Source organism: Alteromonas sp. MMG017, from assembly GCF_018100795.1.
Taxonomy (GTDB): domain Bacteria; phylum Pseudomonadota; class Gammaproteobacteria; order Enterobacterales; family Alteromonadaceae; genus Alteromonas.
On record NZ_JAGJDY010000002.1, the window covers coordinates 173,015 to 288,357 of the forward strand.

Sequence of the window (115,343 nt, forward strand, 5' to 3'; positions counted from 1 at the left end):
TCATCCGCCGCTTTAGTGAAACTCAAATGCCGGGCAGCCGCTTCAAAGGCTTTTAGGGCGTTTAGAGGGGGAAGACGTCGATGCATGTTAAGAAATAAACCCTGTGTGACCTACTCATACTATAGTAGCAGTGTTTGCATTAGTTTTACTAATGATAACCCATACTTTTACTCGTTTTATTTTTGCACGAATCTTGGCTACTATTTGTGCGAACTTTGAAAAGAGATACGAATATCAACTCTTTACAAAGCCTACTTGTTAAACAATTTAACAAGTGGAAACATATTTTTAAATTATTTTTATTAGGTGTGAAAATGAAAAAATTACTACTAGCTAGTGTATCTGTAATGGCTTTCGCAAGCGCTGCTGCGAATGCTAACGTTCAACCAGAAAAGATTAATCTTCAGTCATTAATTACTACTGCAATGACCAGCGTAAACATGGCAGACGTATTGCCTGAAAACGACGCTCACATTGTTGTTAAAAAGCAGTCAGTTGCATTATTGGCAGAAGAGACGCAAATTGCGCTTCACAACAACTTACTCGCCATGGCGAAAGAAAAAAACAAAGAATCTACTGTATTAGTTGCTGAAAGCGAATAATACACGCCCACACCTGATACGCATGCCGGTGCGACGCACCGGCATTCGCCATCAGACTTGGCCTAGGTATTACTGGTATCTAACGGCTCAAACCCTTTCACCAATTCATCTAACGCTTTCATTTGCGCTAAATATGGCTCAAGTTTCGCCAAAGGCAACGCACATGGACCATCACACTTCGCTTCATCCGGATTCGGGTGTGCTTCAATAAACAACCCTGCAAGACCTAATGCCATACCGCTTCGCGCTAATTGTGCTGCTTGTGCACGACGACCATCGGCTGATGTTGCTCTTCCTCCTGGCATTTGCAACGCGTGAGTCGCATCAAATATTACTGGTGCGTAGGATTTCATTGCATCCATACCCAGCATATCAACCACAAGGTTGTTATAGCCAAAGCTACTGCCTCGTTCACATAAAATGACTTTATCGTTACCCGCTTCGCCTAATTTAGTGATGATATGACGCATTTCATGTGGCGCTAGAAACTGCGGCTTCTTCACGTTAATAACGCTACCGGTTTTAGCCATAGCCACCACTAAATCAGTTTGGCGGGCTAAAAACGCGGGTAATTGAATAACATCTACCACTTCGGCAACAGGTGCGGCTTGATGAGGCTCATGAACATCGGTAATTAACGGCACATTGAAAGTAGATTTAATTTCTTCGAATATGCGCAACCCCTCTTCCATACCTGGACCACGGTAAGACGTTACCGATGAGCGGTTCGCTTTATCAAATGAGGCTTTAAAAACATAAGGAATACCCAATTTTTGGGTCACTTCAACATAATGCTCGGCAATGCGCATGGCAAGATCGCGAGACTCTAATACATTCATTCCGCCAAAAAGCACGAAAGGTAAGTGATTAGCAACTTCTACATCGCCAACACGAATGATCTGTTGAGATTCAGACATAATTAATTCGTTATCCGTTAATTTCTAGAAAAAGGGTTGTTTGGTAACTGCCACCATCGCAGTTGTCATCAGCACTACGAGCGCAGCAATGAAAAACGCCCAACGTCCTACGGTGGTTTTTGCTTTTTTAAGCGCAAATAAACCAAGCACGATATAGGCAATAACACCTGCTAACTTGAATGTGAGCCATGCATTTACAATGGGATATTGAGACAAAATAACGCATAGCCAAATAGCACTGGCTAATAAAAGCGTATCAATAATATGAGGCACAATTTTAACCCATTTTTTTGCTAAAATGGTGGCGTCGAATTGTGACCAGATAAAGCGAAAAATAAACAGTAGAATACTTAGCCCGACTGCGGTTAAGTGCAGATGTTTCGCCATCATATACATACAATAATTCCTATCGTTTTTAAGTTTTGATTATGCAATTATTCGTTATTGTACGTTATTTACAGGCATTCGACTAAGTTAAACATACTCAGGAATATCAGGGTGCTGATGTTGAATGGCCATAAATTTTTCAATGTGAGTCAATAAGTAATCGACTAGTTGAGGGTCGAAATGTCGCCCTCTTTCTTCTTTGATAACCTGTTCGACCTTATCTATTGGCCACGCCGTCTTGTAAGGACGCGTATTGAGTAATGCATCAAACACATCTAGCAAGGTTGCTATGCGACTTTGTAACAAAATAGCTTGCCCTTCAAGGCTTTCAGGATAGCCTTTGCCATCCCATCGCTCGTGGTGTTGGCGCGCTAGCGTTGCGGCAAGCTGAATAGTGGGCCTAGATGAATCTTTTAAAATTTGATAGCCGAATTCAGCATGTTGACGAATAGCAAAGATATCATCTTCGGTTAATGGCTGCGTTTTACGCAAAATGGCAACAGGTACCCGAGAGTTACCAACGTCATGAAGCGGTATTGCATGCTCAAGTAACCGCACATCATTTTCATTCATGCCTATGCCACAGCCCATCACCTCTGCCATGGCACTCATTCGCACAATATGGTTACTGCCCTGCTCGTCATGCTCCATGGCTCTGCCTAAGCGCTCAATAATTTCTCTTTGGGTACTTTCTACGTCAATGGTTTTAAGCACATTATCGAACGCTAGTTGAACACTGTTCGAAAACCGTTTCACCAAGTGCTTGTCATTTTCGCCAATGCGTCGTGGCAAGCCAGATAAATAGAGCAAAGCACCGTTTTGGGTTTTACTGTTGCAATAGGCCACTACGTGGTCTTCTGCGTACACGATTTCGCGGTCGCGCATCGCGCGCTTGCACAGTTCATATTCTTCAGGTGACACGGCATCTTTTAATAGCACTCCTTCTTTATCTGAATATTCACCGTTGCCGGCAAAAACGTATAGCTCATTAAGATCGAGTGTATTGGTAGGATTAGGTGACGCATCAGGTGTGGCAGCTACCGCTGTGGTAATGTAGGCTGCATCTTTCGAACACCCTAAAATAGACGCAAGTTGCTGAATAATGCCTTGCATAAATTTTTCGAGCGAACTAGATGAAAATAAATCTACAGACGCATCTATAATTTTTTCCAAGCCAGCTCGGCTCTCTTCAATCACAATGATATCGCGATAAGACCGCAGTGCGGCAATGATAACGGTGAATAGCTTTTGTGCGGTAAGTTCTGTTTTAGATTTGTAGTCATTGATGTCGTAATTAATAATGACATCTTTTTCAGGCGCTTGGCCTGGCTGACCGGTACGAAGAATAATGCGGGTAAAGTGATTGTCGAGTTCGTTGCGCACATACTCAGCTACCAGCAAGCCCGCATCGTCACTTTCCATCACTACATCGAGTAAAACCACCGCAATATCATCATGTTCTCTAAAGCAACGTTTTGCTTCATCGCCACTGTAAGCACTGATAAATTCGAGGGTTTTACCGTTTAAGAAAAAGTCATTGAGAGCCAATTTTGTGATCGCATGAACTTCGGGTTCATCATCAACAATAAGAATTTTCCATGTGCCCAACTCTTCTACTACATCATCGTCATCTTCTTCGATGAAAAATAAATCGTCACTCATCTATAACTTCCTGGTCCCCAAATGCTTTTAAAATACTAATGCAATACGTATTTTTAGCAAGTCTATATGGAAGTAACAAAATAGAAGTGACAAATTCTTAACGTGTTGTAGGTAGGTAACCGTAAGTGACTCGATCGTTTCCACCATAATCTTTTTCGGTATGAACGTTTACAAAGCCTTGAGCCTTTAACAGGTCGCTAACTGCCTTTGCTTGGTCAAAACCATGCTCGAAAGCCAGTAAACCGCCTTCAAATAAATGCATGGGTGCAAGTGCAACAATATGCTTTATATCATCAAGCCCATCGGCGCCCGAGGTAAGCGCTGATGCTGGTTCAAAACGAACATCCCCCTTTTGAAGAAAAGGGCTGGATGTTTCTATATAGGGTGGATTGGAAACAATAACGTGAAATGTCTCGCCCGCTAAATTATCGAACCAACTGCTTTGTTTAAACTGTGCATTAGTAATGCTATTAAGCGCTGCATTGTGCGTGGAGAGTTGAACCGCTTCATGCAGTAAATCTACACCTGTGACATTTGCATGGGGTAACTCAGAGGCCAGTGCCAGGGCAATCGCCCCCGTGCCTGTGCCTAAATCACAAATGGCTAGCTTGTTATTTTCTAACCCAGGGCCTGCGTGCTTATTATTTAAACGCGTATTGGCAAATTCAGCTGACGCGATACAAGCAAGGGCCTGCTCTACCAATACTTCTGTATCGGGTCGAGGAATAAGGGTATGGGGCGAGGTTGCTAAACGTAAAGTCCAAAAGTCACGGCTACCGGTTAGGTAAGCTACTGGCATACCTTGTGCGCGTTTAGTTACTAACGTTTTAAAGCGGGATAACTCGTCAACGCTTAAGGTTTTATCTGGCCATGTAAATAGGTAAACTTGAGGTTTATCTAATACATGGCTTAACAGCACTTTGGCATCAACCGCTGGCGATTCGCCTTCATGTAATTCAGCTATCGCCCAGGCTAATGCTGCGTCTATACGCATGGTATTATTCGTCTGACAACGAGGCTAATAAGTCAGCTTGATGCTCTTGCATAATAGGGTCAAGAAGCTGCTTCAAATCACCTTCTATCACTTCATCTAAACGGTAAATGGTTAGGTTGATGCGGTGGTCGGTTACGCGGCCTTGCGGGAAATTATAGGTACGAATTCGCTCTGAGCGATCACCACTTCCAACTAGGCTCTTACGGGTAGATGCTTCTTCTGCCGCTCGTTTTTCTTCTTCAATGTTATTCAATCGAGCTTGCAATACCGACATGGCTTTCGCACGGTTTTTATGTTGCGAACGCTCATCCTGACATTCAACCACTAACCCTGACGGTAAGTGAGTAATACGAATAGCAGAGTCGGTTTTGTTAACGTGCTGACCACCGGCACCCGATGCTCTAAAGGTATCGATGCGAAGGTCTGCTGGGTTAATATCAATGGCTTCTGATTCTGGAATTTCAGGTAATACCGCTACTGTACACGCAGAAGTATGTATACGACCTTGAGATTCTGTATCCGGTACACGCTGAACGCGGTGACCACCAGATTCAAATTTCAAAATACCGTAAACGCCGTCACCACTAATATTCGCGACAACTTCTTTATAACCGCCGTGCTCACCTTCGTTAGCGTTTACTAGCTCGACGCGCCAACCTTTGGTTTCAGCATAACGGCTGTACATACGGAATAAATCGCCTGCAAATATTGCTGCTTCATCACCACCGGCTCCGGCACGTACTTCTAGGAAGCAGTTGCTGTCATCGTTAGGATCTTTAGGTAACAATAAAACTTGAAGCTCAGTTTCTAGGCGTTCAATATCTGCTTTCGCAATTTTTAATTCTTCTTGCGCCATTTCACGCATTTCTGCGTCATCTTCTTTGAGCATCTCATTCGCTGAATCAAGATTTTCTTGCGCTTGTTGGTATGCATTAAAGCCTGCAACTACGCTTTCTAGCTGGCTAAACTCTTTTGACAAATTACGAAACTTATCTTGATTGCCGATTACTTGTGGGTCGCCTAATAAGGCCTGCACTTCTTCGAAGCGTTCCACCAAGTTTTCGAGTTTTCTGACAACCGAGTCTTTCATATTTTTATGTTTACCTTATTTTTTGATATCTGACGTAGTGTCAGATAACGATAGTGCTTGCCCCAACCACCGGCTCAGCGCCGGGTCATCATGCATGGCAGCTTCTCTAAGTGCCAGGGTTGTGGGGTGCAGCAATGTATTGGTTAGCTTGTAGGCCATTTCACTAAGCACCGTTTCAGCATCTTTGCCTTCAGTTAACTGTGCCAATGCTTTCTCTACTACGTCGTCACGCTGTTCCATGCCCTTTTGACGATATTGCCTAACTAAATCGATAGATTGTTGAGACTGCTTCCAGCTCATATAATCGCCAGCTTGCTTTTCAATTAGCTTTTCAGCTTCAAGAGCCGCTTGCTCACGATTTTGTAAATTCTTTTGAACGATGTGCTGTAAATCATCTACGGTATATAAATAAGCATCACCCAATTCGTTCACTTGGGCTTCAATATCTCGAGGAACCGCTAAATCAACTAAAAACATTGGCATATTTCTGCGCTGTTTCAACGCTTTCTCTACCATACCCTTGCCTATTAAGGGTAGCTGACTAGCGGTAGAGCTAATAACTATATCGAAATCTTTTAAATGTTCCGGTACTTGAGACAGCGTAAATACGCTGGCATCCAAGGTTTCAGCCAACGCTTCAGCACGTGAAATAGTTCGGTTGGCCACCGCTAAGCAACTTACCCCTTGCTCTTTTAAATGCTGAGCCACTAATTCAATAGTTTCACCCGCACCCACCAACAAAACCGAGCGCTTAGGTAGCTCAGCAAATATATGCTTGGCCAATTGCACTGCGGCATAAGCCACACTAACCGCATTAGCACCAATTTCAGTTTCGCTACGTACACGTTTGGCAACAGAGAAAGTGTGCTGGAACAGCTTATCAAACTCGGTATTAATCATACCTGAGTGTTTGGCATCGCCAAAGGCTTGCTTAACTTGCCCTAATATCTGTGGCTCGCCAAGAATGAGGGAATCTAAGCCACTTGCCACCCGCATAATATGTTTAACCGCGTCATCTGCAGCAAGCACATAACTGTTGTTGGCAATTTCATCAACCTCAACATGGTGGAAGCTTGATAACCACTCTAATAATGCAGTAGCACTTTCATGCTGAGTATTCACATAAAGCTCTGTGCGATTGCACGTTGATACAATCACCGACTCATCAACCCCGTCTACCTTTCTTAATGACGCAAGTGCTTCCACCAGAGAATCTGGTGTAAAAGCCACTTTTTCACGCAATGCGACAGGGGCGGTTTTGTGATTAATACCAAGGGCGAGTAGAGTCATTCAAATCTGTGCTGGCAACGTCGGACGCGCATTGTACGAAAAACCCAAAATGATTGAAAGTGTTGGTAGAACTGTGTTCACATAAAGTATGAACTTTACCTAAGACGATACCCAATGATTCGCTTCGTTTTTATACTTGTACTGGTTAGCCTACTTATCAGCGCCTGTACCACACTACCTGATGGCCCTGAACGCGCCGTAAACCTTAGTGCCCAGCTTAAAAAGGTGGCACAAGTTGATGCCTGGCAATTGCGCGGAAAAATAGCTTTTAGGCAGGAAAAAGAAGGGGCTAGCGCTAACCTTTTGTGGAAAACCGATGATGTCGATTTTCATTTCCGATTAACCAATTTGCTTGGTGTCACCATGGTTGATTTGAACGTAAATGGTGATAAAGCGATTTTAGAGGCGGGTAATGACGTATATGAAGACGCCGACCCCGAACCTTTAATTTACTATACTACTGGCATGGATATTCCCGTTGAACCCTTACTTTCGTGGATTAAAGGGCTTCCTCTTGCCGATGATAAATTTACTCTTACTGACAAGGGGCTACTTAATACGCTTGAAAGTAATTGTAACGCCTGTAAAGGGTGGCAAGTCAGTTATGCTAACTATGGCAATGTGACTACTCCCGAAGGCAATAATGTGTGGCTACCCCATTCAATAAACTTGGTTCAGCCCAATCCGCCATCAACAACGCTAAAAATAAAAATATATGAATGGACGCTGCTTTAGTGAGAAACCCAACATGACAAACCTAGATTGGTGGCCTTCCCCTGCCAAACTTAATCTTTTTCTGCATATTAACGGTCGTTACCCTAATGGCTATCACCAATTGCAAAGCTTATTTCAAATGCTTGATTACGGCGACAAGCTAGCTTTTGCAATCAATGATTCCGGCGTGATTACTATGCTTACTCCTCTTGAAGGGGTAAATGATGAAGATAACCTTATTGTGCGTGCCGCCAAACTACTCGCTGAACATGCGAATATTCATAAAGGCGTTAGTATTAGTTTAGAAAAATGTTTGCCCATGGGCGGCGGGATTGGCGGTGGCTCATCAAATGCTGCCACCACCCTAGTCGCACTGAATCATTTATGGGGCGTAAAGTTATCAGAAGACGAACTTGCTGAGCTAGGGCTCAAATTAGGTGCAGATGTCCCTATATTTGTTCGTGGTCTTACTGCTTTCGCATCAGGCGTAGGAGAAGAAATCACCCCTGCCCCACAAGAAGAAAAGTGGTATCTGGTGGCGAACCCCAATGTGCATATTAGTACCGCCGAAGTATTTACAGCTGAACAATTGACCAGAAATACACCAATTATGCAGTGGGAAGACTATCAATTTGAAAAAACTCGCAATGATTGTCAGCAATTAGTCGTTAATCGCTATCCCGAAGTTGCAAATTTATTACAGTGGTTGGTACACTACGCACCGTCGCGAATGACGGGCACAGGTGCCTGCGTATTTGCCACCTTTTCTGACCAAGTTTCAGCCGTACAAGTTCAGGCTCAACTGCCCGATACTTGGCAAAGTTTTGTCGCAAAAGGTGTGAATCGCTCACCGCTATTACAAAAATTAAAAAAATCAGAGCACGTGTACGCCACATCGGACAAGAAATAAAAAATTGGGGTATAGCCAAGTTGGTAAGGCAGCGGGTTTTGATCCCGCCATTCGTAGGTTCGAGTCCTGCTACCCCAGCCAAACCTCTTTTATCAACGCACTGAGGAACCCACTTGTGCCAGATATGAAGCTCTTTGCAGGTAATGCCGTACCAGAACTTGCCCAGAAAGTCGCCGATCGCCTTTATACCAAACTCGGAAACGCCAAAGTAGGCCGTTTCAGTGATGGTGAAATTAGCGTAGAAATTCATGAAAACGTCCGTGGTTCGGACGTTTTTATTATCCAATCAACCTGTGCCCCCACTAATGACAACCTCATGGAATTGATCGTGATGATCGACGCTTTGCGCCGCGCATCAGCAGGTCGTATTACTGCAGTAATTCCATACTTTGGTTATGCGCGTCAAGACCGTCGCGTTCGTTCAGCCCGGGTGCCAATTACAGCAAAGGTTGTCGCAGACTTTCTTTCTAATGTGGGTGTAGATAGAGTACTTACTATCGACTTGCACGCCGAGCAGATTCAAGGTTTCTTCGACGTACCGGTAGATAATGCGTTCGGAACGCCTATCTTGTTGGCCGATATGGTTCAGCGCGATTTTGCCGATCCGGTTGTAGTATCGCCAGATATTGGTGGTGTTGTGCGTGCTCGTGCTACCGCTAAGCTTCTTAACGATGCTGACCTTGCCATTATCGATAAACGCCGCCCTAAAGCGAACGTTGCTCAGGTAATGAACATCATTGGTGACGTTAATGACCGTGACTGTATTATTGTGGATGACATGATTGATACTGGCGGTACATTAGCCAAAGCGGCTGAAGCCTTGAAAAGCCATGGAGCACGTAATGTTTATGCTTACGCCACCCATGCAATTTTCTCTGGAAACGCAGCACAAAACTTAAAAGAATCGGTTATCGATGAAATTATCATTACCGATTCTATTCCGCTTAGTGCAGACATGCAGAAGATTGGAAAAGTGAAACAACTTACACTATCTGAAATGCTTGCTGAAACGATTCGTCGTATCAGCAACGAAGAGTCTATTTCAGCTATGTTTGAGTACTAGTTACTCGTAATAGTCGAGAGTTCTCGACTTGAATAGTTATCGTGAGCATCTCAAGCGGTAACTATTCACGCTTCACTTTTTGAAAAAGGGCCTACGGGCCCTTTTTTATTGCCCGTATATTTTCGCTTTGCTCCCTACGTCCAAAACGATTAAAAAATGTTTAAACAAACAGCCACGCTTTTACTATTATTAAAGCTCTTAAACTATCAGTCGATAACTGGTTCAGTGTTTAGCGGTTAAATGCAATGTATTCCGCGAAAGCTTTCTTATCAGCAAAATCCAAATAAAAAGTATCAAAAAGGAGCGGTTAGTGGATGCAAGACAAACACGCTCATTAGCAGTATTTTGGTATTGGTTGCGTTGCTTTTGGACTGATCCTGACGCCACACCTGAACTGGCTAATTATTATCGCGCACAACAAATTGATTCCTTATCCAGACAACTTCCCCTTGCAAGCAGTGCTACTGTTTTAATCGTTATTCTATGTTCCACTTTTGCTCACGGTCTTATTAACCACAACGTCTTAATTACATGGTCTATGTCGTTACTTATTATCGCCGCCGGCGATGTAATTGCATGGTACTTATTTGTTAAACGAAAGGTGAAAAATACTGGGTCAAAAGGCGCGCTGTTTGTATTGGCAGTCATGTTAGGGGCCGCCGCCCTATTATATGCGCAAATGACTACCCTATTGCTTGGCGTTTTAGATACCCAAGGCAAGATTATCTTGGTTGCTATTATTGCCGCATTTATTACCACCGGAGCATGGCAATTTGCGTCTTTGCCTGCCGCCGCATTGGTCTGGGTTTTGTTTCTAACTCTGGGGGTATCAGTAAGTATCCATATTACTTACGTTGGTGAGTATCTTTTTATATCTGCGTTGCTGGTAATTTATTGGCTGTACCTAAGCTGTGTGGTCATGGTTACCTCGAAACGCTTTGTTTCCGGCTTAATGGCAGAAACCGCCATTGAGCATCAGCGTCAGGTTGTAGGACTGCTATTAAAGGACTTTGAAGAAAACGCCAGTGATTGGTTATGGGAAATTGATCACCAAGGGTGTTTAAAGCATGTGTCTTTACGTATGCAAGATGTACTGGGCAAACCCGTACAACAACTTTCTGGCAGCCATTTTTTAAGCTTACTCACTGAATGCACACCCGCAGAAAATAATGCAGAATTAACAGAGTTGGCCACCAATTTTCAAAAAAATGAACCCTTCACGCTGGATAATATTCCTATTGAAATTAATGGGAATATAAAGTGGTGGTCGCTGACTGCCCAGCCACTGATTAGCAGTAACGGTGACTTATCGGGGTGGCGTGGTGTAAGCACCAACGTTACCGATGCGCTACTTCGAGAAAACGAAATGATGTTGTTGGCTAATATCGATTCATTAACCGGGCTCGCTAATCGTCACTTATTCAGTAAAACATTACATGAAAGCTTTCTCGATAATACTCAACTAAACAATACCGACATCGTTAACAAAGTTACATTAATAACCTTAGATCTTGATAACTTCAAAATCGTTAACGATACGCTGGGTCATTTAGCGGGGGATGAATTATTAAAAGAAATGGCCAATCGTTTTCAGGAAATAACGCCAAAAGATGTGTTGCTCTCAAGACTGGGAGGTGATGAATTTGCTTGGCTTTTTAAACATGCTCTTACACCTTTGCAAGCGACACAGTTCGGTCAAAAAGTGCATGCGCTCTTGGCTGAACCCTGGCTACACCAAGAACACGCATTTGATTTGGGCGTCAGTATTGGCGTAGCTAATGCGCCTATGGATGGTCGCTCTCCCGTGTCTCTACAAAGAGCCAGTGACATGGCGCTATACGCCGCCAAAGCAAGTGGGAAGAACAAGCTTTGTTTTTACGACCCTAAACTTGATGAATACGCTATGTTGCGATTAGCGTTGCTCAACGATTTTCGTCAAAGCTTTGCCAATAGCGACTTCGTGGTGCTTTACCAACCTCAAATACGGTATAGCGATAATTCACTTATCGGCTTTGAAGCGTTGGTACGCTGGCACCATCCTGAACGAGGTGTTGTTTCCCCTGCCGACTTTATCCATCTGATTGAAGAAAATGGCATGATAGTGCAATTGGGAGAGTGGGTATTAAGACAGGCGTGTCGCGATGCTATGAGTTGGCCTTCGCCATTACAAATAGCGGTGAATGTTTCCCCTGTTCAAATTGAGCGAGCCAATTTGCTGACGACGGTATTAAAGTCACTTAACGCCTCCGGCTTGCCGGCCTCTCGACTAGAACTTGAACTTACTGAATCATCACTAATGTGTGATGGGGATAGCACAATTGCACTGTTAAATAACTTAAGAGAACAAGGCGTGCGTATTGCTCTGGATGATTTTGGTACAGGATACTCTTCACTGTCTTACCTACAACGCTTCCCTTTTGACAAACTTAAAGTAGACCGAAGTTTCGTTATGGCCGCTTCAGAACACACCCAAAGCATCAATAATGTTGATGCAGAGTCTATTTTGTTTGCCATATTGCAACTAGCGAATGCATTAAACTTACAAACGACTGCAGAGGGCGTGGAGACCATAGAGGTGTCGTCCTTGTTGCAAAGTCTAGGCTTTACTAATGCTCAAGGCTTTTTTTATGGGCGCCCAATGACAGCAGAGCACGCTAAAGATTTCATCAACCAATGGCCTGACATTCAAAATAAAGAGAACTAAACCTGCTATAAAGTAGTCTTTCTATGTAGCCATATAGCCGCATTCGGTTTACGGTTGGTATCTAACAAAAATGAATAAAGAGGCATTTATGAAATTCACTCGCACAATATCTACACTGTCAGCCGCTGCATTACTATTAGCCCTTGCTGGCTGTACTGATGAAGACATCAACACAGTAGATACCCCAAAAGAGCCCCTTATGACTGAAAAAGAAGATGTAAAACCACAGCAAGCCTTAGTCGCTAAAACCGCTGAACAGAAACGTCTTAGCGCTTCGGATGAACCTACCGAGGTCACCTTAACCGGTACTATTGTGTACAAAGAAATGGAAGGTGGTTTTTATGCCTTTATCGCTGAGGGTGGCGAGCGATACACCCTACGAAAACTGGATAAGAAATTTCACAGGAATGGTTTAATTGTGAAAATTACGGGAATGCCTATGCCTGATGTAATGACTATCACCCAATACGGCACCGTGTTACAGGTTGAAAATGTAGAAATACTCGACGCCAGCAGAGTGATAGGCAATGCATCTTCTCACTAAACATACTTCGATTAAGTTTTGCTGGGCTTGAAACAGGGAGTGATGATCGATTTCGGCTAACTACGCCGTACAAACCCCACTGTTAATAGTTGGAGAAACAAATGATTAATGCATACGCAGCAAAAGAGCCAGGCGGAAAACTGGAAAAATTTGAATATGATCCTGGCGAATTAGCCTCTCATGATGTTGAGATAGATGTGGAGAGCTGCGGCATTTGTCATAGTGATTTAAGCATGCTGGATAATGAATGGGGCATTAGTGAATACCCCTTCGTACCAGGTCATGAAGTGGTAGGAACAATAAATGCGGTTGGCGAACATGTTACGTCATTGAAAGTAGGTCAGCGTGTTGGTTTAGGCTGGCATGCTGGCTATTGTAATAGCTGTGGCACCTGTGAATCTGGCGACCAAAATTTATGTTCTGATGCCACCATGACGATTGGCGGACGCCACGGCGGGTTTGCTGATAAAGTACGAGCTCAAGCTACGGCGGTAGTGCCTATTCCTGACGGTATAGACCCACAAAGTGCTGGGCCACTATTTTGTGGTGGCATTACGGTATTTAATCCCCTAGTACAATTTGATATTAAACCCACTTCGGTTGTAGGCGTTGTAGGTATTGGCGGCTTAGGACACTTAGCACTCCAGTTCTTAAATGCATGGGGATGTAAGGTTGTTGCTTTTACTTCAAGTGAATCGAAGAAGAAAGAAGCATTAGAGCTTGGTGCCCACGACACCTTAAATAGCCGTGATGAAGACGAACTTAAAGCCGCTGCAGGTAAGTTCGACCTTATTATCTCTACCGTGAACGTAAAGCTTGATTGGAATTTGTACCTATCTACTTTAGCGCCTAAAGGCCGTTTACATTTTGTTGGCGCAACCTTAGAGCCGTTAGACATAGGCGCATTCAACCTTATTGGCGGCCAGCGTTCTGTTTCAGGTTCTCCTGTAGGTAGCCCTGCTACTATCAAAACCATGCTGGATTTTGCTGCGCTGCATGATATTGCACCAGTGACCGAAACCTTTAAGTTCGATGAAGTTAATGAAGCAGTACAACGGCTTCGCGATGGTAAAGCCCACTACCGCGTGGTGTTAACTAAATAAGCTTTAGGCTAGTGCCATGTTAAATTCTTCAAATGTGTGAAGTCTTGCTAATATGTGCATACCCGCCAAGTAAAATTTGTATGTTATAGGCCTCGGTGTTAGAATTCGCCGCCCTCAAAATTTGAGGCGGCGATTGTTGCTTACAATTTGTAGCTGCAACGCCCTATAACAGTAGGTTCTGGTCGCAAGAACTTACATTCTTAATTTTTTATTGGAGACATATAATGTCTAAAGCAATTTTTACTCTGGACGCTACTGTACGTACAGACCTAGGGAAAGGTGCGAGCCGCCGCCTACGTCGTGAAGACAAGCTTCCTGGTATCATCTACGGTGGTGAAGAAGCACCAGTGTCGATTACTCTTGAGCACAACAAAGTAAACAACGCTGCTGATTTTGAAGCGTTCTACTCTCACGTTCTTACTTTGAACGTAGACGGAAAAGCGGTTGAAGTACTTGTTAAAGACATGCAACGTCACGCTTTCAAGCCTCGTATTCTTCACGTTGACTTCCAGCGCGTAATCGCAGGTCAAGAGTTACACACTAACGTACCTCTTCACTTCATCAACGAAGACAAGTCTGCAGCTATCAAAGCTGGCGGTATCGCTGAGCACCACGTAAACGAAATCGAAATTACGTGTCTGCCTAAAGATCTTCCAGAATTCATCGAAGTAGATATTGCTAACGTTGAAATGGATGCAACTCTTCACTTGTCTGACCTTACACTACCTGCTGGTATCACGTCTGTTGAGCTTGGAAAAGACGACGAGACTCACGACCTTGCAGTAGTTACTGTTAAGCCTGCTCCTAAAGCAGCTGATACAGAAGAAGGCGACGAAGAAGCAGCTTCTGAGGAATAATCAGCTTGGCTGATATCCGACTTATCGTGGGCCTGGGAAATCCAGGCCCCGAATATGATAATACCCGACACAATGCCGGTGAATGGTTTCTAAACCAACTTGCCGACACCTTCAATACCCCGCTAAAACCAGAATCCAAATTCTTCGGTAAAACTGCCCGCATTACCATTGCAGGCCAAGATGTGCGTTTGCTCTACCCCACCACTTTTATGAATAAAAGCGGCCAAGCAGTAGCGGCATTAGCCAATTTCTACCGTATTGAACCCGAACAAATTTTAGTGGCTTTTGACGAACTCGACTTACCTCCCGGTGTAGCAAAATACAAGATAGGCGGTAGCTCTAGTCAAAATGGTATTAGAGACATTGTGGCAAAATTGGGTAACAATAAAGACTTCTTACGCTTGCGTATTGGTATTGGACATCCGGGTCACAAAAGCCGTGTTACCGGACATGTATTAGGTAAGCCCCCCGCTGACGAAAAAATGGCCATAGAAAGTGTCATTGACGAAGCTGTGCGTTGTACTGAAATACTCCTTAAAAACGACCTAAAGCAAGCGCAAAATCGGCTACACTCCTTTAAGGCGTGAGCCTAAGCTAGCACTAATTCCAGACAAGGATCCCTACCATGGGTTTTAAATGCGGTATTGTTGGACTACCAAACGTAGGTAAATCAACACTCTTTAATGCACTGACAAAAGCAGGTATTGAAGCGGCAAACTTCCCTTTTTGTACCATAGAGCCCAACACAGGCGTAGTACCTGTACCGGATCTTCGCTTGGACAAACTGGCTGAAATTGTAAACCCTCAACGTGTTATTCCAACAACTATGGAATTCGTTGATATTGCAGGTTTGGTTGAAGGCGCTTCAAAAGGTGAAGGCTTAGGCAACAAATTCCTAGCTAACATCCGTGAAACCGATGCAATTGGTCACGTAGTTCGCTGTTTCGATAACGAAAACATTGTTCACGTTGCAGGTAAAGTTAACCCACAAGACGATATTGATATTATCAATACCGAGCTTGCACTTTCAGACTTAGAAACCACAGAAAAAGCCCTACATCGTGTCGCTAAACGCGCTAAAGGTGGCGATTCTGATGCTAAGTATGAACTTAAAGTATTGGAAAAAATTAAGCCTCATTTAGATGAAGGTTTATTGCTTCGTTCTTTAGAACTGACTAAAGAAGAGCACGCTGCAATCAGCTACATGAACATGCTTACCCTTAAGCCAACCATGTACATTGCAAACGTTGACGAAGACGGTTTCGAAAATAACCCATACTTAGACAAAGTACGTGAAATCGCTAAAGGGGAAAACGCCGTAGTTGTTGCAGTATGTGCGGCTATCGAGTCTGACATTGCTGAACTTGAAGACGACGAGCGTGAAGAATTCATGCAAGACATGGGACTTGAAGAGCCAGGTCTTAACCGTGTTATTCGTGCTGGCTATAACTTGCTTACGCTTCAAACCTACTTTACCGCAGGTGTAAAAGAAGTACGTGCTTGGACCTTCCCTGAAGGCTCTACCGCACCTCAAGCAGCTGGTAAGATTCACACCGACTTCGAGAAAGGCTTTATTCGTGCCGAAATCGTCAGCTACGATCACTTTGTTGAATTCAACGGTGAACAAGGCGCGAAAGACGCCGGTAAGTGGCGCTTAGAAGGTAAAGAATACATTGTTAAAGATGGCGATGTGATTCACTTTAGATTTAACGTGTAATAAGAAATATAGCCTAGGCTAGCGCTTATTTTAACGTACAAAGAACCACCCTTATGGGTGGTTTTTTATTGCCTGTAGAATTAGTTGTTGATTTAACAGGCGATGACTCGGTATTTTAAATACATAAAAAGACACTCATACCAGTGATTATAATAAGATTCTCATTAGGGCTTACCATAAAATGATAAAAAACCTCTTACATTCACTTTCAGCACCTTCGCAGATTTCAGCACTGGCCGTTTCGCTTTGTGTGGCACTTTTAGGTGTAAGCAGCGTTTCATCAAGCGCGTATGCAAAAGAGCATGAAAAAAGCCTTGAGGCCGCTCAGATAAAAGAAAAACTCTTGTTGGATACCGACATCACCAATAAATGGTACAAGGTACCCACTAAACATACCGTTACGCTTGAAACGCACTATGGTGATGTAGTCATTGCGCTGAACCCGGCTTTAGCGCCTCATCATGTAAAACGCTTTCGTAAGTTAATAAAAACTGATTTTTATCAGCAGCAGTACTTCTATCGAGTGGTAGATGGATTTGTAGCACAGGGCGGTAGTAATGAAAGCCATGCGCCCTCGTCAGAAACCAGTAATTTACAGGCTGAGTTTGTTATCCCCCTTTCATCATCTGCGGTTGTTATTGAAGATAACGACATGTTTGCCCCCGCTACAGGTTTTCTAAATGGGTTTCCCATAGGAATAGATAGTGCTCGAAATGAAATGTGGGCACTTCACTGCCCTGGCACTGTCGCTTTTGCCCGTAATAGTGAAAAGGACACTGCCAGTACCGAGTTTTATATTGTGATTGGGCAAGCTCCAAGACATTTAGACAGAAATATGTCTGTTATTGGGCGTGTACTGGAAGGAATGGACGTATTACAGCAATTACCAAGGGGGCCAATAGAAAATAGTGGCGTTATTGAAGTACCTTCAGATAACAGTAAGATAAAAAATAGTTACGTGGGCAACAAAGATACATCGGGTAAACAGTATTATATTCAGCTTCCCTCCCACCCCGAATTCCAAAAACGTATGAAAACTGGGCAAACACTCGATAATTCTTTCTTTCATGATAAAATTTATAGCCCAAGACCCATTGATGTTTGCTATTACCAGACTAAAACTTCATCAACGCCTTGGAATTAAGTTTAAGTTTTTTGGCGATATTTGATTAAATTCGCTGCACTTTGACTAGATTTTAGACCTGAACGCACAGATATTAGCCACTTAGAAAAAGTTCGTAAAAAAGGGGTTGACGGTCGCCAGTCATATCCGCATAATACGCGCCACTTCCTGAGAGGGAAAAGAAAAGCCGGAGGCTATGTAGCTCAGTTGGTTAGAGCACATCACTCATAATGATGGGGTCGCAAGTTCGAATCTCGCCATAGCCACCAATTTTTCTTTTTATCTAACTTCTCTTGAGGTTCTGACTGTGCGGGAGTGGTGGAATTGGTAGACACGCTGGATTTAGGTTCCAGTGCTTCACGGCGTGAGAGTTCAAGTCTCTCCTTCCGCACCACAGTTGGGGTATAGCCAAGTTGGTAAGGCAGCGGGTTTTGATCCCGCCATTCGTAGGTTCGAGTCCTGCTACCCCAGCCATTTTTTCCTAGTAATTGCGCTTTTGCTGCGTGGTTATCACTTGGGGTATAGCCAAGTTGGTAAGGCAGCGGGTTTTGATCCCGCCATTCGTAGGTTCGAGTCCTGCTACCCCAGCCATACATAAGAAACCGGTCCTTCGACCGGTTTTTTGTTTTCTGGCATAAATAAAGTTGTAATCTAACCACTTATTGCTGCTTCACTCTTTTTTCCCACATGCTACTATATTTGCTTACTGTGTCTTTTGAGCTCTTCTGCAAGATGCTTTCTTCTGCGGTGCTTTTGTTTAAGTACTTTCCATTGAAGTGCTTTAGATTAAATGTGCTCGAGATTCAGATATTAGCCTTTTAAGGTATTCGTCTTTACGCGAATAACAGCCTCTTTAGGATTTCTACGAGTCTCACAACAAAAACAAAGGAAAACGCGTGATATACGACTTTGTCTCGGCGGTGAATAACGTCTTATGGGGTAACGGCCAAGTATTAATTATAATGCTATTGGCGTGTGGTATTTGGTTTACCGTTAAATTAGGTGGTGTTCAATTACGTCATTTTGGTCACATGTTTTCCTTATTGAAAGGAAGCAATAAATCCTCAAAAGAAGGTATTAGCTCTTTTCAAGCATTATGTACCAGTTTATCAGCCCGAGTAGGCACAGGTAATTTAGCCGGGGTGGCGGTGGCTATCTCACTTGGTGGCTCTGGCGCTATCTTCTGGATGTGGATGATTGCCATATTAGGTATGGCCACAGGCTTCGCAGAAAGCGTTTTAGGGCAATTATATAAAGTACGTGATGAAAACGGTGAGTTTCGTGGCGGCCCTGCGTATTACATTAAACAAGGCTTAAATAAAACCTGGTTAGCCGTAGCTTTCTCTTTATGTCTTTTCTTCGGCTACGGTTTTGTATTCAGTGCGGTGCAAGCGAATACCATCACTGATGCACTTAACAACGCTTATCAATTCCCCAGCGAATATACGGGCATAGCCATTATTGCCTTAGCCTCTTTAATAGTAATAGGTGGCTTACGCGGTATTGCCAGGTTTGCTGAATTTGTTGTGCCGTTTATGGGTATTGGTTATGTATTAGTGGCATTGGGAATTACCTTTATCAACATTTCAGAACTTCCTGCCATGTTGATGGACATCATTAAGTCTGCATTTGGACTACAAGAAGCAGGCGCGGGCGCATTAGGTGCAGCCATTAAAAATGGTATACAACGAGGGTTATACTCAAACGAAGCCGGAAGTGGCTCTGTGCCCCATGCTGCGGCCGGTGCGGTGCCAAACCCCAACCACCCAGTGTCACAAGGCTATATTCAAATGCTGGGCGTGTTTTTAGATACTATGGTGCTGTGTACCTCTACCGCATTTATCATTCTGCTTGCAGGCGGGTCTAGCTCTGACCAAATGGAAGGGATTAGGTTAACCCAAGATGCAATGAGCAGCCATTTAGGCGAAGGGGGAACCGACTTTGTCGCCGCCGCCATCAGCTTGTTTGCATTTACATCGGTTGTAGCCAATTATGCCTATGGCGAAAGTAACTTACACATGTTCAAGCTTGATAACCGTGCTGGGCGAGCCGCCTACACGATAGGTTACTTGGGTATGATTTACTGGGGTGCGCAAGCAGCTATGCCACAAGTATGGGCCATGGCCGATATGGCATTAGGGTTAATGACGGTTATCAATATCACCGCCATTGTATGGATGACGCCAACCATCGTGTCTATCAGCAAAGATTACTTTGCGAAACGCGACCGCGGCGAAAAAGTAGAATACAAAACCGGAGACTGTGAAATTCAGGGTAAATCTGAAGACGGTATTTGGTAAGCGGAACTTTTTGGATCGTAATCTAATCTTTGAAAAATATATCGCAGTGGCTACTAACTCAAAACAGTAGCCACTGCTTTTTTATGTCATAAGCCCAATTTATTTTGGCCTGAACAGTTCAAACATATTGCTGCTATCTACGGTGAAATAATCCCCTGCTCCGCCACCGCGCATAACCGGTTCTGCTTTCAAGGTTTTATACACACCCGCTTCAATCATGTTTTTTTGAATATGCACGCCAACAACCTCTCCCATTACAAACCAACTTTCACACAAGCCACCTTCCGCATTTTTTAGCTGTACGATATCGGTAAGCTTGCACTCCATGCTAACTGGGCTTGATTTCACTCGCGGCACATCGACAATGTGAGATGCGACGGTATCCAAACCAGCAAACGTGAACTCATCTTCATGGGCTGCTAATGGTGCACTGGTTTGATTCATAGCCTCTACCAACGGCTTGCCGACGAGGTTCCAACAGAACTCACCAGTGTCTTTGATATTTTTAAGTGAATCTTTATCACCCACACTAGAAAAGCCGATGATAGGTGGCGTGTAATTAAGCGCGTTGAAAAAACTATAAGGCGCTAGGTTTAGCTTACCGTCTTTACTTTTAGACGAAATCCAACCAATGGGCCTAGGCGCAATAATGGCGTTGAAAGGATCGTGGGCTAGACCATGCCCTAATTTAGGTTCGTAGAAGTGAATATCAGACAAGAATGTTCCTTAGCAATCATGGTGGTTAATTAACTAACTCTTTTACCATTGTGAGTATAGCGGCTAAGGTGTTCAAATTGCAGTAGTGAGTTTAGGCTGGCTGTGAGTTTAGGCCGCTTATGGGTTTGGCAGCTTATAAGTTTATGGATAACTAATTTACATAACTTGACAGGTATGGTGACTTTATAATTACGATGTATTACGTGTTGGTTTGTCATTCAGATGAATCGCCAAAGCACTAAATCATTAAACAATCACATACAAAAAACGGCGTTAAGCCACGCTTATACGCCGTTTTGTATTCTTATGAATTAATGCAACGAACTATTTTTTCTTCGCTTTTTTAAGTTCTTTCTTAAGTTTTTTAAGCTTACCTTCTTGCTTAGAAATTTTAGCTTTAGTTAGTTTGATTTCTTGTTTAACTTTCTTAGCTTTAGCCATTGGAAATATCCTTTTATTGCTATTGGTTATTGAGTGAGGAATGCTAGGCAATATACGCTCACTCGAAGTAATCACTGCTTTAAAAGCAAGTGCATTATTCGTTTCGCAAACTACTAATCCGAAGACTTGGCTTTTTGCGCTTCAGTGAATTCTTTAATAAACCGCCTGATCTCTCTTGCCGCTGTAGTATCAAGCTCTTCACAGAGATGAATAAAGTCGGCACGCTCTTGATCGTTAATGCGAATAATCAGCTGACTATTCTTTTTTTTATTCTTTTTCTTATCCAACGTAAGTCCTCATCAAGAGCGATATTGTCTTAAAATGTCAGCCCGTATATGTCAGCCCGTATATGTCAGCCCGTAAATGCCAGAAGATATTAGTTCATGCGATTTATGGCTATACAGCATATAGCATTTGTATATACATTTTCAATATTTATTACTGCTGTATGACACTCTTGTTTAACTGATATAGCAAAATACGAGAAAACTAGACGTAAAAAAAACGGCCTATGATACACAAAGGCCGTTTCTTGTATGCGTATGTTCTACATGAACTTGCGTAAAACCATCGCGATTTTATTACTGGTAGAAAGTTAGTTCTCTCTACCTTTTCTCTACCTTATTTAGGTTCCCAAGCAAACGATTTAAATGCATCGTCTACAGGGGTTTCAGCTAAGTGGTTTGTGTAGTTACTCATCACTTTTTGCGCCAAAATTAGAATGATTTCTAATAGTTGCTTGTGTGCATAACCCGCATCGTAAAACGCTTTAAGCTGTGCATCATCGATATGACCGCGACCACGCGTTACTGCTAGTACGGTATCTTTCAATGTGTTTAGCTTGGCATCAGAAAGGGTTTCGTCATTACGTAACTCTTCAATTAGCTCATCACTTACTTTCATGCTTTTAGCAATACCGGTATGCGCTGGTACGCAGTAATGACACGCATGCTCTACGTTAACCGCTTGCCATACTACAGTAAGCTCTTCTGCATTGAATGACGTATCTTGTGCCAAACCGTGAAGTACTTGATAACCTTCAAGCAACGTTGGCGCTTCCGCCATTACTGCATGCAAGTTAGGGATCATACCGAAAGCTTTTTGAGAATTCTCAAGAAGTGGTTTAGCTGCTTCTGGTGCGCTATCTGCTGTGTGTAATGTAAAATCGCTCATGTCACTCTCCTATTGATGTGAACTGAAAACCAGTAACAAAAATTGATAATAAATACTGATTACGTTTTGATGTAATACAATATAGGTTTACTTGAACACTTGTTCAAGTCATAATTGAACAAGTGTTCAAAACATTCGAATATAAGGTATACCAGAATGAAATATGTAGAGTCTGAAGTGATTGAGAAGGCCACCACGCTTTTTTGGCAAAAAGGCTTTCAGGCTGCTGGTATGCGCGATATTCAACAAGCCTTAGATATGCGACCGGGTAGCATTTATGCGCGCTTTAAAAGTAAAGAAGGTTTGTTCCAACTGGTAGTGGAAAAGTATGTAGACAACACTCAGCAGAAACTCAGCACGGTTATTAATGCTGATACTCCTCTTGATGCCTTACGTGCTTTTTTTGTTAGCGAGCTTATTAACCCTGAAGAAATGCGCTTTCAACGCCAATGCTTATTGATTAAGTCTATTACCGAATTAGAGATGTTGGGTGAAAACGGAAAACAGTCTGTGCTTGATGGCATGAGTACCTTGAAAGCTTGCTTCAAATCGATTGTAGAAAAGGCCGTTCAAACTAATTCACTACCTTCAAGTACACCCGTTGATAAAGCCGCGGATTGGTTACAAAACCAATTTGTAGGGCTTCGCACTTTTGCCTTAATGCAAAGTGACAATCTCGCCATTGAATCTATGATTGATAAAGTACTCATCGACCTTAAAACATCTTGGCCTGAGTAATTGGTGCAGAAGGTAAGCTTGCATTAGAAACCTCACACAACATAGGTGCTGTGGCAGAGCGCCCATGGGTGGGTTTGCGCTCGTCTCTGAATGTTAGCTATTCGCTCGGTATATCTGGGGCATTGTGAGAGCTTGCATTAGAAACCTTCCACAGCATAGATGCTGTGGCAGAGCACCCATGGATGGGTTTGCGCTCGTCTCTGAATGTTAGTTTTTAGCTCGGTGTATCTGGGGAATTGAGAGAGCTTGCATTAGAAATGCATCCTTAGCACGGATGCTAAAGCAGAATACTTTTGGGTGGGCTTACTACGTACTTCTGAATGTTAGCTATTCGCTCGGTATATCTGGGGGCATTGTGAGAGCTTACATTAGAAACCTTCCACAGCATGGATGCTGTGGCAGAGCGCCCATGGATGGGTTTACCGCGCGTTTCTAATGCAAGCTCTCACAAGGGCCACGTAAAGACTAGCTAAACATCATGCGAAGAAGTTGTGCTACCAGTAATATGCCCATTAGCGGCCAAATCCACTTCGCCCATTTGGCGGTGTCTTCGTCACTAATGCGCATTTTAGAGCGCTCGATAAGCGGTATCACTATAAAAAGTGCGCCGAACAGTACGGCAAGTATTATTAAAACTTCCATTCTCGCATCCCTATCGCATATTTAAGTACTTCCCGTTTGGCTGGCTCAAACTGCTGAGCTACAGAAAGTAATTGGTTTCTTAACCATTTAATGGGGCCAATATCGTTACTAAACAAGCCATAGAAACCATCCATAGCAGACATCATTAACCCGTTATCACGCCGGCGCGGTTTTTCGTAGTTTGTTATTAAACGCTTTTTAAACTCTAGCGACGTTAAATCGATACCTTCGGCAGTCACCGTCAATAAGGTTTCAACATCTCTAAACCCTAAATTAACGCCCTGCCCTGCTAATGGATTGATGGTATGCGCCGCATCGCCCACCAAAATAACGCCGTCGATAACGTAACGGCTAGCATGCGCTCGGGTTAACGGGAATGTGGCTTTGTCTATTACCGTGAAGTCGTTACCGTTTTTTAAAAGCTCACTAGGAAATGCATCTACAATGGCTTGCTTTAATTGTGCGTCATTTAGCGTTGATAACCGTTTTAGTTCATCGGGTGAGTCGTACCAAACTAACGAGGCGTAATTGTCGAACATTGGCAAAAAAGCTTTAGGGCCATCAGGTGTAAATTCTTGCCATGTAATGGCATCTACCGGATTTGTCATTTCGATGGTAATGCCCATGGCTTGTTGACTATATTGCCAACCAGATACGCCAATATTCGCAGCCTGTCTAACTTGCGAAGCCGCACCATCGGCACCTATTAACCACTTTGCGTGAAGAGTTTCGCCGTTATCAAGACTAAGAGTGGCGGCATGGTTTCTTGAAGCATCAGAATCAACCGAGCTATTAACCGAGTCACTAACCGAGCCACTAACCGAGCTATTGCAAAGCTTGATATTGGTAACTTTACAGCCAGTAAACCAGGTAACGTTATCAAACGCCTTTAGCGCTTGATGACAACCTAATTGCAATAATCGGTTTTCAACAAAAAAACCTAACTGGGGCACATCGATACTTTGCGCGGTAAAGTCTGTTCGATGGGCGGGGTCATCCCATACACTCAAGCCGATATAGGGTTTAACGCGCATTGCTTGAATATATTCCCACGCGCCTAACGAAGTTAGTAAGGAGACAGACGCATCACTAATGGCTGAGACTCTCAAGTCTGGCTTACTGGTTTCGTCAAAGCCTTTGGGCAAGTGGGGTTCAATTATAGCGACGCGGTATTGCTGCTTCGCTAAACCTAATGCAAGCGCAGCCCCCACCATGCCACCACCATTTATACAAAAATCATACATACTTTAAGTCTCTTTTGCTGACCCACTAACTTACTCGCTTTACACTAATGAATAATACGAATGTGAGCCCAAATCCGTTCGCCTTTTCATTTATTAATATCTTCTGCTTCATGCTTTATATCCGCCACACCGCCCTTGCAAGATGGCAGTGCATTAAATTCCGGCGAATGTGGGTGAATACACTGGGCATTCGACGTTATAACAGGTAAAATACGCGGCTATTTTGAACATCTTCCCAAAACTGCAGTGGCAGGCTTTGCCAGAAATTACACCTAACCTAGTTAGCGTGTGGCATTTTCAACCGCCAGTCAATTGCTTACGGGAACTCTATCAGGTTATCGACTAGTTGTTATGACTAAAAAGCTGTATATCAAAACCTGGGGCTGCCAAATGAACGAGTATGACTCGGAGAAAATGGCAGACTTACTCGACTCTACTCATGGCTATTCTGCAGCAGAAACTGCGGAAGAGGCTGATGTCATCTTGCTTAACACCTGCTCTATTCGTGAGAAGGCGCAGGAAAAAGTGTTCCACCAGCTTGGTCGTTGGAAGAACCTTAAGCAAGATAAACCCGAGCTTATTATTGGCGTGGGCGGATGCGTAGCTTCTCAAGAAGGTAGCGTTATTCGCCAGCGTGCCCCTTATGTTGATTTAGTTTTCGGCCCGCAAACATTGCACCGTTTGCCCGAAATGATTAACCAACTTAAAGGCGGCGAAAAGTCGGTTATCGACGTGAGCTTCCCTGAAATTGAAAAATTCGACCGTTTACCTGAGCCTCGTGCTGAAGGCCCAACGGCGTTTGTTTCTATTATGGAAGGCTGTTCTAAGTACTGCACATTCTGCGTAGTACCCTATACCCGTGGTGAAGAAGTAAGCCGTCCGGTAGATGACGTACTACTAGAAATTGCCCAGCTTGCCGGTCAAGGTGTACGTGAAGTTAACTTGTTAGGCCAAAACGTAAACGCGTTTCGCGGTGAAAACCACGATGGCACCGTATGTCGCTTTGCCGAGTTATTGGAACTTGTTGCAGCTATCGACGGTATCGACAGAATTCGTTATACCACGTCGCATCCGGTTGAATTTACCGATGATATTATTGACGTGTACGCCACTATCCCTGAGCTTGTTGATCACCTTCACTTGCCTGTACAAAGTGGTTCAGATCGCATTCTTAACTTGATGAAGCGTGGTCACACGGCCATTGAGTATAAGTCTAAAATTCGTAAGCTTCGTAAAGTTCGCCCTAACATTAGTATGTCGAGCGATTTCATTATTGGTTTCCCAGGTGAAACCGATGCTGACTTTGAAGCCACAATGGACCTTATTCAGGCCATCGATTACGACCTAAGCTTTAGCTTTATTTACAGTGCTCGCCCTGGTACGCCAGCGGCCGACGCAGTAGACGATGTAACCGAAGACGCGAAGAAACAGCGCCTGTACTTGTTGCAACAACGTATAAACCAACAAGCGTTGCGTATAGCCCGTAACATGGTAGGTACCGAACAGCGTATTTTGGTTGAAGGGCCTTCAAAGAAAAATCCTATGGAGCTTTCTGGCCGTACTGAAAATAACCGCGTAGTAAACTTCGAAGGTACGCCGGATATGATTGGTGAATTCGTAGACGTGAAAGTGACAGACGTATTTTCTAATTCATTACGTGGCGACGTTATTCGCCGTGAAGATGAAATGGGCTTGCGTGTTGCCGTTTCGCCCCAATCTATTATGGCTAAGCACGAGGCTGATTTGCCTGACGCAATAGGCGTAGGTCAATTCAACCCAGCATAAATAGTAAAAGTGAGGAATACAGTAGTTTGAGTACATTGGTAAGTAATGAATTTGATTTGGAACCGGCAGACACAAAACGTTTGTCTAACTTATGTGGGCCGTTTAACGACAACATTAAGCAAATAGAGCGCAGGTTGGGAGTAGAAATTACTTACCGAAATAATGCGTTCAAGGTGTTAGGTGAGCCACGCCAAATTCAGAGCGCCACTGAATTACTTAAACAGCTGTATGTAGAAACTCAGCCAGTAAAAGGCCGCTTGCCTGAACTTGAACCTGAGCAAGTGCACTTGGCTATTCAACAGGCCGCGGCTTTAGAGCAAGATACAGGGTCAGGCGCTGGCGATTTCGGTAAAGAAGTCCACATTCGCACAAAACGCGGCGTTATTAAGCCTCGTAATCCGAATCAAGCTCAGTATGTGGCGAATGTTTTAAACTACGACATCACCTTTGGTGTAGGCCCTGCTGGTACTGGTAAAACGTATTTAGCCGTTGCTGCAGCCGTTGATGCGTTAGAACGCCAAGAAATACGTAGAATACTACTTACTCGCCCTGCGGTAGAAGCGGGTGAGAAGTTAGGCTTTTTGCCAGGCGACCTTTCACAGAAAGTAGACCCTTACTTACGCCCGCTTTACGATGCCTTGTTTGAAATGTTAGGTTTCGAAAAAGTTGAAAAGCTAATGGAACGTAACGTCATAGAAGTGGCGCCATTAGCCTACATGCGTGGCCGTACGTTAAACGATGCCTTTATTATTTTGGATGAAAGTCAAAATACCACGGTTGAACAAATGAAAATGTTCTTAACCCGTATTGGCTTTAATTCAAAAGCGGTTATTACCGGAGATATCACACAGGTAGATTTACCTCGTGGTGCCCGTTCTGGTTTACGCCACGCCATCGAAGTATTGGATAATGTTGACGATATTTCGTTTAACTTCTTCAACGCTGAAGATGTGGTAAGACATCCTGTAGTTGCTCGAATCGTGCGTGCTTATGAGCATTATGACGCCGAGCAAGAGCGTGTTCGCAAAGAGAAGAAAGAGGAAGCCCTTCGTCTTCAACGTGAACAAGCTGATGCTAATGCCTTATCTGGTAGTTCATCTAATAGCACATCTGCACAACAGAATAGCGATAGCCAGTGATAGCCATTGTAGATTACCAGCAAGCCTATGAAGCTGATGAGGAAATGGCTAAGGCCATTCCCTCTGTTGAGCAAATTGAAACCTGGGCTAATGCGGTACTTGTGGCCGAAAACACGGGCGAGCAAGAAGTTACCGTACGTTTCACCGATGATGAAGAGTCACAAACACTAAACCATGAATACAGAGGTAAAGATAAGCCGACCAATGTGCTGTCTTTTCCTTTTGAAGTTCCACCCGGCATTGAAATGAACTTGCTTGGCGATTTAGTTATTTGTGTGCCTGTGATCATGCGTGAAGCAGAAGAGCAAGACAAAACACCCACCAACCACTTTGCCCATATGGTCATTCACGGAATATTACATCTTCTGGGATACGATCACATAGACGATGCAGATGCTGACATTATGGAAGCAAAAGAAATTCGTATATTGGCATCTTTAAATATTGGTAATCCTTATCAATAAAACCCAATAGCGCCAACAAGTTACACTTGGGTAGTTGCGTAATTTACGTGCAAATAAACAATAAAGCATTGACGCCCCTCCCCAAGACATTTAACGTTGACGTTGTATCAATAAATTAGCGGACATTATGAGCGACGATAATCCTCACTCTACCAACGGCTCCCAAGGAAAAAGTTGGTTAGACAAACTTAAACTTTCTATCTCTGGCGAGCCGAGAAGCAAACAAGAACTGGTTGAAGTTATTACTGAAGCCGAGCAGAACGAAATCATCGATCCCCAAACCCGGGAGATGATTGAAGGTGTAATAGGTGTCAACGAAATGCGAGTTAGGGATATTATGATCCCACGCGCGCAAATGACGACCATAGACGTTGAAAAAAACGTTGATGAATTCCTACCTGTTGTGTTGGAATCAGCCCACTCCCGCTTCCCCGTTATTAGTGAAGATAAAGATCATATTGAAGGCATATTGCTTGCTAAAGACTTACTGAGCTATGCGTTTAACCCAGAAAAAAGTCTTAATTTACGCGATATCTTACGCCCTGCCGTGATTGTGCCGGAAAGTAAGCGTGTAGATGTACTGCTGAAAGAATTTCGCCAACAACGCTATCACATGGCCATTGTTGTGGATGAATACGGCGGTGTATCTGGGCTTGTTACCATCGAAGATATACTAGAGATTATTGTTGGTGAAATTGAAGACGAATACGATACCGAAGAAGACGGTACCGATGATATTCGCCCACTGAACAAATCGACCTATTCAGTTAAAGCGTTAACGCCTGTTGACGAATTTAACGCCTTCTTTGAAACCAAATTCAGCGAAGAAGAAGCCGATACCATTGGCGGTATTGTGCTTAAAGCGTTTGGGCACATGCCTGAAACGAACGATGAAGTTACCATTGGTGATATTCACTTTAAGGTAACCAACTCTGATAAACGCCGTCTTATACACCTTAAAGTGTCGGTGGCCTCTCTGGAGTAACTCCGTTGAAACGGTTCATTCCTTATTTACTGCTTTTACTAAGCGGCGCTAGCTTAACGCTGGCGTTTGCCCCCTTTGGTATCTGGCCACTTGTTATCCCCGCGTTTGCATTGGGTATCCGGCAAGTGATGAAACTTACGCATCGCCCTTTTTTAGCTGGCTGGTTGTTCGGACTAGGCTGGTTTGGAGCAGGCATTAGTTGGGTACATGTAAGCATTGCCGATTTTGGTGGCTTACCGCTAATTGCATCCATAGGCCTCATGGTTTTATTATGTAGCTACCTTGCGTTGTTTCCGGCGCTTGCATTCAAGCTTACTGCTCGCTATTTCCCTCATCGTCTTTGGCCATTGGCTTTACCTTTTTTCTGGGTATTCGCAGAATGGTTACGCAGTTGGTTATTAAGCGGTTTTCCGTGGCTTTCTTTAGGCTATAGCCAAATCGATAGTGCTCTAGTGGGTTGGGCACCCATCATTGGTGAAACCGGCATGACAGCCTTGCTGGTTATCGGTGCGAGCTTGTTTGCCGTGGCGCGTACTAAACGGCATTTCACCGTTGCGGTAGTGGTTAGCTTTGTGTTGTATATTAGTGGGTTTATTGCCAATCAGCATACATGGGTTGTGCCTAAGCAGCAGTATAACGTTGCGATGGCACAGGGTAATATTGCGCAGTCTTTGCGATGGGTACCTGAACAAGACCGCCCTACCATGGACCGTTATTTAAACCTTACGGAACCGCTGTGGGATAACGACCTGATTATATGGCCTGAAGCAGCGGTACCAAAATTAGAGCCACTTGCGTTAGATTATTTAACCCAAGTCAATGCTCGCGCCTTTGCCGAGAACACAGCGCTTATCACAGGTATTGTTAATTTTAATTGGGAAACCGACGAGGCGTGGAATAATTTAATAGTACTGGGTAAAAGAACACCCGATGCTACAACGCCAGATTATCAGTATTTCCATAACAACCGGTTTGCTAAACACCATTTATTACCCATTGGTGAAATCGTGCCTTTTGAAGATTGGTTACGCCCCTTAGCGCCTTTGTTCGATTTACCGATGTCTTCCTTTGCAAGAGGTGATTTTCAGCAAGCCAATCTTGTAGCCAACGGTATCCATTTGGCGCCGGCAATATGTTTTGAAATTGCCTTCCCAAGGCAAGTAGCGGCGAATATTTACAACAGCACCGACATGATAATTACGGTAAGTAACGATGCGTGGTTTGGTCATTCTCATGGCCCAGCTCAGCATTTAGACATTGCCCGTATGCGGGCCGCCGAATTTGGGCGCCCTGTGGTGCGTGCTACCAATAATGGCATCACCGCTTTTATTGACCACAAAGGTAATATAACTGCACGGTTACCTCAATTTGAAGCAGCCAGTTTAACGGCTCCTGTGTTGGCAACCTCTGGTTTTACGCCTTATTACCTGATTCAAGATTTAGGCGTGTGGATGCTTGTTTTGGTATTTGTCTTTATTGCTTTGTGGTTAAGAAAGCGTTCGAAGGCTTAGTATGCAAACCATGCGCTAGTCGCCTTTTTTAGATTTAGACGACAAACTTTGATTTATTCGGCAAGTTGAGTGGACGAACTAAAATTCAAGCATAAAAAAACGGCGCTTCATGCGCCGTTTTTGTACGTGTAACTATCAAATTATATTGTCAAAAACTAATACAACCTTAAGCGAATAAACAGCCTTGAGCTAATAAACAGCCTTGAGCTAATTTAAGAGCTAGCTTAAACACACCCTAACTAATTCGCGGCCTGAATAGCAGTTAACGCAATAGTAAATACAATATCATCTACTAATGCCCCACGGCTTAAGTCGTTGACTGGCTTGCGCATGCCTTGCAGCATTGGCCCAATACACACCAAATCAAAACTACGTTGTACCGCTTTGTAAGTGGTGTTCCCCGTATTCAAATCCGGGAATACAAACACATTGGCTTTGCCCGCAACTGGGCTATTTGGTGCCTTACTGCGCCCTACACTTTCAATGGCTGCTGCATCATATTGAAGCGGCCCATCAATCAGTAAATCTGGGCGAAGTTTTTGCGCTATTTCCGTTGCTTCACGTACTTTTTCAACATCACTGCCTGCACCTGATGTACCGGTAGAATAACTGATCATGGCCACTCTTGGTTCAATACCAAACATCTGCGCCGAGGTTGCAGACTGAATAGCAATATCCGCCAGCTGCTGGGCGTTAGGATCTGGGTTTATCGCGCAATCGCCATAAACCAAGACTTGGTCTGGCAGCAACATGAAAAATACCGATGATACTAACGACGCATTTTCTGCTGTTTTTATTAACTGCAGTGCCGGACGAATGGTATTCGCGGTAGTGTGAACAGCGCCAGAAACCAAACCATCAACATCACCTTGCTGTAACATCATAGTACCTAAGGTCACGTTGTCTTGTAGCAGCTCACGGGCAACCACATCGGTAACACCTTTGTGACCACGAAGCTTCACTAACCCAGCCACATAGCCTTCTTGAATGGCCGCAGGTGAAACAATCTCAACACCGTCGCCCAATACTACACCTTGTTGCTGTGCCACTCGTTGTATTTCGTTTTCATCACCAATCAATACAGGGCGCGCTAGCCCCCGTTTGGCACATATAGCGGCGGCAGCCACGGTACGGGGTTCATTACCTTCAGGCAGTACCACGCGTTTATTAACTTGGCGCGCACGATTGGTAAGGTAATAGCGAAATGCAGAGGGAGAAAGTTTCTTTTGACGAGATACTTTTTCGGTAAGCGAAGATACCCATTTGGCATCTAAACTTTCAGCCGCATGTACCATCACTTTTTCGATACGCTGACTATCATCCACCGGCACTTCTTGATTGAACGCGTGCAGGTTCTGTGCGGTTTGCCATGTATTAGTATTAACTAGCATGACAGGCAAGCCGGTCTCCAGTGATTGGCTACATAACTGCTTTATATTTTCATCTGGTTGATAACCACCAGTTAGTAACAGTGCGCCTAACTTGGTGCCATTTAACGCCGCTAAGCAGCAAGAAACAAATACATCACCTCTATCACCAGACATCACTTGCAGTGCACCTGGCTTTAGGGTGTGTGTCATATTATGAATTTCACGAGCAGCAAAGGTAACGCTACTTAATCGACGTGAAGCAATATTGCCTTCGTTAATTAACGTTGCATTTAAATGTTTGGCAATATCGATAGCACGAGGAGACATGAGCTCGGCATTCCAGTCAATATTTCCTAACAGGGTTAAGCCTTTTGCAAATATAGGCAGCTCACGCAACGCTTTGCTGCGTGTTTCATCGTGCTCTGGCGCTTCTAGCACACTTAAATCGGTACGTAGTTGGCCATGTTCGTCGTAAGGCGCGTTTACTTTGTTAAATATGCAACCTACTACCTTTTTACTTTTATGGCCGCCGTAAGCGTCTACCACTATTTCAAGGCGATGGTTAATATCAACAGGATCATCGTTTCCTGGCACGCAAACAAACACAATATCGGCATCTAAAGCGCGACTAATTTCAAGGTTCAATCGCTCTGCGTAGGGGTGATGGCGAGTTGTTACCAAGCCTTCGATAACGGCTACGGCATCGGGTTCTTGATGCGCCTCAAAGCGCTCTATAATCTCTTCAAGTAATTCATCAGTATTGTCGCTACTGATCATTCTCTCTACTACGTTCAGGTCAAACGGCGCAATAGGCTTAACGCTACAGTGGTGGCTAATAATAGCTGTAGAGCGCTCTTCACCGGTATCGCCTCTACGAGGCTGTGCTACAGGTTTAAAAAAATTCAGTTTAATGGCTTGTTCTTCTAATGCACGAACTAGCCCAATGCTGACAGTAGTTAACCCTACGCTAGTGCCAACGGGGATCAGCATAATACGGCGTGACATAGTTGCTCCTAAAGCAAAGACAATTTACGCAAAAGTTTATCCAAAAAAGCTAGACAAATTTCGCAGCTTCGGCGGCGATAACCCACTCTTCGTTAGTGGGTACGATTAAAACAGGTTTGGTGGATGAAGAAGACGCTATATTTCCTTTTGCACCAAAACGCATAGCCTGATTACTTTGCTCATCTACCGTAAAACCAAGGTGAGAAAAATAACCCATAGTAGTGGCGCGAATGTACGATGAATTTTCACCAATACCACCGGTAAACACTACAGCATCTAATGACGGCACCGCTATCATGTAACTAGATATATACTTGGCTAAGCGATAACAGAACATTTCAAGGGCTAATAATGCACCTTCATGCCCCGCTTCTGCCGCTTCTTCTAAGGTACGGCAATCGTTACTTAGTTCCGAAATACCTGCAAGGCCAGATTCTTTATTAATTAGTGCGTTGATTTCAGCAGCAGACTTGCCTAGCTTTTCTTGTAAAGTTCCAGGAAGGCTAGGGTCGATATCGCCGCAGCGCGTTCCCATCATTAACCCTTCAAGCGGTGTAAACCCCATGCTGGTATCTACCGCTACCCCTTTTTCAATAGCGGTAACACTGCAACCATTTCCTAAGTGAGCACTAATAATACTGGTTTGACCAACCGGCTTATTTAGCAATTGCGCAGTGCTATCTAGAATAAACTTGTGGCTAGTACCATGGAAGCCATATTTGCGCACGCCATGCTGCTCGTACAAGGCTTTAGGCAGTGCATACATGTAGGCACGTTTAGGCATTTGCTGGAAAAAAGAAGTATCGAATACCACAACATGAGGTAAATCTGGGTACGCAGCTTGGGCAGTGGTGATGCCTTTCAGATTAGCTAAGTTGTGCAGCGGCGCCATACTCGCATATTCTTCTACCGAGGCTAATACGCTATCGTCAACTAACGCTGCTTCTTTAAAGCGCTCACCACCGTGAACGACTCGATGACCCAAAGCAATTGGATTAACACCTGTACTGGCAATTATGTTTTGAATTGCTGCCAACGCTTCTGCATGAGAGGCATTAGCGGGTAAGGTTTGCTTTTCTTTTTGACCGTTTAATTTAAACGATATGCTTGCGTCATCATTCCCTAAGCTTTCTGCAATACCACTTAGGCCAGCTTCACCTGTGTCGGCATCGATAATAGCGAATTTAACTGACGAACTACCGCAATTTAAAACAATAACTTCTTTTTTCATTCGATTTCTTGAGTTTGATTAAGTAACAAAAAGAACGCTAAGTGTAGCATTTATGTACATAAATGCTTACTTAATACTCTTTAAAGTAGATGGCTATATTACTATCCCATAAAACCCAAATACAATTAATTATCATTTAGTTCAGTAATTAGTAAAGGCCGGCTTCGTTTGGGTGCATACGAAAGCTTGCTGTTGATTGAATGGTTCTTTTTATTGAAAGGAACAAACTGAAGAAAGGAAAACTAAGTGGATAGTAAAAGCTTACGCAGGGCGCTTGATTTATTTAAACTCGGTCGCACTTGCCTATTTCTGGTAACTAATAAATACATAGTGTTGATACCGGTAAAAACTAAGGCGCTTTTGCATTTCAAAATAAATTTTAAAATTTTTTGAAAAAAAGCCCTTGAAAAGAATTTGAGCCACCCTATATCTATTATGTCGACGCTGAAAGATCAGGTTGACAACACCGCCGCCGAATAGTCGGGGCGAATTATTTTTAACATATTGCTAAATTAATAGGATATGACTATGCGTACTATCGATCTATCTCCACTTTACCGTTCATTTATTGGTTCTGACCACTTAGCTTCACTTGTTGACGCTGCTTCTCGTGCTGAAAAACAAAGTACTTATCCCCCTTACAACATTGAATTGCTTGGCGATGATAAATATCGCGTCACAATGGCGATAGCGGGTTTCAGTAAAGATGACGTGTCCATTGAAGTTCAAGAAAACACTCTAGTGATAACAGGTACACGTAAGCCGGAGGAAAAAGAATCCGCCGAACGTAAGTTTCTTCACAAAGGAATATCCGAGCGTAATTTCGAAAGAAAATTTCAGCTTGGCGACCATGTGAAGGTGTTAGCTGCTGATATGGAAAATGGGTTATTGCACATCGATATGGAGCGGGTCATACCCGAAGCTAAAAAACCTCGTCAAATTGAGATTGGTTCTCGATTAATAGAGAGTTAAACAAAGCTTTTAAAAATCGTTTCCCTGGTTTTGGACGGCGCTGAAAAGCGCCGTTTTTTCGTTTACACCTAATGTGTAAGAAACTAGGTTATCGGTAAGATTTATTCGGTAAGATTAATTGTGTAGTTCGCTTTACCGCCTTCAGCAGACTCGAAGGTTCCTGAAATATTGCAATTAGAAAGCTCACCCGTTGCACTGCCTTCAATTGATGAAAAGTTGCTGCTGGCAATGCCATTCACAAATTTTCCATCATGTTTAAATGAAATTGTGCCGCGACGACCGTCTATAACCCCTACAAAACTCTCGAATCCAACGAATAGCGCCAACATTGATGTCTGATATGACATGAGAAATTCAACGTCGCTTTGCCCCGCCATGCTGCCTTCATAAGCTTGGGTAATGCTAGCATGGGTTTGCTTAACACCTTCTCGTTTTTCACTTAGTATATTTTCATCCCACCCCGTAATGGAAAATTGCCCATTGCAGTTCATTGTTCGCTCCAAAGAAAAAGTGTGGTCACACAATACAAGTGAGTTCGATACCGTTCAACATAAAATTGTTACACGCTGTTACAACCAATAATCAGAGTGTTACAACCAATAATCAGAGTGTTACAACCAATAATCATAGTGTTAACTAAATAAACCCTTTTAATCGAGCAAGTCCGAACGCATTGCAGGTAGATGCATCTTTAATCGTACCTTCAGCTATCATTGATTCTAATTCTTTTAAATGTACAGGTATGATTTTTAAATCCTCTTCCTCTACGTCTAACTTTTGCTCGCCCTGCGTTAACCCTTTCGCGACGAATATATGATAACCCTGATTGCAAAAGCCATAGGCAAGGTATTGAAAACCTACATAATGCATTTCGCTGGCAGTAAACCCTGTTTCTTCTTTTAATTCGCCGGCTGCTAACACTTTAGGATCGGCGTCGGGGTTGTCTTCCCACGCACCTTGTGGAAATTCTAGCAATCGCTGTTCTACTGTGTACCGGTATTGTTCAACCAAATAAACAATATCACCATCGATGGGAAGAATAATCGCAAAATCTGGCTTTTCAACTACACCGTAAATACCTTCGTTTCCACTTGCACGACGAATTTTATCTTCACGCACTTTAAGCCATTTATTTTCATAAACCACTTTTGACGAAAGCGTTTGAATATCCTTATCTGACATAATAGCGCCCTTTAGTAAGCCCCAAAAATCCAGTGTACAAGCGCCTATAGCAAGGAGCAACTCCGCCCACCAACGAATCAACTATATGTTGGACAGTCACTTAACTGTCTATCGCACGAGCGTTAGGGAAATTAAATTTGTTGGACAGTCACACAAATGCACGTGAATTATTACTAACTAAATGAGTTTTATGAAGTAATTAGCGTAAGGTCAGAGGGGGGGATATCGGTTGTAGTAACAAATAAAAAGTTGGACACACACTCATGTTTATTAAAAATCATGTGTGTGTCCAACATCTATTTTCTATAAGTGCATTCGATATTTACAGAAAACAAACCGATGAACAAAACTAAGTATTAGCTTTTATTTTCATCTTCTTCATCGGCATTATTACGCAAGAAGCCGGCGGCTTCTTCATCCTGTTCTAATGTTATCTTATTTTGCGTGGTTTCATTGTGAGACCGAGTTTGCTGGTTTACCTGGTGAATGGTGCCAGCGTTGGCTAAGTCGGCCTCATTGGTAATAGACGCGATGGTTTCCCGCCCGCGTAAGAATGCTTTAATCTCAGTGACAATCTCACCAAGCTCGGCATCATTTTTATTCATTCCCATAATGAAACGTGGCGATTCTAAGTTGTTCATACCGCTTGTGGCAAAAATAGAAGTGTTGATCCTGCTGGTGATGATCCAAGGGGTAATACTACTTCGCACCACAACATTTTCGGAACGTGTAGAATCATGAATGGCCATCCCTGTGGATACGCGAGACTCTGTATAAGTACCTTCCGTTTTCATAAACATAAGCAAAGATGAAAAAGTCATTTCCCCCCAAAACATGTGAGACGCTTTGTTCATCACATTGGCAGCACCGCGTACCGTTAACCACGCAAACACTAACCAAATGAGATTGTTGCCCATCGTAATTGCAGTATTGACTTGCGCGTCGGTGTTTACGCCTTGGCGAATAACTAAATCGAGAACTTCAGCAAGCTGCAACCCGCCCACATAAAATAAAATTGCGGCTGCGACCACGGCGACTTGCGCCACAGCAGTGAGGGCCATTTTCTTTTTCTCTGGCAAGGTCACACCATCGGTTAATGTAGGCTGAGTTTCTATTAGTAACTCACCCTCAAAACTACCTTTACCTTCTGCTTGCTCTTTTAGTCTAGGATCGAAATCGGCATAAATACGATTTGGCACTTCGCGGTATCTTCGGTTCGCAAGCACGATATTTTCAATATTGATGAAGATTTCATTCGGGTGAACCGACTCCTGCATATTGGCGCGAAATTCACTGACTTCCGTTTTAGGTGTAACCTGCCCCATTCGTTTGTAAAGTAACGGCATGATCAACGCCATTACCGCAATTACGCAAATTAGAAGTAAGGCTAAGTTTGCCCAAGCGCTAAATAGTGGGAATGTAGTTGCCCAAGCTCGAACTTTATCGATATCCCTACCCACTAGCTCATCTAAAAATACACCGGCGCCCAACGGAACCACTAACGCAAGACCAATAATCACCCCTAGCGACAAACTGCTTGCTTTCGCAAGTTGTGAGTTACCTTCATTGTGAATACCTTTTGCAGTAGAGCCCCAATTTGCAATTAAGTACACAAGAAGCAAAATTGAGAGTAAAGGCATCACCAATACTTTAGCCACCTCACCCGCTAAGCCGTTACTTACCAAGAAGTAGACAATAGCGAATGCGAGCAACGCAACAAGAAAGGTTACCGCCATGGCAATAATTTCTTGAGATAAATGGCGCAAAGGAAAAGGTAGGAAAGTAAGTTTCGGCAATACGCTATGCACTAGCCTAGCTAGCCAACCACGTGGCTCTTCAAACGTAGTGTTGCGACGCCCCATTAGCATAGCGTGTAGGCTTTCTTTAGAGTACAACAGAGATTTTTGCTCTGCTTGTGCTGCATCTTGTTCGGAAACCGAGTGGTTATACGCAAGAGAGGTAGGCACAGTTCGCCCTACAAAAAATCGCATGAGCTGCAAGATACCCACCGCGCAATGTTTAATGCCTGACACAATCAGCACAAAAGCGACACCTAATAGGGTGTAACCACGAACTTTGTTTTCGGCAAATAGTTCAGGTACACCTGCTACTGCATAAATGGCTAGCGCGAGAACCAAGCCGCCGCCTACTGCGCGGAATACCCCTTCTTTTTTGAATGGGTTGGCGATGCCTAACGTCTGTGAACCAAAATCATAGGCCATTGGAAAAATCCCTGTTAAATAAAAAGCTTATGCAGAATAAACTTTGACTAGGGGTTAGGCAATGAAAAGTCTTAGCAAGATTGTAAAGGATTGAGGATTGAGGATTGAGGATTGAGAGTTAAGCGCCAGACAGACACTTAACATGAGAGAGGCAATATAAGTGTGTGTCCAACTTAAACGTCAAATTGCTTAGCCCTATTATTTCAGTAGTTAATCATTATCCACTTTAAACCCATCTATTGTGCGTTGAAGAAGAAGGTTGTTTTCTTTCATCTCGCCTGATAATTCAGATAAACGCGTGGCTATATTCACTTCATGACGGGCCGCCTCCTCAACATTCACCACATCTTGAGCAATGACGGAGGTAGTAGCGGACTGCTGCTGCGCCGAAGATGACATGGTGTTAGCCATGCCTTCAACATTGGTAGCAGCTTCTTTGACTTTTTCAGCGGTAGAGCGGCCTTCATTGGTCACTTCCATAGAATTTGATATAGAGGCCACGTTTTTATTAATATCTGCCACCACTACTACACTGGCATCTTTTAAATTAGACAACAAACTCGATATTTTGTCGGAAGAAGCACGACTACTTTGCGCTAGCTTTCTTACTTCATCAGCAACAACAGCGAACCCTCTGCCATGCTCACCTGCCCGCGCTGCTTCAATAGCCGCATTTAACGCCAATAAATTTGTCTGATCAGAAAGTGAGTTAATGGTGTCGAGAATAGAGCCAATTTCGGTGACTTGCTGTTCCATATCGGCAGCATTTTGTTGGACACCTTTGATATCATCAGACAGTACTTCCATACTATGGCGAATATTGTCATTCGCTGTTAGCGACTGTTCAGCTAAACTGTCTAACTGCTTACTGGCGCTTAACGTATCCACTGCCGCTTTAGCAATTTCACTGCTAGTTGCGGCCACTTGTTCAATAGCTGAAGCAATATTCGCCGTAAGTTGCTGGGTTTTTCCCGCATCATCCAGCATTTCACTACTAGAGTCTTCTAATTGATTGGAAAGCCTGGAGCTTGTGAGAATCGATTCTCCCAAGCCACGCAAAAGATCCCGCAGAGCTAAAATAGTGGCATTCACTGAACGGGATATATCCCCTAGTTCGTTCTTTGTGCTCATTGATAAATCAATAGTGAGGTCACCCTCTTTCGCTATTTTATCTAGGTTCGTCACCAATTTGTTTAACTGTTGAGTAATGATCCCAATCAAGGTGCGATATATAACTACAATAATCAGCGTGAGTACCACTATGGCTATGAATGTAATGACTAAGTTTGTGCTAGCCCTACTCGCTTTTGAATTAACGCTGCTTACCACGTAATCAAACCGCTCACCTAACAACTCAGCAATGCCGCCTATTTGTATTGTAGCTAATGTAAACCATTCTGAATTTGTGGGTAGTGAAGAGAATGCAGGGTTATCAGAGGTGGCGTCATTCACAATTTGATTAATTTCATTGCTTGTAGAACTGTTCAAAAGGGTTTGAAACCCAGTTAATGCATCGTCATCTAAATTCAGCTTGAGCTTTTCTTCTATATATTTAGTTTCGTTGGTATAGGCTAACACCTGCTGCCTGACCGGATCGGAAATGCTCCTTGATGCTAAAACTGCATTCATTTTACCTCGTCGCTGCCCCATTTTTTCTTTTGCTTGCGCAAATAACAGTGCCTGTGACAACGCCTGTTTAGCGTCAGGAGCATTAACTAGCATTGTTAGGGCATTGGTGGCATTTAACGCGCGCTTATTAAGGTTACTGTAGAAAGAAAAAGCATTTTTCCCATTTAACGCGTCTACCTGCTGTCTAATTTCACTTTTGTTTTTCACTAATGTAAATACGGGTGAAAGAATAACGTTAATTGTCGATGAGTTTTTCCATTCCGACGCGACTATGCTGCTTACATTATCAACTGCAGCATCCGCCTGTTTTCTTTGGCTTACTACTTTGGTTCGCGATGCTTCATTTGGATTACCTAAAAAACCAGCCGTTAAGCCCCTTTCAACCGCGTGATGATGAGCCACCCGTTCTACGGCCGTTATCAAGGTCACTAATTTAATATCTCTTTGTGCTGAAGAGAGTAGTTCTCTAGAGGAGTTGATGTCTTTGTAGGCCAGAAACATGATTGAGACAAACAAGCAGGCTGTACCTAAAATGGCAAGCTGCAACACGGATAGTTTTTTCAATACCATAACGAAGACAGCCTTTTGATTAGTAAATAACGTTTTTACAAAATTCAATAAGTACGTTGTAAGCAACAACAGCAATCAATATCGCTATAGCCAATAAATGCATACACTGTTAACAGTAGTCTATTACCTGAGACTTTCACCTTTATCAATTAGTGTAAGGTTTTAGTAATAGCAGGCTGATGGCCATTTTTCACAAGGGAAAGAGATTTAAAAATTAAAGAGTGGTAAAAAGAAGAATTGGTATTAGTGGTGTATTTTGTATTGAATTAAACCAGTGGCGAGCGCCACTGGTTTGCGGTGTATCAGATGTATTTTACGTCGATAATTTCTACTTCAACACTGCCAGCTGGCGTTTGAATAGTCACCATATCATCAAGCTCTTTGCCAATAAGGCCGCGAGCAATAGGTGAATTTACCGAAATACGGTTTTGCTTAATATCCGCTTCATCGTCGCCCACAATGCGATACGTGGTTTCTTCGTCGGTATCAACATTTAAAATGGTAACGGTAGTGCCGAATATAACCTTACCTTTGTTTTCCATTTTAGTAACATCGATAATTTGTGCGTTCGACAATTTACCTTCAATATCTTGAATACGGCCTTCACAGAAACTTTGCTGCTCACGGGCTGCGTGATATTCAGCATTTTCTTTCAAGTCGCCGTGCTCGCGAGCTTCAGCAATAGACTGAATAATACGCGGGCGAGTTTTTGTTTTAAGTTCGTTTAGTTCGTCGCGCAGAAGCTGTGCGCCGTGCGCGGTCATTGGATACTGACTCATGAATACAGTCTCGACTGGCTAGTTGATTTTAAACAGAAAAAAGTGCGCCTTCCGGCGCACTTTTGATTGGTTCACATAAGTGTCATATACACAGGATACCGCGTATCCCATGTAATGTCATCAGTGTTAGAGTCTTGCGTGAAGCTCTTGTACTGAAGCAACCTTGTCACGATCGTCTGCTGACTTCGCACGAATAGTGGCAAAAGCAGCATTCATTGTGGTGGTGTAGGTAACCTTATTCAACAATGCTTCTCGGCGAATATAAACCGAGTCGGTAATCGCTTGGCGACCTTCCGTTGTATTGATGATATAGGCGTACTCACCGTTTTTGATAGAGTCCACAATGTTAGGGCGACCTTCAGACAACTTATTCACTACAGAACAGGCAATACCTGCATCATAAAGTGTTGTCGCTGTACCGCGAGTCGCTTCAATGCTAAACCCAGCAGCATCTAGCGCTTTGGCTAACTCGATAATCTTATTTTTATCGTTATTACGCACAGAAATTAACGCTTTACCTGTCTTAGGTAATGGCGCGCCTGCACCTAAGTTAGCTTTAGCATACGCTTCTTCAAAAGTATCACCCACACCCATCACTTCGCCGGTAGAGCGCATTTCTGGGCCTAATAGTGGGTCAACACCTTGGAATTTAGCAAATGGCAATACCACTTCTTTCACAGAGTAAAACGGTGGAATAATTTCTTCCGTTACACCCTGCTCTGCCAAGCTAACACCCGCCATCGCGCGCGCTGCAACTTTAGCAAGTGGAACACCTGTGGCTTTCGACACAAATGGCACTGTACGTGCGGCACGTGGGTTAACCTCAATTAAGTACACTTCGCCATCTTTTACCGCGAATTGTGTATTCATTAGGCCAACTACACCAAGCTCAAGCGCCATGGCTTTCACTTGTTCACGCATAGTGTCTTGAATCTCTTTGCTTAAAGAATGTGGTGGTAGTGAACAGGCTGAGTCACCAGAGTGAACCCCGGCTTGCTCAATATGTTCCATGATACCGCCAATCACCACTTCTTTACCGTCGCAAATTGCATCGATATCAACTTCAATCGCGTCATCTAAGAAACGGTCTAACAATACAGGAGAATCGTTAGAAACCTTCACCGCTTCCGTTAGGTAGCGTTTTAAGTCTTTAAGGTCGTAAACAATTTCCATAGCGCGACCACCTAGTACGTACGAAGGACGTACTACAAGCGGGAAGCCAATACCGTCAGCCATTGCAAGAGCTTGCTCAATGTTGGTCACGGTCGCATTCGCAGGCTGTTTAAGGCCTAGCTTGTTTACCATTTGCTGGAAACGTTCACGATCTTCTGCTCTATCGATAGCTTCAGGCGACGTACCAATAATAGGTACACCAGCAGCTTCAAGGGCGCGTGCCAATTTAAGCGGCGTTTGGCCACCGTATTGCACTATCACGCCTTTTGGCTTCTCTTTAGCCACAATCTCGAGCACGTCTTCAAGCGTAACTGGTTCGAAGTACAAGCGATCAGATGTGTCATAGTCGGTAGAAACCGTTTCAGGGTTACAGTTAACCATAATGGTTTCGTAACCGTCTTCACGCATTGAAAGCGCCGCGTGAACACAACAGTAATCAAACTCAATCCCTTGGCCGATACGGTTTGGACCGCCGCCTAACACCATAATCTTATCGTTGTCAGTGGGGTCAGCTTCACACTCTTCATCGTAGGTTGAATACATGTAAGCTGTGCTGGTAGAAAACTCTGCCGCACAAGTATCAACACGCTTATACACTGGCGTTACACCAAAGCCGCGACGGGTTTCACGAATGTCACCTTCCGCCACTTTCGTTAGCTCTGCTAATCGAGAGTCAGAAAAACCTTTACGCTTAAGTTTGCGCATAAGGTCTTCGTCAATGCCGTGCAAGCCGCACTCAGCAACTTGAGCTTCAAGCTGAATAAGCTCTTCAAGCTGAACTAAGTACCAACGGTCTACGTTGGTGAGGGTAAATACTTCATCAACGGTCATGCCCATGCGGAACGCATCGCCGATATACCAAATACGCTCAGCACCAGGCTCACGTAGTTCGTAAATAACTTTATTGCGTGCTTCAGGGTCTTCTAAATCGACCATTGAGTTTAAGCCATTCGCGCCAACTTCAAGGCCACGAAGTGCTTTTTGTAATGACTCTTGTTGGTTACGACCAATCGCCATCACTTCGCCCACTGATTTCATTTGCGTGGTTAAGCGATCGTTCGCACCAGCAAATTTTTCAAAGTTAAAGCGAGGAATTTTTGTCACTACGTAATCGATTGAAGGCTCAAACGATGCTGGTGTTAAACCACCAGTAATATCGTTAGCAAGCTCATCAAGGGTGTAACCAATGGCTAACTTGGCAGCCACTTTAGCAATTGGGAAGCCTGTGGCTTTTGATGCTAATGCAGATGAACGCGATACACGCGGGTTCATCTCGATGATCACCATACGGCCTGTATTTGGATCTACACCGAACTGAACGTTCGAGCCACCGGTTTCAACACCGATTTCACGCAATACTGCCATAGCGGCATTACGCATTAGCTGGAATTCTTTGTCAGTAAGGGTTTGCGCTGGCGCTACTGTAATTGAATCACCAGTATGTACACCCATGGCGTCGAAGTTTTCAATAGTACACACAATGATGCAGTTATCTGCACGGTCGCGGACGACTTCCATCTCGTATTCTTTCCAACCAATTAACGACTCATCAATAAGTAGTTCTTTGGTAGGTGAAAGGTCGAGACCTCGGCCACAAATTTCGTTAAATTCGTCAATATTGTATGCAATACCGCCGCCGCTTCCACCCATGGTGAATGACGGACGAATGATACAAGGAAAGCCAATGCGCGTTAACACATCGTGGGCTTGATCCATGCTTTGTGCAATTTCAGCACGTGGGCATTCAAGACCAATGTTTTTCATTGCCTTGTCGAAGCGCTCACGGTTTTCCGCTTTATCGATAGCGTCAGCCGTTGCACCGATAAGCTCAACATTGAACTCTTTCAATACACCGTGATGATCCAAATCGAGCGCGCAGTTTAACGCGGTTTGTCCGCCCATTGTTGGCAGAATAGCGTCCGGACGCTCTTTTTCGATAATTTTGCGTACCACTTCCCAATGAATTGGCTCGATGTATGTCGCATCGGCCATTTCAGGGTCGGTCATGATAGTGGCGGGGTTCGAGTTAACCAGAATTACGCGATAACCTTCTTCGCGTAGCGCTTTACATGCTTGAGCGCCTGAATAGTCAAACTCGCAGGCCTGGCCAATGACAATAGGGCCAGCACCTATGATGAGAATACTTTTTATGTCGGTACGTTTTGGCATAGCGGGCTCGTTCCTACTGCTTGTGTTGTTCGATTAATTCAATGAAGTGGTCGAATAGCGGCGCAGCTTCGTGCGGTCCTGGGCTTGCTTCTGGGTGCCCTTGGAAACTAAACGCTGGCTTATCGGTACGATGAATACCTTGTAACGACTTATCGAACAACGAAACATGCGTTACTTCTAAATTAGAAGGAAGGCTTGATTCATCTACAGCAAAGCCATGGTTTTGACTGGTGATCATAACCACATTGCGTTTTAAGTCTTTCACTGGGTGGTTAGCACCATGGTGACCAAACTTCATTTTCACCGTAGTAGCACCACTGGCTAGGGCAAGTAGTTGATGACCTAAACAGATACCAAACACTGGCAACCCTGTCTCAACGATAGTTTTAATCGCTGATATGGCGTAATCACATGGCTCAGGATCACCAGGGCCGTTAGATAAGAACACACCATCAGGCTGCATAGCTAACACGTCTTCAGCAGGGGTTTGCGCTGGTACCAAGGTAACGCGACAACCACGGTCTGCAAGTAAACGTAAAATGTTGCTCTTAACCCCGTAATCGTAAGCGACTACATGATATTTGCTATCGGCTGGAGTGATATACCCTTCGCCTAATTTCCAACTGCCTTCAGTCCATGTTTTTGGCTCAGTAATACTTACTACTTTTGCCAAATCCATGCCTTTCAAGCCAGGATAATCTTTTGCTTGTGCTAACGCGCTCGCTTCATCTAACTCATCAGTACAAACGATGCAGCCGTTTTGCGCGCCTTTATCACGTAAAATACGTGTTAAACGACGGGTGTCGATATCGGCTATACCTACAACGCCTTTGGCTTTGAGGTATTCAGATAACGTTTGTTGTTGACGGAAATTACTAGCAACAAGGGGTAAGTCGCGAATGATAAGACCTTTAGACCAGATTTTATCTGCTTCAACGTCTTCTTCGTTAATACCGGTATTGCCAATATGTGGATAAGTAAGGGTAATGATTTGTTCAGCGTAGGATGGGTCAGTGATGATTTCTTGATAGCCTGTCATTGAAGTATTAAAAACAACTTCACCAACGGCAGTGCCTTGCGCACCTATCGCCGTTCCTTTAAAGACAGAACCATCCTCTAACACCAAAAGGGCAGAATTAGCCAAGTCAACCTCCAGATTAAGGATAACTATGTGTTTGAACAGAATTTCTGTTCAAACCCCACAAAAAATGAGAGTACTGATTTAACAGCGCTCATTTTACGATCTTTGCAGCTAATAAAACCGTGTTCTACAGCCAGTTTTATAGCTTTAGAATACGAAATTCGGGCAAATTCCGGCGAGTATACATGACTGACTAAAAATGTCTAATTTAAATATTAAAAATTATTAAAATAACTACTTAAACTCATTTACCTTGTATAACCGCCAAAACCACCACTTATTAACTTGCAGTATTTTCACTTAAGCTGCTGTTAAAATTAAAAAACACCGCTATAGCGGTTGGCTTTTATTTTAAATCTAAAACATCCACCATTGAATATAACCCCGCCGGCTTACCGTGAAGCCACTGGGCTGCATGCACCGCGCCTTTTGCAAACGTTAAACGACTTGATGCTTTATGCGTTATTTCTAAACGCTCACCAATATCGGCAAACAATGCGGTGTGCTCACCTACAATATCGCCTGCGCGAACGGTAGCAAAACCAATAGTACCTTGGTCACGCTCAGGCTCTTTGCCTTCACGGCCGTAAACAGCACAGGTTTTAAGGTCACGACCTAGCTCATCGGCAATGGCTTCGCCAATGGCCATGGCGGTGCCCGAAGGCGCATCTTGTTTGAATCTGTGGTGGGCTTCAGTAATTTCTATGTCGGCTGTATTGCCTAGAGCCTTCGCGGCTTGTCGAACTAATGACAACATGAGGTTAACGCCCACGCTGTAGTTAGCTGCAAATACGATGGAAATGGTTTTAGCCGCTTCATCTAGCGTAGCCAACTGACTTTCGCTTAGCCCGGTAGTACCAATGACCACCGGCATATTATTAGCCACACACCATGCAATGTTACTTTCAAATACCACTGGTAACGTAAAATCAATCATTACATCGGCGTGTGATTGGGTTAAAGCAGACATGCCTAAGCAATCAATTGGCTTTTTACCAATACCAGCCAACTCGCCCACATTCATACCAACCCAAGGAGAATCATCGCGCACCGTAGCAACACTCAATTCTGCATTCTCGTTTTGATCTAGTGCTTCAATAAGCACCCGACCCATGCGCCCATTAGCGCCAAATAAACCTACTTTCATTTACGTTATTCTTTTCCTTTAACAGTAAACGCATTTTGCCAAATGCAGTTACTATTGCAACGAGATAAGCGTAAATATTACCGATAATTGAAAAATTGCAGCATTAATACATAAAAGGCGGTCAACCTATCGTTTTTAACGATAAAAATAGCTAGCATGAAAGCAAGTGGGTTTACCCCAAGACCTGAATTGCGTTTAAATTAAGGTTTACTGAACTACTTCAAAACACATAGGCAGAATAATATGCGTCAACAGCTTATATGGGATCTCCCCACCCGGCTTTTCCACTGGTTACTGGTTGCCAGTATTGCAGCACAATATGTTACTGCTGAGTGGATGGACGATGCGACTCAATGGCATTTCTATATTGGCTACTTTACCTTGGGGCTTTTGGTATTTAGGTTGGTGTGGGGATTCATAGGCCCAACTTATGCCCGCTTTAGTCAATTTGTGAAAGGGCCAAGTGCGGTAATAGGTTATCTGCGTACGCTGCTTGATAAAAACAGTGCCGCCGTGGCAGGCCACAATCCTCTTGGAGGCTGGTTTGTCGTAGTAATGCTTTTACTCTTATTGGTGCAAGCGGTAAGTGGTCTATTCATGACCGACGATATTTTTCTAGATGGCCCCTACCGCCATCTTGTCAGCGGTAGCACATTAGACCTAATGAATACCTTGCACCACCTTGCCTTCGAAATTTTACTGTGGGTAATAGGCTTGCATGTTGCCGCTATTGGGTTTTATGCCGTGTATAAAAAGCAGAAACTTGTGCCCCCTATGTTTCATGGCAAAAAAGACACCAACGACAAGCCCATTCCTTCGTCTCGTCTTTGGCTTGCACTGGCTATTGCCCTGGTAACAGCAGCTGCGCTTTATTATGCAATAGAAGTTGCGCCACCCACACCTGAAGTAGAAGAGTACTTTTAACTGCCTGTGTAGCTGTCTATGTAACTGACTATGTAACTGACTATGTAACTGACTATGCAGCTTGATATGTAAGGCTTAGCGTTCAACTAAGCCTTTGTGTTTCATTAAATCGGCAATCTCTGTCACACTGGCTGGGTCGTCAATGGTCGACGGTATATTAATTGGCTCATCAGCGGCGATTTGTCTTAACAGCTTACGCAATATTTTTCCTGATCGTGTTTTTGGCAAGCGGTTCACAATAACGGCACGCTTAAAACTAGCCACCGGCCCTATGGTGTTTCGCACTTTAGCAATGAGCTCTTGCTCAAAAGCTGCCTCTTCTACTTTAACGCCATCTTTAAGTAGCACTAAGCCTACTGGAATCTGCCCTTTGAGCGCGTCAGCCACTCCAATTACGCTGCATTCAGCCACCGCATTGTGTGACGCTAGAACTTCTTCCATTTCTCCAGTAGATAACCGATGCCCCGCTACATTAATGACGTCGTCGGTTCTCCCCATAATGAACACAAACCCTTCTTCATCTATGTACCCATTGTCACCTGTGCTGTAATAGCCTTCGAACTCCTGCAAGTACCCTTGGGTGAAACGCTTATGGTCACGCCAAATAGTCGTTAAACACCCAGGAGGTAACGGTAAAGAAATAGCAATGGCTCCCTTTTCACCCGTTGCAACCGGCTCACCATTAGCGGCCAACACTCTCACATTAAAACCTGGTGTGGGTACACTTGATGAACCGGGTTTAGTACTAAGCGGTTCAATGCCAATAGGGTTTGAACAAATGGGCCACCCAGTTTCAGTTTGCCACCAATGGTCAACTACTGGCTTACCGGTTTTTTCTACAGTCCAATGATATGTGGGCGGGTCTAATCGTTCACCGGCCATAAAGATAGTACGCAGGCTACTTAGGTCGTACCGGGCGATACAATTAGCTTCAGGATCTTCTTTTCTAATCGCCCTGAATGCGGTTGGCGCTGCAAACAATACATTAATTTTATGCTGCTCTACCATACGCCAGAATGCGCCAGCATCTGGTGTGCCTACAGGTTTGCCTTCAAACATCACTGTCGTCGCGCCCTTTATTAGTGGCCCATAAACAATGTACGAGTGCCCTACTACCCAGCCCACATCTGAGGCTGCCCAAAAAACATCGTCTTGGTCTATTCCGTAAATGGCTTGCATCGAATAATTAAGTGCTACTGCATGACCTCCATTGTCACGCACAACCCCTTTAGGTTTGCCCGTTGTGCCTGAGGTATACAAAATATAAAGGGGATCGGTAGCATCTACCGGTGTGCATTCTACTGGCTCACTGGCTTCACATAACGCTTGCCAATCGTGGTCAAAATCATCTACGAGGTTCGCACTAAGTTGTTTGCGTTGATAAACAACACAGCCTACGGGTTTATGGTGAGCAAGTGCGATAGCGTCATCAACCATTGGCTTGTAAGGCAGTAGCTTTTTGCCTTCTATGCCACACGACGCTGTAATAATAAGGGCAGGTTCTGCATCATCAATTCTGACCGCCAACTCACTAGCGGCGAAGCCGCCGAATACTACCGAGTGAATAGCCCCTATTCTTGCTACCGCTAACATTGCCACCGCCGCTTGCGGGATCATCGGCATGTAGATAATAACCGTATCGCCTTTCGTCACACCTAGGCTGGTGAGCGCGCCCGCCAACGTGGCTACTTCATTAAGTAGGGTGTTATAAGTCCAGGTTTCTTGCGTGTTCGTTACTGGAGAATCGTAAATTAGGGCCGCGTTTTCGCCGCGCCCCGCTTTTACATGGTGGTCTAACGCCAAATAACTGGTATTAAGCTTCCCCCCTTTGAACCACTGAGGGTAGCCATTTGTGTTTTCGCTTAGGGCTGTTTTAGGGGGAGTAAACCAGTCGAGATGCAGTGCTTTGTCTTGCCAAAATGCTTCTGGGTTATCAATTGACGCCCGATATTCTTGATGATAATTCATGACCGTTTCCGCAATAGAGTATTACTTTACCCTACTGCATAAACATGAATTTTTCGTATAAGACTTCAGGCTTACGTTAATTAACTCACTGTAAAAATTAAAGTTATTTCTTTAATATTAGTATTTTCCGCATCAAGAATTTGGTGTTTGTGACTAAATAGCTGGGCTTAATCTGGTTTGCTTTAATCAGATGCACACTATTTTACTGGTAGTTTTGCTCGCCAATCTCTGACATTAAGGGGCTTGTCTAAAAAGTACCCTTGAAAAACATGGCAACCACGCTTTATTGCGTCGTTAAATTGCGTGGTATTTTCTATTCCTTCTGCCACTGTTCTTAACTCGAAGATTTTTGCGATATCGAAAATACTGTTTAGCAGCGGGCTTTGCGCCCCATTCTCGTCTTCTTCATCGATAAAGTCCCTATCAAGTTTCACTTCTTTTATACAAAGGTCGCGAAGGTAACTTAGATTTAAATTCCCACTACCAAAATGATCTATGGAGAATGATACCCCTTTATCGGCTAGCTCTTTCATTGAACTACGCACCAAAGCAAAAGCTCCAATAAGTGCGGCTTCTCTAAGTTCAATGGTAAGGCTCCCTTTAGGAATATTCCAATGGGCGATCACGGCTAGCATTTTTTCGCTAAAGTCGGCTCTAGCCATATGTTTGGCACTTATATTAATTGAAAGTCGTGTTCTCAAACCGCTTTTATTACATTCGTATAATAGCTTTCCACATTCATTTATTACCCATTGGCCAATTTCAACAATGGCATCACTCTCTTCGGCAATAGGAATAAACTCAGCGGGGGTAATTAAGCCTAATTGGGGGTGCTGCCAACGAACCAATGCTTCAGCACACACCATACTGCCATCACTTTCATATTGGGGTTGTAACTCTATGAAGAGCTCATGATTACTGACTGCAGCACCAAGAGACTGGCGTATGAAATTGTATCTGTCATAACCCACACTAGAAGCACTATGAAAAACCACTGGGGCATTCACTTGGTCTGCGCTGAGTTGGTTATACCCTTCCCCAAGCATATGCCTGACTTTCGTTACGCTTGCCTCCATACCTTTGAGTTGGCAAATGGTTACCACGGCATAAATTTTATGAGGGCTGTTGTGCAAGGTAATGTCGCTACACACTTCATCGGTAAATTGCTGGCGAACTGCATCTATAGCGTTTCGTGCGGCTATGTCTTCTTCGGTGATGATGTCTTCGTATAACAGATAGAAGCTGTTTTCGGCGCCTCTGAAAACAGCGAAAGGTTTAGAAAATGTGCGAGTAAGCCTAGAGGCAAGAATACGCATCACATAGTCGGCGGTAGGCTGGCCAAACGCCTGCTTATACTGACCTATATTATCGATAGCTATTTGCGCGCTATAAATATCTGCGTAGGTTACCGCCGCTTTTCGAATAGCACATTTCAAGCCTTTTTCGAACAATTTAGCGTTTGGCAATTGAGTGATATTGTCATAGTAAGCGGCTTGATAAACTTGGTCAGCTAATTGTTTTCGAACACTCATATTTCGAAATACCACCACTATTCGCTTTTGCATATCAAAATGAAAAGAAGATAATGAAATATCAACGGGTATCAGGCCACCATTTTTATGGCTAACAAAGTGATTTTCTAGGGACGCTTTAGCGGTTTTCCTACCCCCTTCCATAAACTTTATCAGATATTCTTTGGTATTTTGTGATTCAACTTTGGGCACCAAAATACAGATATCTTGCCCTATGAGTTCATCAGCATCGTAACCTAACACGTGCTCAACCGTATTGTTGGCTGTGATCACAGTGCCATCTTTATCAATGGTCACAAGCGCATCAGAGATACTGTCTAAAATTGTAGAAAGGTATTCCGTGTAGTTGTGTTGTGTATCGGATAGACGTTTATGTTCCGTTATATCCTGCACAGAACCATAAATCCTATACACCTTATCTTGATGGGAGCTGGTTACCTCTGACTGAGGTGTGCCCGTCATTTTCAGCCAGCGCCGATAACCTTCTGCATTGATGTACTCTACTTCTAACGCAAAAGTAGACAGTGACTTTATAGCTGCTTTCATTGCTTTGGCAATTTTTTCGCGGCTCACTTGGGGGAAATTGGCTAACGCTCGTTCTACCGGAATATCTCTTCCCGGCGTAACACCAAATAATAAGTAGGTTTCTCTCGTCCACGAGACAAGGCCTGCATGTAAATCTAATTCCCAGCCACCAACATGAGAGATTCGCCCAATTTCATTAAGCAACTGAATTTTTTCGGCGAGTTTGTCGGTAAAAGGATGTTGAATAAGTTTATATTGAAGACTGAGTTCTATTTGCTGGCGGGCTATACTGGCATAGTGCTTTTGATGGCTCGTTAATTGATGACAACGCAGCACAATCAGAACGGCCCCAATTATATTGCCTTGAAAATCTTTTATTCCACCTACAATCACATTTTGGCTGCTACAAATAGTTAGCGCCTCTGGCCATTCAAAATCGCTGCCTGGTAATGTGGCACTCATTTCTGTCATCGATAACAGAAGCTGAGCATGCTTGGGCATGACCAGTGTTTGTTTTTCAGAATCGGCATTACTGTCATCGCAGCACAGTATATCCACGCAAGTGGCAGTAGGAGATAACGAAACAAGCAAGACAGCGGTAGCTTCTGTATTTACCCTGGCTTCACTCAACCGCGAGGTAACCTCTGGCAAGCTACTATCTTGTAAAGAGCCCAACAATCCGTCGTGAAGCTGCATTTAGGTGAACTCCAATCCATCTCAAGATGGTTATAGTGCGATCATTTGTCGTTAATTATTTGCTTATCAACTTCACTGCTCAATCAAAAAACATGATCATTATTTAGTCAACAATAGAGAATTTTTACTCATTTTTCCAGCACATTTACACTAACAAGTGGGCAATTATTTAGTATATAAAGAGGATTTATGAGCAAACATAAATGATATGTATATATGCAGCTAGAGGCATGGAGGTAAGGAGGTAAGGAAATAACAGCGCACGAACTACATGCGCTGTGAAGAACTAAAACAGTTAGTCTTTTTTGTAGTCGTCATGACAAGACTTACAGCTTGCTCCCACTTTGCCAATCGCGCCGCGGTAAGCACTTTCATCGCCGGCTTTCACTGCAGCTTGTAAACCCATTGACGCTTCTTTTAACGCGGCAATTTTAGATTCCACATCGGAGAAGTTTTCCCAGACTGCGTCTTTCGCGCCTGTGTCTACATCAAACTTACGGGTATCAACAGATAAGTAATCACTCATCATATCAGCAAGTTGCTCTAGTCGTACCCCATTGGTCATCATCACAGACTCATCAAAAGGTAGCGCTCCTTTTGCCATGCCGCCCAACGGCCCCATGTTGCTGCGTACCAATTGGAAAATCGCTTGACGGTATTGAGTCGCCGCTTTTGCATGCTTTTCTGACGAGGCTTCTGATGTTTCCGTCGCCGCAATTGCTCCACCAGCTAAACACGTTGCTAAAGCTGCGGTAGCTAATGTGGTCTTGATTGTCTTTCCTAGAATATTTTTCATAGTTATCGCCATGCCTGTTCGATTGTGTTGGTCTGTTTTCTATCCTGACGAATACCCACCTTTTGCGCAAGGTTTTAACCTGTAAATTTTGTGTTTTTTCTTTATTTTAGGCAAAAAAAAGCCCTCATATGAGGGCTTTATAATTTTAATACGATTTAGTTAGTTAAATCATCGAAAAACTTTTTCACACCGTCAAAAAAGCCTTGTGCTTTCGGACTGTGTTTACTTGATGCTTTGCCCATCGATTCTTCTAGCTCTTGTAGCAATTCCTTTTGACGTGATGACAAGCTAACCGGTGTTTCCACCACAACTTTACACATCAAATCGCCAACTGCGCCACTTCGAACCGATTTAACGCCTTTACCACGTAAACGGAACATACGTCCTGTTTGGGTTTCAGGGCTAATTTTAAGTTTCACTTTGCCATCGAGTGTAGGCACTTCTAGCTCGCCGCCTAGGGCTGCTGTGGTGAAACTTAATGGTACTTCACAGTACAAGTTGTTGCCGTCACGCTGGAAGATTTTATGATCACGAACATGTACTTGAACATACAAGTCACCTGCCGGTGCACCATTCTCTCCTGCTTCGCCTTCGCCAGATAAACGAATACGATCGCCGGTATCAACACCTGATGGAATCTTAACATTAAGGGTTTTGGTTTTTTCTTTACGACCATGGCCATGACAGCTGTTACATGGATCTTCAATAATCTTGCCTTTACCTGAACAGGTTGGGCAAGTTTGTTGAACCGCAAAGAAGCCTTGGCGCATTTGCACCTGACCATTTCCATGACAGGTTGGGCACGTTTTAGGCGAAGAGCCTTTCTTCGCACCAGAACCGTCACACACTTCACATTCAACCAATGTAGGCACGCGAATATCTACGCTTTTGCCACGTACCGCTTCTTCAAGCGATAACTCTAGGTTGTAGCGAAGGTCTGAGCCTTGACGAGCACGTGATTGACGACCGCCGCGAGCACCGCCGCCACCGAAAATATCACCAAATACATCGCCGAAGATATCACCGAAGTCGCCACCACCACCAAAGCCAGCGCCACCGCGATTAGGATCTACACCAGCGTGGCCATACTGATCGTAAGCGGCACGCTTTTGCGCATCGTTTAATACTTCGTAGGCTTCCTGGATTTCCTTGAATTTAACTTCAAGGGCTTTGTCGCCCTGTGTGCGGTCTGGGTGATATTTCATCGCTAGCTTTTTATACGCTTTTTTAATTTCGCGTTCGCCAGCGCCTTTATCTACCCCAAGCACTTCGTAGTAGTCACGTTTCGACATAGTGTTTACTTATCCTACCTATTATTATCACAAGCACGTTGTTTAAACACATTATCGCCCTTGTGAAACTACATTTGTTTATCGCGTTTTATTACACGACAAAGGCGCAACAAGTGAACCTGGTGCGCCTTAACTGCTAAAGTCAGCTCAACTTACGTTGAGCTTATCGCAACAGCTTACTTACTTTTTATCTTCGTCTTTGACTTCTTCAAACTCAGCGTCAACAACGTCTTCATCAGCTTGGCCAGATGCTTGTTGCTCAGCACCTTCAGCGCCAGCTTCTCCAGCCGCACCTGCTTGTTGTGCTTGAGCCGCTTCCATCAACTTGCTAGACGCTTGAATAAGTTCTTGCGTTTTCGCTTCGATGTCTGCTTTATCTTCGCCTTTAACCGCAGTTTCTAGCGCGCTAACCGCTTCTTCGATTGGCGCTTTATCTTCTGCACTTAGTGCATCGCCAACTTCTTCAAGTTGCTTACGAGTAGCGTGGATCATGCCGTCAGCTTGGTTACGTGTTTGAATAAGTTCTTCAAACTTCGCATCAGCTTCTTTGTTCGCTTCTGCGTCAGCAACCATCTTCTCGACTTCTTCATCGCTTAAGCCTGAAGACGCTTTGATTGTGATCTTCTGCTCTTTACCTGTGTCTTTATCTTTCGCAGACACGTGTAAGATACCATCCGCATCTAAGTCGAAGGTTACTTCGATTTGAGGGGTACCACGAGAAGCAGGACGAATACCTTCAAGGTTGAACTGACCTAGTGATTTGTTACCGCTAGATTGCTTACGCTCACCCTGTAGTACGTGTACTGTTACCGCAGACTGGTTATCTTCAGCAGTAGAGAAAGTTTGCGACTTCTTCGTTGGAATAGTCGTGTTCTTCTCGATAAGTGCTGTCATCACGCCGCCCATGGTTTCGATACCAAGAGACAGTGGTGTTACATCAAGAAGTAGTACGTCTTTAACGTCACCAGAAAGTACACCACCTTGAATTGCTGCACCTACTGCTACTGCTTCATCAGGGTTAACGTCTTTACGTGGTTCTTTACCGAAGAATTCAGTAACAAGCTTCTGAACTAAAGGCATACGTGTTTGACCACCTACCAAGATGATATCTTGGATATCGCCTACTGATAGGTCAGAGTCTGACAATGCTTGCTTAAGCGGGTTAAGGGTATTCTTAACAAGCTCTTCAACCAAAGACTCAAGTTTTGCACGCGTTAGTTTAATCGCTAAGTGCTTAGGACCTGAACCGTCTGCTGTGATGTACGGCAAGTTAACTTCAGTTTGCTGTGAAGAAGAAAGCTCAATTTTCGCTTTCTCACCGGCTTCTTTAAGACGCTGCATTGCAAGCGGATCTTTACGTAAGTCGATGCCTTGATCTTTCTTAAATTCGTCAACAAGGTAGTTAATTACACGGTTATCGAAATCTTCACCACCAAGGTGAGTATCACCATTAGTTGCTAGTACTTCAAACGTGTGCTCGCCGTCTACTTCATCAATTTCGATGATAGAGATATCGAACGTACCACCACCAAGGTCGTATACCGCAACAACGTTATCGCCTTGCTTTTTGTCCATACCGTACGCTAACGCAGCCGCAGTTGGCTCGTTAATGATACGTTTAACTTCAAGACCAGCAATACGACCCGCATCTTTCGTTGCTTGACGTTGTGAATCGTTAAAGTAAGCAGGAACAGTAATTACTGCGCCAGTCACTTCTTCGCCAAGATAATCTTCAGCGGTTTTCTTCATTTTCTTAAGTACTTCAGCAGAAACTTGAGGAGGCGCCATTTTCTCGCCTTTCGCTTCTACCCATGCATCACCGTTGTCTGCACCTACAATTTTGTAAGGCATGATGTCGATGTCGCGTTGTACTTCTTTATCTTGAAAACGACGACCAATTAAGCGTTTAATCGCGAAAAGCGTGTTTTCAGGATTTGTTACCGCTTGGCGCTTAGCAGATTGACCTACTAAAGTTTCGCCGTCGTTTGTGTAAGCAATGATTGATGGCGTTGTACGATCGCCTTCCGCGTTTTCAAGTACGCGAGGTTTGTCGCCGTCTAGCACTGCGACACATGAATTCGTTGTACCTAAATCGATACCAATGATTCTACCCATTACGTGTCTCCAAAAATTTATTTAATCTACAATTTTAGTGGGGTTATTCCACACTATTTTCAATAGTTGTCAGTAAAAAAACTGACATTTTTGTGTAATTTAAGCCGCAATACGTATTTACGCTTGCGTATCTACACCACCGCTAGGCGCTCTGGAAACCATAACCATGGCTGGGCGCAACAAACGGCCATTAATTTGATACCCTTTTTGCATAACCGCCATCACCGTATTTGGTGCGTGGTCTGCACTTTCTTGCATAGACATAGCTTGGTGCAAGTCAGGGTTAAAGGTTTCACCCTGCGGATCAATAAGGCTCAATCCAAATTTCTCAATAGTGCTTAAGAAACTTTTATGCGTCATTTCCACACCTTCAAGCAACGGCTTAACCGCTTCGTTTTCGCCGTCGGTCAATTCGATAGCGCGCTCAAGGTTATCAACGACAGGAAGAAGCTCGCCTGCAAAACGCTCTAATGCGAATTTACGTGCCTTTTCAACTTCCATTTCAGCGCGGCGACGGGCGTTTTCCATATCAGCACGAGCACGTAGTACGCTATCTTGCTGCTCTTTAATGGTTGCCTGTGCTTCTGAAAGTGCTGTTTCTAGCTCATAGATGCGCTGCGTGGCATCTGATTCAGATTCGGGTGAAGTTTGCTCTTCTTGTATAACTTCAGCATCTTGTACGGTTTCGTCTACGCCAGAAACTTCTTGCTCTGCCTGCACGTCGCGGTTATCGCTCATGCTTTCCTCCAAACGTTAATGTCTATACTGCATAAACCCATGAATGACTCGTACTCAATCATGGACAATGTCTGCGTTGGGATTAATTATGGGGCTGCTTTAACCGCCTTCAAGGGTAACCACACTATTTTTATGGTTTGTTTTTAAGTTTTTTTAAATAGATCAATAAATGCGAGCTACACACCCACTCATTGTAAAAAACATGTTAACTTTGACAGGTATTGTATTAGGGAATTTTGATGCTCAGTATTTGGACCGTAGGTACGGTAGTTGCCCTTTATTTGCTCGCATTATTTGCCATTGCCTTCTGGGGCGATAAACGGCTACGTGATAATCAACAACACCCCATTTTATATAGCTTGGGATTGGGAGTTCACTGCACATCTTGGGCGTTCTTTGGCACGACATCGCAAGCTGCTGAATATGGCTGGGCTATTATACCTACCTATATGGGTATTATTCTTACCATGGCATTCGCTTTTCCTGTGGTACTGCATATAAGCCGGTTATGCCAGCAACACAACATAAGCTCATTGGCCGATTTAATTGGCCTCAAATATCAGCATTCACACCTTATTGCCGCGTTAATCACCTTACTGTGCTTTGTTGGTGTTATTCCTTATATTGCTCTGCAGTTAGACGCCATCACAAAAAGCATTAACCTCATTACGCCTGATACCCAGCATTCAACGCAAAACGTGAGTTTATATGTAGCGGGGCTAATGGCTATTTTTGCCATTGTATTTGGTACTCGCACGCTTAACCTTACCGACAAACACCCGGGTTTACTGCTTAGTATTGCGTTCGAATCCCTCATTAAACTTATTGCGCTTTGGGTAGTAGGCGTATTTGTTTGCTTTTATTTGTTTGATGGCGTGCTTGATTTAGTCACGCAAGCCGCTAGCAACGACGCTGCGCGCGGTGTTATTTATGCCGACAGGGCTCCATGGGTATATTTATCCCATGTGCTTTTAGGTGTGTGCTCTATGTTTGTATTACCGCGCCAATTTCACATGAACTTCGTTGAATTAAACGGCGAAGGAGAGCTTCGCACTGCTCGTTGGTTATTTCCCTTGTATTTATTGGGTATGACGGTTTTTCTTATTCCCCTAGCATTGGCGGGTAAAGTCTTACTGCCACAAAGCGTCAATTCCGATGCGTATGTATTGGCTCTTCCTTTGTATGCAGAAAATATGTCTGTTTCTATCATCGCGTTTATTGGGGGCTTATCGGCGACCACCAGCATGGTAATTGTGGCAACGCTTGCCCTTGGTATCATGATAGCCAACAACCTAGTGACTCCGTTGTGGTTAAAGCTGCGTTTGCGCGCCGAACCCAATCACACCATGCAGCCTAGTAAAATTTTAACTATTCGCCGTCTTACCGTATTGGTGGTGTTGTCCGTGGCACTTTGGTATCACTTAAATGTTAGCCAATCGGCGCCATTAGTAAAAAGCGGTATTATTGCGATTGCCTTATTAGGCCAGTGCTTACCTGTGCTTATGTTCGGTATATATTGGCAACGAAGCACCAAATCTGCCGCCGTCTGCGCGCTGCTAGCCGGCTTTAGTTTTTGGGTGGTGTACTTGTTATACCCCAGTATCATGTCGAGCTATTATTTTAATAGTCCACCTTCCGATGCCGAGCTAGGAATGGGATTCGCTTATTCGTTGTTAGCGAACTGCGTTACCTTCATTGTGGTTTCTTATATTACGTTCAAGCGCCCGCTTCATGGCATTGAACAGAAATCGCCTACATCTCCTGCTTTTGCCATTCGCATTAACGATTTAACGGCGTTAACCCAGCGTGTACTCGAACCCAGTGTTCATCAAGCGCTAGTGAATCAATTATCTGTGAATATCTCGGATGCCAATGCAAATTCTGGGTACGCAAACCATACCCTACTGCAGCGCACAGAAAAATTGCTCAGCGCTCAAGTAGGCACCCCAAGTGCGCGCATATTGCTAGGCGCTATTACTGAAACTAAAAACGAGACCTTGCCTGAACTGGTAGATTGGGTGGAAGAAGCCTCACAATCTTTTCAGTTTAACCATGAAGTACTGCAATCGTCGGTACAAAATATTGAACAAGGCATTAGCGTATTAGATGAAAAACTGCAGTTACTAGCGTGGAATGAGCGCTATATTGAAATGTTCAATTACCCACGGGCTTTCCTTAAAACCGGTATGTCGATTGAAAGTATTCTTGCTTACAACGCTAAGCGAGGGCTATTCGGTAACGCTGTTATCAGTAACGAAGAAATCAATAAACGTATTGTTTATATGAAAGAAGGCAGCCGGTACAAGTATGTTCGGAAGCAGCCCGATGGAAAAGTGATTGAGCTAAATGGCTCACCCTTACCTGGTGGCGGATATGTAACAACCTACAGTGATATAACAGAATACATTGCTATTCAGGAAGCCCTTGAACGGGCTAAATCCGACTTAGAACACCGCGTAGCTGCTCGCACTGAAGAGCTACAACACGCCAAATTGGAAGCCGACAGGGCAAACGAAAGTAAATCGAAGTTTTTAGCTGCGGCGGGGCACGATCTTATGCAGCCATTTAATGCCGCCACTTTATTTGCCGCTATGCTGGCCCAAAAAACCAAAGGCGGCGAACTGGCCACGCTTTCAGAAGGGGTAGTAAGCTCGCTAAATAGCGCAGAAAACCTACTAACCATGTTACTCGATATGACCAAGTTAGAGTCGGGTAAGCTTATGCCGCAAACATGCAACTTTGCATTGGATGACATGTTAGCGCCATTGGTGCAAGAATTTAGAGTCATAGCGGCGTCTAAAGGCTTAACCTTGTGTTATGTACCCACTAAACTCGTTATTCATTCTGACAAAAACTTGTTACGACGTATCGTGCAAAACTTGTTATCGAATGCAATCCGCTACACCACAACTGGCAAGGTGTTAGTTGGTGTAAGGCGCAAGTATTCACAATCAGGCCCCAAGCAGCACTTAGAACCAGCCTCACCACTAATTGATATTTGTGTGTACGACACAGGGGCTGGTATTCCCAACCACCAGCAAAGTGAAATTTTTAACGAGTTCCACCAATTAGATGAAAAACAAAACGCTCAAGGTTTGGGGTTAGGGTTAACCATTGTAGAGCGTATAGGGAGATTACTACATCACCCTATTTCGTTGGTATCTACCGTCAACAAGGGCAGCAAGTTTAGTGTGTCAGTGCCTTGCGTTGAAACTTCAGCTAAAAGTGGAAACTTACCAGTGAAAAGTTCAAGCGTGGCGCATGCCGTAACGGCAGAGACTCAAGCAAACAAAGCCCCTGTCGACATAAGCCCTAGCGCAGCGACACCAGGTTTACTGCCTAGCAAGCCGTTCTTAGCCGGCAGGCGAATACTACTGATAGAAAATGATGCACAAATAGCCCAAGCCATGAACGTATTGCTTTCAGATTGGGGCGCAATAGTATTCGTTACTACGAATATCACTGAATCAATACACGCGTGCCCTACTCCACCAGATTTGCTGCTTGTCGACTATCATTTAGATGCTGGTGAAACCGGAACACAAGCTGTTTCTCAACTTCAAGGTAAGTGGGGACACAAAGTATCAGGGGTTTTAATTACGGCGAATCGAAGTGAGGGTATCAGAGAGGCTGCCAGCGACTTAGGGCTTTATTATTTACCCAAGCCTGTTAAACCATTAGCCCTTAAGCGCTTACTTAAAAACGAATTGAAACTTGATGATTAGCTTATTAATTACTCTAGGTTTTAGGTTAATTGCCGAACTAGAAAAATCAGTGGTCAAATCTCATTAATAGGCTTGGCATATAAATGAATGATTTTATTTATGGGCTGGTTTAATTAACGGCCTTGTTTGATTAATAAGAAGTTTTAATCAGTAGCTTAAACCTATTCGTGCACAGCCATGGCATGTTTGAAAGCAATACCTGCTTTTGTACGATTAATGACATTCAATTTTCTTAATACCGCTGAAACGTGCTGTTTCACGGTAGACTCGGAAATATCCAGTTCGTAGGCAATTTGCTTGTTAAGCAATCCATCCGCCACCATTCGAAGCACTTTCAATTGGTGCGGTGTGAGCATCGCGAGTTTAACGCTAAAATCGTCAGTGTCAGTGCCATCATTAGTGAGGTTCGCTGCCGATTCAGGAAGCCATTGTTCGCCGTCTAGTACACGTTCGACTGCCTCGGCTATGCATTCTATGGATGCCGATTTAGGAATAAAACCGCATGCACCTAAAGAGAGCGCCTTACGAATAAGATTCGCCTCTTCAAAGGCCGTCACCATGACCACCAATACATCAGGATATCGCGCTCGCACCTCAGACAACCCTATCAAGCCATCATTACCCGGCATCTTCACATCCAAAAATACCAAATCAATATCTGGGTTAGCGTCAAGCTGACTAAGGGTTTCATTCAACGTAGATGCTTGCAGTATATCGGGCCCTACAATGTCGCCAAGGGCTTGGCACATTGCCGCTCGAAATAAGGGGTGATCATCTGCAATAAGTACACGTATTTTCATTTTGTTATCTGCCGCACAATTGTAACAACAATGTTAAATTAATAATAACACGATGATTACAAATACCTAGTGTTAAAAGGTGTTTATATTGCGTGGAAACATACTATCCAGATAAAAGTAGACTCAAATAAAAAAGCCGGAACTCTCATTCCGGCTTTTTTTGTATAGCTATTTTGTATAGCTACTTGGTATCGCTAATTTGTATTTTTCGTATATCTAGCGATTGCGCTAACTTTTACGCTAACTATGGCGCTAGCTATTACACTTACTATTTCTCTAGCCAAGTGCGCGAGTTATCGCAAGTTCTCACGATTTACCGTATCTAAAAACGATAACCTAGCGTGACGTGAACCGTACGTGGGTCGCCATAATAACCGATTAAGGTGGTATCACCGCCTAGGCCGGGCCCAAAGTTACCGTCTTCGTCTCGGGTAACAAAATCATACCCACCCACCAAATATTCTTCATCGGTAAGGTTTTTCACATGAAGGCCAGCATACCAGTCGCCTTCTACACTCTCCCAACGCGCACTTAAGTTCACCATGCCATAAGCATCTTGCTCAATAAGGTCACTGGTTTCAAATAGTAGGTAGTCATCACGATAATAGTAGTTGGCATTAAACGTAATATCACCAAAGCCGGTTTCTAGCAGATAATTTGCACCAATGTTTAACGTATTTTCAGGTGTGCTAGCCAAACCAATAAGCGGGGGTATCGCATTGTTCTTCTTAATTTCAAAATCGATGTACCCGTAAGCCACATCAAATTGTAAGTTATCAGAAGCTACCCACGTCATTTCTACTTCAGCACCTTTGGCAGCCGTTTCAGCAGCGTTACGTAGTCTTTGATCAAGTGCAGTTGGGTCGCTTAAGTCACCTTCAATACCAATATATTGTCGGTCAGAATGGTCGTACGAAAATAATGTCACATTCAATCGCAATGCATCATTCAAATCGCTTTTCATGCCCACTTCGTAGCTATCAACGACTTCGGGTTCTACGCCAGGCTCATTTACCGTAGCGCGTGGATTGAAGGTCCCCGATTTAAAGCCCTGCGAATAACTCGCAAAAAACATAGTATCGCGACTCATTTGGTATTCCACACCAACTCGCGGCGTAAAGCGCGACCAGCTTTCAACTGCCGCCCCTTCAAATACACCATCACCGTCGCTGTCAGTGCCCAGCACCTGTGGAACTAAGTCACCATCAGGGCGAACATAGCCATCGAACCAATCGGTATAAGGGTAAACATTCGCGAAGATTAAGCCGTTATTTACTGTTGCCGATTTTTCTTCGTCTGTGTAGCGGGCACCAAGTGAGAGAGAAAGCTTATCGTTAATATCGTAATTAAACTGCGCATAAGCGGCCCAACTTTCAGAGTTATTACAACCGCTTACTTCTCGGGTTAAGCCGGAAGCGCCTAGCGCCACACCCAACACACCTAACACAGCATCGAAGTTTCCGCATGACTCACCATCATAAAGATATAAACCAGATACTAGCGAGTAGCTATTTCCAGTGTAATTTAGCTGTAATTCATGGGTGTCGTTGCTGTCGTCATACTCGGCAGGCACGTCGAAAATGGGCAATGCCGTATTATCAAAATCAATATTTGTAGGCGAGTAACTCTCACGGTGCGAACCTATGTATTTAAGTTCTAAATTATCACTAACGTTATATCGAGCTAGCCAGTTATACCCTTCAAGTTCTACTTTATTCCAGGTAGGTAAACTGGTGTACGAATCGAACTTTGAATCAGGCACTGGCGCGTCGGTCAAAATACTGGGGATAAGACGATAGCCACCTTTTGCATTCGAGGTATCTTCGGTTTTATCCCAGCCGAAACGGAAAAATAAATCATCACTAGCGTGTACTTCTAGCGTAAGGCGCGCTGCCCATAAGTCTTTGTTGTAGTTTTCTTTGTCTTGGCCGTCTAATGCGCTAACTAAATATTCACCAAAACCATCGCGGTTTAAGTTGGCGTAGCCTACGCCCAAATACACAGTATCTTCTACTAATGGAATTTGCCCGGTGACTTTTAGATCCCGCTGGCTGTAACTACCAAGCGTAGCTTGCACGTTTAACTGGGTTTCCCCTGACATTTCTTTGGTGACATATTTAACGGCCCCACCAATAGTATTTTTGCCATATAGTGTGCCCTGCGGCCCGCGTAGCACCTCTATGCGCTGTACATCTAATAAATCGAGTACCGCACCTTGTGGGCGAGCGATGTAAACATCGTCCACGTAAATCCCTACACCAGGCTCGTATCCCCAAAGCGGATCTTGCTGACCTAAACCACGAATAAACGCCGTTAACGTAGAGTTCGTGCCACGGCTGGTTTGCAATGTAGTGTTGGGTGAAAACTGTTGAACTTCAGTGAGTACGCTAATGCCCTTTTCGGCTAATTCAACAGCCCCAATAGAGGTGATAGCCACAGGGGTTTCCTGCAACGACTCAACGGTTTTTCGTGCGGTAACTTCAATACGTTCTAGTTTGCCTTTATCGTCAGCATCAGCGTCTTGAGCGAAAGTAGTGGGTGAAATTAACAGTGCGCTCGCAACAGCAGCTGCACAGATAGAGCGAGGGTAACGCTGCATGTGTGTAGTGAGTGACATAATGTGTCCTTTTTAGTTCTAAATTATCGTTACTGTCGGATGTAATGCCTGCGGTCGAACTTTACTCTAGGTAATTTTACCCTTGCCGTATGTAGTACCATCGTACTATGGGAATTTTGCGCCACTACCGCCACACTTTAGCCCTAGGACATGACTTCACCAATCATTTATTGATATGAAAAGCCATGACTTACAGCTACATAAACGCAATATAAACATAAACTTAACTGTTCTGGAGAATCTGCGGTCACAGATTTCTAAGGAAAAATAATGATGTTAAGTATGATTGGTCTGGTAGGCGGACTTGTATTATTAATTGTGTTAACCATTCGGGGAATGAACCTTTTCATTGCAGCCCCCTTGTGTGCACTGGTTGTGGCGTTAACCAACGGCATGTCTGTTTTTATTGGCGATATAAATTTTGTTGAAACCTACATGAGTGGGTTTTCAGGCTTTATCGCCGCATGGTTTTTTATGTTTTTGCTTGGTGCTTTATTTGGCAAATTCATGGAAGACAGTGGCGCAGCAGATTCTGTCTCACGGTGGATAATACAGCGTATTGGTTACAAACAAGCTGTGTTAGCAGTGGTGCTGGCTTGCGCTATTTTAACTTACGGGGGCGTGAGCGTTTTTGTTGTCGCCTTCTCGGTTTATCCTATGGCGGTAAGCTTGTTTAAAGATGCGAACTTGCCGCGCCGTTTCATACCCGCCGCCATGGCATTTGGCTCGGTCACCTTTACCATGACCTCTGCCGGCTCGCCAGAAATCCAAAATTGGATCCCCATTAAGTATTTAGGTACCTCGCCCTTTGCTGCATGGGAAGTAAGCTTAGTGGTTGCTATTTTCATGGCAGTCTTTGGCTACTGGTGGTTGGCGAAAATGATCCGCAAAGCGATAGCCAACGGCGAAGAATTTGAAGCACGAATTACCGATCCTGAAATACGCGAACGAGACTACCCTCACCCACTTACCGGCATTATTCCATTGCTTGTGGTGCTATGTATTTCCTTCTTTTTACACGAAGCACTAGCACAACTTGCGCTTATTGTAGCCTTAGGGGGCGGTGTGCTTACCTTGCTAATAATAAACCATGCACACTTTCACAATTTACAAGCGGCGATTAACACCGGCACAACCGGCGCGCTGGTAGCCATTGGCAATACCGCGGCCGTCGTAGGGTTTGGTTCAATCGCCAAAAACACCGAGGCATTTCAGCAAACGGTAACCTTAATGACGCAAATCCCTGGCAACGAGTTAATTGGCGCTGCTATTGCGATTAGTGTAATAGCAGGCTTAACCGGCTCGGCATCTGGCGGGCAAGCCATTGCGCTGCCACTACTTGCACCACATTATCTCGACCAAGGTGTGCAACCAGAACAATTACACCGTATTGTTTCTATCTCTTCAGGTGCGCTAGATTCACTGCCTCATAACGGGTATGTTGTCACCACAATTCGCGCTATATGTCATGAAACTCATAAGGCAGCCTACGGTGCAGTCGCAGCATTAACCGTAGTCGTACCGGTTATAGGGCTAGCCCTTGCCATTGGCTTATTCAGCGTGTTTTAGACAAGGATTTCCATGAAACTAAAAATAGCTTTTTTATATTGTAGTTTGCTAGCGTTGTCGCTGATTACTACAACAACGTGCAGTGCTAATGTGGCAAATACTGTTGATACAAGCGTAGTAGATGAAAATAATTTTGATGCAACAGGCATAGAAACAAATCAACCAACGCTGATTACGAAGAAAGAAACGTTCTCTATGCAAAGCTTCACCACATTTGGTGGCAAAACCATTAATAACGTGAAAGTGGGTTGGGAAGCCTATGGGCAATTAAATGCAGATAAAAGCAACGTTATTCTTATTACTCACCATTTTTCGGGCACGTCTCATGCGGCGGGTGTATATGAAGAAAATGATAAAAAGACAAGCCCTAACATAGGCTACTGGGATGCGTTAATTGGCTCTGGCAAAGCCATTGATACGGATATCTATTACGTTGTCAGTGTAGACAGTTTAGTTAATTTAAACGCCTATGATGATCGCGTTATTACTACCGGCCCAGCGACTATCAACCCAGAAACCGGTAAGCCTTGGGGACTAGATTTCCCCGTGGTGACAATCCGCGACTTCGTAAATGTGCAAAAGGCGCTACTGGAAAGCTTAGGTATACAAAAACTGCATGCGGTGGTTGGCCCTTCTATGGGGTCGATGCAGGCTATCGATTGGGCTAGTGCTTACCCCGACTGGGTGCCAAGAATGATATCGGTTATTGGCACGGCTGGAAGCGATGCGTGGACAACCGCCGCGCTCTCTCACTGGGCGATGCCTATTCGGTTAGATGCTAACTGGCACGAAGGCAGCTACTCTCGACAAAACCAACCCACTGAAGGGCTTGTAGCGTCTTTAATGATGATCACCCAACATGCGTTGTACCCCACGTATTTTAACCAACAAGGTAATAAACTAGGTTATCAAGCTGTGGAGCAAGCGCCGTTAGAGCACATTAACGCTCAGCACTCTATTGTGAAATGGTTAGAAAAACGCGCGCGCCAACGTGCTGAAAAAATGGATGCAAACCACCTTCTTTATTTGGTACGCGCCTGCCAATTGTTTGTAGCTGGTCATGGTAATAGCTTGAAAGCAGGGCTTGAAAATATTCAAGCTAAAACCTTGTTCTTGCCGGCATCCACCGATTTGTTACTTATGCCTTATTTATCCGAGTCGGCAAACAATCAACTCAAAGGCTTAGGGAAAAAAAGCGAACTGGAAACATTGAATGGCCCCTTCGGACACCTTGAAGGGGTAGTAAACGTGCAAGCCGAAGGCGAGCGCATTGCCGCTTTTCTTTCAAGCGCTTTATAAATACTAAAAATGAACCGTTTAAATAAGTGCAATGCTTACCAGCCAAGCATTTAACTGTAGGAACCTGTTATGAAAACAACTTATAAAATACTGGCCAGCGTTTGTGCGCTTTACAGTAGCGTAGTGTTATCCAGCTCGGCTAATTCAGGCAATGGCCTACCACCGCTAAATCTTGATGTAGAGCAGGCTACGGTATCTGGCCTTTCTTCTGGTGGATACATGGCCACGCAGTTTCATATTGCACATAGCGACTGGGTGAAAGGCGCAGGTATTATTGCTGCAGGGCCTTATTATTGCGCGCAAAATGATATTACCACTGCATTAAATCAATGCGTAAATAAGGTAAATACGCCAATCAACCTAGATGCACTTTCCAGCGTTGCCGTAGACTATGCAAGCGAAGGCAGCATTGCGCCTTTAACGGGCCTTAAAGATGCCAAAGTATGGTTATTTCACGGCACTAACGACGTACGTGTAACGGCGCAAGCCAGCGATTTACTGTACCGCCAATACCAAAATTGGACAGACACTCAAAATATTGTGTACGTGAACGACCAAAGCGCAGCACACCACTTCCCTACCTTGCAAGAAGGCAGTGATTGCAGCGTTTCAGAAAGCCCTTTTATTGGTAACTGTAATTACGATGCAGCGGGCAGTATGTTAAATCACCTGTTACCCAACTTAACCGCACCCGACGATACCGTTTCAGGCAAGGTTTACACTATTTCTCAGCAAAAGCTTTCAGGAAGCGATGGCGAAACCTTGGCCGAAAAAGGATTTGTTTTTGTACCCGAAAACTGTGCAGAAGGTGAATCGTGCAGCTTACATATTAGTTTTCATGGCTGTAATCAATATGCCGAAGTGGTTGGCGATAGCTATGTAACAAAAACCGGTATCAACCGTTGGGCCGATGATAACAATATCGTTGTGTTGTACCCGCAAACTAAAAAATCGTTATTTATGCCATTAAACCCACAAGGTTGCTGGGATTGGTGGGGATATTCTTCTGATGACTATGCAAATCGAAAAGGCGCTCAAATTTCTGCTGTTACTAATATGATTAAAGGGATTAACACAGGCGCTGCCAATAAAACAACGATGAATACAGGAACGGCAAACAATGACTAAGCGAACCGTATTTATAACTGGTGGTGCAAGCGGTATTGGCTTTGGTATAGCACAAGCCATGTCGAAAGCGGGACATCATGTGATTATAGCTGATATTAATGAACAAGCTGCACAGCGCGCTGCGAACGATATTCTAAAAGAAGGTGGCAGTGCCAGTGCTATTGAGGTTGATGTGTGCAATGCTCAGCAAGTGGCGGCTTTACCCGACTTGCTCGAGGGGCAAAAAGTAGATGTATTGATTAACAACGCCGGTATTCAGCATGTCTCACGCATTGAAGACTTCCCAAGCGAAAAATGGCAGCAATTAATTAATATAATGCTGGTTGGCCCCGCGCTTTTAACCCAAGCGTTTTTACCTGGCATGCGAGAGCTAAACTTTGGCCGAATTATCAACATTGGTTCAATTCACTCTCTGGTGGCCTCCCCTTATAAATCGGCTTACGTGGCAGCAAAGCATGGCCTACTGGGGTTTGCTAAAACTATCGCCCTTGAAACCGGCGACTGTGATGTCACTATCAACACCCTTTGTCCGGCTTATGTTAAAACACCGCTGGTTGAAAAGCAGATTGCCTCACAGGCCAAAGAAAACAACCTTACAGAAGAGGATGTGATCAACAAAATAATGCTTGAGCCCATGCCGAAAAAACAGTTTATTAGCGTAGATGAATTGGCTGACACGGCGGCATTTTTAATGTCGGATAGTGCACGTAATATCACCGGCCAAACTATGGTACTGGATGGTGGCTGGACAGCCCGATAAACCTTGCGCTAAGGCTTTCCATTCGTAAAATATCTGTGCTAATGTCCTGACATCAGTAAGGAAAACACATTAGCACTACATGTCCTATCAAACCGTTGCTTTAATCGGCAAACCTCAGCACGCTGCTACTCACGACAGCTTAAATCTTTTGGCTCAATACCTCACCGCAAAAGGCTGTGAATTATTGGTTGAAGAGAGTATTTCAAAAGAATTAGAAAGTGATAATCATCGCGCATGCAACTTAGTTACTATTGGTAAAGAAGCCGACCTTGCCGTAGTAGTAGGCGGTGATGGCAGTATGCTAGGTGCAGCAAGGGTATTAGCGCGCTTTGATATCCATGTGGTAGGGGTAAACCGAGGCAACTTAGGTTTTTTAACCGATATCCACCCCGATGAAATTGTGCAGCAACTCGACCTTATTTTTGAAGGTGAATGCGTCGTTGAAAAACGCTTTCTACTAGATGTGGGTGTGTATCGTCATGAAAAACTAAAAAGTAGCAATTCCGCGGTGAACGAAGTGGTTCTTCACCACGGTAAAGTTGCCCACATGATGGAATTCGAAATTTATATTGATGACCAATTTGTGTTCAGCCAACGCTCAGACGGCCTAATTGTGGCAACCCCGACTGGCTCTACCGCCTATTCACTGTCGGCAGGTGGCCCTATCATCATGCCCAAGCTTGATGCCCTTACGCTCGTGCCTATGTTTCCACATACATTGAGCAGCAGGCCAATTGTAGTCGATGCCGATAGCCAAGTGTCGATGAAGGTATCGAAAGTTAATAGTGATTCACTTCAAATCAGCTGCGACAGCCACATTGTACTCCCTGTACTTCCTGGCGATGAAATACGCATTAATAAAAGTGAAGATAAACTTTATTTAGTGCATCCAAAGGGCTATAGCTACTTCAATGTACTGCGCAAAAAATTAGGCTGGGGTAGTAAGCTTTATTAAGTAACACGGAAGAAGTAAATTAATTTTACCTAACCTCTTTACATACTCAAAATACTGTATATATTTACATATACTGTATAAACATCGAGTATGGTTATGTTAGCGCATCTTTCTATTAGTAACTTTGCAGTGGTTAAGCAACTTTCAGTTAATCTTGAAAAGGGGCTCACTGCCATCACTGGGGAAACCGGTGCCGGTAAGTCTATTGCCATTGACGCTTTGAGCTTATGTTTAGGCGAGCGAGCTGATGCCAACGCGGTAAGAAGCACCGCGCCTAAAGCAGAAATCATTGCTCATTTCGCATTGGCCACAAATGCGAATGCAAAGCGCTATCTCGATGAACACGAACTTACCTCGGACGAGGACGAAAACAGCTGTTTCATTCGCAGAGTCATTTCAAAAGAAGGCCGCTCAAAAGCCTTTATTAATGGCATTCCCGCGTCACTACAACAATTGAAAGGTTTAGGTCAGCATCTACTTGCTATACATGGTCAGAATACGCACCTTCAGCTTTTAAAAGAAGATTATCAACGTCAGCTTGTTGATACTGTAGGTAACCACAAAGACAGCCTCTCAAATGTAAAACAGCACTATGCCTTATGGCGTGAAAAGCAAAAAATGTTGAGCGAACTACAAGCGCAAGCTCAGCAGCGTGAAGACAGATTACAGCTGCTTACTTACCAGGTTAGAGAGTTAGACGAATTTGCTTTAGAAGACGGTGAGTTTTCAGAGCTTGAAACTGAACATAAGCGCCTAAGCAACGGGCAAAGTCTTTTAGAGCAGGCACAAACTAGCTTTTATCACTTGTACGAAAGTGACGAAGGCAATGCACTGTCTATATTGCAAAATAGTATAGACCGTTTGGGTGAGCTTGAATCCCATGATGCGAGCTTGAGCCCCATTCTTGTTTTGTTAAATGAGGCAGCTATTCAAGTTGAAGAAGCGGCTGGGGAATTGCGCCATTATTGCGACGATTTAGAAATAGACCCACTTCGTTTACAACAAGTAGAAGCGCGCTATGCAAAAGCGATGGACTTAGCCCGTAAGCATAGTGTTATGCCAGAGGAATTATTTGCGCACCACCAAACCCTAGCCAGTGAGTTTGCTTCGTTGGGCGATCAAGAGTCTTTGTTAACCACGTTAGAAGATGAAGTAGATGAGCTGAAAGCACAGTATCTAAGCGAAACGAAAGTGTTATCAGAATGCAGGGTGAAAGCTGCAAACTATTTGGCAAGTGAAATTGAAATACAAATCCATCAGATGAACATGCCCCATGCGAAGGTAGCCATTGAGGTAAACTACGATGAGTTTAAAAAGCCATCAGCCTTGGGCCAAGATACGATTGAAATTAAAGTATCCACAAACCCAGGCCAAGCAGCGGACAAACTTGATAAAGTCGTATCTGGCGGTGAGCTTTCTAGGATAGGGTTAGCCATTCAAGTTATTGCCAGTGATAACCATGCTACGCCTACTATGATTTTCGATGAAGTAGATACGGGCATTAGCGGACCTACTGCATCTATTGTAGGAGGGCTACTTCGCCGCTTAGGCAAACAGGTACAGGTTATGTGTGTTACCCATTTACCTCAGGTTGCTGCTCAAGCGCATAACCAGCTCTTTGTTACCAAGCTTACCGACGGTGAAAGTACTGAAACTCAAATGTTGGCGCTAACGAAACAAGATAGAGTGGATGAATTGGCTCGCTTGTTGGCTGGCGACAAAGTAACCAAATCGGCGCTTGCTAACGCAAAAGAGTTATTGAAAAGCGCGCAATCGAACTAAAATGCAGTTGATTGGTCATACTTGTCGATGTAGCATGCCTTCGTGCTTACATTAACGCACCCCACCCGCCTTTATGCTGTTGGGTAACGAAGAAAAAGCAATACTGGACTGATTTACTCATGAAGTTGCAACATTTATTAATAATTTTAGGTTTAACCCTTACATCAAGCGCTTGTTCTAACTGGATTTATCGTATTGATGTGCCTCAAGGTAACTTTCTCGATCAACGAGACGTTTCAAAACTACGCATCGGCATGACTAAAGAACAAGTTATCTATGTACTTGGTAACCCAGTAGTACAAGATTCTTTCGATGATAATACTTGGTACTACGTTTACGACATGAAGCGCGGCATGAAAAAACGCGGTGAAGATTTCCAAAAGCAAATGGTTATTACATTTGAAGACGGCAAAGTAACGTCAGTAGAAGGTGACTTTGAACTGTCTGAAGATTTTAATACGCCGCTAGACAGTTAAGTAGCAATAAAGTTATGTACCAATAAACTTGGGTACAAAAAACTACCTAACGATATATAGCGAAGGAGCTTTTGTTTATGAACAGATTGCTCCTAGCTTGATATTGTTTTACTCAAGTTGCTTTACACAAGTTTCTCCCCTCGATTAATCTGTAACCGTCACACGTTAAAGGAATATATTGATGGAACACGATTTTTGGCACAGCAAGTGGCATAAAAATGAAATTGGTTTCCATGAACCTGAGGGCAATGCACTTCTCGTTAAACATGCTGATACCTTGTTAGCTGCCACCTCACCTCGAATATTCGTACCGTTATGCGGTAAAACTAAGGATATCCATTGGTTGCTTGCTAACGGCTGCGAGGTGGTAGGTGCTGAGTTAAGTGAAATTGCGATCACGCAATTATTTACGGAGCTGGATATTGAGCCAGAGGTCACGTCCGTAGGTAGCCTTAAGCTTTTTAAAAATGGCCCGCTAAGTATTTTTGTTGGTGATATTTTTGAGCTAACCGACGAAACACTAGGTAACGTAACCGGTATTTATGACAGAGCCGCATTGGTCGCATTGCCGACCGCGCTTCGCGAGAAATATGCAGCGCATATTTGTACCATCACCAAATGTGCCCCCATCCTTTTGATAAGCTTCGATTATGACCAATCCGTCATGCCAGGCCCTCCATTTTGTGTTGACGAAACAGAAGTGACTCGCTTATATAATGCTAGTTATTCTATTTCGTTACTTGAACGTGAACCACTAGAAGGTGGCCTTAAAGGTAAAGTTGCTGCAGACTCATTGGTCTTCAATCTTCAACCTGAAGCATAATTAGTAAGGTTAAGCTGGGTGGCATAAGCGTTAGAAATGCCCCCACTTGCAATATATTGCCTAAAACGTTGCTTAACCCACCATTCTCTATTGTGAAGTAAATGCGATAATTTGCTCTAGACCAAATAATAATGCACCAATTAAGCCTCCGACCAAGGTACCATTGATTCGTACCTTTTGAAGATCACGCCCAATATTGAGCTCAATTTGCTCAGCCATTTCGTTCTCATCCCAACTATTGATTGTGTCTTCAATATGCTTGGTTAAAAAGTCCGCCAACTCTGGCGCCATGTATTTTCCAGCTTCACCAATATGGCGGTCAAATGCGCTCGATAAGCGTTCATCAGTGGTTAAAGAGTGGCCTAGTTCGTTTAGCCAATGTGTCACTTTGGTTTCTGCTTTACCGCTTTCAGCGGTTAACGATTCAAGCATACGACCATGTAACGATACCCAGCTTTTATTTAAAAACGCTTTTAGGGCAGGGTCATGAACCAGTTGCTCTTTATAATTATTGATACGTTGCGCCATCGACTCACTAGTTTGCACTTCGTGTAAAAAGTCATTTACCTGCTCGTCAAACGCGTGTCTTAGTGGATGATCATCATCGGCATACACGTCATCAAGTACGCGAGAAACCGCTTTTACCGCGATTAGTGCTCCCCGCTCACTCAACCAGGTTGAGGGAAGTAGCTTTTCTAAACGGTTATGCTCTGTTTTAAGCCAATCTATGAGTGTGGCGGCAATATATTCCTGTGTTTCAGGCTCACCCATTAATTTAGCAACGTTTCCTAGCAACTTGTCTAGCACAAGCTGATGATGGCGCTCTCGGGTAATACTGCTTAACACAGTAGCTATCAGCTGTTGTAAGTCGAGTTGATTAATTCCTTTTTCTGCCGTTTTTCCAATGAAGGCTTTAACCGGTTTGTCATCCACTAGACGAAGAATACCGGCAAGTGCATCACATAAAAATCGGCTTAATTTTTTCGCATGTTGAGGGTCTTCCAACCATCGCCCAGCCCCTTTCGCAGGCTGGCTAGACGCAATGAGCGTTTCAATGGCACTCGCATGAAAAAACTTTTCTTTTACAAATTGTGATAGGTTTTGCGCTATCACTTTTTTATTGCTTGCGACAATATTGGTATGAGGGATGGGATACCGTGCAGGTATAGGCTTGAAAAGCGCTGTCACTGCAAACCAGTCAGCGAGCCCACCGACTAATGCGGCTTCGCTGGCCATTTTTATAAGCCCCAACCATTTAGCACTCGCCAAGCTGGGAACGTAAACTTGTGTAACAATGGCACTAACGAAAACACCCGCGGCTATCAATAAGCAAATTAATGCATTTTGCTTCGCTCGCTTTAACTGCGAATGTTTGTCGTGCATAAATTACATCCTTTTACCAAGTTCATCTAAAATTTGCTCACCATCTTCTTTAAAATACGGGCCTTGTGGCCAGGAAGGTAGTAAATCGAGTACTTTTTCACTAGGCCGACACAGCCCAACACCTTTTTCTGTGCAAACTATAGGCCTATTTACCAAAACCGGATGTTTCAACATAGCATCAAGCAAAATATCGTCTTATACCGATTCATCTAATAACCCTAACTCTTCTGCAGGTGACTTTGTTGTTCTAAGCGCTTGTCTGGGGGTTAAACTAGCGGCAGCAAACAACCCAAGTAACTGAGATCGAGTCCAACCTTCTTTTATATAATCTACAACAATCGGCGAATAGCCGGCATCTTCAATAATTTTTAATACGTTACGGGATGTGCCGCAAGCGGGGTTATGGTGAATAACAATCATAAAAATAGCCCTTGAAAGAAATTACTTAATAAGTTAATTATTCACACTGGCCACATATGGTATTTCATATTTATTATCATTTAAGTGTGTGTCCGACGAATCTCGAGTGTGTGTCCAATTATCGAATAGCTGCCAGCGCTACTTTTACAATCAGGTTCTTACAGCGCTTAATTGTTCAAATTAAAAACCACTCGAAAACCTAACAATTGGTGTATTTCGCTATTATCTAGCGAAGTTTTTAAAAGCCATAATTAAGACATGACATGAAAAACTGTAAACCACTGATAATTAATAAAAATTACTTTTGGCATGCTCTATGAAAGATGATTGTGAAAGATAACCAGATATTAATGCGTAATTTATAACGCTAAACACCACTGAAAAGGCTTTTCGATGAAAAAAACACTTATTGCCAGCACTCTATTCTTTGCAGCTACAACAATGCTTTCAGGCTGCGTCGTCCATGTTGGCCACGCTAGTGCTCAAGAGGGTGAAGATATTAGTAGCGTATTTGGTAGCGTAGATGTAGCAACACATCGTTCAGTAGGCGACCTTTCATCAGTCAATGGCGATGTATCGCTAGAAGATCATACCCAAGCCGAAGATATTAGTGTTGTCAATGGTAGTGTAGAAATGGGTTCTCACGTTCGCGTTGATGAAATCAACATCGTCAATGGTGACCTTGAAGCTGGTTCACATCTACATGTAGCCAACAGTATTGAAACGGTTAACGGCGACGTAAGCATTGCACAACAAAGCACAATTCAAGGTAGCGTAGAGACCGTTAATGGTGATATTCAAATTGCTGACAGCATTGTTGAGAACAATATTGAGAGTATGAATGGAGACATCACCCTCAAAGGCGATACGTTAATTAAGGGCGACATTATTTACAAAATGCGTGACGAAGGCTGGCTGGAAAGAAATAGCACAAAACCTAAGCTTACGATTGAAGTTGATGTGTCTATTGGCGGCTCAATAATTCTTGAACGCCCGGTAAATTTGGATATTGCTAACCCTGCACTGCAAGAAAAAGTGATTGTCAGTTATTCGTCTAGCAAGTAAGGTCTGGGCATTATCCCAAATGTAGACTGGTATGAACGAAAAACAAAAAATGTTATCCGGTGAACTTTACTATCCTAACGATCGTGAATTAACTGGGTTGCGTAAGGCCTGTCGGGTACAACTAGATGAGCTTAATGCTACATGTCAAACAGAGCACAAAGCTCGTACCCGTCAATTAAAGGCGCTTTTTGGCGCTACAGGCAAGCGCTTATACATAGAGTCGTCTTTCAAATGTGACTATGGCGAAAACATTCATGTAGGTGAAAACTTTTACGCTAATTTTAATTGCGTAATACTGGATGCTGCCAAGGTGATTATTGGCGATAATTGTATGATTGCGCCGCAAGTAGGTATATACACCGCAACGCACCCTATCGACCCAATATCAAGGCAAACCGGTATTGAGTTCGCCAAGCCTATCACCATCGGTCACAATTGCTGGATTGGCGGTATGGCGGTGATAAACCCAGGTGTTAGCTTGGGCGATAATGTGGTAGTGGCTTCAGGAGCTGTAGTTACAAAGAGTTTCGGCGACAACGTGGTTATTGGCGGTAATCCGGCCAAAATAATCAAACACGTTGAGGTTGGCGAGGTATAGGCCCTCATATATGTACAGAACCTACGTATCTCTCTACGAGTAGCCCTCCCACCACGCTATTGGTGAGAGGGTTATAAATGTTTATCTAATGATAAGAGCCTAATCCCACTTGGGCGCGAAGTCTGGATTAACGATGCGCTCACCGTTATCTAACTCATCGATGCGGGTAATATCATCATCCGTTAGAGAAAGTTCGGTATAAGAGAAATTTTGCGCCAAGTGCTTTTTATTGGTTGAAGAAGGAATGGTGTTAATCCCTTTCTTGTCTAACCATGCCAACACCACCTGTGCGGGGTTAGAGTCATGCGCATCTGCAATAGCCGTTAATGTGTCATCTTTCATTACATCACCGACGGCAAAAGGCATGTAAGCCGTTACGCCTATACCGCGCTCTTCACAAACCTGTACAACCTGACGGTTCTGCATGAACGGGTGAAGCTCAATTTGGTTTGTGTATATCTCACCCTTACCAAGTATTTCCTCAGCCTGTTTAATCTGATCTATCGTAAAGTTAGACACCCCGATATGACGGGTCAAACCAAGGTCTTTAGCTTGCTTTAAACGCATGAGGTAGTCTTCAAGGGAGATGTCGTCACCTGGGTAAGGCCAGTGAATAAGCAGTAAATCGACATACTCCACTTTTAGCTTCGACAAACTCTCGTGAACGCTAGGAATAAACTTATCTTCACTGAATGATTCATACCACACCTTGGTGGTAATGAATAAATCAGAGCGAGCGATGCCGCTGGTTTTAATAGCGTCGCCAACAAGCTCCTCGTTTTTGTATATTTGCGCGGTATCTACATGTCTAAAACCTACATCTAGTGCATCGGTTACCGCATTGAGTGCAGTATCGCCTTCCAAACGGAATGTTCCCATTCCTAACTGAGGCATATCTTTCATATCAGTCTCCTTTTTGTGCACGTTTATCAAGTCATTGATGTGTTGTTCCTACGCACTCAAACCACGGGGAGATCGAATTCATTGAAAAAAGTTAACCTACGCAACACACGCCGATACACTCATACGGTATTGATGCTGGAACTAAGTGCGATTAAGCCTAGCGGATATGGGCTTGCTAAGCATACGCCTAATTAGCATAGCCGTGTCCGAAAGATAATTTCGCAAAAAAAACGGGCAAAGCCCGTTTTTCTAATCAATTTGTTCAGATTGCTGTTAACGCTTAGGCGTTCTCGCTACCCGCTTTTTAACACCGCCATTTTCTTTACGTACCTTGTGTTTTTTCACAGAGCGACGCATACGGCTTAAACGTGCATGATCTAGTTTGCCTTGGCGTACATCCACCATGGTTTGCGTTTCTTCAGGTAATTGCACAATGTCACGTAGTGCGTTGACATCTTCTAAACCCAGCTCTACCCAAGCCCCTTGTGGCAAACGCTTTTGTAAGTCCATTGGACCGTATTTAACACGGATTAATCGGCTTACCTGCACACCTTGAGATTCCCACAAGCGTCGTACTTCTCGGTTACGCCCTTCTTTAAGCGTAACGTTGAACCAACGGTTCATGCTTTCTTCTTCAGAGCCGGGAGGGGCAACTTTACCCGAGATACTCAAAAACTTAGCTTCACCGTCTTCAAGTTGAACGCCCTTTTTCAAGGTATTTAACGTTTGATGCGTTACGTCACCAAATACACGTACAGCATATTCGCGCTCTACTTCACACTTAGGGTGCATCAAACGGTTTGCAAGCTCACCATCGTTGGTAAACAACAATAGGCCGCTTGTGTTCATATCTAAACGCCCTACCGCAATCCAGCGGCCCATACGAATAGCAGGTAAACGGTCAAACACCGTGTCGCGCCCTTCCGGATCGTGGCGGCTGCATAACTCGCCTTCAGGCTTGTTATACATTAAAACGCGGCATACAGGCTGTTCAGTTTGACGAGACAACAAGTGTCCATCAACACGAATCTGGCCACTCTCGTCAACACGGTCGCCCAATGTTGCCAATGTACCATTCACCGAAACGCGGCCTTGTTCAATCCAACGTTCCATTTCTCGTCGCGAGCCTAGCCCTTGATTAGCTAGTACTTTTTGCAACTTTTCAGTCATTTGTATCACTCTTTATTTGCTTGTTTTCGGTCGCACGGTCTGTTACCTCAGACGGTGCCTCATTTAACACCTTAAGCGACGAGGTGGGCTCAATACTTTTTGCCATTTCATCAAAAGCATCGGAATTTGGAAGCTCCGACAATGATGAAAGCGAAAAGTAATCTAAAAAAGTATGGGTGGTGGCATATAACGCTGGCCTGCCTGGCACTTCTTTATGCCCCACTACTTTTACCCATTCTCGTTCTGTGAGTGTCTTCATTATACTACTGCTTACCGCTACGCCTCTTACTTGCTCAATTTCTCCACGAGTAATAGGTTGACGATAGGCAATAAGTGCCAAAGTTTCCAACATAGCGCGGGAATACTTTGGGGCAGTTTCCTGCCATAGTTTGCTCAACCATGGACTTAACGCATCCACAGATTGAAATCGGTAGCCACTGGCTACCTTCACTAATTGTATCCCCCTAGGTTGATAATCTAAGGTTAGCTCATTAATAACGGTCTTTAAGGTTCTTTCTGCAACCGTGAAGTCACTTAGCACCGTATCTCTTAATTGCTGAATAGACACCGGAGCATCGGCAACGAAGATGGCGGCTTCAACCAGTTGTTTTAATTGAGCTGTTTTAATTTTTTTCATTATTACTCAACACTGCTGCCTAATTTTACATGAATTCGGGCGTAAGGACCTGCCTGAATACAAAAAATAAGCTGCTCTTTTACCAACTCTAAAATGGCTAAGAAGCACACCACGACACCAGCGCGACCTTCTTCCACCGTGAACAACCCTTCAAGAGGCGTAAATTCATTGGCGTTTATCAAACTAAGAATTAACGACATTCGTTCACGGGTACTTAAGGCTTCACGGGCAATGGTATGGTGTTCAAATGCCGCTGCCCGTTTCATTGCTCCACTAAACGCGAGGACAATTTCCGCTAGGCTTATCTCTGGCTCAATTCGCACTGGCGAAACACTGTCAGCTACCAATACTTGGGTATCAAAAATGTCTCGTTCTAAACGAGGTTGAATATCCAAGTCTTCAGCGGCTTGTTTAACCAGTTCGTATTCTTTTAGCCGCCTAATAAGTTCAGCCCGAGGATCTTCTTCTTCGTCGCTATCGCTACTACGTTTAGGTAACAATAATCTAGATTTTATCTCGGCTAAAATTGCGGCCATTAATAGATATTCTGCCGCTAACTCTAGTTTTAACGACATCATGGCATCGACATATTCCATGTATTGCTTAGTGATTGTCGCCACCGGCAAGGTAATAATATCGAACTTTTGCTTTCGAATAAGGTACAGCAGAAGGTCGAGCGGCCCTTCAAACGTTTCTAAAATAACTTCTAGTGCATCAGGCGGAATAAATAAGTCTTCAGGCTTTTCTATTAACGCCTCGCCGTGAATAAATGCGAGCGGAAGCGGCTGCTGAATAGGCGATTGCTCACTGCTCATCTGTATTCACTATTCAAATGGGGCAGGATCGCCCGTACCACGGCGCATGATGACAGGAGTATCTTCAGATAAATCAATAACGGTAGTAGGCTGCTCACCCAAATAGCCGCCGTGAATGATAACCCCCACCTGCTTTTCTAAATTATCGCGAATAACGTCTGGATCTGATTCTGCCATGGTATTACCAGGCAAAATAAGCGAGGTAGACATCAGCGGCTCGCCAAGGGTTTCAAGCAGCGCTAACGCAATGGCGTTATCAGGCACACGAATACCAATGGTCTTACGCTTGGGGTTTTGCAAACGCTTGGGCACTTCACGGGTGGCTTTTAGTACAAACGTGTACGACCCTGGCGTGTTATTTTTAATTTGTCTAAATGCCGTATTGTCTACTTTGGCGTAAATAGATAATTCAGACATATCTCGGCACATGAGCGTGAAGTTATGATCTTTGCCAATCTCTCGAATACGGCATAGTTGCTCTAGGGCTTTTTTGTCTTCCATTTGACAACCAATGGCATAGCCAGAATCGGTAGGATAAACCACTACCGCCCCTTCGCGTATAAGCTCACAAGCTTGGTTCAACAAACGTTGCTGTGGGTTTTCAGGATGAATATAGAAAAACTGACTCATAATAATGTCCTGTTCATGCCTATTGCTTGGCTTCTGTTACTATCTAGCTAAAGAAAGGCAGCTAATACCACCCTGCGAGCAGCTAGCCGCTAATCATTACGACTAGGTGTAGGTGTAGATTGATTTACAGCATCTGCAAATCCTTCTACCACAGGCCAATCGTGCCAAATAGGCGTTAAGTTACTGCTAATGCCCAAATTCTTACCTAGCTCTGTCCATCGTGATGGAAAGTGAAAATCAGAGCCTGCCGAGGCCAATAAATTATGGCTGGCAGCGAGTTCATTCACCAGCGCTTGCTTGTCTTTACTGATCCCAGGAAACGCGGTTTCAATAGCATCACCACCTACTTGGGCAAAAAAATCGACTAATCTGCGTAGCCATTTTGCCGTCATATCGTAATGCACTGGATGGGCTAGTACAGCTTGTCCACCCGCACCGTGGATCCACTCAATAGCAGTTTCCACACTTGGCCAGTCTGCTTTTACCGCTGCACGCTTACCTTTGCCCAAATACTTTTTAAACGCAGCATTCATAGTATCCAAGCCATAGTTGTTAACAAGTACGCGAGCAAAATGTGCTCGGGTTATTTGTCCTTCGCCAGCTAATGCCATGGCACGTGGAAGTACACCTTCAAAACCGCACTTACCTAACTTTTCAGCTATTTTTTCTGCTCTAGCTTGGCGGGTTTGCGCTTGGCCTTCAAGTTGCGCTAAAAAGGTTGGGTTAGTTCTATCAACATTTAACCCCACAACATGAATATCGAAACCATGCCAGTTGGTGGAAATTTCAACACCGTCAATGATTTTTAGCGGCCGTTTTTGTTTCGCTTGCGTGTTGTGCGCCATTTCTAATCCCGCCACTGTGTCGTGGTCGGTAATGGCTAGCACGTCAACCTGCATGGTGTGCGCACGCAGTATAAGCTCCTCTGCAGTGAGGTGCCCATCGGAGAATTTGGTATGGCTGTGGAGATCTATTTTCAAAGGCTTTTCAATAATTGGTTGACACAAAGGTGAATTTGTTTTCTTCTATACGCACAAGTATACAGATTTACGCCTTCGATAACTATCGATGTTCGTACAAGATTGAACCAAACACGAGTTTATTCATGCAATTAATGACAATCACAACAGCAACAACTATTGCTTCTTGGTGGTGGCACTCCCTCGATTAACGGGTGGTGTGCGCATTTGTGCGTGAATAAAACACAAAAGGCCCGTATTTACGGGCCTTTTTTTTATCTTTTTGCAGTCGGAGAGTGGCAAAAATGAGTTTAGCGGAACTGGGCACAACCCCAGGCAAAGTGGAAACAATTGAGCAAGTTGGGCATTACATCGACGACCCTCTTGCAGCCTTCGCACATATTTGTGCCAAACGTCCTAATGCCTTGTTGTTAGAGTCGGCAGAAATTGACTCTAAAGATGATTTACAAAGTTTATTGATGGTGCAAGCGGCCTTGCGCCTAGAATGCAATGGCAACCGAGTTGAGGTTAAGGCCCTAACGGCAAACGGCGCTTCCGTACTGCCAATTTTTAAAACGCAGTGCCCTTCAGGGGTAACATGCGTTGACAGCACCGACACATCAGTCACCTTATTATGTGAATCTGCGGATGCGCAGTTGGACGAAGACAGCCGCTTAAAGTCTGCAAGTGTGATGGATACCTTGCGCATTATCGTGAAAAAAATCACGCCTATTCGTCAACACCCTCACGCGCTCTTTGTAGGCGGTGTATTTGCCTATGACATGCTAGCAGGTTTTGAATCGCTCCCCCATGTAGATGATGGTGAGAATGATTGCCCTGATTTTGTGTTTTACTTGGCAGAAACGCTTATTACGGTAGATCACCAAACTCGCGAAACTCATCTTATTGGCAGCGTATTTAGCGGTGAAGACGTGGCCCAGCAATATTTCGGGATTTCTCAGCGCTTAGAATCACTGCACCAGCAATTGCAGGCTATGCCTGAAACACCCACCTTAACTTCAGGTTCTGGTATTGATGGCGCTGTTAGTAATGGAGAGACTGCAGTAAACGTAGATAAAAGTGATGAAGAATTCTGTGACAACGTGCTCGAGTTAAAGCAGCACATTCTGGCAGGGGATATATTCCAAGTGGTTCCGTCTCGTACGTTCTCACTGCCATGCCCTTCACCGCTTCTTGCTTATGCACATTTAAAAGAACAAAACCCCAGCCCTTATATGTTCTTTATGCAAGATGAAGCCTTTACTATTTTTGGTGCCTCACCGGAATCAGCGCTTAAATATGAAAGTGAAAGCAACCAAGTTGAAATTTACCCCATTGCTGGTACTCGCCCTCGCGGTAAACGCCCAGATGGCAGTATCAATCATGACTTAGACAGTCGTATTGAACTTAACTTGCGTGAAGACAACAAAGAGAAGTCTGAACACATCATGCTGGTCGATTTAGCTCGAAATGATGTGGCGAAAGTAAGCCGCCCTGGAAGCCGCTTCGTAAAAGACTTATTGAAAGTAGATCGCTATTCTCATGTTATGCACCTTGTTTCTCGTGTTGTTGGTCAACTTCGTGATGATTTAGATGCGCTACATGCGTATCAAGCATGTATGAACATGGGCACCTTAGTGGGTGCGCCAAAAGTAAGTGCCGCTACATTGATTCGTGAAGTAGAGCAAAAACGTCGTGGCAGTTATGGTGGCGCAGTAGGCTATATAAATGGCCAAGGCGATATGGATACCTGCATTGTTATTCGCTCGGCATTCGTGAAAAACGGCCGCGCGTTCATACAAGCCGGTGCCGGTGTAGTTTATGACTCTATTCCACAAGCTGAAGCCGATGAAACCCGTGCAAAAGCGCAAGCTGTTATTAGCGCGGTTAGCGCAGCACTTAAAGCGGAAGCGGAGACACAAGCATGAGCATGTCTATGATCAACAAAACCACCTTATTCTTGCTCGATAACGTCGACTCTTTTACCTATAACTTGGTAGATGAATTACGCGCGCTTGATTTAGAGATAAACGTATACCGCAACACCGTGTGCGCCGATATGTTATTCGAAAAAATGCAAGAGCAAGCTACCAAAAGCCCAGTATTGCTAATGCTATCGCCAGGCCCAGGCGCACCAAGCGAAGCGGGCTGTATGCCAGCTTTACTTGAAAAAGTTGCAGGTACCTTTCCTGTTCTAGGCATTTGCTTAGGACATCAAGCCATTGTTGAATACTATGGCGGCATTGTGGGCCGCGCCACGCAAGTAATGCACGGAAAAAGTTCTGCTATCATCCATTCAGAAAAAGACATGTTTACAGATCTGCCACAGCCATTACATGTAGCTCGTTATCATTCGTTAGCCGCACAAACACTCCCTGACGCTCTTGAGCCTTGTGCGTCTTGTGTTAACGACGATGGCTCTGAAACCGTCATGGCCGTGTTTAATAAAACTGATAAAATGCTGGGCTTTCAATTTCACCCTGAGTCGATATTAACGGCCCAAGGTAGTGTGTTGCTGAAGCAAAGCATCGACTATTTAACGCAACAAGGATAAAGCCATGTTTGACGCTACTCCATTACTTGAAAAACTTATCAAACAAACGGCGCTGTCTCAAACCGAAGCTTACACATTGTTCAACAGTCTTATGCACGGTGAACAAAGCGAAGCCGTTATTGCAGCCGTGCTCACAGCACTAAAAATTAAGCATGAATCACCCGGTGAAATTGCCGGTGCGGCTAGTGCCATGGTGGCGAACGCCAAGCCATTTCCTGCCCCCACCTACCCGTTCGCCGACATCGTAGGCACAGGCGGAGATGGACACAACACCATCAATATTTCTAGCGCTGCGGGTGTTGTTGCAGCTGCGTGTGGTGTGAAAGTGGCCAAACATGGCAACAGAAGTGTCTCGAGTAAATCTGGCTCCGCCGATTTGTTCAAACAGTTCGGGTTGAATTTGGAAATTACCCCAGAATTGTCGAGAAAATGCTTAGATGAAGCAAATTTCACATTTCTTTTTGCGCCGGTTTATCACGCGGGCATGCGTTTCGCAGCCCCCGTCCGTGCTGCCCTGAAGACCAGAACATTGTTCAACATACTAGGTCCACTAGCCAATCCAGCGGGCCCAACGCATGGTGTGTTCGGCGTTTACTCTCCCGAACTGCTTGAACCTTACGCAAAAACCCTTATGCTTCTTGGCCAACATCGCGCCATGATTGTTCACGGCGACGGTCTAGATGAGCTTGCTCTGCATGGGGAATCTATCATTTACGATCTTGAGCACGGTGATATTCGTAAGTTAACCGTGACCGCTGAAGACTTCGGCCTTTCCTCATACCCATTATCGGCCATTGAGGGCGGCGAGCCAGAAGAGAACAAGAAATACATTGAAGCTGCGTTAGCCGGTGAAGGCCATGAAGCCCATCGTGCTGCCATTGCCATGAACTGCGGCGCACTACTTAAAGTTACCGGTACCGCCGATTCATTTAAAGACGGTACCGAGATGGCCATGCAGGCTATGAAAGACGCAAAACCTTTGGCGGTATTAAACCAAGTTGCCAAAATCAGTCAGGAGGTCAGCACTGATGCCTAATGTGCTAGAAAAAATTGTCGCCGATAAACGCATTGAAGTTGATGCCAGAAAAACGGCTTTGCCCCTTGAAAGCTTTAAATCAGCTCTAGTGCCTTCAAACAAAAGCTTGTTTGATGCATTGAACGAACCGAATGCGGGCTTTATTTTTGAATGTAAAAAAGCCTCGCCCTCAAAAGGGCTTATTCGCGAACATTTCGACCTAGATGAAATTTTAGCCGCATACACACCCTATGCCGCGGGCATTTCAGTACTTACTGACGAGAAGTACTTTCAAGGTAAATTTGAATATTTGGCCTACGTTACAGAACGTGTAGCACAGCCTGTGTTAAACAAAGATTTCTTTATTGATACTTATCAGGTTTATTTGGCTCGTCATTACAACGCCGATGCCGTGCTGCTGATGCTAAGCGTGTTAGACGATGCGCAGTATCGTGAACTTGCCACCGTGGCCAATAGCTTGTCGTTAGATATTCTTACTGAAGTGAGTAACGAAGAAGAAATGCATCGCGCCATTGCCCTTGAAGCAAACATCATTGGCATCAACAACCGTAACTTACGCGACTTATCCACTGATTTAGCGACCACAGAACACTTGGTGCCTATGCTGGAAAAGGCTACGCACGACTTTGTTGTGATTTCAGAATCTGGCATTTATACCCATGAAGATGTACTTCGCTTAAGCCCGCTTTGCCAAGGTTTCTTGGTAGGCAGTGCACTTATGTCGCAAGCTAATTTAAATCGGGCTGTTCGCAGCGTAATTTACGGTTCGGTAAAAGTGTGCGGGTTAACCAGTGCTGCACAAGCACAACTTGCATTTGAAAGTGGCGCCAGTATGGGCGGGCTGATTTTCGCTGAAAAATCACCTCGCTGCGTCACCGAATCTACTGCAAAAGATATCGTAGAAACCGTTGAAGGCGATTACGTAGGCGTGTTTGTAAATCACGACATCGATTATGTTGCCAAGTTAGCTACATCGCTCTCGCTAGCCGCCGTTCAATTGCACGGCAGCGAAGATGCAGCATATCGAGCAACGCTGAAAAACGCCCTGCCAGCAAGTTGTGAAATATGGCAAGCCGAAGGCGTGAAAGGCGCATTGCCTGAGCAACTACCTCAGCTATTAGAAGACGAGAATATCGATTATGTACTACTTGATTGCCAAGTAGGTAATGCCAAAGGCGGTACAGGTGAAAGCTTCGATTGGCGATTGTTAGACAATATAGCCAACAAGCAAAAAATTATTCTAGCCGGTGGAATTAACGCTACCAATATTGCCCAAGGCATTAACGTAGGCTGCGCAACCATCGACGTAAATTCAGGGGTAGAGAGTGCCCCAGGCGAAAAGTCGGCTGAAAAGTTAGCCGAGCTATTTTCAATTTGTCGCCGCTATTAACACTTAGGACAACGCATGAATCAATTAGATACAAAATTTGGAGAGTTCGGTGGCATGTATGTGCCAGAACTACTTATTCCTGCACTGGACCAACTAGAAAAAGCGTTTCTAGATGCGAAAGATGATCCTAGCTTCAATAAAGAGTTTTTGGGGTTATTAAAAGATTACGCAGGTCGCCCAACAGCGATGACGCTAACCCGCAATTTGGTGAGCAACCCTAAGGTAAAATTGTACCTTAAACGTGAAGACTTACTTCACGGTGGTGCCCACAAAACCAACCAAGTATTGGGTCAAGCGCTTTTAACAAAGCGTATGGGTAAAACCGAAGTGATTGCAGAAACTGGCGCTGGCCAGCACGGCGTTGCTACTGCGTTAGCATGCGCACTATTAGGCCTAAAAGCCCGTATTTATATGGGTGCTAAAGATGTAGAGCGTCAAGCGCCTAACGTTTTCCGTATGAAGCTAATGGGTGCAGAAGTTATTCCGGTAAATGCTGGCTCTGGCACACTCAAAGATGCGGTAAACGAAGCCATGCGTGATTGGTCTGCTAATTACGATACAGCACATTATCTGTTAGGTACGGCTGCAGGTCCTCACCCATTCCCAACAATCGTACGTGAATACCACCGCATGATTGGCGAAGAGACCCGTGCACAAATTTTAGAAAAAGAAGGCCGTTTGCCAGATGCTGTTGTGGCTTGTGTAGGTGGTGGTTCAAATGCCATTGGCATGTTTGCTGATTTCATCGACGAACCTTCTGTAAGACTTGTGGGTGTTGAGCCTGCCGGTAAAGGGGTGCACACCAAAGAGCACGGCGCCACTATTGTGACCGGGACCAAAGGTATATTGCACGGCGCTTACACCTTCATTATGCAAGACCATGAAGGTCAGATTGAAGAGAGCTACTCAGTTTCTGCCGGATTAGATTACCCAGCAGTTGGCCCTCAACATGCTTATTTAGCTGAAACAGGCCGTGCTGAGTACGTTGCAGCTACCGATGAAGAAGCCCTTAACGCGTTCCAATTACTCGCACGCAAAGAAGGTATTATTCCTGCGCTTGAGTCTTCACACGCCCTTGCACACGCATTAAATATGGCCGACGAAGCAGAAGAAGAAACCATTATTGTGGTGAACTTATCTGGCCGTGGTGATAAAGACTTGGCTCACGTAACCAAAATTTTAGGGGACAAACTGTAATGGAAAGATATGCAGAAATGTTTGCGCGCCTAGACGCAAAAAATGAAGGCGCTTTTGTTCCCTTCGTAATGATAGGCGACCCTGACTTAGCGCAATCTGAAGCGATTATTTGCCAATTAGTAGAAAGTGGTGCCGATGCTTTGGAATTGGGTATCCCTTACTCAGATCCAATCGCTGATGGCCCTACTATTCAAGCCGCTAGTATTCGTGCCCATAAAAGTAAGGTTTCAGTAGCCAATTGTTTTGAATTACTGGCTCGCGTTCGTAGTAAGTACCCACAAGTTCCTATTGGTTTGCTTTTATACAGTAATTTAGTAATGGCACAATCAATCGATGGTTTTTACAAAAAAGCCAGTGATGCAGGTGTCGATTCTATTTTGGTTGCTGATGTTCCTATCCGCGAAGCTGCGCCATTTCAAAAAGCGGCAGATGCCAATGGCATTTCACAAATTTTGATAGCTCCACCGAATGCAACCGATGAAACCATGGAAAAAATTGGTGAATATTCGAAAGGCTATACCTACTTGTTAGGTAGAGCTGGGGTTACTGGCGCTGAAACTGCGGTTGAAATTCCTGCCGCAGAGTTGATTGCACGACTAACAGCACACAAGTGTGCCCCCCCATTACTTGGGTTTGGTATTTCTACGCCAGCACAAGTTAAGTCGGCTATTGATGCTGGTGCAGCAGGTGCTATTTCGGGCTCCGCTACAGTGAACTTAATTGCGGCAAACTTAGACGACAATAATGCGATGCTAAGTGCATTAGGTGAGTTTGTTCAGTCTATGAAAGCGGCTACTGCTAAAGATTAAGGATTAGGTGTCATAATATGCTTTATATGATTTGCGCTACCGATGTAGCAAATAGCTTAGAAAATCGTTTAGCGGCCCGCCCTGCACATTTAGCGCGTTTAAATACGTTAAAGGATGAAGGCAGGTTAGTGATAGCTGGCCCCTTCCCCGCTATCGACAGCCCAGATCCTGGCCCAGCAGGTTTTACCGGTTCATTGGTGGTTGCAGAGTTTGAATCGCTAGAAGCGGCGCAAGCGTGGGCAGATGCCGACCCTTACATTGAAGCGGGCGTTTACGAAAGCGTAATGGTTAAGCCATATAAGAAAGTGCTTCCTTAGCGGTGATTGAGCTGCGCCTATTTATGGTTTTATAACGAGTAAAGGCGCTATGGCAAGCTTTTAAGCCCTTTGTGGAAAATACGTTAATCAAGCAATGAGCTTCGATTTTCGCCAATAAAAAAGCCTGAGAGAAATGCTGACACATTCCTTTCAGGCTTTTTTGTGTGCAACGCTAAATTGGACAAACGCTAAATTGGACAAACGCTAAATCGGACACACACTCAAATCCAAACCATTTTTAAATTTGGACAGTCACTCCAATTATGCGTTCCGCTGGCTAATTAGCACTTATTACCTACCGACATTTAGTTGGAAACACTTAGTTGGACACACACTCATCCAAACTGTTTTAGCTACAATGTAACTTTGTCGTGTTCACCCATTTCATCTGGTGAAATGGTTTTGCCCGTCATCAATTTAAACATCCCTTTAAGAGAAGGGTCTGCTTCCCAGATTTCGGCATCCGCCAAATTAAATCGCAGCATAAGTAGATTAGGATCGTCCTTACCTTTCTCATACCATGCCTCAACACCGTTAGACCAATACTTATCGATAATGTCTTGGCGAGTTTCCTGAACTAAAGTTCCTCGGATGCATGCAAATACATCATGGCCTTTCGACGAAAACTGTACCATTGCTTCACCACCTTCAGCGATACGATTATCCTTGGTGGTATAAAACCAAAATTCGCTATTAGCGTGCTTATCGAGCTGGGCACGCATTGGCTCAGAGTGCGTATTTTTACCAGTAAGACTTACCATTACATTTGGGCTGCTAGACATAGCTTCCCACATTGCCGTTTTAATATCGTGCGACATACTCCCTCCGTTGCATACAATTAAAATAAACTTACCTCATTACAATTCACACTACGTGCCAGAAAGAACATTAATCACTACAGACGAGGCCATACAAGGGATTTACAAACAAGGCACCCTGTAAAAACGTAAAGCATTTCGTACTAGTACCTATAACCTATTCACTCTTACAGTAAGTTTTTCACACCAACTAAAATTGAGAACTAACATTGGACACACACTTTAACTTAAGAAAAAGTTGGACAGTCACTCAAACGTGAGTGGCTTCTGTCACCTATAAACTTAAACCTTGAGTGTGTGTCCAATTCAGTAGTTAGTTGAATTTCTTGTAGACTTAAGTGACTGTCCCACATTCACTCTTGCACTTCAGGCTTGATACTAAGGCTTTATGTACACGCTCAATTTAGCAAGGTAGACTTATACAGACATTCAGTAATGGTTCAGCTCCGGTCTATATACTAGATATCTATCGGGCTTTGCCTGCTTTTTTGGTGAGGATATATGGTGAACACACTTCGCGCGGTGGCTTTAGTGCTAACCCTGTTTATATGCAGTGGTGGTAGTGCCTTTGCGCAGCAGGAAAAGAGTGGCGAATTAAGCAAGAGCCAAGCTGTGGAACGTGCCCGTCAGGTCGAAGCTGGACGTGTACTTCGTGTAAGCCAAACTAACCAGAAGTACCGCGTTAAAGTTTTAAAGGAGTCGGGCCGTGTAGTCTCTGTTGACGTAGACAAGCGCTCTGGAAAAGTGAAGACATCTAAGAAAAATTCAAAGGATTAACATGCGGATACTCATTGCTGAAGACGACAGCCGCCTACTAACCCAGCTTGACAGCCTACTACAGCAACATGGCTATAGTGTAGATTTGGCCGACAACGGCGAGCATGCGCTTTATCAACTCAATGAATATGCTTACGATTTAGCTATCATCGATATCGGCTTACCTAAAATGGATGGCTTCGAAGTTATCCGAAAAGCAAGGCAGGAAGACATCCGCTGTCCCGTACTTATCTTAACTGCTCGTGATCGCTGGCAGGAAAAAGTCGAAGGGTTAGACGCAGGAGCTGATGATTACCTTACTAAACCTTTTCACAATGAAGAGTTATTGGCACGGGTTAAAGCACTAATTCGTCGCGCCTCTGGCCAAGCAAACCCTGTCATACAGTTCGGTCCTATTTCGCTGGACACAGTCGCAGAAGAAATTACCGTCAATGATGCCCCTCTTGAATTGACTGCGTATGAATACAAAGTCATGGAATACTTGATGCTGAACCCGCAGAAAGTGGTCTCGAAAACAGAGTTAACTGAGCATATTTACGATCAAGATTTTGATCTCGATAGTAACGTGATTGAAGTTTTTGTTGGCCGGTTGCGTAAAAAGCTAGATCCTGAAGGTAGCTTCAAGCCCATTGAAACCCTTCGAGGGCGTGGATATAGGATTAACCGCAATCTATGAAGCATAACCGATGAAACAATTGTCGCTGAGAATACGGAGCATTCTATTAGCGATGGGCGTACTTGCCCTTTTTGCACCGCTGACTGTGGTTATTTTAGATGACGCCTATACCACTAGTTTAACCCAGGCCAAGATGAGTGAACTTCGACTCATGAACCTAGGGTTGCTCTCGGCTTTTGAGCTAGACGGCGATATTCCCTTCATGCCTGAGATTTTATACGAAGAGCAACTTAACTTACCTGGCTCTGGTTACTTAGGTGTGATTGTTTTTCGTGGCCACGTTGTATGGCAGTCAGCTTCAGCATTAGATTACACCTTGCCTGCCCCAAATCTTAACGTCAATGTAGGTAACGAGCTCTTCGTTGAATCTTACACGGCCAATTTCGACGGCAATACAGATTATTTCGCCTACGCGTTTACCGCCGAATTTGCCTCAGAGAGCAACTTCGAACCAGTCCGTTTTTACATTTTCAATAATAAGCACCTGTTTGATGAAGAGCGAGAAACCTTTATATCTGTGGTGTGGCGTTGGCTACTTATCTTATCCCTCGGTTTGCTTGTACTGATAATAGTGGGGATCAGCCTTGTGCTTATGCCAGTAAGAAAACTTATTAGCGAAATATCCCTTACCTCTACCGGCCAGAAACAACAGCTTGATGCGCACTACCCTGTCGAATTTAATCCATTAAAACAGTCAATTAATGAGCTGATTGAATCTGAATCTCAGCAGCGAGCTCGTTATAAAAATAGCTTGGGCGACCTTGCTCATAGTTTAAAAACACCACTAGCCGTGGCTTTAGGGGTTAAGAAGCTTCCTGAGCAAGCCGTTGAATCTTTAAATCAAATTGACCAGATCATTCAACGCCAATTAAAACGTGCTAGTGCGGGTAAAACCGGGTGGCAAGCGGCTATCCCTCTGTTACCTATCACACAAAAAGTGGCTAACGCCATGGATAAAGTATATCAGCATAAACAATTGTCGATAACGATTGAAGCCATTAACAAGGTCGCCATAAAGGCTGACGAAACCGATATTATGGAAATGGTAGGTAACCTGTTAGATAACGCCTGTAAGGCTGCAGACTCGAAGGTATTGGTTACGCTAATCAACGAAGGAAACTGGGCGGTGTTGACCATTGATGATGATGGCCCCGGCGTCCCTTCGGATAAGAAACAAGCACTGTTAGAGCGTGGTACTCGATTAGATACTTACGCAGACGGACAAGGAATTGGCATGGCCTTGGTAAGCGACCTTGTTGCCATCTACCAAGGTAAACTGCTTATCGAGCGCGCCCCTATTGGCGGCGCTCGCTTTATTGTGAAGTTCCCGGTTTAAGCTCTTTCTTTTTTATCGCCCGCACTAGACAACAACACCGCAAGCCATTGGCTTTCCTCTCGAGACTCTAGTGCTATTTTCACTACCATCGTAAGTGGCACAGATAACAGCATTCCAACTGTACCTAATAACCATCCCCAGAAAATAAGAGATAAAAACACCACTAAGGTAGATAGCCCCATTCCTTTGCCCATCAACCTTGGCTCTACCATATTGCCCATAATGGTATTTACTAACAAAAAGCCCAATGCCGCCATGCCTGCTGACGCCAAACCATATTGAACAAACGCAATAAGTACAGCGGGAAGTGCAGCGATTATTGAGCCTATGTTAGGGATGAAGTTCAGCATGAATGCCAATACAGCCCATAATAGAAAATGGTCGATACCCATCACATAAAGCCACGTACCGATAATTAACCCCGTCCCTAAACTCACCACTGTTTTAATAGCCAAATAGCTATTTACTGAACGAATGAAACGGTCGATGTGCTTTAATTTCATGTCAGGGTCTGACAATGCAATGTGAAGACGTTTTGGAATGCTGTCTGCCTCAAACAACATAAAAATAACCGTTAACAATATAAGGAACAAGTTCGACAATACGCCGCCCATACCGCTAATAAAATTGGTCGCGACTGACATCGCGGTGGCGGGGTCTAAGTGTGTGGCAATTAGCTCTTGGTTAACGTTAATATTGTATTGTGCGAGTTTTTCTATAATCCACGAAAATTCGGTATCAAGCTTAGCCCGGTACTCTGGAAGATTTTCTCTAAATTCCGTCATAGACTGTCCTACAAGGCCAGCAAGAAGAAATCCAAAGACTAGTATTAATAGTATTACTAAGGTGATAGAAAGCCATTTAGGCACGCCAAAACGTCCGGTCCAATGAATGATTGGGCTACACGCAATAGCAATAAATATTGATAAGAAAAAAGGTACCATAATTGTACTAGCGGACTTTATACCCGCCATGACAACAACTAAACAAGCGAGAACAACAAGTACTTTCGCTATGGGTGAGCGCAATTCCATGGACATTTTTGTGCATCATTCCTAATAAAAAACTCAAACACTTTACAGTGACTTATACATAACTACAAATACGAGAACACAATGACCTTCAACTTAGCCACAATTAAAATTAAAAACCTGAGATTGAGAACTTATATTGGTATTAACGAAGATGAAATCATCAATAAACAAGACGTTATCGTTAATGTGAAAATTGATTACGATGCCCAAAGAGCGACAGACAGCGACAACATGGAAGACGCGCTAAACTATAAGGTGATTACCAAGGCCATCATAAAGCTGGTAGAAGACAACCGATTTTCATTGCTCGAAAAACTCACTGCTGACGTATTAAGTTTAGCTGCTGAACATTCATCAGTCCGTTACGCCGAAGTAGAGGTTGATAAGCCTCATGCACTGCGATTTTCTGACTCGGTGTCGCTAACGCTTTCGTGTAATAAAACCGGTTGAGCGTTGTTCAGGACTTTTTATAAGCACTTATGTAGGCACTTATATAGGCATTTTGCTAACTCTCTTATAGGCATATTGTATGAAAATTTTAATGTCAGGCGGCACTGGCCTTATCGGTAGCGCGTTTATTAATAAATTTAAAAACGAGCATCAGTTTACTGTCATAACAAGAGCCCCCCAAAAAGCTAAGCAACAGTTGGGTGACGATGTGGCTTTTGTTTCAGAGGTGAGTGACATTGATGATATTGGAATTTTCGATGCCATCATCAACTTAGCTGGCGAACCCATTGCCGATAAACGTTGGACAGACACACAAAAGCAGAGAATCTGCGATAGCCGGTGGGATATTACATCTAAACTTGTGGCAAAAATTAATAGTGCGAGCACCCCACCACCAGTATTTATTTCTGGTTCGGCCATTGGTTTTTATGGCAGTAAAGGTAGTGTTGATGTTACCGAGCAAACGCCCCCCCACGAAGAGTTCACCCACGACCTTTGTGCCAAATGGGAAGCTATCGCAACGTCTGTCGCTCGCAGCGAAACGCGTGTATGTACGCTTAGAACCGGTGTAGTGTTAGCTAAAAATGGTGGGGCATTGGAAAAAATGGCACTACCCTTCAAACTAGGCTTAGGCGGTAAAATAGGCAGTGGCGATCAGTATTTATCATGGATCCACATTGATGACATGGTATCGGCTATTGCATATCTACTTGAACATGACAGCTGCCATGGGCCGTTTAACCTTACAGCTCCATCACCTTCGACTAATAAAGATTTCTCGCAGACATTAGCAGCAGCGCTTTCAAGACCGTGTTTGTTTACCGTACCGGGCTTCGTTCTGAAGATAGCTATGGGAGAGTCTTCTGACATGATACTAAAAGGGCAAAAGGTGCTACCTGAAAAGCTCGTTACCTCAGGCTACACGTTTACCTTCCCTACATTACAAGGTGCGCTTGAAGCAATTTATAAGTAGTGAAGCTTATTTGCACTGAGTCAACTTCACTTAATTGGACACACACTCAAATTTCATCTAAGAGATTACATTTAACTTTAAATGAAATTGGACACACACTCGAATTAGGGTGTGTGTCCAATAATTTGTAGGTTGGCTTGCACGACCATCTTAAGCGAAATAGAACACTCACTTGAGTGACTGTCTAATTTACTCACATTTTAAAACGGCTTTTCTTAACTCTTATTGGCTATAAAGCCCTTAGACCATCTTCCTCAGCAGTGCTGATGTATTTAACGTAAGCAAGCGCCAGCATCCAATTGCCCCTAACGCGCCTACCACAATTGCACCAACAATCGGCGCAATAACCCAATACTCAAAGTGTAGACTTGCGGTCATTTGGAACACATTGGTTTGCAGCATATACAAGCTAAGCTCATTGGCGAGCGCTGCCATGAAACCTGCAACCACGCCGATGATTAGAAACTCAAACACCACGCTTTTGCGAATTAAACTGCCTTTCGCCCCAAGCGTTCTTAAAATTGCCAACTCTTGTCGTCTTTCATCCATGGAGGCTTGAACTTGGGCAATTAACACTAAACTGCCTGCCACAAGCACCAATACTAAGATAAACTCAATGGCCACAGACACTTGATTGACAATATCTCTTAGCTGGTTAATTCGCGCATCAACGTCAAACATAGTGATAGACGCAAATGGCTTTAACAACGTGGTTAGTTGTGATTTCTGTGCTTCGGGTAGATAGAAGCTGGTGATGTAAGTGGGATTGAACGACGCCATGGCCTCAGGTTGAATAACAAAGAAAAAGTTAGGCTGCATGGTTTGCCAGTTCACTTTTCTAAAACTTGTAACCTTAGTTTTAACGATTTCACTGCCCACATTGAATGTCAGCATATCGCCTAACTCAATGCCAAGTCGCTCGCCTACGTCCGTTTCGACTGAAACGGCAAATACGTCTTCGCCTAATGCATCAGAGTTATCCCCGTGCCATTCACCACTGGTAATTTCGTTCTCTTTTTGTAACGAATTACTCCAAGTTAAATTCGCTTCACGTCCAAGTCCTTGTCTACCTTCAGTATTCGAATCTTCCTCTTTAGACACTTCGGTATTTACACTGTCATCATTCACTGCAACGAAGCGCCCTCGTATCACAGGGTAAAACTCTTCGATGGTAATTCCGTTTGATTTGAAGTGTGTGTCCAATTCTGTTTTTTGATCGCCAGTTATATTAATCAAAAAGTAATTCGGTGTACCTTCAGGTAATTGAGAACGCCACTGCGATACCATGTCGTTGCGCATAACCAGTACTACAAGTAACAACATGATAGTGACTGAGAAGCTAATCAGTTGAACACTATTTTCCATTGAACGGCGTTTAATTCGCGCCCAAGCAAGCTGCCACGGCCCCATTTTACCTGAGCCGAATTTGCGTCCCGCTGCAATCAGCAAAAAGGTTGCGCCTAGCAAACCAGTAACTAATACCACGCCAGAGCCAAACAAAATAAGGCTGATCATCAAATCTTGGCTATAAATCCACATCAGTAGAAAAATAGCGCCACCCGATGCAACGTATTGGATAGTTCTTGAACGCAAATTGGTGCTTAAATCACGACGAAGCACCCGCAGTGGAGGAATTGAAAACAACTGCATCAATGGGTAAAGCGAGAATAACAATGAACAGGTAGCCCCAGTGAAAACCGCAATTAGCACTGGCCGCCAGTGCCAAATAGATAACGCCACATCAACTTGTTCAGCAACTAACCACACCACAACTTGCTGGCCAATGAAGCCCATTATTAATCCAATAATAATGCCTAGCCCGGTAATAAATAGAATTTGAAAAAGATAGATTCGGCGAATAACCTGCTTTGTCGCACCGAGTGTTTTCATGATAGCGACGGGGTCGAAATGACGTTGACTATAACGCTGAGCTGCCACCGCAATGGAAACCGCGGCAAGTACTATGGCCAGTAAACTCGCCAATAAAAAATACCGTTCAGCACTGGCTACCGAACGACCAATGGCTGATTCGTCATCTTCAACTGTACGCCAGTTATGTAAATCATCTTGCAAACTAGGGGTTAGCCAGTCGTAGAAAGTGCTAATAGCACTACTTTCGCCTTCAAAATAGCCCACGTAACGTGCTCGACTGCCAGGCCCGGTTATAGCCGTTGCATCCAAATCGGACAGTCTAATAAGGGCGATGGGATCGGTGTTAAATACACTGAATCCTGCATCAGGAATATCAACCAGTACTTTGGTTACAGTAAATTCAGCATCACCTATTTCAATGCTGTCTCCTAAACTAAGCTTCAGCGTTTGAAATAACAGAGACTGCAGCCACACTTCACCTGGCTTGGGCAAACCTGTAGCCGCTTTCTTCTGTCCAAAAGGCACATCTGTGGTATTAACCGTGCCCTTTAGTGGATAATTCTCATTAACAGCTCGAAGGTCTACCAGCGACATTTCGTCACGATGAAACACCATCGACCGAGTAGTCACCTGCTTTGCAGTGTTAAGCCCTTCATCACGCGCCTGTTGTAACCAAGCCTCATCAATGGGGGTATCAGAGCGTAACTGCGCATCAGCTGCGATAAATGCCGCTGAGCGCTCCTTTAAGGCGCCTTGTAACCGCTCACTAAATAGTGACAGTGACAATACGGCTCCTACCGACAACACAATTGCCAATAGGATAATGGTTAACTCTCCGCGTTTCGCCTCATGACGAAACAATCGCCATGCCAAGGTCGATGTCGTGCTCATTTATACGGCCTCTGTACACTGTATCGGCGATACTACGGTAGACTCAGTCAATTCACCCGCTTGCATGGTTAACTGCCTGTCACACCTATCGGCAAGCTCGTTATCGTGGGTAACCAGCACTAATGTTGTACCTTTCTCTCGGTTCAGCGCAAAAAGAAGATCTTCTACTTTGTGGCTGTTTGTTGCATCCAAGTTTCCGGTCGGCTCATCAGCAAAAAGAATTTTGGGAGACGTAATAAAAGCCCGCGCAATAGCAACACGTTGCTGTTCACCACCTGAAAGTTGATTTGGGTAATGACTCGCGCGATGACCAATACCTACTTGTTCGAGGATCTTAGTCGCCATCTGCTTAGGGTTGTCTAAACCTGCGATTTCAGCCGGCAGCATTACATTTTCAATGGCCGTTAAACTTTGCACTAACATAAAGCTTTGAAATATAAAGCCTACTTTTTGACCTCGCAACACAGCGCGAGCCTCTTCATCCATAGTATGTAATGGTTCGCCATCTAGATGAATTTCTCCTTGGGTGACTTCATCTAAGCCAGCAAGCAGCCCTAATAGAGTAGATTTTCCTGAACCTGACGCACCAATAATGGCAACGGACTCACCAGACTTGACTTCAAAAGAGATAGGATGAAGGATCTCAAGCGTACCTTCGCTCGTACTTACAGACTTAGTTACTTTGGATGTTTTAATCATATAGGGGTCATCAATTCGTGATTTATCGTTTTCGCAGCGCCGTTTTGTTCACACTGCTTTTATTAATACCGTTATCTGCATTATCAGATCAGACCGATACCATCGTCCCTAATAATTCAGCTAAATTACTGATTCTAGGTGACAGCCTATCTGCTGCATACGGGTTAGATCAACAAGAAGGTTGGGTGAGTTTGTTACAAAAACGCTGGCGTGACGAGAATATATCGATCGATATTGTAAATGCTGCGGTGAGCGGTGAGACCACTGATGGCGGTTTAGCTAGGCTTCCAAGGTTAATTGAACAACACACTCCAAGTCACATTTTAGTAGAACTTGGTGGTAACGATGGCCTTCAAGGGCACAGTATCAATAAGATTAGGGACAATTTGAGCGCAATTGTCAGGATAGCAAAATCAGACAATACCGTCGTTTTTGTGCAAGATATGCAAATACCCACTAATTACGGTAAACGCTATACACAAATGTTTAGCGACACTTTTGAGACTGTCTCAGAGCAACATGAAGTTACAAAAATTCCTTTTTTTCTTGAGGACATAGCACTTCATAAAGACTTAATGCAACGTGATGGTATTCATCCTAACGCAGAAGCACAACCAATGATTGTCGATTTTATGTTCGAAAAATTGACACCTTTAATCTTAAACAACCGTTAACCTGTGCTATGCTTTTAACCTTACATGTAAAACGCTAGAACAAATGACAGCTTAATTTGGAGATTGTTATGGACGTTTCATCATCAACGTCAACGCCAGTATCGAATGTACTTCAGTCGCCACAACAAGAACCACAACGACAGGTTCAACAACGTGCAAGCCAGCAAACTGAAGTAAGTGCGCCCCAGCAGACGCAAGAAGCGGCTCCTGCTACAGACAGTCGAGTGGGCTCGCGTATAGATACCTACGTTTAGCGATAAAACCCGCCCTAAGCACAGTAGTTTATTAACGCATTTCCAGCATAATCATTTCCGAATTACTCGGAGATATGGAAATGCCGCTACCTCGATACAAGCAAGTTAATTTAGATGTCACACCTTATTATCACTGCACATCACGTTGTGTGCGGCAGTCCTTCCTCTGTGGCGTTGATGCCAGCACAGGCAAAAATTACAATCATCGCAGGCAGTGGATTGTAGATAGGCTACACAAGCTCACTAAAACCTTTGCCATTGACCTTTGTGCCTATGCCGTAATGCACAACCATACTCACATTGTGGTTCATATCGCAAAGGCCAGAGCTGAACATTGGAGCATGGATGAAGTGTTACTTCGCTGGAAAAATTTTTACCGGTGCCCTTCAATAGTCCAACGTTATCTTGATGAAGAGACCCGTAGTTCATTATCTGAAGTAGAGCTTCAAAAAGTTGAAGAATTAAGTGAGATTTACCGTCATCGCTTGTATAGCTTGAGTTGGTTTATGCGGCTATTAAATGAGTTTATTGCTCGAAAAGCGAATAGAGAAGACGAATGTTCAGGCTACTTTTGGGAGCGCCGATTTAAAAGCCAAGCGATATTGTCTGAAAATGCGCTTGCAGCAACCATGGCCTATACCGATTTAAATCCGATCCGAGCCAATATAGCCAACACTCCAGAGCAGTCCCACTTCACCAGTATTCAGTACAGAATTAATGCTTTGAAAGTTAACAAAGTGCCTGCTCGGCTTATGCCATTTAACGATCAAGTTCCTGTTAATGAGAGTAGCCTACCCTTTAATTTAACCGATTACTTAGTACTGGTTGATGAAACAGGTCGCATTATGCGCCCAGATAAGAAAGGTGCTATTCCCCAGAAAATTAAGCCCATCTTAGACAGGCTTAAGGTTTCTGGTAAGTCTTGGATTACCCTTTCAACCAAACTAGAAAGAAAATTCACAGGCCCTATCGGCTCTGCAGAGCGAATTTGTGTGTTTGCATCTGCTTGTGAATATGGCAGAAAGCCAAATATTACGAATGCCAGAAGGTATCTTCAATAAATTTTCAGGCTTGAATTTATAACGCGAAATTAACAAGGAACGAAGCGATTATACCTTAATAGCCTAGTGAGAAGCTTGTTTGGCTAACACATCTACAATTTCTTGTGATTTTGATAAGCGTCTGATGTCGTTAAACAACAATTCAGCTTCGGGGTACTGTCTTTTTAAATAGCCACACCATTGCTTTATTCGATTGGGATAGTATTTACCCTTATCACCGTAGATTTCGTAGCCTGAATAGCGAATAAGCAATGCGGCCACATCTTTCCATGCCATCGGCGGTTCGCCGTTTTGAATACACCTTGCTAGGTTTGGCATAGCAAGCGCTCCCCTACCCACCATTAAATTGGTGCAGGCTGATTGCTCTTGGCAACGTTGAGCTTCTTCTGCATTCCAAATTTCACCATTTGCCACTAGTGGAATATTGGTATTTTGCTTTATTTTAGCAATCCATTCCCAGTAGGCTGGTGGCTTATAGCCTTCCGTTTTTGTTCTGGCGTGTACTACTAATTCAGACGCGCCCGCTTCCGTGATGGCGATAGCATTTTCTACAGCGAGCGATTTATCTTCAAAGCCCAAGCGAATTTTTGCTGATACAGGTTGTGAGGCGGGTACCGCATCGCGTACCGCTTTTACGATGTCGTATAACGCTTGGGTTTCTTTTAAAAGAACCGCACCGCCTTTGCTTTTGTTAACGGTTTTTGCAGGGCAACCGAAATTTAAATCTACACCTGGCGATCCCAAATCAACCGCAGTATAAGCATTTTCTGCCAACCATTGCGGATGCTGTCCTAATAATTGGACACGCACTGGAACGCCATTAGGGGTTTTGCCGCCATTATGTAGCTCGGGGCATAGCTTGTAGAAGGTTTTATTAGGAAGCTTTTGATCCACTACTCTAACGAACTCAGTTACACACTGATCGAACCCACCTACATGGGTAAGCATATCTCGCATTAAATGGTCGACAACACCTTCCATAGGCGCCAGCATGATTTTCATAACTAAATTTCGCTAAAACTGAGTGGTTAAAATGGGCGCGAGAGTGTAGCAAAGTGCGGGTTATAAGACCATGCTATTTAAGTTTCGATAGGAAATTGTGTATTTAGAGTGACTGTCCGACTCTAACTTGAGTGACTGTCCAACCTTAACTTGAGCGTGTGTCCAACTTTTGGGCTTGTAGGCGCATAAGGACGTTTTGTTTTTGCTGTGTGCTGTAGCTCGACCAACTAGTGATTTCCTTGATGGTGCGCTTACAACCGGTGCATACATCATCGGCGTCTAGCTTACAGTTGGCAATACAGGGTGACACTATATTCACTAATACTTGGCCTTAAGGTTTTGATTTTCTGATGCAGTATTTTTAGCAATAAGAGAAGCATGTAGCATAGCATCAATCACTCGTTGCGTAGGCTCTTTGGCAGTCCACATACAAACATGCACACCGAACTTCGCATTCAGGTACGCGTCGAACTGGTTTTTATCTTCATAATCACCCTTCACCAGTTGTTGTTTATAGCCATCATAAATTAATGCAGAAAATGTAAACACGTAAGCCTCCTCATCGAGAAGGCTCAACTATACATCTAGACGTCTAAACATTCAAACATCTAAACGTCTATTTTATATATTCCAACGCTGCGGTGATCACAGCCACTTGGGCAGCGTTACAATTTTCAACCGTGGCATTAGCGCTATCAGGGTAAACTTCTGTTGTAGTTACAAACTCTGCGTCTGTCATGCCACCACAAAGATATAATGCTTTTTTGTCGTAACAAATCACACCATCAGACAATAAGTCAGCACCTATAATTTTGCCGCTATCATCAGCAGGCGCAATATGAGTTACCTGCTTAACCGCATCTATAATAGCTTCCTGAAATGGCTTTTGTGGATTTGTGGTATTCGCCACTAGGTAAAAACCATCAGGAATATTCCAATTATCATGGGTCGTTGCATCTCGTGATGCTAATGCAGGCCTAAACTCACTGTTATCGGTATCAGTGGTTTCATGTAAATCGACATGCAATGTAAATGGCAAGTTTAAGGATTCAACAAATGCCATTAGCTGCGCTGATTCCGGCGCTGGAGAATTAGGATAAAATGAACGATTAGGATCTAACGCATACTGATCCCAACGGTTAATCGTCTCATAACCCCAAGGGCTAACACATGGAACTACAATGATGGTGAAGTCTTTTGCATACTCGCTTAGCTTAGTATTAATAAACTGAAGCGCGCCCTGCACCCCACTGGTTTCATACCCATGTACACCGCCGGTAACTAGCACTGCTGGCTTGGCTGCGTCGGTATCTTTAGGTATATTTTTAGGAATATTCTTTGGAATTACGGCATACAACGGGTATCGAGACTCATCATAAGGCAACGCGCCATACTGCTTTAATTCAAACCCTTCAGGAATACTCTCTAATTGCTTAAGTACCTCATCGCTGTACGAACGCTTAATAGTTTGGCGCTGTTTCCACTCTTCTTTCTCTTCTTCACCCCAAGGTTTCCCCGGCGTGCCGATAGGATAATTTTGCATAAATAACCTCTTTGTTTACCCGGCTATATTATCAAGATGGTATTGGTTTGTATGTGGAATATCGATAAGAACGGGAGGAATTAAGGTGTAGAAACGAAAAAGCCAACCCGAAGGTTGGCTTAACGATATGGCGTCCCCAAGGGGATTCGAACCCCTGTTACCGCCGTGAAAGGGCGGTGTCCTAGGCCTCTAGACGATGGGGACAGAAATTTTGCTAGTGAAGTAAACTTCACTAAATTTCTGTAAGGAGAGGTGAGCTCCGCGAACCGAGCGACCTTATCATTACAAAAACAAATTTTTGTCGCTGATAGTAATTTTTCAATCACTACCGGCCTATTTCACAGTTACGGACTGTGACACCGGAAAATGGCGTCCCCAAGGGGATTCGAACCCCTGTTACCGCCGTGAAAGGGCGGTGTCCTAGGCCTCTAGACGATGGGGACAAAAAATCTTCTTTCAAAAGCTACGCTTTTGAGATTTTTTGTAAGGTGAAGCGAGCTCTGCGAGCTGAGCGACATTATCCCTACAATCAATCAATTTCTGTAAGGAGAGGTGAGCTCCGCGAACCGAGCGACCTTATCATTACAAAAACAAATTTTTGTCGCTGATAGTAACTTTTCAATCACTACCGGCCTATTTCACAGTTACGGACTGTGACACCGGAAAATGGCGTCCCCAAGGGGATTCGAACCCCTGTTACCGCCGTGAAAGGGCGGTGTCCTAGGCCTCTAGACGATGGGGACAAAAAATCTTCTTTCAAAAGCTACACTTTTGAGATTTTTTGTAAGGTGAAGCGAGCTCTGCGAGCTGAGCGACATTATCCTTACAAAAACAAATTTTGCCCGAAGGTTAAACCTTCAGCCTAAACCACAATATAACTTGCAGTTAGATTTGGTGGAGCCAGGCGGGATCGAACCGCCGACCTCCTGCATGCCATGCAGGCGCTCTCCCAGCTGAGCTATGGCCCCGTTTGTGTCTTAGTCACTATTGTGTGACTGTTCCGTGACAGCGGGGCGCATTCTAGGCATCCACCCCATTTATGTCAACGGTTTTTTTATGAATTTTCTCTGTTTGCTATAAAAGTAAGCGCTTTGTCGATTCTCTCGCCAACTTTCTCTTTTGACAGCAAATTAAGGGTGACATCTAAAGACGGTGAATTGCCACTTCCGGTGGTAGCAACACGCAGTGGCATCCCTACTTTACCCATTCCCACTTCTAACTCTTCAGCGGTTGTATTGATAGCAGCCTGAATATTTTCCGGCTCCCACGCTTCAATAGCCATCAACTTATCTTTAACCAGCTCTAGCGGCCCACGTGCTACTGGGCGTAAATGCTTTTTAGCAGCGTTGGCATCAAAGTCTTCATAATCTTGATAGAAGTAAGTAGAGATTTCAGCGAGCTCTTTTAACGTTTTTACTCTGTCAGCTTGAATAGCAATAACAGACTCAAGGGCTGGCCCAGTCGTTAGGTCTACTTCTAACCCATCAAAGTGCCATTTTAAGTGTGCAGCAACTTCACTGGCTGGCAAAGTTTTGATGTAATGCTGATTCAACCAAATCAATTTTTCAGTATTAAATGCAGAAGCCGACTGACCAATCGCGTCTAAACTGAATAACTCAATCATTTCATCAAGGGTAAAAATCTCTTGGTCACCATGTGACCACCCTAGCCTTACTAAATAATTAAGTACCGCTTGAGGCAAGAAGCCATCATCACGATATTGCATAACACTAACTGCACCATGACGTTTTGATAACTTTTTACCGTCATCACCTAAAATCATAGATACATGAGCATATTCCGGCACAGGCGCGCCTAATGCTTGTAAAATGTTAATTTGACGGGGCGTGTTATTAATATGGTCTTCACCACGAACAACATGAGTGATGCCCATATCCCAATCGTCTACTACAACGCAAAAGTTGTAAGTTGGTGTACCGTCGGTGCGCTGAATGATTAAGTCATCCAATTCACTGTTGTTAATTTCGATTTTACCGCGTACGTGATCGGTAATAACAACCGTGCCTTCTAATGGCGTTTTAAACCGAATGACAAAAGGTTCGCCTTCTGGGTGATCGGTACGATCACGCCATGTGCCAGGGTAACGAGGTTTTTCGCCACGTTCTTTCTGGGCTTCACGAATAGCATCCAACTCTTCAGCGCTCATAAAGCACTTATACGCTTTACCTTCATCTAATAGTTGTTGAATAAGGTCTTTATATCTGTCGAAACGATCGGTTTGATAGATAGGGCCTGTGTCCCAAGTCAAACCTAGCCACTGCATGCCATCTAAAATGGCTTGCTTAGCTTCTTCAGTGGAACGTTCAATATCTGTATCTTCAATACGAAGTACAAATTCGCCGCCATTGTTTTTGGCAAGTAGCCAAGAATACAAAGCGGTGCGTGCGCCACCAACGTGAAGGTAGCCAGTAGGGCTTGGTGCAAATCGTGTTACAACCGACATGATAAAAACTCTCTATCTTTATTAGATTGTGAAATTGCGCGCATTCTACCAGTCTCCGCTTCACGACAAAAGCAGCACGATGCATTTGCTTAGCATATTAGCTACCAATAGAAACTTACATTTATGCTTTAATGATGTCTTGGTTATTAGCATGGCCTCATTTAAAGCTTACAATTCCATCAATTTAGATAAAAAGCGCCCAAAATGTTCACTTTTCAGGCATACAGTCATTTTTCTTTCATTTTATTATTGACAGTATGAGAACCGACTCTATAATACCGCCCCACTTGCTTAGGCAAGATAATAAACAAGACGGACGCTTAGCTCAGTTGGGAGAGCATCGCCCTTACAAGGCGAGGGTCACTGGTTCAAGCCCAGTAGCGTCCACCACTTCTTCAAGTGGCTATGAAAGTTGCACAACTTATCATAATTGTTTAGTTTGAAATAAAGATGGACGCTTAGCTCAGTTGGGAGAGCATCGCCCTTACAAGGCGAGGGTCACTGGTTCAAGCCCAGTAGCGTCCACCATTTCAAACACCATATTTTTAGATGGACGCTTAGCTCAGTTGGGAGAGCATCGCCCTTACAAGGCGAGGGTCACTGGTTCAAGCCCAGTAGCGTCCACCACTTCCCTTTTTTTAAATTCTTTATAAACACGACACGACAATCACTGGTTCAACAACTTCGTTACGAACCACAGCAACGTCCACCATCTCTTCTTCAAAAAATCACTTTCTAGTATTTAGATTAACTAGTTCACGCTGGTTCAACAACTTCGTTGCGAGCCACAGTAGCGTCCACCATCTCTTTTATCAAGTTTCTTTATAAACCCCTGGTTCAACAACTTCGTTTCTATCAGCAGCTGCATTCACCACCTGTCATACCTCAGAATAAATAACTGAAAAAGCTAACTTAACGTCCCTGCCCTCTACCTGTTTTTCATGCCATGCATCGCAATCTTAAAGACCCTATTAAACAATGGTGATAGCTTAATTATTCAACTAAACTCCTATTAGGTTGTTTACACAGGTAAGCATTGACGCACATACGAGGTTGTAATGAACCTACAGTTGGCTAGACAAACCCGCTTATTAATTGCGGAAGACCAGGCTTTGGCAAAAAGTCATATGAAATATGCTTTGGAGCAACTTGGCTTCCAACATATCGATTATGTGGATCGTGCTGCGTACGCCCTTACCTCACTGCGCACCCGGCAGTACGATGTCATTGTTTGCGCTTATGATTTAAGGCAAGAACAAGGGGGCTATAATTTATTCGAGCAGCTGAAAACCGAAAAGATTATTCCTCTTACTACCGGCTTTATTTTTACCAGTGCCGATACTGCCATTGACGTTGTTCATGCAATAATCGAGTTGCAACCCGACGAATTCTTAGCAAAACCATTTTCCGTCAACGAACTAGATAAACGACTGAGTAAAGTCGTCACCCGTAAAAAGGTGTTTCATGATGTCTATCGTTACATGGATGACCAGAATCCCGAGCAGGCACTTAAAGAATTAGAGTTTATTTTAGTTGAACCTAAGAACGCTGAACACTTCCCGTTAGCCCTTAAAACTAAGGGCGATTTATTGTTGTTGAATAGACAGTTTGAAAACGCGAAGCTTTTTTACCAATCAATCATTAACATTCAAAACTTTACGTGGGCAAAGCTCGGCCTCGTTCAATGCTACATTCACTTAGATGAATTTGATGATGCAGAACGAGATCTTATTCAACTGGCACTACAACCTGAAAGTTTGCTGAGCGCTTATGACTTATTGGCAGAGCTTCAAATTAAGTTAGAAGCCTATGGTGAAGCACTGGAATGTGTAAATGTGGCTAGCGATATTTCACCTCGAAATGTGATGCGCCATATTACTGCGGTACAACTTGCTAGGTTAACCCACGATTATGAGGGGCAATTTAATAGCGCAAAAAAAGTGGTTCGTTTCGGCAAGAATTCGGTGCACGACACCCCTGAAATGTACTTATCTGTCGCAAGAGCAGGTATCGACTTTGCGATGACAGCAGAAACCTCTCAAACAAACAAAATTATAAAACAATCTAACGAATATCTGCGCCAGCTAAAAAGCGCCTACCCAAAAGTTAATCTTGACCATCAGCTTCAAGTTATTAGTGCCCGTATTCACTATCTAAAAGACGAAAATGATAAAGCAAAAGATCTGCTTGATGCCTTAGATATCGATAATCTTGAAGAACAGTCTGTCGAAACTTTATTAGACTCGGCAAAGGCCTTCCACGACTTGGGGTTAAGAGGAAGCGCGCTTAAATTACTCGATAAAGCGACATTAAGGCAAAAAGAGCTTGATGCGCCAAACAGCTTACTTAGCCGTTATATAAACCAAGAAGTTGTTGAGAAAACAGCAATATCAATTAGTCCTAAAAACCTTAATGACGTCGCTGTGGTGCAGTATAAGCGTGGCGAACTGGCGAAATCTTACCAAACGTTCGAGCAAGCATTCAGGGTTATGCCTCACAACCCTGCCATTGCGTTAAACCTACTGCAAGCGTCAGCAATGCGACGCTCTCGTGAAGGAAAAGCGGAAGCCAGTATGAACTCGGTTATGAAGAAGTGCCGCTTTACGCTGGAAAGTGCTTCTTTATCTGAAGAGCAAAGCCAGCGCTATGAAACGGTTAAGGGGCTGTTAGATCAGGTGGTGTAAACCACTACCTTTTCTTGGTAAAGGTTGTCTTTATATTCAATTTCATGGCTATAGGACATACCTATTTTTTCCATCACTTTAATGGAATTTAAATTTTCCGGTTTTGCCATAGCACAAAATTTGTCGATGCCAATTTGATACAAAGCGTCTTTCACTTGCATCGCTGCCTCTGTGGCATATCCCTTCCCCCAGCTGGCTTGTTTAAAACGCCAACCAAGTTCAATATTATCAATCTCAGGATCTTTAGTGAAAAAGCCAAAAGGGCGAACTAAAATCCAGCCGATATCCTCTTCACTTTCTTTTTCTTGTACTCGCCATAAGCCCCAACCTAATGCTGGGTTTGAATACGCTTGAAAGCGTGGTACGAAGGTGTTTGTAATATCTTCACGTGATGTTTTTTGACCATCACTGATAAATCGCATTACCTCTTCGTCTTGATCAAGCTCCCAAAGGAACTCTAGATCAGAGTCGGTGATATAGTGGAAAGACAGGCGCGCGCTATCTTCAATAAACATAGATTTCCCTTTCTAATCGTTATTATTACGAGCAACTTTATACTGCTGCTTTCGTATTTTTTGGCGCAACGAACGTAAGTTTAGCCGCCTAACATAGCTAAGTGTTTCGTTGCCCCAGTATTACCTTCATGCAAAAAGTGCGTTGCATGCTTTTCACCTAAACACTCAACTAAGAACTGTTGTAGCCCTACTACATCTTGCTCGGCCAATAGGTGTCGCATATCAATACCGTGCTCACTAAATAGGCACAAATGTAATTTACCATTGGCGGCAACGCGAAGTCGATTACAACTTTTACAAAAATCTTTGCTGTACGGCATGATGAGGCCAATTTTACCCGCATAGTCAGGATGAAAAAATTCCTGCGCTGGTCCGGCGTCTTTGCGCCTAACCATGGGTTGCCATCCGGCATCAATAAGTGTTTGCTTAAGCGGAGTGCCACCTTGGTGCTGCGCTTTAAAGAAATTAGTTGTATCGCCGGTTTCCATCAATTCAATAAACCGCAATGTGACTGGCATGGTTTTAAGCCACTCAAGGAATCGATTTAACCTTGCATCAGAAAAATCGTTTAGCAGCACCGAATTCACTTTTACATCAAGTCCGGCCTCAACCGCAGCATCCAACCCGGCTAACACTTGCTTTAATTTATCTTGCCCAGTAATTGCTGCAAACTGCCTTGGATCTAGGCTATCTATACTGACATTCACTTGGTGTAAACCTGCCTGCTTCCACGCAGCAGCATGTTCAGCCATCCGACCACCATGGGTGGTCATGGCCACTCGCTTAATTCCGGGAGTATTTGCCGTTGTACTTAAAATATCGAGGAAATCGCGGCGAAGTGTTGGCTCGCCGCCAGTAAGACGGACTTTGGATGTACCCAAACCTGAAAACGCGCTCAGCAGCGTGTTAATTTCGCCTAGGGAAAGAAAATGCTCACTAGAAGGACCTTGATAACCGTCAGGCAAACAATACTGACAGCGAAAATTACACGCCTCCGTTACCGATAAACGCAAATAATGGAATTGTCGTCCAAAGCTATCTTCTAACAAATTTTCTCCCTTAAGGGGTACGTAAAACAAATAGTGTGATTAAATAGACTATGATGTCTTTGCGCCAGTTTACGCGGCCGCAAATAAGAATGAAATGCTCGATAACGCATAAATTAGAACGTTTTATCGTACCGTTACCCTATTTATCTTAAATAAATATAACGGTTCACCGTAGACGATTTAGTTTAAGATTCGTTAATCTACCATAATTCATCTTAGTAAAGGAGTTTTCACTCCTACCTCCCGCTAGCGTCATCGCGTTGCAACGTCCCAACCATGCAGTGAGAACATAAGTACACCATGCGAAAAAATCGATTTCCTTTAAACGAAAATGAGCCTATTAAATGGCAGGTGCTCAAACAGTTATGGCCATACCTTCTAGAGTTTAAAGGTCGGGTGGCATTAGCGTTAATGTGCTTAGTTGCTGCGAAACTTGCCAGCATTGGCTTACCATATGTACTTAAATACACGGTAGATAGTTTAAACGGTGATGTAGAAGCCTTAGCCATTGCCGTGCCTATCAGCTTAATTATTGCTTACGGTGCACTTAGGCTTACCAATGTTTTACTTGGCGAAGTACGAGACACATTATTCGGACGTGTTACTGAGCGCGCCATGCGCAGGCTGGGTTTGAAGGTATTTAATCACCTCCACAATCTAGATTTAGGGTTTCATTTAAACCGGAGAACAGGCGGCTTATCTAGAGATATTGAACGTGGCACAAACGGCGTGAGTTTCTTAATGCGGTTTATGGTGTTCAATATTGTCCCTACCCTTTTAGAAATTGGCTTAGTCGTGATATTGCTATTGATTCAGTTTGGCTGGTCTTTTGCAATGATCATTGTTGTCAGTGTTATCAGCTATGTCATGTTCTCGATGAAAGCCACCGATTGGCGCACCCGATTTGTACAACAAATGAATGAGGCCGACTCCACAACTAATTCACGAGCGGTAGACAGCTTACTTAACTTTGAAACCGTAAAGTACTTCAATAACGAACGCTTCGAAGCAAACCGATACGATACAGACTTGGCTGGCTGGGAAAAAGCAAGGCGTAAAAATCGATTATCCCTTTTCGCCTTAAACGGCGGCCAAGCCAGCATTATTGCGCTGGCGATGACAGCCATGATGGCGAATGCAGCTTATGGTGTAATGGAGGGCGAGATGACCATTGGTGACTTCGTGCTAATTAACGCCTTCACTATGCAGATATTTATGCCGCTTAATTTCTTGGGTTTTGTGTATCGGGAGATTCGCGGCTCGCTAGCGAACATTCAAAACTTATTTTCCCTACTGGCCCAAAAGCCAGCAATTGAAGATAAACCCAATGCAGCTCATCTCTCAGTAAACCAGGCGAGTATACGTTTTAGTAACGTTCAATTTCACTATCAGCAAGCACGGCCTATTTTAAAAGGTATTAGCTTCGACGTGCCATCAGGGGCCAAGGTGGCCGTGGTTGGCGAAAGTGGTGCAGGTAAATCCACCATCATGAAGTTGCTGTTTCGTTTTTACGAACCCAGCGAGGGTGGTATTTATATAAATGGGCAGGATATTCGCGACCTTAGCCAACATAGTTTACGAAGCCATATTGGTATTGTTCCGCAAGATACGGTGTTATTTAATACATCTCTGGTTGAAAATATCCGTTACGGTAATCCTGATGCTAGCGATGATGAGGTTAATCATGCGATTAAACTTGCACATTTAACCCAGTTTGTTGAAAGCTTGCCGGATGGATTAGACACCACAGTAGGCGAACGTGGGCTGAAACTCTCAGGCGGCGAGAAACAACGCGTAGCCATCGCTCGAGCGTTATTAAAAGGTGCGCCAATTATGATTTTTGATGAAGCAACATCTTCGTTAGACAGTCAATCAGAGCAAGCGATATTAGGCGCACTTCGTGATGCTGCAAAAGGCCACACGAGCTTGGTTATCGCCCATAGGCTATCTACTATTGTGGATGCCGATACCATCTTAGTGTTAAGCAAGGGCATGATTGCCGAACATGGCACCCATGAAACGCTTTTAGCACAACAGGGTATTTATAATCGGCTGTGGGCGACTCAGCAACGAGATTCAAACAATGAAGCATGAAACCAAACCCATGCATTTGCAGGCTCGCGACAACGTACATGAAATTAAAGAATAGTTGAGTAATATGGATCCAGAAGCAATAAAAAGTGCAATCAACCAAACCATGCCATTTGGTAAGTATGCGGGGCGTCGGTTATTCCACCTGCCAGAGCCCTATTTAGTATGGTTTAACACACAAGGTTTTCCCGAAGGAAAGCTGGGACAGCAACTCGCGCTCATGTACGAAATTAAACTTAACGGGCTCGAGTCAGTAGTAGAACCTCTACTGCATGACGACTAGCCATGTTCGCTCGCCCAAGAAAGCAAAAACGTGAGGCTATCGATCAGCGAATATTGCGCCTGCACACAGGCATTGCTAAAAAAGTCATTGCACAACCTTCACTCATAACTAACGTTCAAGCAACGTTAGAGGCTCGTTATGAAAGTGGCATGATGCGTTACGGTAGCTATATGTTATGGCAAGGGATTGTAGAAACGCTTCATACTCCTGAGGTATTCACAGCACTGTTACTCGCCGAAGATGAACGCACCGCAAGCCTTAGACGGGAAACCATATTTACGGGTATTTTAACCGAAGCTGAGCGAGCAGAAGTTCTGGAAGAATAAGTAAACATACGAAACATTAAAAAAGGGTAAATCGATAGTCGATTTACCCTTTTTAGTATGACGCCTTACCACTAAAGCGATAAGGTTTTCTTTCAGAAACTAGGCGTTACGTAAATGGTCAGCCACTAAGAACGCCATCTCAAGTACTTGGTCTGCGTTTAAACGCGGATCGCACTGGGTTTTATACGCCTGCGCTAAGTCTTCATCACTAATTTCATACGCACCACCCGTACACTCAGTCACGTGTTGGCCTGTCATTTCAAGGTGAATACCACCTGCATGAGTGCCTTCATCGTTGTGAGCTTGGAAGAACTGCTTAATTTCACGCAAAATAGCATCAAAATTACGAGTTTTATAACCACTAGATGCTGAGAAGGTGTTGCCGTGCATGGGGTCAGAACTCCATACCACGTGTCTGCCTTCTGCTTTAACGCGGCGTAATAAACGAGGCAAATTGTCAGCCAAGTTATCAGCACCCATACGGGTAATAAGGGTTAATCTACCAGGGTCGTTATTTGGATTAAGGGCATCAATCAAACGAATAAGTTCGTCTTCTTCCATGCTAGGCCCAACTTTCACACCAATAGGGTTATGAATGCCTCGGAAGAACTCAATATGAGCATGGTCAAGCTGACGGGTACGCTCACCAATCCAAATCATGTGCGCAGAGCAATCGTAAGGCTTACCCGTTAGCGTATCAATTCGAGTTAGGGCTTGCTCGTAGTTCAACAACAATGCTTCGTGCGACGTAAACAACGATGTTTCATGCAATGTAGGGCTAGATTGGGAATTAATACCAATCACGTCCATGAACGACAAGGTATCTTGAATACGCACAGCCATATCGTGGTAGCGTTCTTTAAGCGGGTTGTTTTCAACAAACGCCATATTCCAACGGTTTACTTCGTGAAGGTCGGCCAAGCCACCTTGAGAAAAAGCGCGAAGTAAATTAAGGGTAGAAGCACTACGATGATACGCTTCAATCAAACGGTTTGGATCCGGGCGGCGAGCCGCTTCGTTAAACTCAAAACTATTGATAATATCGCCGCGGTAGCTTGGTAGTGTAACGCCATTACGGGTTTCAAAGTTCGATGAACGAGGCTTAGCATACTGGCCAGCCATGCGAGCCACTTTGGTTACTGGGCATCGACCTGCAAAGGTTAAAACAATAGCCATCTGAAGCAATACTTTAAAGGTATCGCGAATTTTTGGCGCATTAAATTCATCAAACGATTCGGCGCAGTCACCGCCTTGAAGCAAGAAGCCTTTTCCTAAACTAACCTCACCAAGTTGACGGCGAAGATCGCGGGCTTCAGCGGCAAAAACCAGCGGTGGATATGTACTTAGCGTGTGCTCTACTTGTTTAAGTTGTGCCGCATCATCGTACTCTGGTTGTTGAAGGATAGGTTTTTGCCTCCAACTGTCTACTTGCCAATTACTCAAGGGGTTCTCCTGATTTAAATGTTTTTACGTTTAGGCAAACGTTAATCTCGTTGTGTAAGCGCTTATCTGCATGCGCGCTACGATTTATTGCGCGCTACTTTACCACATTTGCTCTAATACAATAGGTGCGCAAACTTGAATATCTAGAAAGTCGTCGCGCTTATTTACTGCAAAATGACAATCGAAGGTCTGTTCTAGGTTTTTGACCGACAATACCGACTCAGGCAAACCAAAACTTACGCTAGTACCCAATTTCATTAGCAGTACTTTATAACTATAGTTTGCGCTTAATGAAATGTCATGACTGCTTAGCACTAAGGTATTCCCTTTATTGCATAAGGTTTGAAACAGCGCCATTAACGCGTATTGATGTCGAATATCTACCCCTTGCAAGGGTTCATCTAACAATAAAAGCGCTTCGCCTCGTTTAATAGCAGGCCAAACTTGCAGCAATGCACGGCAAATTTCAACGCGCTGACGCTCTCCACCTGAAAGTCGGTTTAAAGGCGTTTGCAAAAAGCCCGTTACTTCCAATGTGGCTTCTAACACGCTGGGAAGTTCGAACGTAGGTTCACTTGAAAAAAACGAAAGATATTCTTTTACCGATACCCCAAATACG

Annotated in this window: 100 protein-coding genes, 12 tRNA genes and 1 pseudogene (2 of these 113 running past the window's edge); 58 read left to right on the plus strand and 55 right to left on the minus strand. The window is 43.9% G+C overall.

The features are described 5' to 3' along the window. Positions 1-86 carry the 5' portion of a transcriptional regulator GcvA gene (locus J8L84_RS03115; protein ID WP_211069421.1) on the minus strand. It extends 808 nt beyond the left edge of the window, so only the first 86 of its 894 coding nucleotides appear in the window; it begins with the start codon at positions 84-86; the stop codon falls past the left edge of the window. 228 nt (positions 87-314) lie between these two features. Between J8L84_RS03115 and J8L84_RS03120 the strand changes: the two genes are divergently transcribed. Next, complete coding sequence (locus J8L84_RS03120) at positions 315-602, plus strand: hypothetical protein (RefSeq protein WP_211069422.1); 288 nt, start codon at positions 315-317, stop codon at positions 600-602. A gap of 62 nt (positions 603-664) precedes the next feature. Here J8L84_RS03120 and kdsA read toward each other — a convergent pair whose 3' ends face one another. From kdsA to hemA, 6 genes are all read right to left on the minus strand, one after another. Beyond that, on the minus strand, positions 665-1,519 hold the full coding sequence (gene kdsA, locus J8L84_RS03125; RefSeq protein WP_013784682.1) for a 3-deoxy-8-phosphooctulonate synthase: 855 nt from the start codon (positions 1,517-1,519) through the stop codon (positions 665-667). A 24-nt stretch (positions 1,520-1,543) separates the two neighbouring features. Then, on the minus strand, positions 1,544-1,915 hold the full coding sequence (locus J8L84_RS03130; protein WP_211069423.1) for a SirB2 family protein: 372 nt from the start codon (positions 1,913-1,915) through the stop codon (positions 1,544-1,546). A 78-nt stretch (positions 1,916-1,993) separates the two neighbouring features. Next, positions 1,994-3,568, minus strand: coding sequence for a DUF3369 domain-containing protein (locus J8L84_RS03135; protein WP_211069424.1), 1,575 nt, complete (start codon positions 3,566-3,568; stop codon positions 1,994-1,996). A 97-nt stretch (positions 3,569-3,665) separates the two neighbouring features. Then, positions 3,666-4,562, minus strand: coding sequence for a peptide chain release factor N(5)-glutamine methyltransferase (gene prmC / locus J8L84_RS03140; RefSeq protein WP_211069425.1), 897 nt, complete (start codon positions 4,560-4,562; stop codon positions 3,666-3,668). Between the two features lie 4 nt (positions 4,563-4,566). After that, on the minus strand, positions 4,567-5,652 hold the full coding sequence (gene prfA / locus J8L84_RS03145; RefSeq protein ID WP_211069426.1) for a peptide chain release factor 1: 1,086 nt from the start codon (positions 5,650-5,652) through the stop codon (positions 4,567-4,569). Positions 5,653-5,667: 15 nt separating this feature from the next. Continuing rightward, a complete protein-coding gene (hemA, locus tag J8L84_RS03150) occupies positions 5,668-6,942 on the minus strand; it encodes a glutamyl-tRNA reductase (protein ID WP_211069427.1) in 1,275 nt (424 codons plus the stop codon). 114 nt (positions 6,943-7,056) lie between these two features. On the opposite strand from hemA, the gene lolB reads away from it, so the two are divergent. The 16 genes from lolB to J8L84_RS03230 all read left to right on the plus strand — a co-directional run bounded on the left by lolB (position 7,057) and on the right by J8L84_RS03230 (position 19,977). Then, positions 7,057-7,677: a lipoprotein insertase outer membrane protein LolB gene (gene lolB, locus J8L84_RS03155; RefSeq protein WP_211069428.1), complete on the plus strand. Its 621-nt coding sequence runs from the start codon at positions 7,057-7,059 to the stop codon at positions 7,675-7,677. Between the two features lie 13 nt (positions 7,678-7,690). Further along, entirely contained in the window at positions 7,691-8,566 is an 876-nt protein-coding gene (gene ispE, locus J8L84_RS03160) for a 4-(cytidine 5'-diphospho)-2-C-methyl-D-erythritol kinase (protein ID WP_211069429.1), read from the plus strand. Positions 8,567-8,571: 5 nt separating this feature from the next. After that, positions 8,572-8,647 (plus strand) — tRNA-Gln (locus tag J8L84_RS03165). Positions 8,648-8,690: 43 nt separating this feature from the next. Continuing rightward, the gene (locus J8L84_RS03170; protein WP_208806010.1) at positions 8,691-9,629 is read left to right on the plus strand and encodes a ribose-phosphate pyrophosphokinase; all 939 of its coding nucleotides are present in this window, start codon (positions 8,691-8,693) and stop codon (positions 9,627-9,629) included. A gap of 310 nt (positions 9,630-9,939) precedes the next feature. Beyond that, on the plus strand, positions 9,940-12,333 hold the full coding sequence (locus J8L84_RS03175) for a GGDEF and EAL domain-containing protein (protein WP_211069430.1): 2,394 nt from the start codon (positions 9,940-9,942) through the stop codon (positions 12,331-12,333). Positions 12,334-12,421: 88 nt separating this feature from the next. After that, the gene (locus J8L84_RS03180) at positions 12,422-12,877 is read left to right on the plus strand and encodes a ribose-phosphate pyrophosphokinase (RefSeq protein ID WP_211069431.1); all 456 of its coding nucleotides are present in this window, start codon (positions 12,422-12,424) and stop codon (positions 12,875-12,877) included. A gap of 101 nt (positions 12,878-12,978) precedes the next feature. Then, a complete protein-coding gene (locus J8L84_RS03185; RefSeq protein ID WP_211069432.1) occupies positions 12,979-13,980 on the plus strand; it encodes an NAD(P)-dependent alcohol dehydrogenase in 1,002 nt (333 codons plus the stop codon). Between the two features lie 224 nt (positions 13,981-14,204). Beyond that, positions 14,205-14,837: a 50S ribosomal protein L25/general stress protein Ctc gene (locus J8L84_RS03190; protein WP_211069433.1), complete on the plus strand. Its 633-nt coding sequence runs from the start codon at positions 14,205-14,207 to the stop codon at positions 14,835-14,837. A gap of 5 nt (positions 14,838-14,842) precedes the next feature. Beyond that, positions 14,843-15,424: an aminoacyl-tRNA hydrolase gene (gene pth / locus J8L84_RS03195; protein ID WP_211069434.1), complete on the plus strand. Its 582-nt coding sequence runs from the start codon at positions 14,843-14,845 to the stop codon at positions 15,422-15,424. A gap of 38 nt (positions 15,425-15,462) precedes the next feature. Next, the gene (gene ychF, locus J8L84_RS03200; protein ID WP_211069435.1) at positions 15,463-16,554 is read left to right on the plus strand and encodes a redox-regulated ATPase YchF; all 1,092 of its coding nucleotides are present in this window, start codon (positions 15,463-15,465) and stop codon (positions 16,552-16,554) included. A gap of 181 nt (positions 16,555-16,735) precedes the next feature. Further along, entirely contained in the window at positions 16,736-17,698 is a 963-nt protein-coding gene (locus J8L84_RS03205) for a peptidylprolyl isomerase (RefSeq protein ID WP_247670539.1), read from the plus strand. Positions 17,699-17,869: 171 nt separating this feature from the next. Then, positions 17,870-17,946: transfer RNA gene (locus J8L84_RS03210), tRNA-Met, on the plus strand. Between the two features lie 40 nt (positions 17,947-17,986). Next, positions 17,987-18,071 (plus strand) — tRNA-Leu (locus tag J8L84_RS03215). Positions 18,072-18,075: 4 nt separating this feature from the next. After that, positions 18,076-18,151, plus strand: a tRNA-Gln gene (locus J8L84_RS03220). A 41-nt stretch (positions 18,152-18,192) separates the two neighbouring features. Beyond that, positions 18,193-18,268: transfer RNA gene (locus J8L84_RS03225), tRNA-Gln, on the plus strand. A gap of 305 nt (positions 18,269-18,573) precedes the next feature. After that, complete coding sequence (locus J8L84_RS03230; RefSeq protein WP_211069436.1) at positions 18,574-19,977, plus strand: alanine/glycine:cation symporter family protein; 1,404 nt, start codon at positions 18,574-18,576, stop codon at positions 19,975-19,977. Between the two features lie 99 nt (positions 19,978-20,076). Here J8L84_RS03230 and J8L84_RS03235 read toward each other — a convergent pair whose 3' ends face one another. The 3 genes from J8L84_RS03235 to J8L84_RS03245 all read right to left on the minus strand — a co-directional run bounded on the left by J8L84_RS03235 (position 20,077) and on the right by J8L84_RS03245 (position 22,308). Further along, complete coding sequence (locus J8L84_RS03235) at positions 20,077-20,694, minus strand: flavin reductase family protein (protein WP_211069437.1); 618 nt, start codon at positions 20,692-20,694, stop codon at positions 20,077-20,079. Positions 20,695-21,248: 554 nt separating this feature from the next. Next, positions 21,249-21,422, minus strand: coding sequence for a hypothetical protein (locus J8L84_RS03240; protein WP_167347515.1), 174 nt, complete (start codon positions 21,420-21,422; stop codon positions 21,249-21,251). A 334-nt stretch (positions 21,423-21,756) separates the two neighbouring features. Further along, on the minus strand, positions 21,757-22,308 hold the full coding sequence (locus tag J8L84_RS03245; protein ID WP_013784727.1) for a carboxymuconolactone decarboxylase family protein: 552 nt from the start codon (positions 22,306-22,308) through the stop codon (positions 21,757-21,759). A gap of 156 nt (positions 22,309-22,464) precedes the next feature. On the opposite strand from J8L84_RS03245, the gene J8L84_RS03250 reads away from it, so the two are divergent. Continuing rightward, positions 22,465-23,046 carry a TetR/AcrR family transcriptional regulator gene (locus tag J8L84_RS03250; protein WP_211069438.1) on the plus strand — a complete coding sequence of 194 codons (582 nt, stop codon included), beginning with the start codon at positions 22,465-22,467 and terminating at the stop codon, positions 23,044-23,046. Positions 23,047-23,511: 465 nt separating this feature from the next. On the opposite strand, the gene J8L84_RS03255 is transcribed toward J8L84_RS03250, so the two are convergent. Together J8L84_RS03255 and J8L84_RS03260 are read right to left on the minus strand one after the other, a co-directional pair. Further along, positions 23,512-23,688: a hypothetical protein gene (locus J8L84_RS03255; protein ID WP_211069439.1), complete on the minus strand. Its 177-nt coding sequence runs from the start codon at positions 23,686-23,688 to the stop codon at positions 23,512-23,514. Then, positions 23,676-24,932 carry an FAD-dependent monooxygenase gene (locus J8L84_RS03260; protein WP_211069440.1) on the minus strand — a complete coding sequence of 419 codons (1,257 nt, stop codon included), beginning with the start codon at positions 24,930-24,932 and terminating at the stop codon, positions 23,676-23,678. Before J8L84_RS03260 ends, J8L84_RS03255 begins: the two co-directional genes overlap by 13 nt. Positions 24,933-25,283: 351 nt before the next feature. Between J8L84_RS03260 and miaB the strand changes: the two genes are divergently transcribed. The 5 genes from miaB to lnt all read left to right on the plus strand — a co-directional run bounded on the left by miaB (position 25,284) and on the right by lnt (position 30,816). Further along, positions 25,284-26,717 carry a tRNA (N6-isopentenyl adenosine(37)-C2)-methylthiotransferase MiaB gene (gene miaB, locus J8L84_RS03265; RefSeq protein ID WP_211069683.1) on the plus strand — a complete coding sequence of 478 codons (1,434 nt, stop codon included), beginning with the start codon at positions 25,284-25,286 and terminating at the stop codon, positions 26,715-26,717. A gap of 26 nt (positions 26,718-26,743) precedes the next feature. Further along, a complete protein-coding gene (locus J8L84_RS03270) occupies positions 26,744-27,856 on the plus strand; it encodes a PhoH family protein (RefSeq protein WP_211069441.1) in 1,113 nt (370 codons plus the stop codon). Then, positions 27,853-28,320 carry an rRNA maturation RNase YbeY gene (ybeY, locus tag J8L84_RS03275; protein ID WP_211069442.1) on the plus strand — a complete coding sequence of 156 codons (468 nt, stop codon included), beginning with the start codon at positions 27,853-27,855 and terminating at the stop codon, positions 28,318-28,320. Before J8L84_RS03270 ends, ybeY begins: the two co-directional genes overlap by 4 nt. A gap of 127 nt (positions 28,321-28,447) precedes the next feature. Next, the gene (locus J8L84_RS03280) at positions 28,448-29,305 is read left to right on the plus strand and encodes a transporter associated domain-containing protein (RefSeq protein ID WP_013784735.1); all 858 of its coding nucleotides are present in this window, start codon (positions 28,448-28,450) and stop codon (positions 29,303-29,305) included. A gap of 5 nt (positions 29,306-29,310) precedes the next feature. Continuing rightward, complete coding sequence (gene lnt, locus J8L84_RS03285) at positions 29,311-30,816, plus strand: apolipoprotein N-acyltransferase (protein ID WP_247670540.1); 1,506 nt, start codon at positions 29,311-29,313, stop codon at positions 30,814-30,816. A 239-nt stretch (positions 30,817-31,055) separates the two neighbouring features. Here the strand turns inward: lnt and pta are convergent, their stop codons facing one another. After that, positions 31,056-33,191, minus strand: a complete 2,136-nt coding sequence (pta, locus tag J8L84_RS03290; RefSeq protein ID WP_211069443.1) for a phosphate acetyltransferase — start codon at positions 33,189-33,191, stop codon at positions 31,056-31,058. A 49-nt stretch (positions 33,192-33,240) separates the two neighbouring features. Beyond that, on the minus strand, positions 33,241-34,422 hold the full coding sequence (locus J8L84_RS03295) for an acetate kinase (RefSeq protein ID WP_211069444.1): 1,182 nt from the start codon (positions 34,420-34,422) through the stop codon (positions 33,241-33,243). Positions 34,423-34,950: 528 nt separating this feature from the next. Here J8L84_RS03295 and J8L84_RS03300 point away from each other — a divergent pair. Beyond that, positions 34,951-35,394 (plus strand): Hsp20 family protein, encoded by a 444-nt coding sequence (locus tag J8L84_RS03300; protein ID WP_057792724.1) that lies wholly within the window; start codon positions 34,951-34,953, stop codon positions 35,392-35,394. Positions 35,395-35,495: 101 nt separating this feature from the next. Here the strand turns inward: J8L84_RS03300 and J8L84_RS03305 are convergent, their stop codons facing one another. The 8 genes from J8L84_RS03305 to dapB form a co-directional block, all read right to left on the minus strand. Further along, on the minus strand, positions 35,496-35,885 hold the full coding sequence (locus J8L84_RS03305) for a DUF3224 domain-containing protein (RefSeq protein ID WP_211069445.1): 390 nt from the start codon (positions 35,883-35,885) through the stop codon (positions 35,496-35,498). Between the two features lie 145 nt (positions 35,886-36,030). Beyond that, positions 36,031-36,576 carry an NUDIX hydrolase gene (locus J8L84_RS03310; protein WP_211069446.1) on the minus strand — a complete coding sequence of 182 codons (546 nt, stop codon included), beginning with the start codon at positions 36,574-36,576 and terminating at the stop codon, positions 36,031-36,033. 356 nt (positions 36,577-36,932) lie between these two features. After that, the gene (locus J8L84_RS03315) at positions 36,933-38,798 is read right to left on the minus strand and encodes a hypothetical protein (RefSeq protein ID WP_211069447.1); all 1,866 of its coding nucleotides are present in this window, start codon (positions 38,796-38,798) and stop codon (positions 36,933-36,935) included. A 210-nt stretch (positions 38,799-39,008) separates the two neighbouring features. Further along, the gene (locus tag J8L84_RS03320; RefSeq protein ID WP_211069448.1) at positions 39,009-40,997 is read right to left on the minus strand and encodes a methyl-accepting chemotaxis protein; all 1,989 of its coding nucleotides are present in this window, start codon (positions 40,995-40,997) and stop codon (positions 39,009-39,011) included. A 302-nt stretch (positions 40,998-41,299) separates the two neighbouring features. Beyond that, complete coding sequence (greA, locus tag J8L84_RS03325) at positions 41,300-41,776, minus strand: transcription elongation factor GreA (protein WP_211069449.1); 477 nt, start codon at positions 41,774-41,776, stop codon at positions 41,300-41,302. Positions 41,777-41,902: 126 nt separating this feature from the next. After that, on the minus strand, positions 41,903-45,118 hold the full coding sequence (gene carB / locus J8L84_RS03330; protein WP_211069450.1) for a carbamoyl-phosphate synthase large subunit: 3,216 nt from the start codon (positions 45,116-45,118) through the stop codon (positions 41,903-41,905). 13 nt (positions 45,119-45,131) lie between these two features. Next, positions 45,132-46,262 (minus strand): glutamine-hydrolyzing carbamoyl-phosphate synthase small subunit, encoded by a 1,131-nt coding sequence (gene carA, locus J8L84_RS03335; RefSeq protein WP_211069451.1) that lies wholly within the window; start codon positions 46,260-46,262, stop codon positions 45,132-45,134. A 343-nt stretch (positions 46,263-46,605) separates the two neighbouring features. Then, entirely contained in the window at positions 46,606-47,406 is an 801-nt protein-coding gene (gene dapB, locus J8L84_RS03340) for a 4-hydroxy-tetrahydrodipicolinate reductase (RefSeq protein ID WP_211069452.1), read from the minus strand. A 243-nt stretch (positions 47,407-47,649) separates the two neighbouring features. On the opposite strand from dapB, the gene J8L84_RS03345 reads away from it, so the two are divergent. Then, positions 47,650-48,330 carry a cytochrome b/b6 domain-containing protein gene (locus J8L84_RS03345; RefSeq protein ID WP_211069453.1) on the plus strand — a complete coding sequence of 227 codons (681 nt, stop codon included), beginning with the start codon at positions 47,650-47,652 and terminating at the stop codon, positions 48,328-48,330. Positions 48,331-48,405: 75 nt separating this feature from the next. Here the strand turns inward: J8L84_RS03345 and J8L84_RS03350 are convergent, their stop codons facing one another. The 6 genes from J8L84_RS03350 to grpE all read right to left on the minus strand — a co-directional run bounded on the left by J8L84_RS03350 (position 48,406) and on the right by grpE (position 57,992). After that, complete coding sequence (locus J8L84_RS03350) at positions 48,406-50,298, minus strand: propionyl-CoA synthetase (RefSeq protein ID WP_211069454.1); 1,893 nt, start codon at positions 50,296-50,298, stop codon at positions 48,406-48,408. A 197-nt stretch (positions 50,299-50,495) separates the two neighbouring features. Further along, entirely contained in the window at positions 50,496-53,051 is a 2,556-nt protein-coding gene (locus J8L84_RS03355) for a GGDEF domain-containing phosphodiesterase (RefSeq protein WP_211069455.1), read from the minus strand. A 295-nt stretch (positions 53,052-53,346) separates the two neighbouring features. Beyond that, a complete protein-coding gene (locus tag J8L84_RS03360) occupies positions 53,347-53,847 on the minus strand; it encodes a cytochrome c (RefSeq protein ID WP_247670541.1) in 501 nt (166 codons plus the stop codon). 155 nt (positions 53,848-54,002) lie between these two features. Next, positions 54,003-55,139, minus strand: coding sequence for a molecular chaperone DnaJ (dnaJ, locus tag J8L84_RS03365; RefSeq protein WP_211069456.1), 1,137 nt, complete (start codon positions 55,137-55,139; stop codon positions 54,003-54,005). A 180-nt stretch (positions 55,140-55,319) separates the two neighbouring features. Next, positions 55,320-57,254: a molecular chaperone DnaK gene (dnaK, locus tag J8L84_RS03370; protein ID WP_211069457.1), complete on the minus strand. Its 1,935-nt coding sequence runs from the start codon at positions 57,252-57,254 to the stop codon at positions 55,320-55,322. Between the two features lie 117 nt (positions 57,255-57,371). Beyond that, positions 57,372-57,992: a nucleotide exchange factor GrpE gene (gene grpE / locus J8L84_RS03375; protein ID WP_211069458.1), complete on the minus strand. Its 621-nt coding sequence runs from the start codon at positions 57,990-57,992 to the stop codon at positions 57,372-57,374. 239 nt (positions 57,993-58,231) lie between these two features. Between grpE and J8L84_RS03380 the strand changes: the two genes are divergently transcribed. Then, on the plus strand, positions 58,232-61,717 hold the full coding sequence (locus J8L84_RS03380; RefSeq protein WP_211069459.1) for a PAS-domain containing protein: 3,486 nt from the start codon (positions 58,232-58,234) through the stop codon (positions 61,715-61,717). 161 nt (positions 61,718-61,878) lie between these two features. Here the strand turns inward: J8L84_RS03380 and J8L84_RS03385 are convergent, their stop codons facing one another. Both J8L84_RS03385 and J8L84_RS03390 read right to left on the minus strand, forming a co-directional pair. Continuing rightward, on the minus strand, positions 61,879-62,517 hold the full coding sequence (locus tag J8L84_RS03385) for a response regulator transcription factor (RefSeq protein ID WP_211069460.1): 639 nt from the start codon (positions 62,515-62,517) through the stop codon (positions 61,879-61,881). 322 nt (positions 62,518-62,839) lie between these two features. After that, positions 62,840-65,134 (minus strand): TonB-dependent receptor, encoded by a 2,295-nt coding sequence (locus J8L84_RS03390; protein WP_211069461.1) that lies wholly within the window; start codon positions 65,132-65,134, stop codon positions 62,840-62,842. A gap of 273 nt (positions 65,135-65,407) precedes the next feature. On the opposite strand from J8L84_RS03390, the gene J8L84_RS03395 reads away from it, so the two are divergent. The 8 genes from J8L84_RS03395 (at position 65,408) to tmpT (ending at position 73,926) form a co-directional block, all read left to right on the plus strand. Next, complete coding sequence (locus J8L84_RS03395) at positions 65,408-66,703, plus strand: SLC13 family permease (RefSeq protein WP_211069686.1); 1,296 nt, start codon at positions 65,408-65,410, stop codon at positions 66,701-66,703. Between the two features lie 12 nt (positions 66,704-66,715). After that, a complete protein-coding gene (locus J8L84_RS03400; RefSeq protein ID WP_211069462.1) occupies positions 66,716-68,002 on the plus strand; it encodes a homoserine O-acetyltransferase in 1,287 nt (428 codons plus the stop codon). Between the two features lie 69 nt (positions 68,003-68,071). Further along, positions 68,072-69,130 (plus strand): PHB depolymerase family esterase, encoded by a 1,059-nt coding sequence (locus J8L84_RS03405; RefSeq protein WP_211069463.1) that lies wholly within the window; start codon positions 68,072-68,074, stop codon positions 69,128-69,130. After that, on the plus strand, positions 69,123-69,890 hold the full coding sequence (locus tag J8L84_RS03410; protein ID WP_211069464.1) for a 3-hydroxybutyrate dehydrogenase: 768 nt from the start codon (positions 69,123-69,125) through the stop codon (positions 69,888-69,890). Before J8L84_RS03405 ends, J8L84_RS03410 begins: the two co-directional genes overlap by 8 nt. Positions 69,891-69,969: 79 nt before the next feature. After that, a complete protein-coding gene (gene nadK / locus J8L84_RS03415; protein WP_057792762.1) occupies positions 69,970-70,845 on the plus strand; it encodes an NAD(+) kinase in 876 nt (291 codons plus the stop codon). A gap of 96 nt (positions 70,846-70,941) precedes the next feature. Beyond that, a complete protein-coding gene (gene recN / locus J8L84_RS03420) occupies positions 70,942-72,627 on the plus strand; it encodes a DNA repair protein RecN (RefSeq protein ID WP_211069465.1) in 1,686 nt (561 codons plus the stop codon). A gap of 119 nt (positions 72,628-72,746) precedes the next feature. Further along, positions 72,747-73,103 carry an outer membrane protein assembly factor BamE gene (bamE, locus tag J8L84_RS03425; protein WP_211069466.1) on the plus strand — a complete coding sequence of 119 codons (357 nt, stop codon included), beginning with the start codon at positions 72,747-72,749 and terminating at the stop codon, positions 73,101-73,103. Between the two features lie 181 nt (positions 73,104-73,284). Further along, complete coding sequence (gene tmpT / locus J8L84_RS03430) at positions 73,285-73,926, plus strand: thiopurine S-methyltransferase (RefSeq protein WP_211069467.1); 642 nt, start codon at positions 73,285-73,287, stop codon at positions 73,924-73,926. Positions 73,927-74,013: 87 nt separating this feature from the next. Here the strand turns inward: tmpT and J8L84_RS03435 are convergent, their stop codons facing one another. Further along, the gene (locus J8L84_RS03435) at positions 74,014-75,309 is read right to left on the minus strand and encodes a DUF445 family protein (protein WP_211069468.1); all 1,296 of its coding nucleotides are present in this window, start codon (positions 75,307-75,309) and stop codon (positions 74,014-74,016) included. A 3-nt stretch (positions 75,310-75,312) separates the two neighbouring features. Next, positions 75,313-75,735: pseudogene (gene arsC, locus J8L84_RS03440) on the minus strand (arsenate reductase (glutaredoxin)). A gap of 387 nt (positions 75,736-76,122) precedes the next feature. On the opposite strand from arsC, the gene J8L84_RS03445 reads away from it, so the two are divergent. Beyond that, on the plus strand, positions 76,123-76,794 hold the full coding sequence (locus J8L84_RS03445) for a DUF4097 family beta strand repeat-containing protein (protein WP_211069469.1): 672 nt from the start codon (positions 76,123-76,125) through the stop codon (positions 76,792-76,794). A gap of 31 nt (positions 76,795-76,825) precedes the next feature. Next, the gene (locus J8L84_RS03450; RefSeq protein WP_211069470.1) at positions 76,826-77,392 is read left to right on the plus strand and encodes a sugar O-acetyltransferase; all 567 of its coding nucleotides are present in this window, start codon (positions 76,826-76,828) and stop codon (positions 77,390-77,392) included. Positions 77,393-77,491: 99 nt separating this feature from the next. Here J8L84_RS03450 and dkgB read toward each other — a convergent pair whose 3' ends face one another. The 6 genes from dkgB to J8L84_RS03480 form a co-directional block, all read right to left on the minus strand. After that, positions 77,492-78,295: a 2,5-didehydrogluconate reductase DkgB gene (gene dkgB / locus J8L84_RS03455; RefSeq protein WP_211069471.1), complete on the minus strand. Its 804-nt coding sequence runs from the start codon at positions 78,293-78,295 to the stop codon at positions 77,492-77,494. Positions 78,296-78,568: 273 nt separating this feature from the next. After that, positions 78,569-79,465, minus strand: coding sequence for a 23S rRNA pseudouridine(2605) synthase RluB (gene rluB / locus J8L84_RS03460; protein ID WP_211069472.1), 897 nt, complete (start codon positions 79,463-79,465; stop codon positions 78,569-78,571). After that, positions 79,458-80,102 (minus strand): SMC-Scp complex subunit ScpB, encoded by a 645-nt coding sequence (gene scpB, locus J8L84_RS03465; RefSeq protein WP_211069473.1) that lies wholly within the window; start codon positions 80,100-80,102, stop codon positions 79,458-79,460. The genes rluB and scpB overlap by 8 nt, the downstream gene beginning before the upstream one ends. Before the next feature lie 2 nt (positions 80,103-80,104). Then, a complete protein-coding gene (locus J8L84_RS03470; protein WP_211069474.1) occupies positions 80,105-80,917 on the minus strand; it encodes a ScpA family protein in 813 nt (270 codons plus the stop codon). 9 nt (positions 80,918-80,926) lie between these two features. Next, the gene (locus J8L84_RS03475) at positions 80,927-81,547 is read right to left on the minus strand and encodes an L-threonylcarbamoyladenylate synthase (RefSeq protein WP_062086778.1); all 621 of its coding nucleotides are present in this window, start codon (positions 81,545-81,547) and stop codon (positions 80,927-80,929) included. Between the two features lie 89 nt (positions 81,548-81,636). Beyond that, entirely contained in the window at positions 81,637-82,527 is an 891-nt protein-coding gene (locus J8L84_RS03480) for a PHP domain-containing protein (protein WP_211069475.1), read from the minus strand. A gap of 284 nt (positions 82,528-82,811) precedes the next feature. Here J8L84_RS03480 and J8L84_RS03485 point away from each other — a divergent pair, with 284 nt between their 5' ends. Genes J8L84_RS03485 through J8L84_RS03515 form a run of 7 tightly spaced genes read left to right on the plus strand, consistent with a single transcriptional unit; the run spans position 82,812 to position 89,809 of the window. Next, positions 82,812-84,434, plus strand: coding sequence for an anthranilate synthase component 1 (locus J8L84_RS03485; RefSeq protein ID WP_211069476.1), 1,623 nt, complete (start codon positions 82,812-82,814; stop codon positions 84,432-84,434). Continuing rightward, on the plus strand, positions 84,431-85,060 hold the full coding sequence (locus J8L84_RS03490) for an aminodeoxychorismate/anthranilate synthase component II (protein WP_211069477.1): 630 nt from the start codon (positions 84,431-84,433) through the stop codon (positions 85,058-85,060). The genes J8L84_RS03485 and J8L84_RS03490 overlap by 4 nt, the downstream gene beginning before the upstream one ends. 4 nt (positions 85,061-85,064) lie before the next feature. Continuing rightward, positions 85,065-86,096 (plus strand): anthranilate phosphoribosyltransferase, encoded by a 1,032-nt coding sequence (gene trpD, locus J8L84_RS03495; protein WP_211069478.1) that lies wholly within the window; start codon positions 85,065-85,067, stop codon positions 86,094-86,096. Continuing rightward, positions 86,089-87,486: a bifunctional indole-3-glycerol-phosphate synthase TrpC/phosphoribosylanthranilate isomerase TrpF gene (gene trpCF / locus J8L84_RS03500; protein ID WP_211069479.1), complete on the plus strand. Its 1,398-nt coding sequence runs from the start codon at positions 86,089-86,091 to the stop codon at positions 87,484-87,486. The genes trpD and trpCF overlap by 8 nt, the downstream gene beginning before the upstream one ends. A 15-nt stretch (positions 87,487-87,501) precedes the next feature. Beyond that, positions 87,502-88,683, plus strand: coding sequence for a tryptophan synthase subunit beta (trpB, locus tag J8L84_RS03505; protein WP_061997530.1), 1,182 nt, complete (start codon positions 87,502-87,504; stop codon positions 88,681-88,683). Further along, positions 88,683-89,492 (plus strand): tryptophan synthase subunit alpha, encoded by an 810-nt coding sequence (gene trpA, locus J8L84_RS03510; protein ID WP_211069480.1) that lies wholly within the window; start codon positions 88,683-88,685, stop codon positions 89,490-89,492. Before trpB ends, trpA begins: the two co-directional genes overlap by 1 nt. A gap of 17 nt (positions 89,493-89,509) precedes the next feature. Continuing rightward, positions 89,510-89,809: a YciI family protein gene (locus J8L84_RS03515; RefSeq protein WP_211069481.1), complete on the plus strand. Its 300-nt coding sequence runs from the start codon at positions 89,510-89,512 to the stop codon at positions 89,807-89,809. A 353-nt stretch (positions 89,810-90,162) separates the two neighbouring features. Here J8L84_RS03515 and J8L84_RS03520 read toward each other — a convergent pair whose 3' ends face one another. Next, positions 90,163-90,627, minus strand: coding sequence for a pyridoxamine 5'-phosphate oxidase family protein (locus J8L84_RS03520; RefSeq protein ID WP_211069482.1), 465 nt, complete (start codon positions 90,625-90,627; stop codon positions 90,163-90,165). 501 nt (positions 90,628-91,128) lie between these two features. Here J8L84_RS03520 and J8L84_RS03525 point away from each other — a divergent pair. The 3 genes from J8L84_RS03525 to J8L84_RS03535 are packed head-to-tail and all read left to right on the plus strand — an operon-like array spanning position 91,129 to position 93,416. After that, on the plus strand, positions 91,129-91,404 hold the full coding sequence (locus J8L84_RS03525) for a PepSY domain-containing protein (RefSeq protein WP_211069483.1): 276 nt from the start codon (positions 91,129-91,131) through the stop codon (positions 91,402-91,404). 1 nt (position 91,405) lies between these two features. After that, entirely contained in the window at positions 91,406-92,080 is a 675-nt protein-coding gene (locus J8L84_RS03530) for a response regulator transcription factor (protein WP_211069484.1), read from the plus strand. 10 nt (positions 92,081-92,090) lie between these two features. Then, positions 92,091-93,416, plus strand: a complete 1,326-nt coding sequence (locus J8L84_RS03535) for an ATP-binding protein (protein WP_211069485.1) — start codon at positions 92,091-92,093, stop codon at positions 93,414-93,416. Here J8L84_RS03535 and J8L84_RS03540 read toward each other — a convergent pair. Further along, positions 93,413-94,456 carry an AI-2E family transporter gene (locus tag J8L84_RS03540; protein WP_211069486.1) on the minus strand — a complete coding sequence of 348 codons (1,044 nt, stop codon included), beginning with the start codon at positions 94,454-94,456 and terminating at the stop codon, positions 93,413-93,415. The genes J8L84_RS03535 and J8L84_RS03540 overlap by 4 nt on opposite strands. A 75-nt stretch (positions 94,457-94,531) precedes the next feature. Here J8L84_RS03540 and folX point away from each other — a divergent pair, with 75 nt between their 5' ends. After that, complete coding sequence (gene folX / locus J8L84_RS03545) at positions 94,532-94,900, plus strand: dihydroneopterin triphosphate 2'-epimerase (protein WP_057792815.1); 369 nt, start codon at positions 94,532-94,534, stop codon at positions 94,898-94,900. A gap of 79 nt (positions 94,901-94,979) precedes the next feature. Further along, on the plus strand, positions 94,980-95,873 hold the full coding sequence (locus J8L84_RS03550) for a TIGR01777 family oxidoreductase (protein ID WP_211069487.1): 894 nt from the start codon (positions 94,980-94,982) through the stop codon (positions 95,871-95,873). Positions 95,874-96,113: 240 nt separating this feature from the next. Here the strand turns inward: J8L84_RS03550 and J8L84_RS03555 are convergent, their stop codons facing one another. Together J8L84_RS03555 and J8L84_RS03560 are read right to left on the minus strand one after the other, a co-directional pair. Further along, positions 96,114-98,636 (minus strand): FtsX-like permease family protein, encoded by a 2,523-nt coding sequence (locus tag J8L84_RS03555; protein ID WP_211069488.1) that lies wholly within the window; start codon positions 98,634-98,636, stop codon positions 96,114-96,116. Then, positions 98,637-99,335 (minus strand): ABC transporter ATP-binding protein, encoded by a 699-nt coding sequence (locus J8L84_RS03560; protein ID WP_211069489.1) that lies wholly within the window; start codon positions 99,333-99,335, stop codon positions 98,637-98,639. A 17-nt stretch (positions 99,336-99,352) separates the two neighbouring features. Between J8L84_RS03560 and J8L84_RS03565 the strand changes: the two genes are divergently transcribed. From J8L84_RS03565 to J8L84_RS03575, 3 genes are all read left to right on the plus strand, one after another. Then, complete coding sequence (locus J8L84_RS03565; protein ID WP_211069490.1) at positions 99,353-100,009, plus strand: arylesterase; 657 nt, start codon at positions 99,353-99,355, stop codon at positions 100,007-100,009. A gap of 68 nt (positions 100,010-100,077) precedes the next feature. Further along, entirely contained in the window at positions 100,078-100,263 is a 186-nt protein-coding gene (locus J8L84_RS03570) for a hypothetical protein (RefSeq protein WP_057792825.1), read from the plus strand. 74 nt (positions 100,264-100,337) lie between these two features. Beyond that, complete coding sequence (locus J8L84_RS03575; RefSeq protein WP_247670542.1) at positions 100,338-101,324, plus strand: hypothetical protein; 987 nt, start codon at positions 100,338-100,340, stop codon at positions 101,322-101,324. Positions 101,325-101,387: 63 nt separating this feature from the next. Here the strand turns inward: J8L84_RS03575 and dusC are convergent, their stop codons facing one another. The 9 genes from dusC to gltX all read right to left on the minus strand — a co-directional run bounded on the left by dusC (position 101,388) and on the right by gltX (position 106,333). Then, entirely contained in the window at positions 101,388-102,326 is a 939-nt protein-coding gene (gene dusC, locus J8L84_RS03580; RefSeq protein ID WP_211069491.1) for a tRNA dihydrouridine(16) synthase DusC, read from the minus strand. 145 nt (positions 102,327-102,471) lie between these two features. After that, the gene (locus tag J8L84_RS03585) at positions 102,472-102,645 is read right to left on the minus strand and encodes a DUF1289 domain-containing protein (protein WP_211069492.1); all 174 of its coding nucleotides are present in this window, start codon (positions 102,643-102,645) and stop codon (positions 102,472-102,474) included. Further along, the gene (locus tag J8L84_RS03590) at positions 102,645-102,875 is read right to left on the minus strand and encodes a hypothetical protein (protein WP_211069493.1); all 231 of its coding nucleotides are present in this window, start codon (positions 102,873-102,875) and stop codon (positions 102,645-102,647) included. The genes J8L84_RS03585 and J8L84_RS03590 overlap by 1 nt, the downstream gene beginning before the upstream one ends. A gap of 67 nt (positions 102,876-102,942) precedes the next feature. Then, on the minus strand, positions 102,943-103,869 hold the full coding sequence (locus tag J8L84_RS03595; RefSeq protein WP_211069494.1) for a M14 family metallocarboxypeptidase: 927 nt from the start codon (positions 103,867-103,869) through the stop codon (positions 102,943-102,945). Positions 103,870-103,997: 128 nt separating this feature from the next. Next, positions 103,998-104,073 (minus strand) — tRNA-Glu (locus J8L84_RS03600). Positions 104,074-104,236: 163 nt separating this feature from the next. Continuing rightward, positions 104,237-104,312 (minus strand) — tRNA-Glu (locus J8L84_RS03605). Between the two features lie 224 nt (positions 104,313-104,536). After that, a tRNA-Glu gene (locus tag J8L84_RS03610) sits at positions 104,537-104,612 on the minus strand. Positions 104,613-104,761: 149 nt separating this feature from the next. Next, positions 104,762-104,837 (minus strand) — tRNA-Ala (locus J8L84_RS03615). Between the two features lie 86 nt (positions 104,838-104,923). Then, entirely contained in the window at positions 104,924-106,333 is a 1,410-nt protein-coding gene (gltX, locus tag J8L84_RS03620; RefSeq protein WP_211069495.1) for a glutamate--tRNA ligase, read from the minus strand. Between the two features lie 314 nt (positions 106,334-106,647). Here gltX and J8L84_RS03625 point away from each other — a divergent pair. The 4 genes from J8L84_RS03625 to J8L84_RS03640 all read left to right on the plus strand — a co-directional run bounded on the left by J8L84_RS03625 (position 106,648) and on the right by J8L84_RS03640 (position 109,017). Beyond that, positions 106,648-106,723 (plus strand) — tRNA-Val (locus J8L84_RS03625). A 62-nt stretch (positions 106,724-106,785) separates the two neighbouring features. Continuing rightward, positions 106,786-106,861: transfer RNA gene (locus J8L84_RS03630), tRNA-Val, on the plus strand. A 23-nt stretch (positions 106,862-106,884) separates the two neighbouring features. Further along, positions 106,885-106,960: transfer RNA gene (locus tag J8L84_RS03635), tRNA-Val, on the plus strand. Positions 106,961-107,391: 431 nt separating this feature from the next. Beyond that, entirely contained in the window at positions 107,392-109,017 is a 1,626-nt protein-coding gene (locus J8L84_RS03640; protein WP_211069496.1) for a response regulator, read from the plus strand. Here J8L84_RS03640 and J8L84_RS03645 read toward each other — a convergent pair. Further along, positions 109,005-109,532: a GNAT family N-acetyltransferase gene (locus J8L84_RS03645; RefSeq protein WP_211069497.1), complete on the minus strand. Its 528-nt coding sequence runs from the start codon at positions 109,530-109,532 to the stop codon at positions 109,005-109,007. The two genes, J8L84_RS03640 and J8L84_RS03645, sit on opposite strands and share 13 nt — an antisense overlap. An 80-nt stretch (positions 109,533-109,612) precedes the next feature. Continuing rightward, the gene (moaA, locus tag J8L84_RS03650) at positions 109,613-110,581 is read right to left on the minus strand and encodes a GTP 3',8-cyclase MoaA (RefSeq protein ID WP_211069498.1); all 969 of its coding nucleotides are present in this window, start codon (positions 110,579-110,581) and stop codon (positions 109,613-109,615) included. 300 nt (positions 110,582-110,881) lie between these two features. Between moaA and J8L84_RS03655 the strand changes: the two genes are divergently transcribed. The 3 genes from J8L84_RS03655 to J8L84_RS03665 all read left to right on the plus strand — a co-directional run bounded on the left by J8L84_RS03655 (position 110,882) and on the right by J8L84_RS03665 (position 113,281). Then, on the plus strand, positions 110,882-112,675 hold the full coding sequence (locus J8L84_RS03655; protein ID WP_211069499.1) for an ABC transporter ATP-binding protein/permease: 1,794 nt from the start codon (positions 110,882-110,884) through the stop codon (positions 112,673-112,675). Positions 112,676-112,739: 64 nt separating this feature from the next. Continuing rightward, positions 112,740-112,955, plus strand: a complete 216-nt coding sequence (locus J8L84_RS03660) for a DUF3820 family protein (protein WP_057792841.1) — start codon at positions 112,740-112,742, stop codon at positions 112,953-112,955. Positions 112,956-112,957: 2 nt separating this feature from the next. Further along, positions 112,958-113,281, plus strand: a complete 324-nt coding sequence (locus tag J8L84_RS03665) for a hypothetical protein (protein WP_211069500.1) — start codon at positions 112,958-112,960, stop codon at positions 113,279-113,281. A gap of 99 nt (positions 113,282-113,380) precedes the next feature. Here the strand turns inward: J8L84_RS03665 and J8L84_RS03670 are convergent, their stop codons facing one another. Then, complete coding sequence (locus J8L84_RS03670; protein WP_057792846.1) at positions 113,381-114,724, minus strand: 3-deoxy-7-phosphoheptulonate synthase class II; 1,344 nt, start codon at positions 114,722-114,724, stop codon at positions 113,381-113,383. Between the two features lie 99 nt (positions 114,725-114,823). After that, a protein-coding gene (locus tag J8L84_RS03675) for an ATP-binding cassette domain-containing protein (RefSeq protein WP_211069501.1) crosses the window boundary here: on the minus strand, positions 114,824-115,343 show its 3' portion. The gene runs 254 nt beyond the window's last position; the window shows 520 of its 774 coding nt (coding positions 255-774); the start codon falls outside the window, past its right edge; the stop codon is at positions 114,824-114,826.

Excerpts from the sequence above, each read along its gene's own strand:
- J8L84_RS03120 (WP_211069422.1), top strand. The coding sequence starts at position 315 with ATGAAAAAATTACTACTAGCTAGTGTATCTGTAATGGCTTTCGCAAGC.
- kdsA (WP_013784682.1), bottom strand. The coding sequence starts at position 1,519 with ATGTCTGAATCTCAACAGATCATTCGTGTTGGCGATGTAGAAGTTGCT.
- J8L84_RS03130 (WP_211069423.1), bottom strand. The coding sequence starts at position 1,915 with ATGTATATGATGGCGAAACATCTGCACTTAACCGCAGTCGGGCTAAGT.
- J8L84_RS03135 (WP_211069424.1), bottom strand. The coding sequence starts at position 3,568 with ATGAGTGACGATTTATTTTTCATCGAAGAAGATGACGATGATGTAGTA.
- prmC (WP_211069425.1), bottom strand. The coding sequence starts at position 4,562 with ATGCGTATAGACGCAGCATTAGCCTGGGCGATAGCTGAATTACATGAA.
- prfA (WP_211069426.1), bottom strand. The coding sequence starts at position 5,652 with ATGAAAGACTCGGTTGTCAGAAAACTCGAAAACTTGGTGGAACGCTTC.
- hemA (WP_211069427.1), bottom strand. The coding sequence starts at position 6,942 with ATGACTCTACTCGCCCTTGGTATTAATCACAAAACCGCCCCTGTCGCA.
- lolB (WP_211069428.1), top strand. The coding sequence starts at position 7,057 with ATGATTCGCTTCGTTTTTATACTTGTACTGGTTAGCCTACTTATCAGC.
- ispE (WP_211069429.1), top strand. The coding sequence starts at position 7,691 with ATGACAAACCTAGATTGGTGGCCTTCCCCTGCCAAACTTAATCTTTTT.
- J8L84_RS03170 (WP_208806010.1), top strand. The coding sequence starts at position 8,691 with ATGAAGCTCTTTGCAGGTAATGCCGTACCAGAACTTGCCCAGAAAGTC.
- J8L84_RS03180 (WP_211069431.1), top strand. The coding sequence starts at position 12,422 with ATGAAATTCACTCGCACAATATCTACACTGTCAGCCGCTGCATTACTA.
- J8L84_RS03185 (WP_211069432.1), top strand. The coding sequence starts at position 12,979 with ATGATTAATGCATACGCAGCAAAAGAGCCAGGCGGAAAACTGGAAAAA.
- J8L84_RS03190 (WP_211069433.1), top strand. The coding sequence starts at position 14,205 with ATGTCTAAAGCAATTTTTACTCTGGACGCTACTGTACGTACAGACCTA.
- ychF (WP_211069435.1), top strand. The coding sequence starts at position 15,463 with ATGGGTTTTAAATGCGGTATTGTTGGACTACCAAACGTAGGTAAATCA.
- J8L84_RS03205 (WP_247670539.1), top strand. The coding sequence starts at position 16,736 with ATGATAAAAAACCTCTTACATTCACTTTCAGCACCTTCGCAGATTTCA.
- J8L84_RS03245 (WP_013784727.1), bottom strand. The coding sequence starts at position 22,308 with ATGAGCGATTTTACATTACACACAGCAGATAGCGCACCAGAAGCAGCT.
- J8L84_RS03250 (WP_211069438.1), top strand. The coding sequence starts at position 22,465 with ATGAAATATGTAGAGTCTGAAGTGATTGAGAAGGCCACCACGCTTTTT.
- J8L84_RS03255 (WP_211069439.1), bottom strand. The coding sequence starts at position 23,688 with ATGGAAGTTTTAATAATACTTGCCGTACTGTTCGGCGCACTTTTTATA.
- J8L84_RS03260 (WP_211069440.1), bottom strand. The coding sequence starts at position 24,932 with ATGTATGATTTTTGTATAAATGGTGGTGGCATGGTGGGGGCTGCGCTT.
- miaB (WP_211069683.1), top strand. The coding sequence starts at position 25,284 with ATGACTAAAAAGCTGTATATCAAAACCTGGGGCTGCCAAATGAACGAG.
- J8L84_RS03280 (WP_013784735.1), top strand. The coding sequence starts at position 28,448 with ATGAGCGACGATAATCCTCACTCTACCAACGGCTCCCAAGGAAAAAGT.
- pta (WP_211069443.1), bottom strand. The coding sequence starts at position 33,191 with ATGTCACGCCGTATTATGCTGATCCCCGTTGGCACTAGCGTAGGGTTA.
- J8L84_RS03295 (WP_211069444.1), bottom strand. The coding sequence starts at position 34,422 with ATGAAAAAAGAAGTTATTGTTTTAAATTGCGGTAGTTCGTCAGTTAAA.
- J8L84_RS03300 (WP_057792724.1), top strand. The coding sequence starts at position 34,951 with ATGCGTACTATCGATCTATCTCCACTTTACCGTTCATTTATTGGTTCT.
- J8L84_RS03305 (WP_211069445.1), bottom strand. The coding sequence starts at position 35,885 with ATGAACTGCAATGGGCAATTTTCCATTACGGGGTGGGATGAAAATATA.
- J8L84_RS03310 (WP_211069446.1), bottom strand. The coding sequence starts at position 36,576 with ATGTCAGATAAGGATATTCAAACGCTTTCGTCAAAAGTGGTTTATGAA.
- J8L84_RS03315 (WP_211069447.1), bottom strand. The coding sequence starts at position 38,798 with ATGGCCTATGATTTTGGTTCACAGACGTTAGGCATCGCCAACCCATTC.
- J8L84_RS03320 (WP_211069448.1), bottom strand. The coding sequence starts at position 40,997 with ATGGTATTGAAAAAACTATCCGTGTTGCAGCTTGCCATTTTAGGTACA.
- greA (WP_211069449.1), bottom strand. The coding sequence starts at position 41,776 with ATGAGTCAGTATCCAATGACCGCGCACGGCGCACAGCTTCTGCGCGAC.
- carB (WP_211069450.1), bottom strand. The coding sequence starts at position 45,118 with ATGCCAAAACGTACCGACATAAAAAGTATTCTCATCATAGGTGCTGGC.
- dapB (WP_211069452.1), bottom strand. The coding sequence starts at position 47,406 with ATGAAAGTAGGTTTATTTGGCGCTAATGGGCGCATGGGTCGGGTGCTT.
- J8L84_RS03345 (WP_211069453.1), top strand. The coding sequence starts at position 47,650 with ATGCGTCAACAGCTTATATGGGATCTCCCCACCCGGCTTTTCCACTGG.
- J8L84_RS03350 (WP_211069454.1), bottom strand. The coding sequence starts at position 50,298 with ATGAATTATCATCAAGAATATCGGGCGTCAATTGATAACCCAGAAGCA.
- J8L84_RS03355 (WP_211069455.1), bottom strand. The coding sequence starts at position 53,051 with ATGCAGCTTCACGACGGATTGTTGGGCTCTTTACAAGATAGTAGCTTG.
- J8L84_RS03360 (WP_247670541.1), bottom strand. The coding sequence starts at position 53,847 with ATGAAAAATATTCTAGGAAAGACAATCAAGACCACATTAGCTACCGCA.
- dnaJ (WP_211069456.1), bottom strand. The coding sequence starts at position 55,139 with ATGTCGAAACGTGACTACTACGAAGTGCTTGGGGTAGATAAAGGCGCT.
- dnaK (WP_211069457.1), bottom strand. The coding sequence starts at position 57,254 with ATGGGTAGAATCATTGGTATCGATTTAGGTACAACGAATTCATGTGTC.
- grpE (WP_211069458.1), bottom strand. The coding sequence starts at position 57,992 with ATGAGCGATAACCGCGACGTGCAGGCAGAGCAAGAAGTTTCTGGCGTA.
- J8L84_RS03380 (WP_211069459.1), top strand. The coding sequence starts at position 58,232 with ATGCTCAGTATTTGGACCGTAGGTACGGTAGTTGCCCTTTATTTGCTC.
- J8L84_RS03385 (WP_211069460.1), bottom strand. The coding sequence starts at position 62,517 with ATGAAAATACGTGTACTTATTGCAGATGATCACCCCTTATTTCGAGCG.
- J8L84_RS03390 (WP_211069461.1), bottom strand. The coding sequence starts at position 65,134 with ATGTCACTCACTACACACATGCAGCGTTACCCTCGCTCTATCTGTGCA.
- J8L84_RS03395 (WP_211069686.1), top strand. The coding sequence starts at position 65,408 with ATGTTAAGTATGATTGGTCTGGTAGGCGGACTTGTATTATTAATTGTG.
- J8L84_RS03400 (WP_211069462.1), top strand. The coding sequence starts at position 66,716 with ATGAAACTAAAAATAGCTTTTTTATATTGTAGTTTGCTAGCGTTGTCG.
- J8L84_RS03405 (WP_211069463.1), top strand. The coding sequence starts at position 68,072 with ATGAAAACAACTTATAAAATACTGGCCAGCGTTTGTGCGCTTTACAGT.
- J8L84_RS03410 (WP_211069464.1), top strand. The coding sequence starts at position 69,123 with ATGACTAAGCGAACCGTATTTATAACTGGTGGTGCAAGCGGTATTGGC.
- nadK (WP_057792762.1), top strand. The coding sequence starts at position 69,970 with ATGTCCTATCAAACCGTTGCTTTAATCGGCAAACCTCAGCACGCTGCT.
- recN (WP_211069465.1), top strand. The coding sequence starts at position 70,942 with ATGTTAGCGCATCTTTCTATTAGTAACTTTGCAGTGGTTAAGCAACTT.
- bamE (WP_211069466.1), top strand. The coding sequence starts at position 72,747 with ATGAAGTTGCAACATTTATTAATAATTTTAGGTTTAACCCTTACATCA.
- tmpT (WP_211069467.1), top strand. The coding sequence starts at position 73,285 with ATGGAACACGATTTTTGGCACAGCAAGTGGCATAAAAATGAAATTGGT.
- J8L84_RS03435 (WP_211069468.1), bottom strand. The coding sequence starts at position 75,309 with ATGCACGACAAACATTCGCAGTTAAAGCGAGCGAAGCAAAATGCATTA.
- J8L84_RS03445 (WP_211069469.1), top strand. The coding sequence starts at position 76,123 with ATGAAAAAAACACTTATTGCCAGCACTCTATTCTTTGCAGCTACAACA.
- J8L84_RS03450 (WP_211069470.1), top strand. The coding sequence starts at position 76,826 with ATGAACGAAAAACAAAAAATGTTATCCGGTGAACTTTACTATCCTAAC.
- dkgB (WP_211069471.1), bottom strand. The coding sequence starts at position 78,295 with ATGAAAGATATGCCTCAGTTAGGAATGGGAACATTCCGTTTGGAAGGC.
- rluB (WP_211069472.1), bottom strand. The coding sequence starts at position 79,465 with ATGACTGAAAAGTTGCAAAAAGTACTAGCTAATCAAGGGCTAGGCTCG.
- scpB (WP_211069473.1), bottom strand. The coding sequence starts at position 80,102 with ATGAAAAAAATTAAAACAGCTCAATTAAAACAACTGGTTGAAGCCGCC.
- J8L84_RS03470 (WP_211069474.1), bottom strand. The coding sequence starts at position 80,917 with ATGAGCAGTGAGCAATCGCCTATTCAGCAGCCGCTTCCGCTCGCATTT.
- J8L84_RS03475 (WP_062086778.1), bottom strand. The coding sequence starts at position 81,547 with ATGAGTCAGTTTTTCTATATTCATCCTGAAAACCCACAGCAACGTTTG.
- J8L84_RS03485 (WP_211069476.1), top strand. The coding sequence starts at position 82,812 with ATGAGTTTAGCGGAACTGGGCACAACCCCAGGCAAAGTGGAAACAATT.
- J8L84_RS03490 (WP_211069477.1), top strand. The coding sequence starts at position 84,431 with ATGAGCATGTCTATGATCAACAAAACCACCTTATTCTTGCTCGATAAC.
- trpD (WP_211069478.1), top strand. The coding sequence starts at position 85,065 with ATGTTTGACGCTACTCCATTACTTGAAAAACTTATCAAACAAACGGCG.
- trpCF (WP_211069479.1), top strand. The coding sequence starts at position 86,089 with ATGCCTAATGTGCTAGAAAAAATTGTCGCCGATAAACGCATTGAAGTT.
- trpB (WP_061997530.1), top strand. The coding sequence starts at position 87,502 with ATGAATCAATTAGATACAAAATTTGGAGAGTTCGGTGGCATGTATGTG.
- trpA (WP_211069480.1), top strand. The coding sequence starts at position 88,683 with ATGGAAAGATATGCAGAAATGTTTGCGCGCCTAGACGCAAAAAATGAA.
- J8L84_RS03515 (WP_211069481.1), top strand. The coding sequence starts at position 89,510 with ATGCTTTATATGATTTGCGCTACCGATGTAGCAAATAGCTTAGAAAAT.
- J8L84_RS03520 (WP_211069482.1), bottom strand. The coding sequence starts at position 90,627 with ATGTCGCACGATATTAAAACGGCAATGTGGGAAGCTATGTCTAGCAGC.
- J8L84_RS03525 (WP_211069483.1), top strand. The coding sequence starts at position 91,129 with ATGGTGAACACACTTCGCGCGGTGGCTTTAGTGCTAACCCTGTTTATA.
- J8L84_RS03530 (WP_211069484.1), top strand. The coding sequence starts at position 91,406 with ATGCGGATACTCATTGCTGAAGACGACAGCCGCCTACTAACCCAGCTT.
- J8L84_RS03535 (WP_211069485.1), top strand. The coding sequence starts at position 92,091 with ATGAAACAATTGTCGCTGAGAATACGGAGCATTCTATTAGCGATGGGC.
- J8L84_RS03540 (WP_211069486.1), bottom strand. The coding sequence starts at position 94,456 with ATGTCCATGGAATTGCGCTCACCCATAGCGAAAGTACTTGTTGTTCTC.
- folX (WP_057792815.1), top strand. The coding sequence starts at position 94,532 with ATGACCTTCAACTTAGCCACAATTAAAATTAAAAACCTGAGATTGAGA.
- J8L84_RS03550 (WP_211069487.1), top strand. The coding sequence starts at position 94,980 with ATGAAAATTTTAATGTCAGGCGGCACTGGCCTTATCGGTAGCGCGTTT.
- J8L84_RS03555 (WP_211069488.1), bottom strand. The coding sequence starts at position 98,636 with ATGAGCACGACATCGACCTTGGCATGGCGATTGTTTCGTCATGAGGCG.
- J8L84_RS03560 (WP_211069489.1), bottom strand. The coding sequence starts at position 99,335 with ATGATTAAAACATCCAAAGTAACTAAGTCTGTAAGTACGAGCGAAGGT.
- J8L84_RS03570 (WP_057792825.1), top strand. The coding sequence starts at position 100,078 with ATGGACGTTTCATCATCAACGTCAACGCCAGTATCGAATGTACTTCAG.
- J8L84_RS03575 (WP_247670542.1), top strand. The coding sequence starts at position 100,338 with ATGGAAATGCCGCTACCTCGATACAAGCAAGTTAATTTAGATGTCACA.
- dusC (WP_211069491.1), bottom strand. The coding sequence starts at position 102,326 with ATGAAAATCATGCTGGCGCCTATGGAAGGTGTTGTCGACCATTTAATG.
- J8L84_RS03595 (WP_211069494.1), bottom strand. The coding sequence starts at position 103,869 with ATGCAAAATTATCCTATCGGCACGCCGGGGAAACCTTGGGGTGAAGAA.
- gltX (WP_211069495.1), bottom strand. The coding sequence starts at position 106,333 with ATGTCGGTTGTAACACGATTTGCACCAAGCCCTACTGGCTACCTTCAC.
- J8L84_RS03640 (WP_211069496.1), top strand. The coding sequence starts at position 107,392 with ATGAACCTACAGTTGGCTAGACAAACCCGCTTATTAATTGCGGAAGAC.
- J8L84_RS03645 (WP_211069497.1), bottom strand. The coding sequence starts at position 109,532 with ATGTTTATTGAAGATAGCGCGCGCCTGTCTTTCCACTATATCACCGAC.
- J8L84_RS03655 (WP_211069499.1), top strand. The coding sequence starts at position 110,882 with ATGCGAAAAAATCGATTTCCTTTAAACGAAAATGAGCCTATTAAATGG.
- J8L84_RS03660 (WP_057792841.1), top strand. The coding sequence starts at position 112,740 with ATGGATCCAGAAGCAATAAAAAGTGCAATCAACCAAACCATGCCATTT.
- J8L84_RS03665 (WP_211069500.1), top strand. The coding sequence starts at position 112,958 with ATGTTCGCTCGCCCAAGAAAGCAAAAACGTGAGGCTATCGATCAGCGA.